Annotated in this window: 96 protein-coding genes, 1 other RNA gene, 4 pseudogenes and 2 CRISPR repeat arrays (1 of these 103 running past the window's edge); of the genes and pseudogenes, 44 read left to right on the forward strand and 57 right to left on the reverse strand. The window is 72.8% G+C overall.

Annotated elements, in window-relative coordinates; all coding sequences use genetic code 11:
• Positions 1-47: 47 nt before the first annotated feature.
• From A949_RS36740 to A949_RS0124115, 9 genes and pseudogenes are all read right to left on the reverse strand, one after another.
• A protein-coding gene (locus A949_RS36740) for an IS5 family transposase (protein ID WP_443332994.1) occupies positions 48-970 on the reverse strand; the annotation gives its coding sequence in 2 pieces (ribosomal slippage) (positions 48-619 and positions 619-970; 924 coding nt in all).
• A gap of 270 nt (positions 971-1,240) precedes the next feature.
• On the reverse strand, positions 1,241-1,600 hold the full coding sequence (gene cas2e / locus A949_RS0124080) for a type I-E CRISPR-associated endoribonuclease Cas2e (RefSeq protein ID WP_019358603.1): 360 nt from the start codon (positions 1,598-1,600) through the stop codon (positions 1,241-1,243).
• Positions 1,597-2,560: pseudogene (gene cas1e, locus A949_RS34350) on the reverse strand (type I-E CRISPR-associated endonuclease Cas1e). The gene cas2e and the pseudogene cas1e overlap by 4 nt, the downstream one beginning before the upstream one ends.
• A 4-nt stretch (positions 2,561-2,564) precedes the next feature.
• Positions 2,565-3,314 carry a type I-E CRISPR-associated protein Cas6/Cse3/CasE gene (cas6e, locus tag A949_RS0124090; RefSeq protein ID WP_019358604.1) on the reverse strand — a complete coding sequence of 250 codons (750 nt, stop codon included), beginning with the start codon at positions 3,312-3,314 and terminating at the stop codon, positions 2,565-2,567.
• A complete protein-coding gene (cas5e, locus tag A949_RS0124095; protein ID WP_026004981.1) occupies positions 3,314-4,030 on the reverse strand; it encodes a type I-E CRISPR-associated protein Cas5/CasD in 717 nt (238 codons plus the stop codon). The genes cas6e and cas5e overlap by 1 nt, the downstream gene beginning before the upstream one ends.
• Entirely contained in the window at positions 4,027-5,220 is a 1,194-nt protein-coding gene (gene cas7e, locus A949_RS0124100) for a type I-E CRISPR-associated protein Cas7/Cse4/CasC (protein WP_019358606.1), read from the reverse strand. Before cas7e ends, cas5e begins: the two co-directional genes overlap by 4 nt.
• Before the next feature lie 9 nt (positions 5,221-5,229).
• The gene (gene casB / locus A949_RS0124105; protein ID WP_019358607.1) at positions 5,230-5,913 is read right to left on the reverse strand and encodes a type I-E CRISPR-associated protein Cse2/CasB; all 684 of its coding nucleotides are present in this window, start codon (positions 5,911-5,913) and stop codon (positions 5,230-5,232) included.
• Positions 5,910-7,598 (reverse strand): type I-E CRISPR-associated protein Cse1/CasA, encoded by a 1,689-nt coding sequence (gene casA / locus A949_RS0124110; RefSeq protein ID WP_019358608.1) that lies wholly within the window; start codon positions 7,596-7,598, stop codon positions 5,910-5,912. The genes casB and casA overlap by 4 nt, the downstream gene beginning before the upstream one ends.
• Before the next feature lie 43 nt (positions 7,599-7,641).
• Positions 7,642-10,545 carry a CRISPR-associated helicase/endonuclease Cas3 gene (locus tag A949_RS0124115; protein ID WP_106428887.1) on the reverse strand — a complete coding sequence of 968 codons (2,904 nt, stop codon included), beginning with the start codon at positions 10,543-10,545 and terminating at the stop codon, positions 7,642-7,644.
• 285 nt (positions 10,546-10,830) lie between these two features.
• A CRISPR array of direct repeats spans positions 10,831-11,099; the repeat unit is 29 nt; unit sequence ACTGCTCCCCGCGCAGCGGGGATGGACCC.
• 77 nt (positions 11,100-11,176) lie between these two features.
• Here A949_RS0124115 and A949_RS0124120 point away from each other — a divergent pair.
• A complete protein-coding gene (locus A949_RS0124120) occupies positions 11,177-11,509 on the forward strand; it encodes a glyoxalase superfamily protein (RefSeq protein ID WP_026004982.1) in 333 nt (110 codons plus the stop codon).
• A gap of 36 nt (positions 11,510-11,545) precedes the next feature.
• Positions 11,546-12,679, forward strand: coding sequence for an IS630 family transposase (locus tag A949_RS0124125; protein ID WP_026004983.1), 1,134 nt, complete (start codon positions 11,546-11,548; stop codon positions 12,677-12,679).
• A gap of 16 nt (positions 12,680-12,695) precedes the next feature.
• Positions 12,696-12,963: a CRISPR direct-repeat array (repeat unit 28 nt; unit sequence CTGCTCCCCGCGCAGCGGGGATGGACCC).
• A 559-nt stretch (positions 12,964-13,522) separates the two neighbouring features.
• Here A949_RS0124125 and rnpB read toward each other — a convergent pair.
• The 3 genes from rnpB to A949_RS0124135 form a co-directional block, all read right to left on the reverse strand.
• Positions 13,523-13,933: RNase P RNA component class A (gene rnpB, locus A949_RS35700), an RNA gene on the reverse strand.
• 124 nt (positions 13,934-14,057) lie between these two features.
• Positions 14,058-15,242, reverse strand: coding sequence for a lactate 2-monooxygenase (locus A949_RS0124130; protein ID WP_019358611.1), 1,185 nt, complete (start codon positions 15,240-15,242; stop codon positions 14,058-14,060).
• Between the two features lie 183 nt (positions 15,243-15,425).
• Positions 15,426-16,283 carry an SDR family oxidoreductase gene (locus A949_RS0124135; protein ID WP_019358612.1) on the reverse strand — a complete coding sequence of 286 codons (858 nt, stop codon included), beginning with the start codon at positions 16,281-16,283 and terminating at the stop codon, positions 15,426-15,428.
• Between the two features lie 180 nt (positions 16,284-16,463).
• On the opposite strand from A949_RS0124135, the gene A949_RS0124140 reads away from it, so the two are divergent.
• The 3 genes from A949_RS0124140 to A949_RS0124150 all read left to right on the forward strand — a co-directional run bounded on the left by A949_RS0124140 (position 16,464) and on the right by A949_RS0124150 (position 20,168).
• Positions 16,464-17,939: a multidrug effflux MFS transporter gene (locus A949_RS0124140; protein ID WP_019358613.1), complete on the forward strand. Its 1,476-nt coding sequence runs from the start codon at positions 16,464-16,466 to the stop codon at positions 17,937-17,939.
• A complete protein-coding gene (locus tag A949_RS0124145) occupies positions 17,921-19,093 on the forward strand; it encodes a serine hydrolase domain-containing protein (protein WP_078565514.1) in 1,173 nt (390 codons plus the stop codon). Before A949_RS0124140 ends, A949_RS0124145 begins: the two co-directional genes overlap by 19 nt.
• 73 nt (positions 19,094-19,166) lie before the next feature.
• Positions 19,167-20,168 (forward strand): small ribosomal subunit Rsm22 family protein, encoded by a 1,002-nt coding sequence (locus A949_RS0124150; RefSeq protein ID WP_019358615.1) that lies wholly within the window; start codon positions 19,167-19,169, stop codon positions 20,166-20,168.
• 51 nt (positions 20,169-20,219) lie between these two features.
• Here A949_RS0124150 and ddaH read toward each other — a convergent pair whose 3' ends face one another.
• A complete protein-coding gene (gene ddaH, locus A949_RS0124155) occupies positions 20,220-21,026 on the reverse strand; it encodes a dimethylargininase (RefSeq protein ID WP_037707480.1) in 807 nt (268 codons plus the stop codon).
• 245 nt (positions 21,027-21,271) lie between these two features.
• On the opposite strand from ddaH, the gene A949_RS0124160 reads away from it, so the two are divergent.
• Entirely contained in the window at positions 21,272-21,886 is a 615-nt protein-coding gene (locus A949_RS0124160) for a TetR/AcrR family transcriptional regulator (RefSeq protein ID WP_019358617.1), read from the forward strand.
• A gap of 89 nt (positions 21,887-21,975) precedes the next feature.
• Here A949_RS0124160 and A949_RS0124165 read toward each other — a convergent pair whose 3' ends face one another.
• The gene (locus A949_RS0124165) at positions 21,976-22,857 is read right to left on the reverse strand and encodes a glycerophosphodiester phosphodiesterase (protein WP_237735891.1); all 882 of its coding nucleotides are present in this window, start codon (positions 22,855-22,857) and stop codon (positions 21,976-21,978) included.
• Between the two features lie 201 nt (positions 22,858-23,058).
• Here A949_RS0124165 and A949_RS0124170 point away from each other — a divergent pair, with 201 nt between their 5' ends.
• Positions 23,059-23,889 (forward strand): bifunctional DNA primase/polymerase, encoded by an 831-nt coding sequence (locus A949_RS0124170; protein WP_019358619.1) that lies wholly within the window; start codon positions 23,059-23,061, stop codon positions 23,887-23,889.
• Positions 23,890-24,012: 123 nt separating this feature from the next.
• Here A949_RS0124170 and A949_RS0124175 read toward each other — a convergent pair whose 3' ends face one another.
• On the reverse strand, positions 24,013-24,981 hold the full coding sequence (locus A949_RS0124175; RefSeq protein WP_237735892.1) for a hypothetical protein: 969 nt from the start codon (positions 24,979-24,981) through the stop codon (positions 24,013-24,015).
• A gap of 161 nt (positions 24,982-25,142) precedes the next feature.
• Between A949_RS0124175 and A949_RS0124180 the strand changes: the two genes are divergently transcribed.
• Positions 25,143-25,892, forward strand: a complete 750-nt coding sequence (locus tag A949_RS0124180) for a CDP-alcohol phosphatidyltransferase family protein (RefSeq protein ID WP_019358621.1) — start codon at positions 25,143-25,145, stop codon at positions 25,890-25,892.
• On the opposite strand, the gene A949_RS0124185 is transcribed toward A949_RS0124180, so the two are convergent.
• The gene (locus A949_RS0124185; RefSeq protein ID WP_019358622.1) at positions 25,852-26,334 is read right to left on the reverse strand and encodes an adenylyltransferase/cytidyltransferase family protein; all 483 of its coding nucleotides are present in this window, start codon (positions 26,332-26,334) and stop codon (positions 25,852-25,854) included. The two genes, A949_RS0124180 and A949_RS0124185, sit on opposite strands and share 41 nt — an antisense overlap.
• A gap of 171 nt (positions 26,335-26,505) precedes the next feature.
• Here A949_RS0124185 and A949_RS0124190 point away from each other — a divergent pair, with 171 nt between their 5' ends.
• The 3 genes and pseudogenes from A949_RS0124190 to A949_RS36745 all read left to right on the forward strand — a co-directional run.
• Complete coding sequence (locus A949_RS0124190; protein WP_019358623.1) at positions 26,506-27,894, forward strand: glycosyltransferase; 1,389 nt, start codon at positions 26,506-26,508, stop codon at positions 27,892-27,894.
• Positions 27,891-29,597, forward strand: a complete 1,707-nt coding sequence (locus A949_RS0124195) for a hypothetical protein (protein WP_019358624.1) — start codon at positions 27,891-27,893, stop codon at positions 29,595-29,597. Before A949_RS0124190 ends, A949_RS0124195 begins: the two co-directional genes overlap by 4 nt.
• A gap of 77 nt (positions 29,598-29,674) precedes the next feature.
• Positions 29,675-30,919 (forward strand): annotated as a pseudogene (locus A949_RS36745) (hypothetical protein); the annotation flags it as partial.
• Here the strand turns inward: A949_RS36745 and A949_RS0124205 are convergent.
• A complete protein-coding gene (locus A949_RS0124205) occupies positions 30,888-32,519 on the reverse strand; it encodes an O-antigen polymerase (protein ID WP_019358626.1) in 1,632 nt (543 codons plus the stop codon). The pseudogene A949_RS36745 and the gene A949_RS0124205 overlap by 32 nt on opposite strands.
• A gap of 180 nt (positions 32,520-32,699) precedes the next feature.
• Between A949_RS0124205 and A949_RS0124210 the strand changes: the two genes are divergently transcribed.
• A complete protein-coding gene (locus tag A949_RS0124210) occupies positions 32,700-33,896 on the forward strand; it encodes a glycosyltransferase (RefSeq protein ID WP_019358627.1) in 1,197 nt (398 codons plus the stop codon).
• A 52-nt stretch (positions 33,897-33,948) separates the two neighbouring features.
• Here the strand turns inward: A949_RS0124210 and A949_RS34360 are convergent.
• From A949_RS34360 to gmd, 4 genes and pseudogenes are all read right to left on the reverse strand, one after another.
• Positions 33,949-34,776, reverse strand: a pseudogene (locus tag A949_RS34360) (glycosyltransferase family 2 protein); the annotation flags it as partial.
• A 73-nt stretch (positions 34,777-34,849) separates the two neighbouring features.
• A complete protein-coding gene (locus A949_RS0124220; protein ID WP_019358629.1) occupies positions 34,850-35,380 on the reverse strand; it encodes a hypothetical protein in 531 nt (176 codons plus the stop codon).
• A complete protein-coding gene (locus A949_RS0124225; protein WP_019358630.1) occupies positions 35,377-37,464 on the reverse strand; it encodes a CBM96 family carbohydrate-binding protein in 2,088 nt (695 codons plus the stop codon). The genes A949_RS0124220 and A949_RS0124225 overlap by 4 nt, the downstream gene beginning before the upstream one ends.
• 173 nt (positions 37,465-37,637) lie before the next feature.
• Positions 37,638-38,654 (reverse strand): GDP-mannose 4,6-dehydratase, encoded by a 1,017-nt coding sequence (gene gmd / locus A949_RS0124230; protein WP_019358631.1) that lies wholly within the window; start codon positions 38,652-38,654, stop codon positions 37,638-37,640.
• A 171-nt stretch (positions 38,655-38,825) separates the two neighbouring features.
• Between gmd and A949_RS0124235 the strand changes: the two genes are divergently transcribed.
• Positions 38,826-39,815 carry a GDP-L-fucose synthase family protein gene (locus A949_RS0124235; protein ID WP_019358632.1) on the forward strand — a complete coding sequence of 330 codons (990 nt, stop codon included), beginning with the start codon at positions 38,826-38,828 and terminating at the stop codon, positions 39,813-39,815.
• 148 nt (positions 39,816-39,963) lie between these two features.
• On the opposite strand, the gene A949_RS0124240 is transcribed toward A949_RS0124235, so the two are convergent.
• The gene (locus A949_RS0124240; protein ID WP_078565515.1) at positions 39,964-41,511 is read right to left on the reverse strand and encodes a sugar transferase; all 1,548 of its coding nucleotides are present in this window, start codon (positions 41,509-41,511) and stop codon (positions 39,964-39,966) included.
• Between the two features lie 330 nt (positions 41,512-41,841).
• On the opposite strand from A949_RS0124240, the gene A949_RS0124245 reads away from it, so the two are divergent.
• Positions 41,842-42,624, forward strand: coding sequence for an SDR family NAD(P)-dependent oxidoreductase (locus A949_RS0124245; RefSeq protein WP_019358633.1), 783 nt, complete (start codon positions 41,842-41,844; stop codon positions 42,622-42,624).
• A 95-nt stretch (positions 42,625-42,719) separates the two neighbouring features.
• Positions 42,720-43,082 carry a MerR family transcriptional regulator gene (locus A949_RS0124250; RefSeq protein ID WP_019358634.1) on the forward strand — a complete coding sequence of 121 codons (363 nt, stop codon included), beginning with the start codon at positions 42,720-42,722 and terminating at the stop codon, positions 43,080-43,082.
• 57 nt (positions 43,083-43,139) lie between these two features.
• On the opposite strand, the gene A949_RS0124255 is transcribed toward A949_RS0124250, so the two are convergent.
• Positions 43,140-44,066, reverse strand: a complete 927-nt coding sequence (locus tag A949_RS0124255; RefSeq protein WP_026004988.1) for an MBL fold metallo-hydrolase — start codon at positions 44,064-44,066, stop codon at positions 43,140-43,142.
• A 127-nt stretch (positions 44,067-44,193) separates the two neighbouring features.
• Here A949_RS0124255 and A949_RS34365 point away from each other — a divergent pair, with 127 nt between their 5' ends.
• The 3 genes from A949_RS34365 to A949_RS0124270 are packed head-to-tail and all read left to right on the forward strand — an operon-like array spanning position 44,194 to position 46,400.
• Positions 44,194-44,427, forward strand: a complete 234-nt coding sequence (locus A949_RS34365) for a hypothetical protein (protein WP_019358636.1) — start codon at positions 44,194-44,196, stop codon at positions 44,425-44,427.
• Positions 44,414-45,823: an amidase gene (locus tag A949_RS0124265; RefSeq protein ID WP_019358637.1), complete on the forward strand. Its 1,410-nt coding sequence runs from the start codon at positions 44,414-44,416 to the stop codon at positions 45,821-45,823. The genes A949_RS34365 and A949_RS0124265 overlap by 14 nt, the downstream gene beginning before the upstream one ends.
• A 1-nt stretch (position 45,824) precedes the next feature.
• A complete protein-coding gene (locus A949_RS0124270) occupies positions 45,825-46,400 on the forward strand; it encodes a TetR/AcrR family transcriptional regulator C-terminal ligand-binding domain-containing protein (RefSeq protein ID WP_019358638.1) in 576 nt (191 codons plus the stop codon).
• A 52-nt stretch (positions 46,401-46,452) separates the two neighbouring features.
• On the opposite strand, the gene A949_RS0124275 is transcribed toward A949_RS0124270, so the two are convergent.
• Complete coding sequence (locus A949_RS0124275) at positions 46,453-47,646, reverse strand: RtcB family protein (protein ID WP_019358639.1); 1,194 nt, start codon at positions 47,644-47,646, stop codon at positions 46,453-46,455.
• A 196-nt stretch (positions 47,647-47,842) separates the two neighbouring features.
• Between A949_RS0124275 and A949_RS0124280 the strand changes: the two genes are divergently transcribed.
• The 3 genes from A949_RS0124280 to A949_RS35695 are packed head-to-tail and all read left to right on the forward strand — an operon-like array spanning position 47,843 to position 51,025.
• Positions 47,843-48,304 (forward strand): hypothetical protein, encoded by a 462-nt coding sequence (locus tag A949_RS0124280; protein ID WP_237735893.1) that lies wholly within the window; start codon positions 47,843-47,845, stop codon positions 48,302-48,304.
• 22 nt (positions 48,305-48,326) lie between these two features.
• The gene (locus tag A949_RS34370; protein ID WP_019358641.1) at positions 48,327-50,489 is read left to right on the forward strand and encodes a hypothetical protein; all 2,163 of its coding nucleotides are present in this window, start codon (positions 48,327-48,329) and stop codon (positions 50,487-50,489) included.
• Complete coding sequence (locus A949_RS35695; RefSeq protein WP_019358642.1) at positions 50,486-51,025, forward strand: hypothetical protein; 540 nt, start codon at positions 50,486-50,488, stop codon at positions 51,023-51,025. Before A949_RS34370 ends, A949_RS35695 begins: the two co-directional genes overlap by 4 nt.
• 74 nt (positions 51,026-51,099) lie before the next feature.
• Here A949_RS35695 and A949_RS0124295 read toward each other — a convergent pair whose 3' ends face one another.
• Together A949_RS0124295 and map are read right to left on the reverse strand one after the other, a co-directional pair.
• Positions 51,100-51,786, reverse strand: a complete 687-nt coding sequence (locus A949_RS0124295; RefSeq protein ID WP_019358643.1) for a biliverdin-producing heme oxygenase — start codon at positions 51,784-51,786, stop codon at positions 51,100-51,102.
• Positions 51,787-51,913: 127 nt separating this feature from the next.
• Positions 51,914-52,771, reverse strand: coding sequence for a type I methionyl aminopeptidase (map, locus tag A949_RS0124300; protein WP_019358644.1), 858 nt, complete (start codon positions 52,769-52,771; stop codon positions 51,914-51,916).
• Positions 52,772-52,873: 102 nt separating this feature from the next.
• On the opposite strand from map, the gene A949_RS0124305 reads away from it, so the two are divergent.
• Positions 52,874-53,107, forward strand: coding sequence for a hypothetical protein (locus A949_RS0124305; protein WP_019358645.1), 234 nt, complete (start codon positions 52,874-52,876; stop codon positions 53,105-53,107).
• A 72-nt stretch (positions 53,108-53,179) separates the two neighbouring features.
• Here A949_RS0124305 and A949_RS0124310 read toward each other — a convergent pair whose 3' ends face one another.
• From A949_RS0124310 to A949_RS0124320, 4 genes and pseudogenes are all read right to left on the reverse strand, one after another.
• Positions 53,180-54,544: an MFS transporter gene (locus tag A949_RS0124310; protein ID WP_019358646.1), complete on the reverse strand. Its 1,365-nt coding sequence runs from the start codon at positions 54,542-54,544 to the stop codon at positions 53,180-53,182.
• A gap of 97 nt (positions 54,545-54,641) precedes the next feature.
• A complete protein-coding gene (locus A949_RS0124315) occupies positions 54,642-55,652 on the reverse strand; it encodes a hydroxyacid dehydrogenase (protein ID WP_019358647.1) in 1,011 nt (336 codons plus the stop codon).
• Between the two features lie 25 nt (positions 55,653-55,677).
• Positions 55,678-55,803, reverse strand: a pseudogene (locus A949_RS39790) (DUF397 domain-containing protein); the annotation flags it as partial.
• Positions 55,766-56,671: a Scr1 family TA system antitoxin-like transcriptional regulator gene (locus tag A949_RS0124320; RefSeq protein WP_037707484.1), complete on the reverse strand. Its 906-nt coding sequence runs from the start codon at positions 56,669-56,671 to the stop codon at positions 55,766-55,768. The gene A949_RS0124320 and the pseudogene A949_RS39790, both read right to left, overlap by 38 nt.
• A 357-nt stretch (positions 56,672-57,028) precedes the next feature.
• On the opposite strand from A949_RS0124320, the gene A949_RS0124325 reads away from it, so the two are divergent.
• Positions 57,029-57,226, forward strand: a complete 198-nt coding sequence (locus A949_RS0124325) for a hypothetical protein (protein ID WP_019358649.1) — start codon at positions 57,029-57,031, stop codon at positions 57,224-57,226.
• A gap of 63 nt (positions 57,227-57,289) precedes the next feature.
• On the opposite strand, the gene A949_RS0124330 is transcribed toward A949_RS0124325, so the two are convergent.
• The 4 genes from A949_RS0124330 to A949_RS0124345 all read right to left on the reverse strand — a co-directional run bounded on the left by A949_RS0124330 (position 57,290) and on the right by A949_RS0124345 (position 63,795).
• Entirely contained in the window at positions 57,290-60,148 is a 2,859-nt protein-coding gene (locus tag A949_RS0124330) for an NHLP bacteriocin export ABC transporter permease/ATPase subunit (RefSeq protein ID WP_051019618.1), read from the reverse strand.
• 143 nt (positions 60,149-60,291) lie between these two features.
• Positions 60,292-62,598 carry an NHLP family bacteriocin export ABC transporter peptidase/permease/ATPase subunit gene (locus A949_RS0124335; RefSeq protein WP_019358651.1) on the reverse strand — a complete coding sequence of 769 codons (2,307 nt, stop codon included), beginning with the start codon at positions 62,596-62,598 and terminating at the stop codon, positions 60,292-60,294.
• A complete protein-coding gene (locus A949_RS0124340) occupies positions 62,595-63,401 on the reverse strand; it encodes a DUF2118 domain-containing protein (RefSeq protein WP_019358652.1) in 807 nt (268 codons plus the stop codon). Before A949_RS0124340 ends, A949_RS0124335 begins: the two co-directional genes overlap by 4 nt.
• Positions 63,402-63,600: 199 nt before the next feature.
• On the reverse strand, positions 63,601-63,795 hold the full coding sequence (locus A949_RS0124345) for a hypothetical protein (protein WP_019358653.1): 195 nt from the start codon (positions 63,793-63,795) through the stop codon (positions 63,601-63,603).
• A gap of 389 nt (positions 63,796-64,184) precedes the next feature.
• On the opposite strand from A949_RS0124345, the gene A949_RS0124350 reads away from it, so the two are divergent.
• From A949_RS0124350 to A949_RS0124365, 4 genes are all read left to right on the forward strand, one after another.
• Positions 64,185-64,997 carry a TrmH family RNA methyltransferase gene (locus A949_RS0124350; RefSeq protein ID WP_019358654.1) on the forward strand — a complete coding sequence of 271 codons (813 nt, stop codon included), beginning with the start codon at positions 64,185-64,187 and terminating at the stop codon, positions 64,995-64,997.
• A gap of 276 nt (positions 64,998-65,273) precedes the next feature.
• Entirely contained in the window at positions 65,274-65,822 is a 549-nt protein-coding gene (locus A949_RS0124355) for a hypothetical protein (RefSeq protein WP_158687630.1), read from the forward strand.
• A 106-nt stretch (positions 65,823-65,928) separates the two neighbouring features.
• Complete coding sequence (gene npdG, locus A949_RS0124360; protein ID WP_026004990.1) at positions 65,929-66,642, forward strand: NADPH-dependent F420 reductase; 714 nt, start codon at positions 65,929-65,931, stop codon at positions 66,640-66,642.
• 13 nt (positions 66,643-66,655) lie between these two features.
• Positions 66,656-67,354 carry a hypothetical protein gene (locus A949_RS0124365; protein ID WP_019358657.1) on the forward strand — a complete coding sequence of 233 codons (699 nt, stop codon included), beginning with the start codon at positions 66,656-66,658 and terminating at the stop codon, positions 67,352-67,354.
• A 64-nt stretch (positions 67,355-67,418) separates the two neighbouring features.
• Here the strand turns inward: A949_RS0124365 and A949_RS0124370 are convergent, their stop codons facing one another.
• Positions 67,419-68,099: a TetR/AcrR family transcriptional regulator gene (locus A949_RS0124370; RefSeq protein WP_019358658.1), complete on the reverse strand. Its 681-nt coding sequence runs from the start codon at positions 68,097-68,099 to the stop codon at positions 67,419-67,421.
• A 108-nt stretch (positions 68,100-68,207) separates the two neighbouring features.
• Between A949_RS0124370 and A949_RS0124375 the strand changes: the two genes are divergently transcribed.
• Positions 68,208-69,173 (forward strand): NAD(P)-dependent alcohol dehydrogenase, encoded by a 966-nt coding sequence (locus A949_RS0124375; protein WP_019358659.1) that lies wholly within the window; start codon positions 68,208-68,210, stop codon positions 69,171-69,173.
• 21 nt (positions 69,174-69,194) lie between these two features.
• On the opposite strand, the gene A949_RS38265 is transcribed toward A949_RS0124375, so the two are convergent.
• On the reverse strand, positions 69,195-69,536 hold the full coding sequence (locus A949_RS38265) for a hypothetical protein (protein WP_158687631.1): 342 nt from the start codon (positions 69,534-69,536) through the stop codon (positions 69,195-69,197).
• 224 nt (positions 69,537-69,760) lie between these two features.
• Between A949_RS38265 and A949_RS0124385 the strand changes: the two genes are divergently transcribed.
• Together A949_RS0124385 and A949_RS0124390 are read left to right on the forward strand one after the other, a co-directional pair.
• Positions 69,761-71,242 carry an MFS transporter gene (locus tag A949_RS0124385; RefSeq protein ID WP_019358661.1) on the forward strand — a complete coding sequence of 494 codons (1,482 nt, stop codon included), beginning with the start codon at positions 69,761-69,763 and terminating at the stop codon, positions 71,240-71,242.
• A gap of 70 nt (positions 71,243-71,312) precedes the next feature.
• Positions 71,313-71,519 (forward strand): hypothetical protein, encoded by a 207-nt coding sequence (locus A949_RS0124390; RefSeq protein WP_078534171.1) that lies wholly within the window; start codon positions 71,313-71,315, stop codon positions 71,517-71,519.
• Positions 71,520-71,529: 10 nt separating this feature from the next.
• Here A949_RS0124390 and A949_RS0124395 read toward each other — a convergent pair whose 3' ends face one another.
• Together A949_RS0124395 and A949_RS0124400 are read right to left on the reverse strand one after the other, a co-directional pair.
• A complete protein-coding gene (locus tag A949_RS0124395; protein ID WP_019358663.1) occupies positions 71,530-72,327 on the reverse strand; it encodes a site-2 protease family protein in 798 nt (265 codons plus the stop codon).
• Positions 72,328-72,436: 109 nt separating this feature from the next.
• On the reverse strand, positions 72,437-73,405 hold the full coding sequence (locus tag A949_RS0124400) for an EamA family transporter (protein ID WP_037707518.1): 969 nt from the start codon (positions 73,403-73,405) through the stop codon (positions 72,437-72,439).
• 145 nt (positions 73,406-73,550) lie between these two features.
• Between A949_RS0124400 and A949_RS0124405 the strand changes: the two genes are divergently transcribed.
• From A949_RS0124405 to A949_RS0124415, 3 genes are all read left to right on the forward strand, one after another.
• Positions 73,551-74,507, forward strand: a complete 957-nt coding sequence (locus A949_RS0124405; protein ID WP_019358665.1) for a LysR family transcriptional regulator — start codon at positions 73,551-73,553, stop codon at positions 74,505-74,507.
• Between the two features lie 123 nt (positions 74,508-74,630).
• Positions 74,631-74,999: a hypothetical protein gene (locus tag A949_RS0124410; RefSeq protein ID WP_051019614.1), complete on the forward strand. Its 369-nt coding sequence runs from the start codon at positions 74,631-74,633 to the stop codon at positions 74,997-74,999.
• 234 nt (positions 75,000-75,233) lie between these two features.
• Positions 75,234-78,596 (forward strand): AfsR/SARP family transcriptional regulator, encoded by a 3,363-nt coding sequence (locus A949_RS0124415; RefSeq protein WP_037707521.1) that lies wholly within the window; start codon positions 75,234-75,236, stop codon positions 78,594-78,596.
• 120 nt (positions 78,597-78,716) lie between these two features.
• Here A949_RS0124415 and A949_RS0124420 read toward each other — a convergent pair whose 3' ends face one another.
• The 3 genes from A949_RS0124420 to panB form a co-directional block, all read right to left on the reverse strand.
• Positions 78,717-79,604: an ABC transporter permease gene (locus A949_RS0124420; protein ID WP_019358668.1), complete on the reverse strand. Its 888-nt coding sequence runs from the start codon at positions 79,602-79,604 to the stop codon at positions 78,717-78,719.
• On the reverse strand, positions 79,601-80,602 hold the full coding sequence (locus A949_RS0124425) for an ATP-binding cassette domain-containing protein (protein WP_019358669.1): 1,002 nt from the start codon (positions 80,600-80,602) through the stop codon (positions 79,601-79,603). Before A949_RS0124425 ends, A949_RS0124420 begins: the two co-directional genes overlap by 4 nt.
• Before the next feature lie 154 nt (positions 80,603-80,756).
• Positions 80,757-81,584, reverse strand: a complete 828-nt coding sequence (gene panB, locus A949_RS0124430) for a 3-methyl-2-oxobutanoate hydroxymethyltransferase (protein WP_019358670.1) — start codon at positions 81,582-81,584, stop codon at positions 80,757-80,759.
• 481 nt (positions 81,585-82,065) lie between these two features.
• Between panB and A949_RS0124435 the strand changes: the two genes are divergently transcribed.
• Positions 82,066-83,115, forward strand: coding sequence for an endonuclease/exonuclease/phosphatase family protein (locus A949_RS0124435; RefSeq protein WP_019358671.1), 1,050 nt, complete (start codon positions 82,066-82,068; stop codon positions 83,113-83,115).
• Positions 83,116-83,384: 269 nt separating this feature from the next.
• A complete protein-coding gene (locus tag A949_RS0124440) occupies positions 83,385-84,584 on the forward strand; it encodes an MFS transporter (protein WP_019358672.1) in 1,200 nt (399 codons plus the stop codon).
• An 88-nt stretch (positions 84,585-84,672) separates the two neighbouring features.
• On the opposite strand, the gene A949_RS0124445 is transcribed toward A949_RS0124440, so the two are convergent.
• The 3 genes from A949_RS0124445 to A949_RS0124455 form a co-directional block, all read right to left on the reverse strand.
• A complete protein-coding gene (locus A949_RS0124445; RefSeq protein WP_019358673.1) occupies positions 84,673-86,424 on the reverse strand; it encodes an NAD+ synthase in 1,752 nt (583 codons plus the stop codon).
• 162 nt (positions 86,425-86,586) lie between these two features.
• Entirely contained in the window at positions 86,587-88,137 is a 1,551-nt protein-coding gene (locus A949_RS0124450; protein WP_019358674.1) for a multicopper oxidase family protein, read from the reverse strand.
• A 114-nt stretch (positions 88,138-88,251) separates the two neighbouring features.
• Entirely contained in the window at positions 88,252-88,806 is a 555-nt protein-coding gene (locus A949_RS0124455) for a hypothetical protein (protein WP_019358675.1), read from the reverse strand.
• A gap of 141 nt (positions 88,807-88,947) precedes the next feature.
• On the opposite strand from A949_RS0124455, the gene A949_RS34385 reads away from it, so the two are divergent.
• Positions 88,948-90,000 (forward strand): helix-turn-helix domain-containing protein, encoded by a 1,053-nt coding sequence (locus A949_RS34385; RefSeq protein ID WP_019358676.1) that lies wholly within the window; start codon positions 88,948-88,950, stop codon positions 89,998-90,000.
• Between the two features lie 128 nt (positions 90,001-90,128).
• On the forward strand, positions 90,129-91,343 hold the full coding sequence (locus A949_RS0124465) for a S8 family peptidase (RefSeq protein ID WP_019358677.1): 1,215 nt from the start codon (positions 90,129-90,131) through the stop codon (positions 91,341-91,343).
• 103 nt (positions 91,344-91,446) lie between these two features.
• Here the strand turns inward: A949_RS0124465 and A949_RS0124470 are convergent, their stop codons facing one another.
• The 4 genes from A949_RS0124470 to A949_RS0124485 all read right to left on the reverse strand — a co-directional run bounded on the left by A949_RS0124470 (position 91,447) and on the right by A949_RS0124485 (position 94,329).
• Positions 91,447-92,136, reverse strand: coding sequence for a response regulator (locus tag A949_RS0124470; RefSeq protein ID WP_019358678.1), 690 nt, complete (start codon positions 92,134-92,136; stop codon positions 91,447-91,449).
• Positions 92,133-93,590, reverse strand: a complete 1,458-nt coding sequence (locus tag A949_RS34390; protein ID WP_237735894.1) for a sensor histidine kinase — start codon at positions 93,588-93,590, stop codon at positions 92,133-92,135. The genes A949_RS0124470 and A949_RS34390 overlap by 4 nt, the downstream gene beginning before the upstream one ends.
• A 297-nt stretch (positions 93,591-93,887) precedes the next feature.
• Complete coding sequence (locus A949_RS0124480) at positions 93,888-94,109, reverse strand: hypothetical protein (protein ID WP_019358680.1); 222 nt, start codon at positions 94,107-94,109, stop codon at positions 93,888-93,890.
• Position 94,110: 1 nt separating this feature from the next.
• On the reverse strand, positions 94,111-94,329 hold the full coding sequence (locus tag A949_RS0124485; protein ID WP_051019615.1) for a hypothetical protein: 219 nt from the start codon (positions 94,327-94,329) through the stop codon (positions 94,111-94,113).
• 170 nt (positions 94,330-94,499) lie between these two features.
• Here A949_RS0124485 and A949_RS36760 point away from each other — a divergent pair, with 170 nt between their 5' ends.
• Positions 94,500-94,778 carry a DUF397 domain-containing protein gene (locus A949_RS36760; protein WP_078565519.1) on the forward strand — a complete coding sequence of 93 codons (279 nt, stop codon included), beginning with the start codon at positions 94,500-94,502 and terminating at the stop codon, positions 94,776-94,778.
• Positions 94,779-94,864: 86 nt separating this feature from the next.
• Here the strand turns inward: A949_RS36760 and A949_RS0124490 are convergent, their stop codons facing one another.
• From A949_RS0124490 to A949_RS0124515, 6 genes are all read right to left on the reverse strand, one after another.
• Complete coding sequence (locus A949_RS0124490) at positions 94,865-96,103, reverse strand: outer membrane protein assembly factor BamB family protein (protein ID WP_019358682.1); 1,239 nt, start codon at positions 96,101-96,103, stop codon at positions 94,865-94,867.
• A gap of 418 nt (positions 96,104-96,521) precedes the next feature.
• A complete protein-coding gene (gene tgmC / locus A949_RS0124495) occupies positions 96,522-97,658 on the reverse strand; it encodes an ATP-grasp peptide maturase system methyltransferase (RefSeq protein ID WP_019358683.1) in 1,137 nt (378 codons plus the stop codon).
• Entirely contained in the window at positions 97,655-98,620 is a 966-nt protein-coding gene (tgmB, locus tag A949_RS34395; RefSeq protein WP_019358684.1) for an ATP-grasp ribosomal peptide maturase, read from the reverse strand. Before tgmB ends, tgmC begins: the two co-directional genes overlap by 4 nt.
• Positions 98,617-98,862, reverse strand: a complete 246-nt coding sequence (gene tgmA, locus A949_RS0124505) for a putative ATP-grasp-modified RiPP (protein ID WP_019358685.1) — start codon at positions 98,860-98,862, stop codon at positions 98,617-98,619. Before tgmA ends, tgmB begins: the two co-directional genes overlap by 4 nt.
• A 274-nt stretch (positions 98,863-99,136) precedes the next feature.
• Complete coding sequence (locus A949_RS0124510) at positions 99,137-99,805, reverse strand: FMN reductase (RefSeq protein WP_019358686.1); 669 nt, start codon at positions 99,803-99,805, stop codon at positions 99,137-99,139.
• Positions 99,802-100,932, reverse strand: coding sequence for an LLM class flavin-dependent oxidoreductase (locus A949_RS0124515; RefSeq protein WP_026004994.1), 1,131 nt, complete (start codon positions 100,930-100,932; stop codon positions 99,802-99,804). Before A949_RS0124515 ends, A949_RS0124510 begins: the two co-directional genes overlap by 4 nt.
• 355 nt (positions 100,933-101,287) lie before the next feature.
• On the opposite strand from A949_RS0124515, the gene A949_RS0124520 reads away from it, so the two are divergent.
• Together A949_RS0124520 and A949_RS0124525 are read left to right on the forward strand one after the other, a co-directional pair.
• The gene (locus A949_RS0124520) at positions 101,288-102,649 is read left to right on the forward strand and encodes a glutamine synthetase family protein (RefSeq protein WP_019358688.1); all 1,362 of its coding nucleotides are present in this window, start codon (positions 101,288-101,290) and stop codon (positions 102,647-102,649) included.
• Between the two features lie 244 nt (positions 102,650-102,893).
• The gene (locus tag A949_RS0124525) at positions 102,894-105,917 is read left to right on the forward strand and encodes a bifunctional [glutamine synthetase] adenylyltransferase/[glutamine synthetase]-adenylyl-L-tyrosine phosphorylase (RefSeq protein ID WP_026004995.1); all 3,024 of its coding nucleotides are present in this window, start codon (positions 102,894-102,896) and stop codon (positions 105,915-105,917) included.
• A gap of 66 nt (positions 105,918-105,983) precedes the next feature.
• Here the strand turns inward: A949_RS0124525 and A949_RS0124530 are convergent, their stop codons facing one another.
• The 3 genes from A949_RS0124530 to A949_RS0124540 are packed head-to-tail and all read right to left on the reverse strand — an operon-like array spanning position 105,984 to position 109,677.
• Positions 105,984-106,886, reverse strand: coding sequence for a phosphatase PAP2 family protein (locus A949_RS0124530; protein ID WP_019358690.1), 903 nt, complete (start codon positions 106,884-106,886; stop codon positions 105,984-105,986).
• Positions 106,887-106,922: 36 nt separating this feature from the next.
• Complete coding sequence (locus tag A949_RS0124535) at positions 106,923-107,999, reverse strand: LacI family DNA-binding transcriptional regulator (RefSeq protein WP_019358691.1); 1,077 nt, start codon at positions 107,997-107,999, stop codon at positions 106,923-106,925.
• Between the two features lie 25 nt (positions 108,000-108,024).
• Complete coding sequence (locus A949_RS0124540) at positions 108,025-109,677, reverse strand: glycoside hydrolase family 13 protein (protein WP_019358692.1); 1,653 nt, start codon at positions 109,675-109,677, stop codon at positions 108,025-108,027.
• 247 nt (positions 109,678-109,924) lie between these two features.
• Between A949_RS0124540 and A949_RS0124545 the strand changes: the two genes are divergently transcribed.
• The 4 genes from A949_RS0124545 to A949_RS0124560 all read left to right on the forward strand — a co-directional run.
• Positions 109,925-111,202 carry an extracellular solute-binding protein gene (locus A949_RS0124545; RefSeq protein WP_019358693.1) on the forward strand — a complete coding sequence of 426 codons (1,278 nt, stop codon included), beginning with the start codon at positions 109,925-109,927 and terminating at the stop codon, positions 111,200-111,202.
• Positions 111,203-111,476: 274 nt separating this feature from the next.
• Positions 111,477-112,403 carry a carbohydrate ABC transporter permease gene (locus A949_RS0124550; protein ID WP_019358694.1) on the forward strand — a complete coding sequence of 309 codons (927 nt, stop codon included), beginning with the start codon at positions 111,477-111,479 and terminating at the stop codon, positions 112,401-112,403.
• A gap of 5 nt (positions 112,404-112,408) precedes the next feature.
• Positions 112,409-113,239: a sugar ABC transporter permease gene (locus A949_RS0124555; protein WP_019358695.1), complete on the forward strand. Its 831-nt coding sequence runs from the start codon at positions 112,409-112,411 to the stop codon at positions 113,237-113,239.
• A gap of 77 nt (positions 113,240-113,316) precedes the next feature.
• Positions 113,317-113,933, forward strand: the beginning of a protein-coding gene (locus tag A949_RS0124560) for a glycoside hydrolase family 13 protein (RefSeq protein WP_019358696.1). The gene runs 1,045 nt beyond the window's last position; the window shows 617 of its 1,662 coding nt (coding positions 1-617); it begins with the start codon at positions 113,317-113,319; its stop codon lies off the right edge, out of view.

The raw sequence follows: 113,933 nt of genomic DNA on the forward strand, positions 1-113,933 counted from the left end.
GCCTTACCATGGTGTGTGACGGCTGCGGGAAGGCGCGCGGACTGCGACTAGGCTGTGTCTGACAAAGGGTCTTGGGCGGGTTCGCGGAGCCAGAGGATGAGTGCGGCGAGGTGGACTCCGGCCTTGTAGCGGGCGGCGAGTTTGTCGAAGCGTGTGGCGATCGCGCGGAACTGCTTGAGACGGCCCAAGCAGCGTTCGACCACGTTGCGGGCCTTGTAGACCTCACGGTCGAAGGCCGGCGGTCTGCCGCCGGCCTTCGACCGCCGCAGGCGGTTGGCCTTTTGATCCGCCCGCTCCGGGATCACCGCCCGGACACCCCGCCTGCGCAGGGTCTGACGGATCGCCCGGGACGAGTACGCCTTGTCCGCGATGACCGCATCAGGTCTGCGGCGGGGCCGCCCGGCACCGGCCCGGGGCACTCTCACCCCGTCCATGACGGAGTCGAAGACGGTGGAGTCGTTGACGTTGCCGGACGTGACGACCACGGCCAGGGGCAGGCCCCGGCCGTCGCAGGCGAGATGGACCTTCGTCGTCAGCCCGCCGCGGGACCGCCCGAGCGCCTGGCCAGCCGACGCGCGTGCCGGATCTTCCAGTTCGTCCCCCGCCGCCGCCCCCTTTTGCGGGCGCCGGCGGCGTGCTGGTGAGCCCGGCTGATCGTGGAGTCGACCGACACAGCCCATTCCACGGCCCCGACGGAGTCGTCACGGACCCGGACCTCTTCGAGCAGGCGGGCCCAGGTACCGTCCGCTTCCCAGCGGGCGAACCGTTCATAGACCGTCTGCCACGGCCCGTACCGTTCGGGCAGGTCACGCCACGGGGCACCGGTCCGCAACCGCCACAGCACCCCGTTGATCACCTGCCGGTGATCCCGCCACGGCCGCCCACGACCATCCACACCAGGCAACAGCGGGGCTATCCGCTCCCACGCCGCATCCGTCAGCTCACCACGACCCACCACAAGATCAATCATCAGACACGGCCTAGTGGTCCGCGCGAAGCATGTCGACAAGTAGAGCGCCCGGGAGTTGTCCCTGTGGGACATCTCCCGGGCGGACCACCGAGCATGAGGTCCCCGCATACGCGGGGAGCACGGAGAGGCAATCCGCCCTCAACTCAATGCAGATGGGGGTCATCCCCACGTGAGTGGGGAGCAATGCTGGCGATGGTGCCTCTCCATCTGCCAGGAGGCATGTGTGGCCAGGTTAAGGGGTAACGCACCAATCGCATCAAGGGTGTCTGCTCAACGCCCGTAGCGGCGGCGTTTTGCGGTGGTGCTCCAGCCTTGCCGCGGTGGGCGGGTTGTGCTGGCGGTGGGGCTGGTGGGTTGTTCGGAGGGTCGACGGATGAGGGTGATGCCCTCATGGTCGAGGGGCTGCCAGTGGTGGTCGTGGGTCTCGAAGGTGTAGCCCTGTTCGGTGTCGGTGCTGTAGGTCAGGAGCGCTCGACCTTCGTGTGCGTACTCCCGTACTTCCGCCCACAGCGTCTCCCGGATGCGGGCTGAGGGGCGGCCGACGAAGACACCGGGGGAGACTTCGAGAAGCCAGCGGGTGAGGAAGCCTCTGAGGCCGGTGGGGCAGTTGGTCAGGATGATCACGGTCACCAGATCTGCCCTTCGCCGAGGTTGCGGCCGGATTCGAACTCTTCGCCGCGGTCGGACTGAAGCCTCATCCGGTCCGGCGTCGGGTCGTCGTCCTGTGCCGGAATGCTCTCGGCCAAGCCGGGGGCCAGGAGTGTCTTCACGTCGCGGACGCAGCGTTCCAGCAGCCGTGCGGCGTGCACGCGGTCGCGCAGCGCGCGGCGAACGCGGGCGCCGATGTCTTCTTCGCTCTCCGCTGCGACCTCGAAGGCGACCGGAATGCCGATCTCCGTTTTGTAGAGATCCGCGATGTCGAGTGCGAAGGACAGCTCATGCCCGGAGTGGACGAACCCCAGCCCTGGGAATGCATCCGAGGGCGGCCACCACGCTTTGCGCGACGCCGTACATGCACTGTCCGGCTGCGGTGACGGCTTGGTTGGGGGCGTCGCCAGAGGCGAAGTCGCCTTGGACGTAGTGGCGACCGCGCCATCGGATACCGGTTCGGGCTGCCTCGGTGCGGTAGCACGATTTGACTCGGTCACCTTCCATGCCGAGCAGCTTCCGGCGGCTGCATCCGGCCGGGTCCTCGTCGGGGAAGCGCAGGGAGTACATGGCGCGGGCGACGTTCAGCCGTGTCCGCGGGTTTGCCCACAGACGGGCTTGTGCTTCGGCGAGGGCGGAGGAGTGGGAGAGCGCCCGGCCGCCGGCGTAGTAGCGCACCCCGTGCTCGCCGACCCAGACGATGCCCACGCCGCTTTCTCCCAGCAGCCGGATCGCCTGCTGGGAAATTTTCATGCCGGGGCCGAGCAGCAGGGTGCCGATGGTCGCGGACGGGAGGTGACGTACGCCGTCGCCGTCGGCGGCTGTGATCGCGTTGTCCGCGGAGTGGATGACAGCGCGCTCGATGTAGACGAAGGAAAACCGGTCGCCGATTCGGGTGAGTTCGCGCGGGGAGGAGGCACCGCGCTTGCCGACGGTGGTCATTGGCCTACCTCACCGGGGCCAGGGTAAGCAGGCCGCAGCCGTATGCCTTGCCCCGGCCGATGCCCTGGGTGAGCGCGCTGCGCAGGGCATCGGGGTCGGTGACCTCCAGCTGGCCGCTGAAGACGGCGGTGACGAGCGTGACCGGGCTGCCTGGCCGCCGCCCACGGTTCTGCTGTTCGGTGTCCGGCGCCGGGTGGTCGGGGCGTTTGCGGAAGGAGAGGTCGCGTCGGCCGTGCACGATCACGGCGTACTGGTGCAGCGGGTCCTCCGCTTCGGGCGTCGCGCCCGGTGCCAGCTCGAAGCCGTGCCGCGTCTGCTGTTGCAGGAGCCAGCCGAGCTGGTGGCGGGGGGAGGCGTGTGCGGTGCGCTTGGTGGGTTCTCCGGCGTTGCGGCGGATGGTGTGCACCGGGTTGGCGGTGAGCCGGAACGCCCAGCGGTCGCCCTTGGCCAGGCGCTGCAGGAACGGCTGGTAGTGGCGGCTCTCCCAGCCGGGGTGGTCGGACTGCGCAAGCGTAGGCCAGCCGGCCTGTTCCACCAGGTGTGTGAGGTCGGGACGGTCGGGGCTGACGAGGTACAGCTGCAGGTCGGTGCGGTCGCTGTGGTCGAGCCGCCACAGGATGCGGGGCCGCGCAGCAGGGTCGGTCGGGAGGCCGGGGAAGCCGGCGAGTACCGCCGAGTGCAGGCGCTGGGGGGAAGAGAGCAGGAAACGCGCACCGGCGCGGGCGGTGTTGACGCGGAAACGGGTGAGATACATCAGCCGTCCTCCAGCGGCGGCATCGGGTCGTGCGCCGGGATCTTGGGAGTGGGCCGGGCTCCGGCCTCCGGTCGCGGGACGGTCTCGGTCCGCACCGACCGGTGTCCGTACCGGCGGTGGCGTGGGTCGAAGCTGAGTGGCTGGTCGGCCACGATCTCGCCGGGCGGATCGCCGGGTGCGGACTCCAGCAGTAGGGGGAGCTGCATGGGGGTGGTGAAGGCGGTCCGCCGCCGATACCAGCCGGAGGCGAGCCACGGGTGCTCCCGGAGCGCTGCCTCCAATCCGGTCTCGTGCCGTACTCCCACGTCCAGCCGTCGTGCGGGCGGGCAGGCGCGGCGGCCGAGGAACGGCAGGAAGTGCGGGGCCCGGACGGCGGAGTGCAGATCCTCGATCAGTGTCCGTTCGCCCTCGACAGCGGCCAGGAACACCGCGTCGGCGAGGTAGAAGCGTACGGTGATCGGCATCGCCTTCTCGCTCTCCTGATGGTGCGCGGCTTGGAAGTCCCGCACGCGCGTTCCGGGTTGATCGACGCGCACGCCGAAGCGGAGCGCCGCGAGGTCGGAGATCTGCATGGTGCGGGGGCGTCCCTGGGCGGCGGCGAGCAGCCCAATCACTCCGCTTTTGGTCGGCGCGGATTCTGTGGAGCGCCGGGTGTGGCGGGATGCCGAGCCCCAGGACTGGAGCGGCCCGGCGAGCTGAAGCAGCAGGACACTCACCGCCTGACGCTCCACCGTTCCGTGATCGCCGCGCCGACGCCCTCCACCAGCCCGTCCAGCGTGACCGGGGTGCCGACGTCGGCGAGCTTGGCGGTGTTGCGCCCGGCGCGTACCACCCAGGTCGCCACGGCCTGCTCGCCGAATGCCTCCTCCACATCGGCAATCTGCTCCGCCAGCCGTTCGCATGCTTGCCGGACGTGGCTTCCGGACTCGGCCATCGTCGGTTCCTCGAACGCTCCGGCGAAGCTGACCGGCCGGGTCTCGCGCAGCTTGACCACGATGGCGTCCGGCGGTGTGTGGTGGGCGAAGGTGTTGATCTTCCCAGTCGGCAGGGAGGTAACGAAGCTACGGACGAACGCCTCCACCGCACGGCGCACGGGAGTGGCCGCATCGGCGTTCTCGTCCATGCCCTGGCCGAGGTTGTCGGCGAGCCGGTCCACGTCCAGGGCGGCGTACCGGTACAGCGTCGCGGAGTTGAACTCGACGGTGCCGATCATCCCGGCGCCGGTCTCCTCCTCGGTGTTCTCGTCGTCCACCGCGGTGTAGTAGTCGGACTCGTTCTCCACCGCGTGCACGCTGAGGGCGTGCGCGACCTGGGCGGCGGCGTCCACATTGATGTCGGCGCCATCAGCGACCATGCGGCCGAAGAGGGCGATATCCACCGAGTGCCGGGTGTCGGCGATCTCCCGGGCGCGGTCCTTGTTCTCCTTGGTCTTGAGGAAGCCGGCGATGTCCGTCCGGCCCTCGACCGCCAGCTGGGCCAGTCCGCGCCGTTGCTGGGCGCTGAGGAACATCAGGTACTTCGACTCGGGCGGCAGCGGCTCCGCTTCTTCCGCGCTCTCTTTGTCCTTCTTCGGTTTGCGCTCCGAAACGACGAGCTTGGATCCCGTGCCGGCCTCGATCACCGCCTTGGCCAGCTCCCAGGAAGCTTCGGGCGTCACGCCCGGCTCCAACTCCCGGATCATGTCGCCGATGACCTGGGCGACCTTCTTGGTCCGCACTCCCAACTCGGCCGGGGCGAGCAGTTCCTTGAATCCGTTGCGGGTGGCGCGCTTCCATGCCTGGCTGGAGACCCGCGAGCGGCGTACCCCGCCGTAGACAGCGGTCTTCGGCGTGCCTGTGTCGTCCCGGTTGAGGTTGCTCGGGGGAACGCTGTGGAGAACGTGGATGTCGATGATTGTGCGGCTCACGGCGAATCCTTACTCTGTGCGCTGGTCGGTGGCGGGCGAGCCGCCTTCGTCGGAGGAGTGCGTAGCCACCTCGTCCCTGGGCGGACGCCAGGAGTGGAACTCCCGGCCCCATTCCTGGCGGACCTTCAGGCGCTTGCCCGGGTCGAGGGTCTGCTCGATCTGGTCGGCGAGCCGGGCGTAGTCCAGCGGTTCACTCTCGCCCCGCAGCAGCAGGACCAACGCCCGCAGCCGGTAGGCCAGTACTTTTGTAGACGTGGCTCCGGCTACCCGGACGAAATGCCTGCGCAGCGGCTCGTCGATCTCGCCCTGTGGCATCAGCGCCCGCACCGCGCCGCCGAGACGACGGCCGGGGACGTGCATCCGGACTCTGCGCTGGGACTGCTGGTGCAGTGCGTACAGCGTGACCGCCAGGTGGACGGCGGTGTCGGCACGCTCGCTGTTTGGGCCGGGGCCCTTCTCGGAATAGAGCCCCTCGGTGCCGGTCAGGCCGAACAGCTCCGGGACCTCTTCCGGAGCCTTGCCCGCGCCGCGTCGAAGCTGAGCGAGTCGGGCGACCGCCCACGCCTCGTCGTTCGGCAACAGGTAGCCACGCTGGATCGGCTCCAGGAACGTGTGCACCGTACGGCCCACGAGCCCTGGCTGGTATCCGTCCCGCCAGGGGGAGGTGGGCACCGGGCTGCTGGTGCTTGTCATGCCGCAGGCTCCTCGGGTCGATGCGATGACGGGGCGCCGCCGATGCCGTCGGGCGGCTCGTCTCCCTTCGGCGTCAGGATCCGGCGGCGCAGCTCGGTGCGGAAACCGCGCTCCACGCTCGCGGAATTCAGCCAGTACCTGCCGCCTTTCGCGGCGGTCAGCACGCGGCCCTCCCAGGCGGCCTCGCTGGAGGAAGCGACCAGCTCCAGACCGAGAGCGCGCACCAGATCGTGCGCGGTGCGGCGCCAGTTCTCCAGCCGCTCATCGGCGTCCACGCCGGGTTTCAGCCCGGCCAGCCACTGGCGGAACGCGACGTCCAGTTCGCCGAAACCCCGCTCGCGGGCCTCTTCACGCGGTGTCGCTTGGTCGGCGCCGGCAGCCTGGGCCAGCCCCGCAGCGAGGTTGCCCAGCAACCAGACTGCGGTCTCGGCAAGTTGCACGGCACGCAGCGCCGCGTCCCGCAACCCGGTGTCGTGCTGCGAGAGCAGCACCACGGACAGACTCAGACTGTCGTCCACGACGTCGGCGACCACAGACTGCTGGGTGCCGTATACGCATCCGAGTAGGCGGGCCCGGATGAGGCGGTCCTGGCCCAGTGCTTCGCTCTCTTCGGCCATGCGGCCCAGCCACTCCAGCACGCGTGGCGTGATGCCGGGGGCGGCGTCCTTGCCAGCCTTCCGCACTGACTCGGGCGGATAGCCGGTGATCAGCGAGGCCAGGCCCCGCCATGCGGTGCGGGCCGGATCGTGTGTGCGAGGGAGGTAGACCGGGCTTTTGCGCAGCCTCTTCTCCTGCAGCTCGCTGCGCCGCCAGCCGGTCATCGGCTCGCGACCGTGCATGTCCCGATAGGGGAGCGGATCGCCGTACGCCAGCACCACGCCGTACGCGTCATGACCGTCGTGATGCAGTCGCACCCGCCGCGCCTGCCAGGTGTAAAGAGCACGCGGACCGGGCAGTCCGGATTCCGCATCCGACAGCGGGCCTGCCCCGCAGGGCAGGGGACGCCGCCAGACAGGCAGGTCTGCCTCGTCGTGCCGGAGCAGGTCGTCGTCCTCCCGGGGAATGAGATTGAGCAGCAGCGTCTCGCGCAGACTGTCCCCTTCGGCGAGAACGCCACCGAGCATCCCAGCCGAACCGACGCCTTGCGGGTAGACCTTGCCTGCCTTGACCCGCGAGTCGCCCACGGCACCGGACTTGATGCCCGAGACGTCCCAGGCGTGGGCGTGCACCACCCAGCGGGCGGCCTCGGCAAAGGACAGCCGCTGCGCGCCGTGCGCCCGCATGGTGAGGAAGCGTTCGTTGTTGGGGACGTCGGTGACGATGCGGTCCAGGGGGAAGACCTCGTCCTTGGCCGTACGCAGGTCCGCCACCTGGAAGAAGGGACGCTCCGGGTGCAGCAGGTCGAACCGCTCCCGGTGCCGCGACAGGTACGCCGCGACTTGATCGGACGGGAAGCCTTCGGGTCCGGCCGCCCACAGCTCCTCCCAGTCCTCCCGGGTTGACGGACCGCCGTCGAGCGCGTCGTACAGCACCGCCAGCAGCAGCCGGACCAAGGCGAACTCCTGAGTGGGCAGGTCACCCGGCATCCGCCGGATCTCTTCCGCCCGCTCGAACACCTCGGCCAGTGACAACTCCTTCTCCGCACCATCGCGCAGCAGTACCGGCAGCCAGGGCTGCGAGGTCAAATCGAAGGAGGCCGTCTCACGTCTTGGGGCCGCTGCACGGGTGTCACGGGGCACGGGTCACCTCAAGACCGTCGTCGGGCGAGTAGCGCAATTCGAAGCCTGCCAGAGAGCACTGACATTCCTCATCGAGCGCGAGGATCAACTGTCCGGCGAGCCAGTGGCAGTCACGTCCCTGCCATGCCCCGACGTACAGCTCCTCCAGTTCGGCCACCGCACGGTCCGCGGTCGCGAAACAGAACTGGTAGGGCAGCCGCAGGGCGCTGGCCGCAACGGCTCTGGCGCGGTGCGGGTCCGGCGCGGCGTCGGTCGGCAGCTCCAAACCCCCTCGGGCCCTGCCGCGTTCGTCCGGTGGCAGGTGCGGCAGCGTGCGCAAGGCGCCGACGGCGGTGCGTTGGACGACCAGCACTTCCACGCTGTCCTCGGTGTCCCGGACCTGCTGTCGCCCGGCAGGGGTGTCGTCGGCGTCGCCGACCCCCGCATCGATCCAGCCCAGCAGCGATCTGCCGGCTGCTCTGGGCGCGGGCAGCCGGTACGTCCTGGCCTTCCTCTGCTGCTCGGCCCGGTGTGCCTCGTCGGTCTTCTCCGCCGCCGCCATCGCCTCTTGCCAACCCGCAGGCCCTTGCGGGACCGAGCTGTAGGCATCCTGGACCAACGGGGCGATGTCCGCCGGTAGCCGCACCGCGTCTCCGCAGTCGGCGAGATGCGGACGGAGTACCGCCGCGGCGCGCAGCAGCGGCCACGTCCCGTACACCGCCCGGGAACCCCGGATGGGCACCGGGGGCGGTCCGACAGTCCCGGTCCACTCTCCCCCTCCGTCGTCGGGTTCCACGCCGGTGACCAGGCAGCGGGCGGTGCGCAGCCGCGCAGGGCGCTCCCGCTCGTGGCGGTGGAGCCGGCCCATGCGTTGCAGGATGAGGTCCACCGGCGCGAGGTCGGTGACCAGGAGATCGAAGTCCACGTCCAGAGACTGTTCGGCGACCTGGCTGGCCACCACGATGTGCGCGCCCTCAGGCCGCTTCCCGGCGCAGATTTCCGGCGGGCCGAAACGCTCCCGAAGATCGGCGTCCTTGGCAGCGCGGTCCAGGTCCACGAAGCGCCCATGCGCGACCGTCACCGCATCCGCCCCGAAACGCTCACGCAGTACGGCCGCAGTATCCCGCACCCGGTCCACCGTGTTGCGGACAACCAGAGAACACCCTCCGTCGGCCAGTTCCGCAGCCAAACGGTCGGCGATCACCTCCGGGGCGTCCGCCAGCGTCTCGACGTGCACCTGCGTGCCGCGGCCCGAGGCTGCCGGAGCGCGCTCTACCGCCGTCCCGCCCGGTGCGACCGCAGTGAGCAGAGGGTAGGAATGCCCGGCCCCGTCCGGTCGCAGCGTGTCCGGGTACGCCTGCGAGCCCGCGTAGGCACGCGCCAGCTCCCTCCGCCGCGCTGCCGGAAGCGTTGCCGAGAGCACCACGACCGGCACCCGGTAGGCACCCAGCCAGGCCAAAGCTCCGTCCAGATAGGTATCCATGTACGCGTCGTAAGCGTGGGCCTCGTCGATCACGACTGCCTTGCCCGCCAATGCCAGATGGCGCAGAACGAGATGGCGGGTCTTCAGCGCCCCGAAGAGAAGCTGATCGATCGTGCCCACGACGAAGGACGAGAGCATCCCCTTCTTCCGCCCCCGCAGCCAGTGGTGCGCCACCAGCTCCGCTGTGTGTCTGATGTGCCCGCCCTCGCGGTGCGAGCCCCGTTCCCACATGTCGTCGGTCTCCACGGCCAGTGGGCGGGACGGGGCGCCCATCAACGCCGTGTAGTGCGGATTGAGTGCGGACTTGGCGTGAGCGAGGAACACGGAGTGGGCACCCCGCTTCCCGTCTGCGTCCGGCAACCGGCCCAGCCAGTCCGTGAGCCGGGGGAACATCGCGTCGCCGGTCGCCCGGGTCGGCAGCGCGAAGAAACAACCACCCGCACCGGACCGCGCGGCGAACACCTCCGCCACGGCGAGCGCCGCCTCCGTCTTTCCCTCGCCCATCGGCGCCTCGATGATCAGCAGGCCAGGCGCCGGTAGCTCGCGGGCCAACCGGACCGCAGCGGCCTGCACCGGGCGCACCTGGGCACCCGGCGGAAGGGCGAACCGGCTGCTGTAGTGGGCGTCGGCTTCCTCCGGCGGATTCACCGCCTCCCAGGGGCGGGGGAGTTCGAGTCCACCCCATGCCGTCTCGACCCGCTCTGCGGAGGTCTGCCCCTGCGCATCGGGGTAGTACGGGAAGAGATCGGGGTTGCTCGCGATCCAGTCCGCCACGATCACCGTCGCAGACAGCAACACCTGAACAGGCTGCGGAAGCCGTACGTCTCTCCAGGACGGCAACCGCTCTGCTACTTCGCAAGCCGCCGCCGCGGCGTCCAGCAACTCCGTCTGCACGCTGCGCCAGAGGGCCTCGCTCGTTCCGCGAGTACGGATCAACTCAGTCCTGCCACGCAGATGCCTGACCTGCCCCGCGTCCGGTGGTAGGCCGTGGTGTCCCCCGACGATCACGGTGAACTGCCCGCGTGCCGACTTGGGCAGCTCTCCCCGCTGCTCCAGCCATTCCTCCAGGAGGATCTGTCCGGCCAGGCCATGAGGGGACGCGCTGCGCTCGGTGAGTAGACGCCGCGTCGGCATCGTCAGCCCCTGGTCCTGCATCGCGCCTGCGAGGTCCTCCACCTGACAGGCGAAGGCCGGCGTCGCCTTCCCGATGTCGTGCACTGTCGCCAGCCAGACCGTCAGTAGCCGCGCCTCTGCCTCACCACCCGGCATCGCGGCGGCGATTGAGCGCCGTACCTGCACGGGCAGCCAGTGATCCCAAAGCCGCCCGGCGACCTCGCCGCTGTCGGCCATGTGTCGCCACAGCGGCAGCCAGGCCCCGCTCCTGCCGGCCTCGCGCTGGTCGGATTTTGCCCACACCTTCCGAGCGGGCATGGACAGCCCCTGTCCCAGTCGCGCCACCTGGGGCCGCCTGTTATTCATAGAGAGGATTAGAGCCTTGAGAGCAGGGCGATATTGTGTTCTTGGATGAATCTGGCTGATAAGAGTCGTTACCGATCAGTGTCCATCAAGTGCTGCTCTTCTCGATGCTGACTCGCGCCTGCCTGCTTCCAGAGGGAGGCGTCGGGGTGTTCCCTTCTACCTGGTGGGAGAAATGTCTGATTCTCAACTTGTTGCTCAGAAGAGTCTCTTCTCCGGTTAGAACCCCAGGTCAGCAAGACTGCTCCCCGCGCAGCGGGGATGGACCCGGCGCGAACTCCGCTACCGGCTTCTGGGCCAACTGCTCCCCGCGCAGCGGGGATGGACCCTGCACTCAGTGCAGCACCAGCGCCGTCTCCGACTGCTCCCCGCGCAGCGGGGATGGACCCTCGTCTCGATAAGGTGAACGCGTAGAAGATCACTGCTCCCCGCGCAGCGGGGATGGACCCCGGGCGGGCCGACGACCAGCGTGGAGGTTCCGCTGCTCCCCGCGCAGCGGGGATGGACCCCCAGCCTCGGTCACCTCACCCAGCTAGTGCCGCATCAGGCAACGTTCGCCCTGGGGGCGGTCTGCGACGATGTCTTCATGGACGAAGAAGTCATTCCCATTCTTCGCGTCGAGGACGCTGCGGCGGCGGTCGCTTGGTACGAACGGCTGGGCTTCGCCAAGCAGTGGGAACACCGCTTCGAACCGGGACTTCCCGCGTTCGTCGAGGTCGCCTGGGGCGGGGTGCGGTTGTTCTTGTCGGAGCACAAGGGCGATGCCCGCCCTGACACGTTGGTCTACCTCCGCGTTCGTAATGTCGAGGCCATCGCCTCCGAGTTCGGTGTGCAAGCGAAGGATGCTCCGTGGGCGCGTGAGATTGAGCTGCGCGACCCTGATGGCAACCGGCTGCGGATCGGCACGCCGACGGAATGACGCTCGTCGGCAGCGTGCGGCAGGGAAGCTGTGCTGGTGGCTGAGCGAGTACGCGTCCGCGAGATCGATGACGACGAGGGGCACCGCCTGCTGCGGATCATCCGCCGGGGCAGCGGGTCGGTGGTGACCTGGCGGCGGGCGCAGATGGTGCTGCTGTCCGCACAGCGCATGTCCGTGGCGAAGATCGCCGAGGTGACGTTCACCAGCGCGGACCGGGTCCGGGATGTGATCCACAACTTCAACGCCGACGGCTTCGACTCCCTCTGCCCGAAGTACAAGGGCGGTCGACCCAGGACGTTCACCCTCCCCGAGCGGCGCGAGATCAAAAAGATCGCCAAGTCCAGGCCGGCCGAGCACGGTCTGCCGTTCTTGACCTGGAGCCTGGCCAAGTTGGCCGACTTCCTGGTCGCCGAGGGGGTGGTCGACGACATCAGCCACGAGGGCCTGCGGGTCCTGCTCCGCGAGGAGGGCGTGTCCTTTCAACGCATAAAGACTTGGAAGACCTTCCGCGACCCCGACTACGCCGCCAAGAAGGCCCGTGTCGAACACCTCTACGCGATCGCCGACGGCGAGGTCATACCCGAGGACGGCGAGCCCGACGTCGTCGCATGCCTGGACGAGTTCGGCCCGCTCAACCTCCAGCCCCACCCCGGCCGGCAGTGGGCCGAGCGCGGCGGACGGCATAAGGACCCCGACCGGGAGCCCCGGCCCCGACGGCGGGCGACCTACACCCGCACGCACGGGGTCAGGCATCTGTTCGCCGCCTACGACCTTGCCCGGGACAAGCTCTACGGCCACATCAAGCCGAGGAAGAACCGGACGAGGTTCCTGGAGTTCTGCCGCTACCTGCGCAGCCTCTACCCGCCCAAGATCCGCATTGCGATCGTGCTCGACAACTTCTCCCCGCACCTGACCACGAAGAAGGACAGCCGGGTCGGCGACTGGGCCGCGGCCAATAACGTCGAGCTCGCCTACACGCCCACGAACAGCTCGTGGCTGAACCGCATCGAGGCCCAGTTCACCGCCCTGCGCTACTTCGCTCTGGACGGTACCGACCACGCCAGCCACAGGGAGCAGGGCAGCATGATCCGCCGCTACGTCATCTGGCGAAACCGTCACGCCGCCGATCAACGCCTACGAGCCGTGGTCGACAGGGCGAACGTTGCCTGATGCGGCACTAGGGCTTCTGCTCCCCGCGCAGCGGGGATGGACCCTTCGTACCTTGAAGTCAGTCGGGTACGAAAATCTGCTCCCCGCGCAGCGGGGATGGACCCATCGCAGCGAACGCGCCGGGCCCGAACCGGCGCTGCTCCCCGCGCAGCGGGGATGGACCCAAGGAGTTCCGGAAGGTGGCCGAGGCGATGGGCTGCTCCCCGCGCAGCGGGGATGGACCCCACGTCGGCCAGTGGGGCGGAATCAACGGCGTCTGCTCCCCGCGCAGCGGGGATGGACCCTACGACGTCGACCGAGTCCTGTTGCTTCGCAGCCTGGTCGGTCGCTACACCAAGGCTGATCGTTCTATTGGAAGGCAACAACACGGAGTACGGGTCGTGTCAGGTTCACCGGTTCGGGGTGTCGTTAGACGGCGGTTGGACGAACGCCTTCGGACGATGCAACACGAGACTGAAACAGACGGACGTGCACACGTACCCTGATCAGGAATGATGTCACTCTCCGATACGAGCGGGTACGAGCCAAACGAACGCCCGCGTGCTCGTAATGCGTAGGTCGTAGGTTCTGTGTGCAGCAGAGATGCGGCACGCGCTGGGGCCAGCGAGTCACGTGCCCAGGCCCCCTCCGGGCAGGCTGAGGAAGGCGGATGAGCGTGGCGCCGGACCTTTCCCCACCAGGGCTGGAGGCGGAGTCCGCCAGGGACTTTTCAGGGACTTTCAGCTCTGTCCGAGGGACTTGTGAGGGACTTCGAGCCGCGTAAAGCAGTAAGGGTGTGAAAGCCTGGAAAGGGCCTCCGTCGCTGGTCAGAGGCCCTTTCCAGGGTGAAGCCCCAGGTGGGGGCGGACGAGTCGGCCTGTACGCCGGGTTCTGTGGCCTCGGCCGCCTCGCGGCGGCCGGGGTGGCGGCCATCCATCTGGGACCGGTGTCGCCACCGGCCTCGTGCGGTCCACCCGCGGACTCGGACGGGTCGCCCTCGAACATCCGCGCAGGGCCGCGTCGCGGCCCCTCTTGACCTTGCTCCGGATGGGGTTTACCGAGCCGCCCAGGTCACCCTGGGCGCTGGTGGTCTCTTACACCACCGTTTCACCCTTACCGGACTGCCGTCCGAAGACGGGTCCGGCGGTCTGCTTTCTGTGGCACTGTCCCGCGGGTCACCCCGGGTGGGCGTTACCCACCATCCTGCCCTGTGGAGCCCGGACGTTCCTCGGCGAGGGTGCTCGGCACCCCCGACGCGGCCGCCCGGCCGGCTCGTCCGCCGTGTGCCCCATCGTACCCGCCGCCCGGCCCGGAGGCGGTGCACGCGCGGGGGCCCCGGGACCGCCGGGGACACCCCGGGCGGTCCCTGCGCGGCGCCGCGGGCTCGGCGCCTCGGGGGTCAGCGGTGCCAGAGGTCGTCCGGGCTCAGCTCGTCCGGTGTGCGGTGGCCGGACAGGCCCAGGGTGAGGTGCAGGTCGGCGAGGAAGGAGCGCAGCACGTGCCGGACGCCGTCCTCGCCGCCGTGCGCCAGCCCGTAGGCGAACGGGCGGCCGAGCAGGACCGCGCGGGCGCCGAGCGCGAGCGCCTTGAGGGCGTCGGAGCCGGTGCGGACGCCGGAGTCGAACAGGACCTCCGGCCCGGTGCCCTCCACCGCCCGGACCACGCCGGGGAGCGCGTCGAGGGAGGCCATGGCGCCGTCCACCTGGCGTCCGCCGTGGTTGGAGACGATCACGCCGTCCATGCCCGCGTCGGCGGCCCGGCGGGCGTCGTCGGGGTGCTGGATGCCTTTGAGGGCGATCGGACCGTCCCAGTGCTGCCGCAGGAACGGCAGCCGGTCCCACGACTTGTCGGTCCCCGTGAACATCGGGACCCACCGCAGCACCGCGGCGCCCAGGTCCTCCTCCGGGGACTTGTCCAGGCCCGCCCGGAAGACCGGGTCCGAGAACGGGATCGCGGTGCCGACCCCGCGGATGAAGGGCAGATACGCCTGGTCCAGGTCCTGCGGGCGCCAGGCCAGCGTCCAGGTGTCGAGGGTGACGACCAGCGTGCTGTAGCCGGCCTCCCGCGCCCGCCGCAGGATGCTGACGCACACCTCGTCGTCGTTCGGCCAGTAGAGCTGGAACCAGCGCGGAGCGCTCCCGCCCGCCTCCGCCACCTCCTCGAGCGAGTAGGACGAGGCGGTGGACAGGGCCGCTGTCAGGCCGAGCGAGGCGGCGGCGCGGGCTGTCGCCGTCTCGCCGTCCGGGTGCAGGATCGACTGGACGCCGACGGGGGCGAGGACGACCGGTGCGGGCATGGCGGTGCCCAGCACCCGCGTCCGCAGGTCGCGGTCGGTGGCGTCGGTGAGCATGCGCGGGACCAGGCGGTAGTGGTCGAACGCCTCGCGGTTGGCGCGGTGCGTGGCACCGGAGCCCGCGGCTCCGGCGACGTAACCGAAGGCACCCGCGTCCAGCCGGGCGCGGGCCGAGGCGCCGAGCCTGGTGGCGTCCGTGGTGAAGGGCGGTACCCGGTCCTCGAGGCCGTGCAGGTATATCTCGTTCTGGTAGCCGGCGAAGTTCTCCGGCGGGGGCGCGGGGTCGGTCACGTGCGGGCTCCTTCGCGGGTCGCTGCGCGCCGAGTCTCTCCGCCCCGGCCGCCGATGGCCACACCCCGGACGGCACCGGCGGCAGCCGCGCACGTCCGCGGGGCGCGGCCGGGCGCGGCACGGTTCCGCCGGTGTCTCCGCCGGCGGGCCGCCCGCGGTGCCGCGGCCGGTCCCGGAAGCCGCTCAGCCCCGGCCGATGTACGGCATCTTCGTGGCCAGCACGGTGGCGAACTGGACGTTGGCCTCCAGCGGCAGGGAGGCCATGTGCAGGACGGTGCGTGCCACGTCGTCGGCGTCCATGGTCGGCTCCGGGGCACGGTTCCCGTCGGCCTGGGGCACGCCCTGGGACATGGCGGCCGTCATCTCGGTGGCGGCGTTGCCGATGTCGATCTGACCGCAGGCGACGTCGTGGGCGCGGCCGTCCAGGGACAGCGACTTGGTGAGGCCCGTCATCGCGTGCTTGGTGGCGGTGTAGGCGATCGAGTCGGGCCGCGGGGTGTGGGCGGAGATCGAGCCGTTGTTGATGATCCGGCCGCCGCGCGGCCGCTGGTCCTTCATCAGCCGGAAGGCGGCCTGGGCGCAGAGGAAGGCGCCGTGCAGGTTGACGTCCACGACGGCGCGCCAGTCCTCGAAGGAGAGGTCCGCCAGCGGTACGGCGGGACCGAACGTGCCCGCGTTGTTGAACAGCAGGTCGAGCCGGCCCTCGTGCTCCCGTACGGAGTCGAACAGCGCGGTGACGGCGGCCGGGTCGGTGACGTCCGCCGGGACGCACCGGGTGGCGGCGCCCCCGGCGAGCTGCGCGGTCTGCTCCAGCGAGCCCCGGCGGCGGCCCGCGAGCACGACCGTCCAGCCCGCGTCGGCGAGGGTGAGGGCGACGGCCCGGCCGATCCCGGAGCCGGCTCCGGTCACCACGGCCGTGCCGGCGGTCCGGGGCACCCTCTCGGCGGTCGGCGCGGCCCGCTCGGCGGTACGGGAGCCCGGTGCGTCGCCCGCCTGTGCCGCCTCGTGTGCCCCGTGGGTCGGGTGGTTCTCGCGCGTCATGGGCGCAGCGTACGCGGGCCGGCCCGGCGGGCGGCGCCGGCTGCGCGGCGATCCGGTCCCGCGCCCGGGAGCGGAACGGGAGGAGGGGAGCGGGGGTGGGGAGCGGCGAACAAACGTGTGGGCCCGTACCGGAATTCCTGGGAGAATGTTCGGGTCCGTGACAAACTCCTGGAGAGGTGCATGACCAAGACCGGCCCCCAGCAACCGGCCGCCGTACCCGCCGACACCCCGCAGCACCGGCACCACCCGCAGCATCCGCAACACCCGCACCCCGCGGCACCGTCCGCGATCGGCGCCCGCACCGTCCGGGAAGCAGCGTCCGCCACCGCCCCGGCCGCGGCACCCGAAGGCACTGCCCTCGAGGGCACGGCACCCGAGGGCGCGCAGTCCGATCCCCCGGGGTCCGCCTCCACCGGGTCGGGCACCGCCGCGGCCGCCGCTCCCGAACTGACCCGGCGCCGGCGTGCCGGGCTGCTGCTCACCCTCATCCTCGGCGGGCTGACCGCGCTCCCGCCCCTCTCCATCGACATGTACCTCCCGGCCCTCCCGGAGGTCAGCGGGGCGCTCCACATCCCCGCCGCCGGCGCGCAGCTCACCCTCACCGCCTGCCTGGTCGGGCTGGCCGTGGGCCAGCTCGTCGCGGGGCCGATGAGCGACCGCTTCGGCAGGCGCCGCCCGCTGCTGGTCGGCATGGGCTGCTACATCCTGGCGAGCCTCGCCTGTGCGCTGGCCCCCACCGCCGCCACTCTCACCGGCTTCCGGCTCGCCCAGGGACTCGCGGGCGCCGCCGGGGTGGTGATAGCCCGCGCCGTGGTCCGCGACCTGTACGACGGGCTGGCCATGGCGCGGTTCTTCTCCACCCTCATGCTGATCTCCGGCACCGCACCGGTCCTCGCCCCCGTCCTGGGCGCCCAGGTGCTGCGCTTCACCGACTGGCGCGGTGTCTTCTGCATCCTTGCCGGGATCGGTCTGCTGCTCGTCCTCGTCGTGCTGCGCAAGCTGCCCGAGACGCTGCCGGCCGCCCGCCGGCACAAGGGCGGGCTGCCGGACGCGCTGCGCACCATGCGCGGACTGCTCGCCGACCGGGTCTTCAGCGGGTACCTGCTCGCCTCCAGCCTCGCGTTCGCGGCGCTGTTCTCCTACGTCGCGGCCTCGCCGTTCGTCGTCCAGGAGATCTACGGCGCCTCGCCGCAGACCTTCAGCCTGCTGTTCATGGTCAACTCCCTCGGGCTGGTCGCCTTCGGGCAGCTCAACGGGAAGGTCCTGGTCGGCCGGGTGTCCCTGGACCGGGTGCTCGCCTTCGGACTGTGCATGGTCGGCGCCGCGACCGTGGCGCTGCTGGTGATGACCACCGGCGTGTTCGGGCACGTGGGGCTGGCGCCGCTGGCCACCGCGCTGTGCGTGCTGATGTCCGGGATGGGGCTGATCATGCCGAACGCCAACTCCCAGGCCCTGATGCGCACCCCGCACGCGGCGGGCTCGGCCTCGGCGCTGCTGGGCACCTCGCAGTTCCTCGTCGGCGCCGTCGCCTCCCCGCTGGTCGGCGTGGCGGGCGAGCAGACCGCCGTGCCGATGGCGCTGGTCCAGTTCGGCGCCGTCGCCCTCGCCGCTCTCGCCTTCGTGGCACTCTGCCGCCCATGGCGCGTACGAGACTGAGGAGCGTGGCCTCCCTGGACGGTGCCGAGGCGCGGCGCCGCTTCCGGGAGAAGGCCGGGCTCGACCACGGACGGCTGGCCGCGCTGGCCGACAGCACCGACGCACTGCCCGCCGCGGGCTGGTGCGCCGGTGCCGTCGTGCTGGCCGGCCGCGGGCCCTGCGTCGCGCTGGAGCACGCCACCGGCTGGGCGCTGCGGTACGCCGCCTGGGATCCCGCCGCCGGGCTCCCGGTCGAGCTGCCGCGCCAGGAGTGGCTGCCCATGCGGGTGGACACGGTCTTCGACCTCGCCTCGCTCACCAAGCTGTTCACCGCCATCGCCGCCCTCCAGCAGATCGAGCGGGGCACGCTCGCACTGGACGCGCTCGTCGCCGACCACCTCCAGGCGGGCGCCGCGCCGGTCACCGACCACGGCATCACCGTCCGCCAGCTGCTGACCCACACCTCCGGGCTCCGTGCCGAGCTGCCCTTCTACGAGCACAACACCGCCGAGCACGCGGAGCTGCTGTGGGCCGAGAAGCCGCTGACCGAGCCGGGCTCGACCCACCTGTACTCCGATCTCAACCTGCTGCTGCTGGAGAGCGTGCTGTACCAGGTGACGGGCCGGACGCTGGACGTGCTGGTGCGGGAGGGCATCACCACACCGCTCGGGATGCGGCACACCCGCTTCAACCCGCCCCGCACCTGGCGCACCCGGATCGCCGCGACCGAGGACATGCGAAGACCCTGGGCCAAGCTCAACCGGGGCCTGGTCCACGGCCGGGTCCACGACGAGAACGCCTACGCCATGGGCGGGGTGGCCGGGCACGCCGGGCTCTTCTCCACCGCCCGCGACCTCGCGGTCCTGTGCCGCACCCTGCTGTCGGGCGGCTCCTACGGGCCCGCCCGCATCCTGGCGCCCGCCTCGGTCGCCCAGCTCCTGGAGCCGCCGGGCCTCGGCTTCCGCACCGGCGCCCCCTGGTTCATGGGCGAGCTCGCCGGGCCCGGCTCCCGGGCCGCCGGGCACACCGGCTTCACCGGGACCAGCCTGGTGCTCGACCCGGTGACGGACACGTTCCTGGTGCTCCTCGCCAACACCGTCCACCCGGTGCGCCGGCCGCCCGACAGCGCTCCGCGCGCCGCCGCGGCCAGCCTGCTGGCCCGCGCCGTGCGGTGAGCGCCCCCGCCGGGCCCCGGCGGCGCCCGGCGCCGCCGGAGCCCGCCGCCGGCGGACTTCCTAGACTGGAGGGGTGATCGAGCAAGAACTGCGCGGCGCGCTCGCCGCAGCGCTGGACGGGCTGCCCGCGCGGCGGGCGTCGGGCGCCGTCGAGCGGCTGATCGCCCACTACCGCGGGGAGACCCCCACCGGCGCGCCCGTGCTGCGGGACGCCGCCGACGCGGCCGCCTACGCCGCCTACCGGATGCCCGCCACCTTCGCCGCCGCCTCCGCCGCGCTGGCCGAGCTGGCCGACCGCGCCGGGGACTGGACGCCCGGCAGCCACCTGGACGTGGGCGGTGGCACGGGCGCCGCGGTGTGGGCGGCCGAGCGCGTGTGGCCGACTGAGCGGGCGGCCCGTGCGACGGTCGTCGTCGACTGGGCGGAGCCGGCCCTCGCGCTGGGCCGCGGGCTGGCGTCCGGGGTGGCGGCGCTGCGCGGGGCCGAGTGGCGCCGCGGCTCGCTGCGCGGTGGCGGCGGTACGGCCGGTGGCGGCTTGCCGGAACCGGCGGCCGCCGATCTGGTGACCGTCTCCTACGTGCTGGGGGAGCTCGCCGAGGCGGACCGGCACGCCGTGGTGGACGCGGCGGCGCGTGCGGCGCGGGGCGCCGTGGTGCTGGTGGAGCCCGGCACCCCGGAGGGCTATCTGCGGATCCGTGCGGCCCGGGACGCGCTGCTGGGGGCGGGGCTGCGGGTGCTGGCGCCGTGTCCGCACGACGGGGCCTGCCCGCTGGTGCCCGGCCAGGACTGGTGCCACTTCGCGGTGCGGGTCGCCCGCTCCTCGCTGCACCGCCGGGTGAAGGGCGGGGAGCTGCCGTACGAGGACGAGAAGTTCAGCTACGTGGCGGCGGTGCGGGAGACGGTGCCGGGTGCCCCCGCGGGCGCCCGGATCGTCCGCAGGCCGCAGCTCCGCAAGGGGCAGGTGCTGCTGGACCTGTGTGAGGACGGCGGCGCCGTGCACCGCCGTCCCGTCACCAAGCGGGCGGGCGCCGACTACCGCGCGGCCCGCAAGGCCGCCTGGGGCGACCCGTGGTGACCGCGCGGCACGGTTCCGCGGCCCGGGGCCGCTCAGCAGGCCCGGAGCCGGTCAGGACCGCAGTTCGGCGGTGACGCACTTGACGCTGCCGCCGCCCTTCAGCAGTTCGGTCAGGTCCACCGGCACGGGCTCGTAGCCGCGGTCCCGCAGGGGCGCGAAGAGGCCGGTGGCGGCCTCGGGCAGGAAGACGTGCCGCCCGTCGCTGACGGCGTTGAGGCCGAGGGCGAGCGCGTCGGGCTCCTCGGCGAGCAGCGCGTCGGGGAACAGCCGCGCGAGCACGGCCCGGCTGCCGGGGGAGAAGGCCGCGGGGTGGTACATCACGTCCTCCGCCTCGGGGTCCAGTACGCACAGCGCGGTGTCGAGGTGGTAGTAGCGCGGGTCCACCAGGTCGAGGCCGATGACCGGGCGCCCGAAGAACTCCTGGGCCTCGCCGTGGGAGAGCGGACTGCTGCGGAAGCCGCGCCCGGCCAGCAGCCAGGAGGCGGTGACGGCGAAGTCGCCCTCGCCCTCGTTGATGTGCGTGGGTTCGGTCACGTCGCCGAAGCCGTGCGCGCGGTACCAGTCGCGGTGTGCGGCCGCCTCCCCGGCGCGTTCGGGGTGCGCGAACCGGGCGCCGAGCACGCGGCCGTCGACGACGGTCGCACCGTTGGCGGCGTACACCATGTCGGGCAGCTCCGGTACCGGGTCGAGGAGTTCGACGGTGTGCCCGAGGGCGCGGTAGCGGTCGCGCAGCGCCTCCCACTGGGCGAGCGCGAGGGGCAGGTCCACGGGCTTGCCGGGGTCCATCCAGGGGTTGATGGAGTAGGTGACGCGGAAGTGGGACGGAGGACACATCAGATAGCGACGGGTTGCGTACATCTCAGGCTCCTCGGGGAACGTGCGTGATGCGGTGCGCCCATGGTGCTCCCTGAGGAGCCTGTTCGTGTGGATTGCCGGTCAAGTACGTGTGAGTGCCCGGCGGCGGGCGGGTCACCTGCGGGACTCCCGGAGCCTGCACGGCAGTTCGCGCTGCTGCGCCGACGGGTCGTCCCCGCCCGCGGGAGCCCCTGCGCCGCCGCCTCCTGTCAAGACGGTTCGTCTCGAATCGCTGCTAGATTCGGTGCATGCCCTCCCCGACCCCGAGGAATCCCGGCGTCTCCCGCCGCAGCGCGCACTCCCGCACCGCGATCCTGCGGGCCAGTGTCGAACTGGTCGGCGAGGTCGGGTATCCCAGGCTGACCATCGAGGCGATCGCGGCGCGGGCCGGAGTCGGCAAGCAGACCATCTACCGCTGGTGGCCCTCCAAGGCGGCCGTGCTGCTGGAGGCGTTCACCGACCTGGTCCACACCGAGGAACACGGCGGCCTCCCCGACACCGGAGACCTCGAGGCCGACCTCAAGTCGGTGCTGCGGGCCACCGCGGACGAGTTCTCCGACGCCGGGTTCGAGGCGCCCTACCGCGCACTGGCCGTCGCCTCGGCCGCCGATCCGGAGCTGGCCGAGCAGTTCGCCGCCCGGCTCCAGGACCCCGGCCGGGAGCTGTACGCGGAGCGGTTGCGCGCCGCGCAGCGTGCCGGGCAGATCGACCCCGACGTGGATCCCGGCCTCGCCGTCGAGCTGCTGCTCGGCCCCTTCCAGCAGCGCTGGCTCAACCGCACCGGCCCGCTGACCCACGAGTTCACCGACGGGCTGGTCGAACTGGTCCTGCGGGCGCTCACCCCGCGGCCCGCGGCGGACTGAACCCCGCGCCGCGCCGGGGACCGCACGGCGCACGGAACTCCCGCCGCCGGTCTCCCGCCGCCGGTCTCCCGGCTCGGCACCCGCCGCCGCTACGGCTCCACCCCGGTGGGCGCCAGGCTGCCCGGCCGGTCGGTGACGATGCCTTCGCAGCCCAGCCGCAGCATCCGGTCCCGGGCCGCGCGGGTGTTGACCGTGTGCGACCACACGTAGCCGATCCCCGAGCGCACGGCCCTGCGCACGTCCCCGGCCGCGGCCCGGTGGTCGATGCTGAGCATCGTCACATAGTCCTTCCAGCGCTCGGGGCGGTCGCCGGCCGCCTGGCGTGCCGAGCGCCACACCGCCGTCAGCAGCCCCTCCTCGTGCGCGGCGGCGGCCACCCGCGGATCGTTGGACTCCACCAGCACCGAGCGGGTCAGATGCCGCTCGCGGATCAGCCGGGCGAGCCGCGGCAGCCCCTCGGGGTCCTTCAGCTCCAGCATCAGCAGGATGTCCCCGCCGAACCGGTCGAGGATCTCGCGCGCGGCCGGCGGACGCTCCGGCCGCCACTGCCCCGGCAGGCTGCTCTTCGGGGTCAGGCGCACCTTCTGCCACGCCTTCCAGTCGAGTGCGCCGACCCTGCCGTGCTGGTCCGTGGTGCGGTCCAGGGTGTCGTCGTGCATCGCCACCAGCGTGCCGTCGCGCAGTCGGCGGATGTCGGCGTCCAGGACGTGTGCGTAGCCGCGCCGCCGGGTCGCGGTCATCCCCTGCATGCTGTTCTCCGGGACCTCCAGGGCGCCGCCGCGGTGTGCCGTGACGGTGGTGCCGGACAGCCGGGAGAGCCGCGGTGCCACCGTGCGGCCGACCCCCTGCTCGGGGGCCGAGGGACCGCTGCGGCCGGCGGGCGCGGCCGAGGCGGCCGGTGCGGCCGGTACCGCGACGAGAGCCAGGGTGAACAACGAGACCATCGGTGCAAGAGCCGCCTTTGTCGCCATGATCCCAAACTAGGGGCGAAGCGGGCGGACCGCCGGGCAGCGCGTCCGGCCGGGTGGCGTCCCGACCCCGGCTGCCGCGGCCGCCGCCGGGAGGAGCAGGATGGCGGGGGGACGTCGGCGATCCGTGGAATCCGCCGCAGCGCGCCGCGGGGCTGCGTACCCTCGGAGTTCATGGTTCCCGGTCGCGGAGTGAGGCGGTAGATGGAACGCGAGAGCAGGATCGCCCGATGGCTGCGCCGCCGGGCCGGGCACGGCACGACCGAGCCGTCCGGCACCGGCTCCCCGGCGCAGGGCCGCGGCGCGGGGGGACGGCGCTGGGGCGGCCGCGGAAACCGGCCGGCCGCCGCGGCGGAAGCGGCCCGGGACCGCGAAACGCTCCTGCTCGCGGCCGCCGGGGCCGGGTTCCCGCTGGCCCCCGCCGCTCACCCGTCCGGGTACGGCTGCTCCTGTGTGCGGATCGGCTGTCCGACGCCCGGCAGGCACCCCGTCTCCTTCGCCTGGCAGACCCAGGCCACCACCGACCGCGCCCAGGTCGAACGCTGGCTGCGGGCCGAACCGGAGGCCAACTTCATCACCGCCACCGGCCGCGCCCACGATGTGCTGGACGTCCCGGCCGAGGCGGGGTACGCGGCGCTGGCCGTGCTGGAGGAACGGGAGCGGGCGGCGGGCCCCGGCGCCGAACCGGAGCTGGGACCGGTGGCGCTGCACGGCGGCGACCGGATGCTCTTCTTCACCAAGACCCGGGGCACCCCCGAGGACGAGGACGAGTGGTGGCCCTGCGAGCTGGACAGCCACCCCGAGACGATGGAGGAACACCCCGGACTGCGCTGGCACTGCCGGGGCAGCTATGTGCTGCTGCCGCCCTCGCGGCTGCCCGACACGGCCGAAGGCGTCCACTGGCTGCGCCCCCCGCAGGAGGGGGACGCGCTCCCCGAGCCCCTCGCCCTGCTGGAGACCCTCACCGACGCCTGCGCGGAGTACGCCGTGACGGTGGAGGGTCTGGAGCAGCACACCCCCTGGCCGGTGCGCTGAGGTCCGGCGCCGACCGCCACCGGGCGGCACCCCGTTCCGGCCGGTGGCCCCGCGGCTCCGCGGCCCGGTGTGGTGCGCATGCCGCACCCGGGCCGGGGGCGGCCCCGGTCCGGCGGTGCGGGCTCACTCGCCGCGCGCGGCGGTCAGCCCTTCGATGCGGCTCAGGAAGTCGACCTTGCCGCCGGAGCCGTCGCCGGACTTCCCCCGCGCCTGCTCGGCCGGAACGGTGACGGCCTGCTCCGAGACCCGCACGAAGGTCACCGACTGCTTCGGCGTGCCCGACATCATCGCCTTCACCAGCGGGTCCTTGATCTGCGGTTTGTATCCCCGCGGCAGCGTCTGCTTGTGGTGGTGCAGGGTGGTGAAGAAAACCAGTGCCCCGCCGTCCTTCGTGCGCAGCCCGAACGGCGCGTACTGCGGCGGCTGCGCGGCCCGGTCGGCGAACTCGTTGCGCACGTTCTCCTGCTTGAGTGCCTTCTTCCGCTTCTCGCGCAGCGCGGTCGTGTGCCGCCCGGCGGCGAAGTCGTCGCCCGCGCCCTCCTGCAGATAGCGGGTGTAGCGCTTGCTCAGTTCGTCCGGCGGGACGGTCAGCCCGGAGCCGCCGCCGACCGGCACTGCCTTCACCCGGCCGTGTTCGTCCCGCGCGAAGCGGGGGATCCGATCGGGTGCCACGACCGAGAGGTAGGACGCTTTCCACGGCCCGTCGGCCCGCTGGCGCTGGAAGACGAAGAGCCAGCGGCCCTGCCCCTTGCGGTTGCTGCGCGAGTCGGTGACGAAGAACTTCGGCCAGCCCGCCTGTTCGGGGATCAGATAGCGGGTGTCGGTCAGCTTCAGCGGCTGGTAGTCCGGGTTCCCCTTCGGGCGGACCTCCTTGCGGGACTTGAGGCCCGCCTGGTCGATGGCGCCGAGGGCGCCCGTCTCGATCCGGGCGTTCAACCCGGCGTCGTAGGCGGTGTTGGCGCGGTTGTTCTTCGCCACGAAGGTCTTGAGCACCTTCGCCGCCTCGGCTTGGCTCAGCGCGGGGACCACGGCGCTCTCGCCGTGCACGGTCACACAGCCCGTGAGCGAGGCGAGCAGTGCTCCGGTCGTCACGGCCGCTGCCAGCGGTATGCGCGGGGGCTTGCCAGCCCTCAACCCCTTCACCTGTTCCCACCCTCCCGGTGCTGTCGGCGAAGGCACCCTACCCTGCGGGGTCTGGCATGCCGCGCGGTGCCTGGCCCAGTATGCGCGGCAGGACGACCGAGGGGGCGTACATGGTCCAGGCCACGGAGGCCGACGCATTCGGTACGGCGCTGCGCCGGTTACAGGGCGCGCAGAAGACGGCCAAGGGGGTCTCGCTCTATTCGCGGTACCTCAACCGGCCGCTCGGCGGGGTCTTCGCGGCCGCCGCGTACCGCGCCGGACTCGGCCCGAACCAGGTGACCCTGCTGAGCGCGGGGTGCAGCTTCGCCGGGGTGGCGGGCGTGGCGCTGGTGCGGCCGTCCTGGGCGCTGGGCGCGGCCGTGTGGGCCGCGCTCTTCGTCGGCTTCGCGCTGGACTCCGCCGACGGGCAGCTCGCCCGGCTGCGGGGCGGCGGCAGCCCGGCGGGGGAGTGGCTGGACCACGTGGTGGACTGCGCCAAGATCACCGGGCTGCACTCGGCCGTGCTGATCTCCTTCTACCGCTTCGCGGAACTGCCGCACCCGAGCTGGCTGCTGCTGCCGCTGGGCTTCCAGCTGGTGGCGGTGCTGATCTTCTTCGGCGGGCTGCTCACCGACAAGCTCCGGCCCCGGCCGGACCGTCGTGCTGCCGCGCCGCCGCCGGACGCCGCGCCGCCCTCGACGCTGCGGGCCGTGGCGCTGCTCCCGGTGGACCACGGGGTGTTCTGCGCCGTCTTCCTGCTGCTCGGCGCCCCGGGGCTGTTCCGCGCCGGGTACGCCGCCCTGTTCGCCTGCTATGCGCTCTTCCTCGCCGCGTTCGCGGTCAAATGGTTCCGGGAGCTGTCCGCCCCGCCTCCGGGGTGACCGGCGCGGCCGGGCCGGACGGGGCGGCCAGCGCGTCGAGTGCGCGCCGCAGCTGAGTGCTGGAGGTATGCATGGTGTACGGGAAGTAGACGACCTCTACGCCGACCGTACGGAAGTCGGCCTCCAGCTTCTCGCCCTTCGGCGTACCCCGCCAGTCGTCCCCCTTGAACAGCACATCGAATCTGACCTGCTGCCAGGTCTCCAGCTTGTCCGGGACCGTCTCCACGAACGCCGCGTCCACGAACCGGATGCTGCGGACGATCTGCAGCCGCTCGACGAGCGGGATCACCGGCGGGCGCCCCTTGGCGCGCTCGGCCATCCCGTCCGAGACCACGCCCGCGACCAGGTAGTCGCACCGCGAGCGGGCGTGCCGCAGCAGATTCAGATGGCCGACGTGGAACAGGTCGTAGGCGCCGGGTGCGTAGCCGACCGTGTGGGTCATGTGAAGTCCCCCCAGGACGCATGCCGTTGGCCGCGCCGCGGCCCTCCCCGGCCGCCGCGCATCGCAGCATGCAACCACAACCGGCGGGAATCAGGCACAGGTCGGCGAATGCACGCACGGCAGGCGTTACGCTGCCCCGGGGGAACGAGCGGCGGACCTGTGGGGGGATCCATGGTGAACGGCGACGCGGTGCCCGGGGACGGGACCGCGCCCGGTGGGCTGCGCGAGGAGGCAACCGGGCGCCGGGTGCTGCTGGTCTCCACCAACTACGCACCCGAGCAGGCCGGCATCGGGCCCTACGCGGCCCAGCTCGCCGAGCACTGGGCCGCGCGCCCGGACTGGGACGTGCACGTCCTGGCCGGTATGCCGCACTACCCCGCCTGGCGTACGGACCCCGCCTACCGGGGCGTCTGGCGGGCCACCGAGGAGCGGGGCGGAGTCCGGGTGCACCGCCGCAGGCACACCGTCCCGCCCCGGCAGACCGCCGCGCGCCGGGCGCTGTACGAGGCATCCGTGCTCGCCCACGGGCTGCTCGCCCCGCCCCGGCTCGGCGGCCCCCCGGACGCCGTCGTCGCCCAACTCCCCAGCCTCGCGGGCGGACTGCTGGGCGCCCGGCTCGCCCGCCGGGCCGGAGTGCCGTTCGTGCCGGTCGTCCAGGACCTGATGGGTGCCGGGGCGGCGCAGAGCGGCATCCGCGGCGGCGACCGGGCAGCCGCCCTCGCCGGTTCCGTGGAGCGCCGGGTGCTGGCGGCGGCCACCCTGGTCGGCGTCATCCACGAGAGCTTCACCGAACGGGTCACCGCGCTGGGCGTCCCGGCCTCCCGCATCCGTACCGTGCCCAACTGGACACACATCTCCGCCCCGTCCCGTCCCCGCGAGGAGACCCGCTCCCGGCTCGGCTGGCGGCCGGACGAGACGGTGCTGCTGCACTCCGGCAACATGGGCCTCAAACAGGGCCTGGACGTGCTGATCGGGACCGCCCGGCTGCTCCGCGGCGAGCGGTTACGCATCGTCCTGATGGGCGACGGCAACCAGCGCCGCCACCTCGACCGGCTGGCGGCCCCGCTGCCCGGCGTCGAACTGCTGCCGCCCGCCGACGAGGCGGACTTCCCCGAGGTGCTGGCCGCCGCCGACGTGCTGGCCGTCACCCAGCGGGCCTCCGTGCTCGACATGAGCGTCCCCTCCAAGCTCACCTCCTACTTCGCCGCCGGGCGCCCGGTCCTCGCCTCCGTCGCCGGGAGCGGCGGCACCGCGGGCGAGATCCGCCGCTCCGGCGCCGGGGTCCTGGTACCGCCCGAGGACCCCGCGGCGCTCGCCGACGGCCTCCGCGGCCTGGCCGCCGACCCCGCCCGCGCCGCCGCGCTCGGCGCCGCGGGCCGCGCGTACGCCACCGGCCACCTGGGGCGCACCGCTGCGCTGGTCCGGCTGACCGCGCTGCTCGAAGAGGCCCGCGCCCTGGCCCCCGCATCCGGCGGCCACCGCACCGGCCCCCGCGCCCGGCCCGGTCCGCGGCGGGGCGCCGCGGCGGGCGCCGTCCGGCAGCAGGGCGGGCCGGCGTGAGCGGCCACGCCGCGCCCGGCGGCGACGAGCGGGATCCGGCCCCGGCCGTCCACCCCGACGACGAACCCGACCTGCTCCGCGACCAGTTCCGCCAGCTCCTGCGCTACCGCTGGCTGATCGCGCTCGGCATCGCCCTCGGCGTCCTGGGCGGCGGCTGGCTCGGCGTCAGCGGCGCCGACTCCTACACCGCCACCACCGAGATCACCGTGCGCCCGCTGCCCCTCGACAGCAGCGGCGCCGCCTCGGCCGCCGGCGGCACCAGCATGGGCTCCGAGCGGCGCACCGCGCTCAGCAGCGTCGTCGCCGAACGCGCCGCGGACGCCCTGGACTCCGGGCGCCGTCCCCAGCAGCTGGCCGCCGATCTCCAGGTCACCAACCCGCCCGACACCCGGATGCTGCGCTTCTCCTACACCGCGCACAGCCCGCGGGCCGCGGCGCGCGGCGCCAATGCCTTCGCCGCCGCCTACCTCGGCAACCGCGAGCAGGACGCCGAGGCGCGCGCGGCGAGCATGGTCGACTCCTACGAGAAGCAGCGCGAGCCGCTGCTGAAGGAGCGCGACCGGCTCGCCGAGGAGATCGCCTCCTCCGGCCGGGAGGGCGCGCTCGACGGCACGCTCTCCGCGCACTCCTCCGTCGTCAGCCGCATCGCCGAACTCAACGGCAGCATCAGCGACCTGCGCGCCGAGGACACCACCCCGGGCCGCGTCGTCACCGAGGCCGTTCCGCCCGACGCGCCCGCCGGTCCCGGACTGCCGCTGCTGCTCGGCCTCGGTGCCGCCGTCGGTGTCGGCCTCGGCCTGCTCGCCGCCTGGGTACGGCTCGTCTTCGACCCCGCCGTCCGCACCCCCGGCGACGTGGTGCGCGCCCTGCACGCGCCGGTACTGGGCACCCTGCCGCGCCGGCGCGGGCGCCGCCGCGAGAAGCGGGCCGAGCGCCGTGCGCGCTCCCGTCCGCTGCTGGCCGGCGGCCGGCTCGCCGAGGAGTACCGCTCGGTCGCCTTCCGGCTCGCCTACGACGAGACCTTCGCGCGGCGCCGCCGCGTCCTGGTCGTCCCGCCGCGCGGCGGCATCGGCACCGCGCTGGCCGCCTCCGTGAACCTGGCCGCCTCCTTCGCCGAGATGGGCAAGGAGGTGCTGCTCCTGGAGGCCGATCTGCGCACCCCCTCGCTCACCGAGCGGCTGCGGCACGCGGACGGCCTCCGGCCCGGCTGGGCCCGGGCGCCCGGCCACGGCACCATCGGCTGGCCCGCCGGGTACCGCGTCCCGATCGACGCGGGCGAGTCGGGCGTCTTCGACCTGGTGCCCGGACACCGCGTCAGCAAGGTGCCGCGTGCGCTCACCTCCTCGGCCGTCAGCCGGCTCATCGGGCACGCCGACGACAGCGACTCCGTGCTGCTGGTGCTCGCGCCCGCCGTGCTGTCGTACGCCGACGCCATCGCGCTCATCGACCGGGTCGACTGCGTTCTGCTCGTCTGCGACCCGCGCGAGGTGCGGCGCGACGACCTGGCCCGGGTGCGGGAGCTGGTCGCCGGCGCGGGCGGCTGCGTGCTCGGTGCCCTCCTGCACTCCGAGGGCACCGGCGGCGACTCCGGGCGCGGCGGTGCGTCCGGCCCCGCCTCGCCGCCGGACCGGGGCCTGCCACCGCGCCCCCACCCCGCGGAGTTCGTCCGCGAGGGCGTCGGTCTGCGGGTGCTGGACCGTTGAGCGCTTCCGGCGGCTGACGAGAGGGGATCCGGGTGCAGCACCCCGGCGGCGGTCCGGCGCGGGAGCCGCAGCGGCGGATGCCGCGGGCCCGCACCGCGCTGGTCTGCTCCGTCGCCGACCAGGGCGTGGCGGCGGCGACGAACATCGCCGTGCTGGTGGTGGCGGCGCGCCGGTCGGACGTGCACGCCTTCGCCACGTTCTCCCTCGTCTACACCGTCTTCACCGTGCTCCTCGGCCTCACCGTCGCCTATGTGGGGCAGGCCCTCGTCCTGGAGCGGGGCGCGCCGGAACGCGTGGCGCGGGCCTGCCGTTCGGGGGTGGCCTTCACCGCGCTGGCCGCGGCGGCCCCGGCCGTGGTCGCCGCGCCCGTGCTGTGGGCGGTCGGCGGCCGCACCGGCACCGCGCTGGCCGCGCTGGCGCTGGTGCTGCCGCTCGCGCTGACGCAGGAGACCACCCGCTACGCCTTCGCCACCCTGCACCGGCCCCAGTACGCGCTGCTCGCCGACGTGCTGCGGCTGGCGGCCGTCCTGCCCGCGCTCGCCGCCCAGCCGTCCGGGGCCGGTGCGGCGCGGCTGCTGCTGGCCTGGGGGGCCTCGGCGCTGCCCGCGCTCGCGGTGGCGCTGTGGCTGCTGGGGCGGCACACCCGGGGCGCGGGCCAGGACCCGGCCCGCTGCCTGCGCCGGGACCACCTGGGCCGCCGGTTCGCCGTCGAGTTCGGGGTGGGCAACGCCGGCAGCCAGCTGGCCGTCATCGGCCTGGGGCTGCTCGCCGACCCGCTGGCGGTGGGCGCGCTGCGCGGCGCCGGCACGCTCTACGGGCCGATGAACGTGCTGTTCAACGCCGCCACCGGGTTCGGCCCGCCGCTGCTGAACCGGACCGGCAGCGGACGACGAGCGGCCCGCGCCGCGGCCGCCGCGGGAGGCGTGCTCGCCGCGGTCGCCGCCGCCTGGACGGCCGTTCTGCTGCTGCTGCCGGACGGCTACGGGCGCGCGCTGCTGGGCGACACCTGGGCCTCCGCGGCCCGGCTGCTGCCCGCGACCGGCAGCCAGTACGCGGCGATGGCCCTGGGCACCTGCGGGCTGCTGACGCTGCGGGTGCTGCGGCCGCGCACGACGCTGCCCCTCCAGCTCGTCTTCTCCCTCGCCTCCGTCTGCTGCCTGCTGGGCGGCTACGCGCTGGGCGGGGTGCCGGGCGCGGCCTGGGGACTGTGCCTGGGCTCCGCGGCGAAGGGGACGGCCAGTTGGCTGCGCGCGGCCCGGCTGCTGCGCACGGCGGCGGCCCCGGACGGTATCAGCGCGCCCGGTCCGGCTCCGTCCGCTCCCGGCCCCGACCGGGCCCCTGGGGCGGCCCGGGCCGACGAGGGGCCGGAAACCGGTCCCGCCGGGGCGGGGGAACCTGCCGGTCCCGTGGACCCTGCCGGTTCTGCCGGTCCTGCCGGAACGAGCTGACGAACAGCAGGCACAGCACCGCGATGGCCACCCGGCCCATGGCCTGGAGCAGCGAGCCGCGCAGCAGGATGAAGCTGTAGCCGGCGACCAGCGGCACCGCCACCGCCGCCACGCTTCCCGGCCCGGCCCCCTCCCGCCGCCTTCGCGGACCGGGGCCCGCCGCGGCCTCCTCGGCGGTGCGCCGTGCGTAGCGCCGGTCGGCGCGGGCGGCGCCGTAGCCGACGGCGGCGAAGCCCAGCGCCATGCCCAGCGGACCGAAGTCCAGCCACAGTTCGGCCCACAGCGGCGAGGAGAGGTTCGGGTAGGGCATCCCCATCCAGGTGCCCACCCGGGTGCCCGGGTCGTGCGGCTTGCCGTCCCACACCGAGCGCGGCACGAAGAACAGTGCGGTGCCCGCCAGTTGGCGCCCGTAGCTGTGGCCCTCGCCCGACTCGGCGAAGGTGACGGTGTTGGCGAACATGCCCGCCTGGTCGTAGTCCTTCATCGTCAGCGGTTCCAGCAGCGAGTCCGTCGCCTGCCGCGGCCGGTCGGCGCCCTCCTCGTAGCGGAACCGGTCGGCGAACGGGAACACCACCAGAGCCACCGCCACCCCGGTCGCCAGCGCGGCCCGGTACATCACCGGGCTGCGCGGGAAGGCGGTGAACAGCAGCGAGAACAGCACTGTCAGGAACCAGTACCGCGGGTTGGAGACCGGGTTGTTGACGACGGCGTTGAGCGCCAGCATCACCAGCCACAGCACCGGGACCAGCGGTCTGCGGCGCGCCGCGCGGGAGACCACCAGCCGCCGGGTGAGGAAGAGCAGTGCCAGCAGCGCCGGTACGGTGCCGAACCCGCGCAGGAACGCCGAGCCCGCCTGCGAGGCGGCCTCCGCACCGCCGAGCGTCTCGCTGATCTCCTGCCGGTTGCTGAAGAAGACGCCCGGCCCGTCCAGCCGGGCGATCAGCAGTCCGCTGCCCGCCAGCGCCAGCGCGCACAGCGCGTACAGCCTGCGCGGCCGTACGACCGCCGCGGGCCGGCGGCGCTCGTGCATCCGGCTGCGCAGCGGCGGCCGGTGGCGGGCCAGCAGGGCGCCCACGTCGAAGGCGACGAGGCCCGCCAGCACCAGCGCCGAGGCCAGCACGGTGTCCGCACGCGGTCCGACCACCGGGGTCGGCGTGCTGTCCAGCACCGTCTGGGCCAGCGGCGCGATCCCCATGGCGATGTAGCAGAACAGCCAGAACGCGCCCTGGATGAGCCGGCGGTGCGCGGTCAGCACCATGGCCGCCAGCCGGGTGCCGGAGTAGGCGCAGGTGGCCGACTGGAGCCAGAAGGCGGCGTCGTGCGGTCCGGGCCCGGGCTGGGTGGCGACCGCCGCGGGCAGGACCGCGACGAGTGCCGCCACCAGTGGGACGGCCAGCGCCCGGGACAGCACCGCGCGGGGCGCCGTCGCGGCGAACCGCTGCCGCGGCGCGGGGGCCGAGGTGCCCGCGCTCATCGCCGCTCCCGGCTCCGGCGCCGCCCCGCGACGGCGGGAGGCGGAACCCGTGGGGGCCGCAGAACCCGTGGGGGCCGCGGAACCCGTGGGGGCCGCGCAGGCCGGGAAAACCATGAAAGACCGGGGCGAAAGCAGCTGTACCGGCTAATATCATCGGCACGGCCAGGGGAGGGGACACCGTTGAAGGTGCTGCACATCGTCACGCTGCACACGCCCACCCACGACTTCGGCGGCCCCACCCGGGTCGCCCTGAACCTGTGCCGCGGGCTGCGGGCGCGCGGCGACCGGGCGGCCCTGGTGGCGCTGGGCGACGGATTCCCCACGGACCGACCGCTGCCGCGCACCGTGGACGGGGTTCCGGCCCGCCTCTTCCAGGCCCGCCATCTGCTGCCGCGGTTCGAGGTCAGCGGTATCACCTCGGCGGCGCTGCTGGCGGCGGCGCCGCGCATGCTGCGCTCGGCGGACGTGGTCCACGTCCACCTGATGCGCGACCTGGTCACGCTCCCGGTCGCGCTGCTGGCCTCCGCGCTGGGCCGCCCGCTGGTGCTGCAGACGCACGGGATGATCGACCCCACCGAGAAGCGGGTGGCCCGGGCCGTGGACGTGCTGGGGCTGCGCCGGGTCCTGCGCAAGGCCGACGCCGTGCTCCACCTCACCGGGCAGGAGCGGGAGCTGACCGAGGCGGTGGTGGCGCCGGAGCCGATGGGGCCGGCGTACCGGCTGGTCAACGGTGTCACCCCGCAGCCCGCCCGCGACTCCGGGCGGGCGCCGGGCCGGCCGCCCACGGTGCTGTACTGCGCCCGGGTGCAGGAGGGCAAGCGCCCGCAGGACTTCGTCGGGGCGATGCCGACGGTGCTGGCGAAGTACCCCGGGGCGCGGTTCGTGCTGGCCGGGCCGGACACCGGCGCGCTGGCCGGGGAGATGCTGGCGCGCGCCCGCTCGCTGGGGGTCGGGCACGCGCTGGAGTACGTGGGCGCGCTCGACCACGCGGGTGTGCTCGCGCGGCTGCGCGAGAGCGAGGTGTATGTCCTGCCGTCCATCAAGGACGCCTTCTCCGTCTCGGTGCTGGAGGCGCTGTCGGTGGGGCTTCCGGTCGTCGTCACCCGCACCAGCGGGCTGGCGCCCGACGTGGCCGCGGCGGGCGCCGGGCGGGTGGTGGACAGCGCGCCGGACGACCCGGGGAACGGGGCCCGGATCGGCCGCGCCGTGCTGGAACTGCTGGACGAGGAGGCCGGTGCCGCCGCGTCCCGGGCCGCCTGGCAGTTGGCGCGCGAGAGCTTCACCCTCGACGCGGTGGTCGGGACCCTGCGGGAGGTGTACGGGCAGGTGCGGGACCGGGCCGGGGCCGCCGCCCGCCCGGTGCCGACGACGCGCTGACCGCGCCCGGCTCCCCGGGACCGCCCGGCCCTGCGGCATCGCCCCGCCCTGCGGCGGCCGCCTCGCGGGCCTTGAGGCCGATCTGCCAGCGGTAGAAGCTCATCGCCAACGCGTAGTCCAGCCCGGCCCGGCCGTCGAGGAACCCCCGCTTCCAGCCGTAGGCGTAGGCGAAGGACACCAGCGGCTTGAGCGGGGCCCGGTGGAAGAGCCGGCCCTGCCGCGTCTTGGCCTGCCGGATCTGTTCGCGCACCACCGGGTGCGCCTCCAGCCACGCCTCCCAGTCCGAGTACCGGTTGTGCCGCTCGAACCAGGTACGCACCGGATCCAGGTCCCGGTGCTCGATGGGGGAGCGCAGCCGCACCACCGGGTCGGCCAGCGGCTGGTAGTGGCCCTCCTGTTCGCCCATGCCCGGTGCGGCCAGGTCGTCGGGCTCGGGGAAGCGGCAGCGGGTGCGGTCCAGCAGCACCCGTTTGACGATGGTGTGGCCGTGTCGGAGCCGGCGTCCGGCGAACCAGTAGCCGAGCGGGATGTCGAACGCGGCCGGACGCAGCGTGCGCCCGGGCGGCGGGCTGAAGAGCTGCCGCAGCTCGGCCAGCAGTTCCGCGCTCGGCGTCTCGTCGCCGTCGAGGAAGAGGATCCAGTCGGTCCGCGGGTGGACGTGCTCCAGGCACCACTGCTTCTTCTTCGGGTATCCGCCGTCCCAGGTGTAGGGCAGCACCTCGGCGCCCTCCGCCGCGGCGAGCGCGCGGGTGTCGTCCGTGCTGTCCGAGTCGACCACGACGACGTGCGCGAAGTGGTCGATCACCGACCGGACGGTGCTGGCGATGTTCTCGGCCTCGTTCCGGGTCGGTATCGCGACCACGACGGGCAGTTTCTGCACGGGGGCTCTCTCCGTAGCTTCCTGGGACGGCACTTCTCGGGTTCTCGGGTGGCATCCGGGGGCCGGCGGCGGGTCACTTCCGGCCCGCCGCCTCGAGCAGCGGCTCGAACCGCGGGCACAGGTGGTGCACGGCGGGCCCGGCGTTGTCGATCTCGCCCGCCTTCAGCGCGCTGATCGCGTCCTTCCTGCTCGCCTCGGCAGTGCTGCGCAGCCGGGCGCAGGCGGTGCGCCCGGCCTCCAGCACCGCGGCCGGCTCCAGCCCCTGCGGCACCCTGCCGACCAGATACTCCTTCTCCTTCTCGGTGAACGAGCCGGTGGCCGGGGAGAGCGAGGCGCGCGGGACCTTCGGCACGTCCTCGTCCCCGGGCTCTTCCGGGTCCTGGGTGTCCTTCGGGTCCTCCGGCCGCCCCTCCCGCCCGTCCCCGGGCGCCGGCTCGTCCTCCGGCGCGGCGGAGGTGTCCTCGCCGGCTCCTGCGCTCTTCTCGGCCCGGGGGCGTTTCGCGGCCTCCCCGCCGTCGTCGCCGCCCGCGCCGCAGCCGGCCGTCAGCACCAGGACGGCCGCCACGAGGGCTGCCGCCGCCGGTGCCGCCCTGCGGGCGCTCACGGCTTCCTGAAGGTCAGCGTGAGCTTGGGGCCGGTGCCCCCGGACTCGCGGGCCGCCAGCCACAGGCTGTCGCTGCCCGTACCGGTGAGCGCCAGGTCGAGGTTCTCGCCCTCCGCGTCGCTGACGGCGTCGGTGCCGAGCGGAATGTCGTAGGCCGTGCTCCGCTCCGGCGCGCCGTCCAGCGAGCCCAGTGCCGTCGAGCCGACCGAGGGCCGCTCGGCCCAGGTCACCCCGGTCTCGCTCCAACTGCCGGTGACGGGGCGGACCGTGACCGTGTCCGTGCTGGCAGCGTAGCTGTCGCCGCTGGTGGTGACGGTGAGCCGGGCCTTGGCCAGCTCCATTCCGTCGGGCGCGGACGGCACCGCGAAGCGCGCGTAGCTCTCGTAGGGGGCGGAGCCGCGGACGGCGAGCTGCATATGGGTGCCGTAGGCGGAGTTGACCGAGGAGCCGTTCACATAGGCGTCGGCACTCGCCTCCCGCTCCACGGTCGTCTCCGAGGGCGTGCCCGGGGTCCGCACCTCCGCGCCCGCGGAGCGGGAGCTGGTGTTGGCGTCCCCGTCGTCGCTCGCGGTGACCCGGTAGGTGTAGTCCGTGCCGGAGTCGGTGGTGGTGTCGGTGAAGCTGACCGTGGGCCGGTCCCAGAACGCGGAGTTCGCCCGCACGGTGCCCACCGGTTCGGAGCCGCCGTTGCGGTAGACGCGGTAGGTGAGGGTGCGGTCGTCCAGGTCGGTACTGGCCGGCCAGGACACCCGCACGCCGCCGAGGACGTTGGCCGCGTTCACGTCCTCCGGGACGGTCGGGGCGCCGGTGTCGGGCCCGTTGGCGAACCGCACCAGGCCCTGCTGCGGTGTGTTGCCGTTGCTGGCGATGCGCGAGAACGCGCCGCCCACCCACATGTAGTCCTTGCCGCCCCGGGAGGAGACCACCATGGCGCGCGGCCCCACCTGCTCCACGTTCAGCGGGCCGTCGTCGGTGTCCGGGAACCAGGACAGCAGCGGGGTGGGGTCGTCCACCGACTCGGCGAGCAGGTGCTGGCGCTCGTGGAGTTCGCCGAACTCGCCCATGCTGGAGCAGTCGTGCGCGTGCGAACTGCTGTAGAGCACCTTCTTGTAGACGGTCACGTCCTGGGTGGCGCCCAGACAGGTGTCCCGCCAGCGCTGCGAGAAGTCGTCCAGGTTCAGCGCGATCCGGCCGTCGAACACACCCCCGCCGGTGCCCTCGTTGGCGGTGTAGATCCCGGTCTCGTCCGCGTACAGCCCCTTGACCACCGAGTTGCGCGGCACGAAGGAGCGCCCGTAGCCGTGCTTGAGCGCGCCGGAGTCCGCGTCCACGACGGCCAGCGCGTGCGAGTCGGTGTTCCGCACGCGGGCGAAGTCGCCGCCGAGCACGACGCTGCGCCCGTCCGGGGTGACCTCGACGGCCCGTCCCGTCGCGTCCGCGTCCGCCTTCCAGGACCGCAGCTCGCCGTCCGTGCTCAGCGCCGCGAACTTGCCGCGGCTCTGCCCGTCCACCGAGGTGAAGGCGCCGCCCAGGTAGACGGTGTCGTCGGTGGCGGCCAGCGCGTGCACGGTCGCGGAGACCGACACGTTGAACTCGGGCTTCACCGTGCAGCTGGGGATGTCGATCGCGGCGACCCGGCTGACGTAGGTGCCGTTGACGGCGGCGAAGTTGCCGCCCGCGTAGAGGGTCTCGCCGTCCGGCGAGACGGCCAGCGCCCGGACCGTCGCGGTGCCGCTGCCCACGGTGAAGTCGAGCCGGCAGTCGGTGGGGGCGCCGGTCGCGGCGTCGAACGCCGCGAAGTTGACGGCCTGCCGCTCGTCGGTGCCCGCTTCCGCGCCCGGCGGCCGGACGGCGGAGAAGGTGCCGCCCGCGAAGACGACGCCGTCGGACTGGGCCATCGCCCACACGACGCCGTTCGTCTGCCAGGTCGGTAAGTCGTCGGCCGTCATCGCCACCGGCGGGGTGAGCGCGTGCGCCTGCGGGGTGCCGCGCTCGGTGAGGGCCGGGCCGATCAGCGCGGCGGCCGCCAGGGCCAGGACCGCTGCCGCCGCCGTGACCGTGCGCGGGGCCGTACGTCGTTTCATCTGCTGTTCCCCACTGTTCGCTGGTGCCTGGTGCCTGGTGCCTGGTGCCTGGTGCCTGGTGTCCGGTGCGTCGCCGTCGCCTCTTCCGCGGGCTTCGGCAGTGCCGCGCGGTGCGCTCTGCCGGCCGGCCGCCGCGGTGCGCGGCGGGCGCGGGGTGTCCCGCGGCGCGGGCGTCAGCCGCGGTCGACGCGCACCGCCTCGCCCGAGAGTTCCGCCGCGAGCGCGGAGATGTCGGCCTCGACCATGATCCGCGCCAGCTCCCCCCACGTCACCCGCGGTTTCCAGCCCAGTTCGGCCTCCGCTTTGGCCGCGTCGCCGACCAGCGCGTCGACCTCGGACGGCCGCTGGTACTTCGGATCGAACCGCACATGCTCCCGCCAGTCCAGACCGCCCGCCCGGAACGCCTCGTGCAGGAACTCCCGTACGGTGGCGGCGACTCCGGTGGCGACGACGTAGTCGCGGGGCTCGTCGGCCTGCAGCATCCGCCACATCGCCTCGACGTACTCCGGCGCGTACCCCCAGTCCCGTACCGCGTCCAGGTTCCCCAGGTACAGGTGCCGCTGGAGCCCGGCCCGGATCCGGGCGACGGCCCGGGTGATCTTGCGGGTCACGAAGGTCTCGCCGCGGCGCGGCGACTCGTGGTTGAACAGGATCCCGTTCACCGCGAACAGGTCGTACGCCTCGCGGTAGTTGACCGTCGACCAGTAGCTGAAGACCTTCGCGCAGCCGTAGGGGCTGCGCGGGTGGAACGGGGTGGCCTCGTGCTGCGGAGGCGGCGCCGTGCCGAACATCTCCGAGGACGACGCCTGGTAGATCCGGGTGTCGATCCCGCTGGCCCGGATCGCCTCCAGCAGCCGGACGGTTCCCATGCCGGTGACGTCGCCGGTGTAGAGCGGGGAGTCGAAGGAGACCCGCACATGGGACTGTGCGCCCAGGTTGTAGACCTCGTCGGGCCGCAGGTCGCGCAGCAGGTTGACCAGGGCGACGCCGTCGGCGAGGTCCGCGTGGTGCAGCACCAGCGAGCGGCCCTCGTCGTGCGGGTCCTCGTACAGGTGGTCGATGCGGCCGGTGTTGAAGGACGAGGAGCGGCGCAGCAGGCCGTGCACCGTGTAGCCCTTTCCGATCAGGAGCTCGGTCAGGTACGACCCGTCCTGCCCGGTGATGCCGGTGATCAGTGCGCTCTTGGCCATCTGCCGTCCTGGTGGGATCGGTGGTGCTGACTGGTGAGGGGCGGTGAGTGGTGGTGACGGGGCGAGGAGAGGGAGGGGGAGCGGTCGCTTCCGCCGGAATCGGCCGATGATTTCCAGGCTTTTGTCTGTCACCTCCCGCAATGGGAGTGCCGACTGGCAGAATCCGGCAGCATGGAGCCGACGCCGCACCCCGCCACGCCCGCCCGCACCCCGGCCCCGGCAGGCGCTCTGCTGCCGCCCGGTGCCCGGGTGTTCGTCGCCGGACACCGCGGTCTGGTGGGCTCCGCCGTGGTCCGCCGGCTGGCCGTCGAGGGATACGAGGCGCTCACCCTCGACCGCGCGGCGCTCGACCTGCGGGACGCGGAGCACACCCGGCGCCGGCTGCGGGCACTGCGCCCGGATGCGGTGGTGCTGGCGGCGGCCAAGGTCGGCGGCATCATGGCGAACGCCACCCGGCCCGTGCCCTTCCTGGAGGACAATCTCCGCATCCAGCTCAGCGTCATAGCCGGGGCGCACGCCGCGGGCGTGCCGCGGCTGCTCTTCCTGGGCTCGTCCTGCATCTACCCCAAGCACGCGGCGCAGCCGATCACCGAAGAGGCCCTGCTCACCGGCGCCCTGGAGCCGACGAACGAGCCGTACGCGCTGGCGAAGATCGCCGGTATCAGCCAGATCCGCGCCTACCGGAGCCAGTACGGGGCCGGCTACATCTCGGCGATGCCCACCAACCTCTACGGGCCCGGCGACAATTTCGACCCGGAGACCTCGCACGTGCTGCCCGCCCTCGTCCGCCGCTTCCACGAGGCCGCGCGGGACGGCGCGGAGCGGGTGGTGCTGTGGGGGAGCGGCACGCCGCGCCGGGAGTTCCTGCACGTCGACGACCTGGCGCGGGCCTGTGTGCTGCTGCTGCGGGAGTACGACGACGCGATGCCGGTCAACGTCGGCTGCGGCGCGGATCTGACCATCGCCGCGCTCGCCGAGAGGGTCCGCGACGTGGTCGGCTACCGCGGTGCCGTCGAGTGGGACACCGCCCGCCCGGACGGTACGCCGCGCAAACTGCTGGACGTCTCCCGGCTGTCCGCACTCGGCTTCCGTCCCTCGATCCCGCTGCGGGAGGGCATCCGCTCCACCTACGAGTGGTGGTTGCGCACCGCCGCTTCCTGACGCCTCCCGTCCGCACCCGACCGGGCGCGCGGACGGCGGCCGGTCCGCACCGGCGCGCGGCGCGGCCGCCGTCCGTCGGCGGCGTGCCGGCGCACCCGCGGACGGCCGTGCCGCCGCTCCTCCCCGCTGTGCTTCCGGTGGCCGCATCTCAGTACGCACCCCGCCCGTCGACCACGGCGCGCACCGTGCGGGCCAGCAGGTCCAGGTCCGTGGTCAGCGACCAGTTGTCCGTGTAGCGCAGATCCAGCGCGAGGCTCTCGTCCCAGGACAGATCCGAGCGTCCGCTCACCTGCCACGGCCCCGTCAGGCCGGGCTTGACCAGCAGCCGCCGCAGCGCCGTCGCACCGTAGGCCGCCACCTCGTCCGGCAGCGGGGGCCGCGGGCCCACCAGCGACATCTCGCCGCGCGCCACGTTCACTAACTGCGGCAGCTCGTCCAGGGAAGTGCGGCGCAGTACGCGTCCCAGCCGGGTGATCCGGGGGTCGGCGCGCACCTTGAACAGCGGCCCGTCCCCCTCGTTGGCGGCGGCGAGCTGCGGGCGCAGCCGATCGGCGTCCACGACCATGGAGCGGAACTTCCACATGGTGAAGGGCGCGCCGCGGTGGCCCGCGCGGGTCTGCCGGTAGAGCGCGGGGCCCGGTGAGTCGAGCCGTATCGCCAGGATGAGCAGCGCCAGCAGCGGTGCGAGGAGCACCAGCCCGAGCACGGCTCCCGTCCGGTCGAGCGCCGACTTGAGGGCGAGTTGCGGGCCGCGCCGCGGCGGCGGGTCGACGTGCAGCAGGTGCAGTCCCGCCGCGGTGGACGGGCGCACCCTGCGCAGGGCGACGTCGGCCAGCCCCGAGGAGATCATCAGCGGCAGTCCCGCGTCCTGCACCGCCCAGGTCAGGGTGCGCAGCCGCTGGCCGGACAGCAGCGATCCGGGGGCGACCAGCACGGTGTCGGCGGCGTGCTGCCGGGCGGCGGAGACCACGGCGGCGCCGTCCTGGCCGCCGTCGTCCGGGCCGCGCGGGACGCTCTCCAACCGCCCGGTCTCCGGTACCCCGCTCCGGTTGCCGCCCGGGCCCACCGGAACGGCCCCGATGACGACGTACGGATGGTCGGTGCGGCTGGCGAGCTGTTCGACCACGCGGTCCACGGCGCTGCCCTCGCCGACGACCAGCGCCCGCTGCACCACGTGGGCCTCCCGGCGCCGGCCGAGGAGATGGCGGTGGGTCAGCGCGCGGCAGACCGTGGTGAGCAGCGGCGCGGGGGCGAGCGCCAGCAGGGCGACGGCGGGCGGCGAGTCCTCTCCCGTCAGCACCCGGACGACGGCGAGGAGCCCCAGCAGGGTCAGCCAGTCGTGCAGGGCGGTCAGCGCTCCGCGGCTCTCGCCGAGCCAGCGGCGCCCGTACCGCCGGTGGGCGGCCCGTACCGCCAGCCACATCAGGGTGGCCGTCGCGGTGGCCGGCCCGGTGTGGGGGAGCCCGGCCCGGTGGAAGCAGAGCGCCACCGGGAGAGCGATTCCCGCGGTGTCGACCGTCAGCGCCACCGGCCCGTACCAGCCGGATTTGTCCCGCTCGCCGTTCCGGTTGCCGTCCCGGCCGTCCCGGCCGCCGCGGAGGGCGTGCCGACCCGGGACCGTGTCGCTGCCGCCTCTTCCGGCTCCCGGCCCGGCCGGTCTCCCCACCTCGGACACGAACGCCGCGTCGCGCCGCATGAACCCCCCCAGGTACGCGGAACCCCCACAGCGCACCGAAACCTCCCCGGGCGTACGGGGATGCGCCGACCACCCAGACCTTAAGTCATATGAGCACTCTGTGTGCCCGAGTGTTCACTTCACCATGAGAAGTGCGGAGAGTGTGGAGGGGGTTGTCAGACGGTGCGCGTATTTTGCGGGTGATTCGCCGAGGAATATCCCCTCCGGGCGACACCGTCCGCCGCGCCCGCCGCACGGAGACCGGCGCCGCACCGGAGGGATCCGCCCGGACGCCCCGGCCGCGGCCCCGGCTTGACCTTGACGCAGGCGGCAGGGTCCGAGGATGCGGGCATGGACGAGAGCACCGACCCGAGCACCCCGCAGCAGCCCCGCACCGTCGTCGTCACCGGCGCCGGCACCGGTATCGGCCGGGCCACCGCACGGGCCTTCGCCGCGCGCGGCGCACATGTACTGACCGTCGGGCGCCGCCCGGAGCCGCTCCGCGAGACCGCCGCGGAGCCCGGCGCCGGTGCCATCACCCCGTACCCGGCCGACCTCACCGAGGAGGACGCGCCCGACCGGATCGTGGTTGCCGCGCTGGAGCTGACCGGGCGGCTCGACGTCCTCGTCAACAACGCGGGCATCGTCGGCGGCGAGAGCCTGGGCAGCCACACCCGTGCGGGCGTCGAGGCCCAGTTCGCCACCAACCTCACCGCGCCCGTCCTGCTGACCCAGGCCGCGCTCCCCGCGCTGGAGGCCGCTGCCGGGCAGGGCGTTGTCGTCAACGTCAGCACCTCCGTCGGCCAGCGCGCCTGGCCGGGCAACCCGCTCTACGCCGCCTCCAAGACCGCCCTCGAACTGCTCACCCGGAGCTGGGCCGTGGAACTGGCGCCGCGCGGTGTCCGGGTGGTCGCCGTCGCGCCGGGGGCGGTCGACACCCCCATCGGCGAACACCGGGGGCTCGACCCCGAGCAGCGCCGCCGGATACGCGCGTGGCAGATCGCCCGCACCCCGCTCGGCCGCGTCGGCAGGCCCGAGGAGGTGGCCTGGGCCGTGGTCGGACTGGCCGCACCCGAGGCGTCGTTCGTCACCGGCGCCGTGCTGCCGGTGGACGGCGGCGCGGTGCTGGCGTGAGGGGGCTGCGTGAGGCGGCCGGGGAGCGCGCGCCGGCTGCCCGCGCCGTGCCGCCACCCGCTGTGGTACTACTCCCTCCGGGAGGTGGCGGTGCCATGCGGATCGGCGAACTGGCCCGGCGGACCGGGACGACGGCGCGGGCGCTGCGCCACTACGAGCAGGCCGGGCTGCTCACCTCCCGCCGCGCCCCCAACGGCTACCGCTGCTACGACACGTCCGCCGAGGTCCGCGTCCGCAACATCCGCCACCTGCTCCAGGCCGGGCTGACGCTGGAGGACGTCGGCTGCTTCGCCGCCTGCCTGGACGGCGACATGGCCACGGCCCCGCCCTCGCCGGAGGGGCTGCGGATCGCCGAGCAGCGGCTCGCCGTCCTGGAGGCCCGGATCGCCGCGCAGGCCGAGGTGCGCGACCGGCTGCGGGCCGCGCTGCGCGGCACGGCGGCAGGGGCGGCGGGCTGACGCAGGCGCCGCGCCGTTCCCCGGCCCGCGGGGGCCGGAGCCCGGCCCCGCTCCCGGTCAGTCGGCGCCCGGACCGTTGTCCGGGGGGACGGGGATCAGCCGGTGGTGGCCGGCTCCGCCGGTGACTCGTCCGGCGGTGGGCGGCGGGAAGTGGGTGCCCAGGACCAGCGTGCCGGTGTCGGCGAGGGCGGCCAGCAGGGTGCGCCGGGTGGCCTCGGACTGCCGGGGGTCGATGTCCACGCAGCTCCCGATCCCGGGCTCCGGCAGCTGCACGGGGTGGTGGACGCAGTCGCCGGTGAGCAGCGCGGCTTCTCCGGCGCTGTCGAGCCGGACCGCGAAGTGGCCGGGGGTGTGCCCGGGGGTGGGGAGCAGCCGCAGGCCGGGGGCGAGGTCGAGGCCCGCTTCCGGGAGGTCCACCAGGTCGAGCTGCCCCGCCTCCTCGACGGGGTGCACCGAGTCGCGGAACATCCGGGTCCGTGCCTCGTCCATGGGGTGTCCGGCCCAGAACTCCCGTTCGGTGCGGGAGGTGACATAGCGGGCGTTGGGGAAGGTGGGTACCCAGTCGCCGTCCTGTGCGCGGGTGTTCCAGCCGACGTGGTCGGTGTGCAGGTGGGTCAGGAGTACCAGATCGACGGAGTCGGGCGGGAATCCGGCGGCTTCGAGGCGTTCCGGGTAGTCGGTGCGCAGGTCGTGCCAGGCCGGGTTGGCGCGGGGCTTCCCGTTGCCGATGCCGGTGTCGACGAGGACCCGCAGCCCGCCGACCGAGAAGGCGAAGCTGTGGCTGGCCAGGCGCAGCGTGCCGTCGCGGTCGGCGAAGTCGGGTCGCAGCCAGTCGTGCCGGGCGACGACCTCGGCGGTGGCGCCGGGCAGCAGCCAGCGGCCGGTCGGGGCGGGCAGCGGGGCCTCGTCCACGCGGTGGACCGCGAGCTCGCCCACGGTCCAGGAGGGGACAACCTCGGCAGAGTTAAAGCTAACCGTTTGCATTAATGCACCGTAGCTTCTACGGTGCAGCTAACGCAAAGGATTCGCTTTTGCTGTCGGTGCCGCACCCCGGCCGCCGGCCGCACCCCGGGCCCGACCGCCGCCCCGCCCCGACCTGAGGAGAGCGCTGATGCCGACCGACGGACTCACCCCGCCCGAAGCGGCCCGCTGGGCCGCCCGCACCGGACTGCCGCTGCCCGGCGACCGCCACGCCCAGGTGGCGGCCACCGCCGAGCACATCCACGCCGTCGTCTCCGTCCTGCGCGAACTGGACTTCGCCGACACGCCGCCCGCGGCCGACTACCGCCCCGAAGCCGGCCATCCGGACACGCACGCCGCGGGGGAGCACCGTGCAGCCGTATGAACTCACCCTCACCGACGCCGCCGAGCAGCTCCGCACCCGTGCGCTGTCCCCCCTGGAACTGGTGGACTCGGTGCTGGACCGGATCGCGGCGACCGAACCCCGGCTGGGCGCCTATGTGACCGTCACCGCCGAACGGGCGCGCCGGGCCGCGCGCGAGGCCGGGCACCGGCTCGCCGCCGACCCCGCAGCGGTCCCCCTGCCGGGCATCCCCGTCGGGCTGAAGGACCTGATCGACGTGGCCGGTGAACCGACGACGGCGAGCTCCCGGGTGCGCTCCGGGCACCGGGCCGGAACCGACAGCACGGTCACCGCGCGGGTGACCGCCGCAGGAGCGGCCCTGGTCGGCAAGACCCACACCCACGAGTTCGCCTACGGCCTCACCACCCCGCAGACGCGGAACGCCTGGGACCAGCGGCGCGTCGCCGGGGGATCGAGCGGCGGTTCCGCCGTGGCGGTGGCCGCCGGCGCTGCGACCTTCGCACTGGGCACCGACACCGGCGGATCCATCCGGGTGCCCGCCGCGCTGAACGGCGTGGTCGGCCTCAAACCGACCTTCGGCCTCGTCCCCCGGCACGGTGTCACCCCGCTGTCCTGGTCGCTGGACCACGTCGGCCCGCTCACCCGCACCGTCGAGGACTCCTCCCTGGTCCTGGCCGTGCTCACCGGAAACGCCCCGCGCGACCCCGGCCTGTCGCCCCGGCCCGCCCACGACCTCACCGGGATCCGCGTCGGGGTGCCGGGCAACTACTTCTTCGACCGCGTCGACCCCGAGGTCGAGACGGCCGTCCGGCAGGCGATCGGCCGGCTGGCGGAGCTGGGCGCGCGACTCGTCGACGTCGAGATCCCGATGGCCCGCTACGTCCAGGCCGTCCAGTGGGGACTGATGGTCCCCGAAGCCACCGCGTACCACGAGCGGACGCTGCGCACCGTCCCCGAGCTGTACGCCCCGGACGTGCGGATCCTCCTGGAAGCCGGCGCGCTGCTGCCCGCGGCCGACTACCTGCGCGCCCAACGGGCCCGCACCCTCATGCGGCAGAGCTGGCTGCGCATGCTGGAGACGGTCGACCTCGTCGCGGCGCCGACCGTCCCCACCACCGCGGCCGAAGCCGGCCGGGCGGACCGCAGCCGGCCCGACGGCACCGTCGAGAGCGTCTCGGACAGTTACGTACGCCTCTCCGCTCCCGCCGACATCACCGGGGTACCCGCGCTGACCGTGCCGGTCGGCCACGACCGGGCCGGACTGCCGATCGGGATGCAGCTGATGGGCCGCCCGCTGGAGGAGGCGGTGCTCCTGCGCGCCGGGCACGCCTACGAGCGGACCCGGCAGCCCGGCACCCTCGCCCCGGTCGGCCGCGCCCCGGGCGGAGCCGGCACTCACGCAACGACTGTGCTTTAGCATGGCGCCCATGGCCAGAGCGATGGCGCGCCCGGGCGGGCGCAGTGCCCGGGTCCAGCAGGCGGTGCACGACGCCGTGCACGCACTGGAGGCGGAGGTGGGCCGCGGCGCGCTGACCGTGCCGCTGATCGCCGCCCGCGCCGGGGTCACCCCCTCCACCGTCTACCGCCGCTGGGGCGACCTGCGGGAACTGCTCTCCGATGTCGCCGTGGAGCATCTGCGGCCCGAGACGGACCCGGCGGACCATGGCACCCTGGCCGCCGATCTGGCCGCCTGGGCCGAGCAGTTCCTGGACGAGATGGACTCGCCCCCCGGCCGGGCCTACCTCCGCGACGCGCTGCTCGGCGACCCGGACGGGGACAACGCGGGCCGCTGCTCGGCCTACGCGGCCGAGCAGATCGACGTCGTCCTCCGGCGGGCCGACGCGCGCGGGGAGCACCGGCCGCCCGACGTGGAGACGGTGCTCGACCAGATCGTGGCACCGATGATGTATCGCATCCTCTTCCGGCCCGGCGGCCTCGACGCGGCCTACGCGCGCCGCCTGGCGGCCGCGTGCGTGGCGGAGGACCGGCCGTAGTCCCCTCGCCGGTTCCGCAGCCGGTCCGCCGGGCGGCGGCCCGCCCGGCGGGTCAGCCCTTCACGCACACGACCTGCCGCAGCTTGGCGACGACCTCGACGAGGTCGCGCTGCTGGTCGATGACCTGCTCGATCGGCTTGTAGGCGCCCGGGATCTCGTCCACGACCCCGCCGTCCTTGCGGCACTCCACCCCGCGGGTCTGCTCCGCGAGGTCCCGCTCGGTGAAGCGCCGCTTGGCCGCGTTCCGGCTCATGCGCCGCCCGGCACCGTGCGAGGCGGAGTTGAACGAGGCCGCGTTGCCGAGCCCCTTGACGATGTACGAGCCGGTGCCCATCGAGCCGGGGATGATCCCGAACTCGCCGCTGCCCGCGCGGATCGCACCCTTCCGGGTGACCAGCAGGTCCAGCCCGTCGTACCGCTCCTCGGACACGTAGTTGTGGTGGCAGGAGATGGTCTCCTCGAAGGTGGGCCCGGCCTTCTTGAACTCCTTGCGCAGCACGCCCTGCAGCAGCCCCATCATCAGCGCCCGGTTGTGCCTGGCGTACTCCTGGGCCCAGAACAGGTCGTGCCGGTAGGCCGCCATCTGCGGGGTGTCCTTGACGAACACGGCGAGATCGCGGTCGACCAGGCCCTGGTTGTGCGGGAGCTGCTGCGCCCGGCCGATGTGGAAGTCCGCGAGCTCCTTGCCGATGTTGCGGGAACCGGAGTGCAGCATCAGCCACACCCGGTCCTCGGTGTCCAGGCACACCTCCACGAAGTGGTTGCCCCCGCCGAGCGTGCCCATCTGCTTGGTGGCCCGCTCCTGCCGGAACCGCACGGCCTCGGCGACGCCGTCGAAGCGCGCCCAGAAGTCGTCCCAGCCGGAGGTCGGCAGCCCGTGCACCTGCCCGGGCTCCACCGGCTCGTCGTGCATACCGCGCCCCACCGGGATGGCCTGCTCGATCTTCGAGCGCAGCCGTGCGAGGTCACCGGGCAGGTCGTTCGCCGTCAGCGACGTGCGCACCGCCGACATCCCGCACCCGATGTCCACGCCCACGGCCGCCGGGCAGACGGCGCCGTGCATCGCGATGACGGAACCGACGGTGGCGCCCTTCCCGTAGTGCACGTCGGGCATCACCGCCAGGCCCTTGATCCAGGGCAGCGTGGCGACGTTCTGGAGCTGCCGCAGTGCGACGTCCTCCACGGCGCCCGGATCCGCCCACATCCGGATCGGTACCCGGGCACCGGGCATCTCCACGTGTGTCATGGCTGTTCAACTCCCCCGTAACAGAACATCGATGAGATCTCATCGAGAAGAGGGGGAAGCCCGCTCCCCCGTACCGGGCTTCCCGGCCCTCATTGTGGGCCGGGAGGCCCCCGCGGCGGCAAAGGTTTTTCGCGTCGCCGGGCGCACGGACCGGGTTGCTGCGCACAGGGCGCCCCCCTACGTTGAATCCTTCACCATGCACAGATCGAACGGGGGTGCGGACGTGACGTTCACCGAATGGGAAGAGGCGAAGGCACACGCGGCGGGCGACACCAGGATGCGGCTGAACGGCTACCCGGCGGCGGACCATCCGGGGTGCGGTACGGGCAGTGCCCTGGATCTCGTCGTCGAGGACGACGAGTTGGGCAAGCTCGGCAATCTGGCCTACGGCCTGCGCCAACAGCTGGGCAGCGACGGCGGGCACGCGGCGGCCGCCTCGGGCGAGGCGGCGACCTCGCTGACCGGCGAGGGCCTGGACATGGGCGCGGCCCTCGGCGACCTCAACGAGGCGTGGGAGACCAAGCTCAAGACGCTCAAGGACGCCTGCGGGCAGCTCTCCGACCACCTCGACTACACCAGGGCCGCGCACCACAAGGACGAGGACAAGATCACCGGAGCCATGTCCTCCATCGCGACGCTGGACGACCGGATCAAGTAGGCACCCGACGGGGGACGGCACTGTGGCCGAGACGGAGAAGATGGGCTTCGCGCAACTGCGCGATCTGAAGCTGGGGAAGCTGCACACCGCGGTCACCGACTGGAAGGCCATGGTCGAGAAGCTGCGCGACCTGTACGACGGCAGCGGGAAGGGGCCGGCGGCCAAGGGCACACCCGGCACCACGGCACAGGACTTCCTGGCGGCCGTGCTCGGCGCGGACTGGGCAGGGAACAACGCCACGGCGACCGGTGAGTTCGCCCAGAAGACGGCCAGGCAGTTCCGTGAGCTGCGCAGGGAGGCGGAGGACGTGCACGGGCTGCTGAAGACGGCACACAGCGCCTTCACCGACCATCAGAGCGATCTGGAGAAGATCGTCGACGAGGTCGCCAAGGACAACATCTACATCAACGACAAGGGCCTCGGCGTCGCCTCGGTGCCCCCGCCCGCGGTCGCCGGCGACGCGGAGATCGAACCGCCCACCGACGCGCAGATCCGTGCGGCCGAGAAGCGGATCCAGCGGGTGCTGTGGGACGCGGGCGAGACCGATCGCATCGTCTCGCAGGAGCTGCGGTACATAGCCAACCGTAAGTACGACTTCTCCGGCACGGGCGCGGACAGCGTCAAGGACGCCGACGCGCGCCAGGGCAAGGCCGCGGCCGACTACTGGGCGAAGAAACTCAAGGGCGGCGACGTCAAGGTCTGGGAACTGCCCGACGACCAGCTGGAGCGCTTCAACACCGCACTGGAGAACCAGCGCGACAACCCGGCCTTCACCACCCGCTTCGCGACCGAGATGGGCGGCGAGGGCACTCTGCAGTTCTGGCGGGACCTGGTCGACCCCGGCCACGGCGACACCCCCGAGGGGGAGCGGGCCACACTGCTCGACCACATCCAGGGCAACCTGAGCATGACCCTGGGCAACGCGACCCGTCAGGACACCCCCGGGATGCGCGCCTGGGAGACGGAGGTGATCAACGCGGGTACCAAGCAGTTCGGCCACGAGGGCATCATGGCCAAGCCCTACGGTTTCCAGATCATGAGCAGCCTGATGGGCAAGGGCAAGTTCGACCAGGGCTTCCTCGACCGGTACGGCGACGAGATGTACAAGTTCGAGAAGAGCAAGCCGGACGCGCCCTCGGCCTGGGGGCTCGTCGGCATGGGCACCGACCTGGACCCGGGCGACAAGTCCACCGGCGCCGACCCGATGACGGGCTACCTGAAGGCACTGAGCCACAACCCCGACGCCTCGACCGAGTTCTTCAACGACCCGGAGAAGGCCGACTACTTCCTCAAGGACATGGACCACGGTGGACGGACGTGGTTCGACGAGGACCAGCCCGACAGCACGGGACCCGACGACGGGGTGAAACTGCCCTCCCGGGAGGCCCTGGGCGACGCCCTGTTCGCGGCGGGCAGCGGCATGAACCCGGACGACCCGACGGCCACCTACGTCGAGCACACCGCGGAGCACGACAACGTGCTCGACAACGCGCTGGAGCGGCTGGCCGGCCAGAAGGACGAGATGCCCGCGGAACTCCGCGACGACATGGCCAAGCTGCTGGGCAACCACGGCCCTGACGCGCATATGACGATGGGCGGGTCGCCGCAGGAACAGGTGCTGGACCGGGCCGACCTGCTGGAGGTCAGCAAGCAGATCTCCCGTGACCCGGACAGCTACCAAGTGCTCAACGAGTCCATGAACGCCGCGATGGTCGACGACATCCACACCGAGAAGAAGGACCCCGAGGACAGCCTCAACCGCGCGGGCCGTACGGTGGGGTTCCTCGAAGAGGCCCGCTACCAGGCGATCGGCGACAAGAAGGCCGACGACCTCAGGGCGGCGGGCTGGGGCCACGCGGGTACGGGCACCTACCTGGTGGTTGCCGAAGGAGTGTCGTTCCTGCCGGGAGGCGGCCATATGGCCAACGCGGCGTTCGGTCTCAGCAAGTACTTCACCGAGGACGAGAACGCCCGTATCGAGGCGGGGGCGACCGACGACAACAAGGACGTCTCCGCCTACCAGAAGAACCGCCTCGTGGGGCTCCAGCAGGAGTGGAGCAGGACCAACTCCGAGTACGCCGAGAACACCCCCGGCTTCTCCGCGGACCACGGTGCCTGGAACAAGATCGACGGTGCGGCGAACGACGGCAAGGGCAATGCCCGCGAGGAGTGGGGAGACCAGTGAACGTGCGCATCGTCCGGCGGGCGGGAGCGGCCGCGGCCGCCGTCTCGCTGCTGGCCGTCGCCGGATGCTCCGGCGGCCGGGAGTACGCGGTGCCGGAGAAGTTCTGCGGGGTCCGGATGCCTTCCGAGGCGGTGGAGCCGCTGCTGCCGGACGGTGCGGAGCTGCACCGGTCCCGGCAGCCGCTCGACGGGACCGCGACCTCCTGCGGGATGAACGTCGTCGACGGTCCCGCCGTCGTGGACGTCACGGTCACCGAGCTGGACAAGCCGCTCACCGCCGACGACAAGCGGGTCTCCCTGAAGTCCCTGGAGCACGCGAAGAGCGTGCGCGTCGCCGGCACGCACTGGGCCGTGCAGGGGGACCGCCGCATCCAGTTGTCCGCGCCGTGCGGTGCCGACTGGGCCGACTCGCTGTCCTTCCGCTTCTCCTTCACCGAGGGCGGCGAAGGCGCGGAGCCCACCCGGCGCAACACCCTCCGCTTCGCGAAGGCGTTCGTCCGCGGTGAGAAGAAGGAGGAGGTCTGCACCGCGAAGTGAACGCGGCGCGGTGCGGACCCCGGGGGCGGTCGGCCCGGTGCCCGGCGGCGGCCGGGCCCCGGGTCCGGGGCGGGCTACGCGGCGTTCGGGAAGCGTTCTTCCAGCTCCTCGAAGACGGCGGCGTTGAGCGCGTAGGCGTGCCGGCACTCGTCCACGACGCGGTGCTTCTCCGCGTCGTCGCAGGGCAGGGCGTCCAGCAGGGCGCGGTATTCGCGTTTGAAGGCGGCGGGGTTGCCGATGGCGTCGAAGACGTAGAACCGGACGCCGTCGCCCTTGCGGGCGAAGCCCCAGGTCTTCTCCGCGGTGTCGCGGACGATCTGGCCGCCGGAGAGGTCGCCGAGGTAGCGGGTGTAGTGGTGGGCGACGTACCCGGCGGGCCAGGTGCGGGCGACCTCGGTGACGCGGGCCGCGTAGGCGGCGGTGGCGGGCAGCGGGGCGGTCTCCCGGCGCCAGCGGTCCGAGCCGCCGTGCAGATGGGTCAGGTCCCGCTCCAGTGCGGGCAGCCGCAGCAGCTCGCCGCGCACGAAGGGCCCGGCGACCGGATCCTCGGCCAGGGTCCGGGCGGGTTCCTCGAGTGCGGCGTAGAGGAACCAGAGCTGCTCGGTGTAGCGCGTCCAGGCCCCGACGCCGAGCCTGCCGCCGAGCAGCTCGCTCATGAAGGAGGAGGTCCGGACCTCGGAGTGCTGGTCGTGGGAGGCGGCGCGGAGGAGTGCGGAGAAGTCCGTCGGGGTGTCCTGGGAGGGGGATGCGGTGGACGGCAAGGCTGACTCCAAGGGTGGACGGCAGCGGGCGTGCGGGGCTCCGACACGGTGCGATCCTGCTACTTAGGTTTACCTAAGTCAAGCAGTTGCCGACACCCTGTCGGAAAACCCCTGCCCCGTTCGTCCGCTACGGAAGCGTCAGGATCTCCACGCCCGTCTCCGTCACCACCAGCGTGTGCTCGAACTGCGCGGTGCGCTTGCGGTCCTTGGTCACGACCGTCCAGCCGTCCTCCCACATGTCCCACTCGTGGGTGCCCAGCGTCAGCATCGGCTCGATGGTGAAGGTCATCCCGGGCCGCAGCACCGTGGTGGCCCGCGGGTCGTCGTAGTGCGGCACGATCAGCCCGGAGTGGAAGGAGGTGTTGATCCCGTGCCCGGTGAAGTCGCGGACCACGCCGTATCCGAAGCGCTTCGCGTACGACTCGATGACGCGGCCCACGATGTTGAGCCGGCGCCCCGGCTTGACCGCCTTGATCGCCCGGTGCAGCGCCTCGCGGGTGCGCTCCACCAGCAGCCGGGACTCCTCGTCCACGTCGCCGCACAGATAGGTGGCGTTGTTGTCGCCGTGCACCCCGCCGACGAACGCCGTCACGTCCAGGTTCACGATGTCGCCGTCGCGCAGCACCGTGGAGTCGGGGATGCCGTGGCAGATCACCTCGTTCAGCGAGGTGCACAGCGACTTCGGGAACTTCCGGTAGCCCAGCGTGGAGGGGTAGGCCCCGTGGTCGATCATGTACTGGTGCGCCACCTCGTCCAGTTTGTCCGTGGTGACGCCGGGGGCGATGTGCTCGGCCGCCTCTTCCATGGCGCGGGCGGCGATGCGCCCCGCGTGGCGCATCTTCTCCACCGTCGCGGCGTCCTGCACCTCGGGCCCGTCGTAGGGCGTGGGTGCGGGCTTGCCGACGTACTCGGGGCGCGGGATCGAGGCGGGAACGGCCCGGGGCGGAGAGACCGTGCCGGGAACGAGGAGTGACTGGCCAGACATGTCCGCGAGTCTAATCCGGGCCGTCCATCCTGTTCCGGGCCGCCGGGTGCTCCCGACCCCCGCGGTGCTGCGTCCGGCGCGCGGGTGCGGGACGATGAGGCCATGGCTCTGTTCAAGCGCAAGACGGTCGGCAAGCCCGGAGAGTGGTTCTTCAACATCGAGACCGGCACCGTCGAGGAGGGGCCGCAGTCGCCCGGCAAGAGCCGGATGGGCCCGTACGCCAGCCGTGAGGAGGCGGCCCACGCCCTGGAGACGGCCCGGGAGCGCACCTCCGAGTGGGAGAACGACCCGCGCTGGCAGGACGGCGGCCGCGGCCGGGACGAGCCCGAGAGCTGACCCGCGGACGAGCCCGAGGGCCGGCCCGCGGGCGAGTCGGAGGCTGACCCGCGGGGGGTGCGCCTCACCGGATCAGGCCCGCGCGCCGGGCGCTCCGTCCACCGGGCGCTCCCCGGCCGGTCCGCCCCCGGCAGCGGTGTCCTCCGGGGGCTCCGGGCCGTCGTCGGCCTCCCGGGAACTCCCGGCCGTACGGGAGCCCCGGGCCTCCCGTACGGCCCGCGCGTACCCGCTGGTGCGTGCGTCGTAGGCCAGCAGCTGCGGCAGGGCGGCGGCCAGCAGCGCCACGCCCGCGACGCAGGCCAGCCCGCCCGACCACACGGAGGTGCGGACGGAGGTGAGCGACGCCACCCCGCCCGAGCGGACCTGTCCCAGTTGCGGGCCCGCGGAGAAGGACAGCAGTTCGATGCCGGCGAGCCGGCCGCGCAGCGCGTCCGGGACGGTCTGGTTCCACATCGTCGAGCGGAAGATCCCGCTGACCATGTCGAAGGCACCGGACAGCACGAGGAAGAACAGCACCAGCCACACGTTGCGCACCAGCCCGGCGGCCGTCATGGCCGCGCCCCAGCCCGCGGCGGCCAGCAGCACCGCGCGCCCGTGCCGGTGCACCCGCGAGGACCAGCCGCTGGTCGCGCTCACCAGCATCGAGCCGAACGGCAGCGCCGCGTACATCAGGCCCAGCGCCCACTCCGCGTCCAACTGGTCGGCCAGGAAGGGGAAGAGCGCGAGCGGGAACGCGAACAGCATCGCCACCACGTCCACCGCGTAGGTGCCCAGCAGATCCTTGCGGCGCCACGCGTACCGCGCGCCCTCCGCGATCCCGCGCAGCGACGGCTTCTCCGCGTCGTGCCCCGGCGGCGAGGCGGCCAGCCGCAGCGCCATCAGCACGGACAGCAGATAGGTCGCCAGGTCGATCGCGTACGCCGCCTCCAGCCCCGCGTACGCGAGCAGCACCCCGGCCAGCGCCGGGCCCGCCACCCCGCCCACCTGCCAGCGCAGCGCGTTGAGCGCCGCCGCCGCGCTCAGCTGTTCGTGCGCGACGATCCGCGGCAGGAGCGCGTCCAGCGCGGGCCGCTGGATGCCGTTCAGTGCGCTGCTGAGCGCCGCCGCGACATACAGCGGCCACACCATCGGGTGCGGGAGCAGGGTGTTGACCAGCAGCCCCAGGGCCACCGCGCCCATCGCGATCTCGCTGCCCAGCACCAGGGTGCGCCGGTCGAACGCGTCGGCGAGCGCTCCGCCGTACAGCCCGAAGACGATCAGCGGTACCAGCTCCACGGCGCCCAGCGCGCCCACCGCGGTCGCCGAGCCGGTCAGCTCCTTGACCTGGAGGGGCAGCGCGACGAACGTCAGGAAACTGCCGAAGGTGGTGACCAGACCCGCGGTCCACAGGATGCGGAAGTCGCGGGACTCCCGCCAGGGGGAGAGATCGGGCAGCACGAGGGGGCATCCTTCCGCCGCCCGAACGGCGTCGGCAACCGGATTTCCCCCGCGGGGCGTCGTCGGCGGACCGCCCCGGGTACGGTCCCCGGCCCGGTCAGGCCAGGAGCTCCTTGCCGTCGGGCGGCACGGCGTGCGCGAAGCCCTCACCCGCCGCCCAGCGCCGTACCTCCTGGAGCGCCGTCTCCGCCAGCCGGTCCAGCTCGTTGCCCTGCGAACCGGCCAGATGCGGGGTGATCAGCGCGTTCTCGCACTCCCACAGCGGGTGGCCGGGCGGCAGCACCTCGGGCTCGGTGACGTCCAGCACCGCCCGCAGCCGGCCGCCGCACACCTCCTGGGTGAGCGCCTCCTGGTCGACGACCGCACCGCGCGCGGTGTTGATCAGGGTGCCGCCGTCCCGCAGCAGCGCGAGCAGCTCGGCGCTCACCAGGCCGCGGGTGGCGGGCAGCAGCGGAGTGTGCACGCTGACGACGTCCGACGCGGCGAACAGCTCCGCCAGGTCCGTGCGAACCGCGCCGAGCGCCGCCGCCTCGGCCTCGTCCACGTACGGGTCGTACAGGAGCACCCGCAGCTCGTGGGCGCGCAGCAGGGCCATGACGCGCCGGCCGATCAGGGAGGCGCTCAGGATGCCCACGGTACGGCGGTGGTTGCCCAGCAGCGGGTCGGTCAGCAACAGCTCCCCGCGGGCCCGCCGCTGCCGGTAGGCCCGGGCCGCGGGCAGCACCTGCTTGTTCGCCAGCAGGATCATCGCGAGCGTGTACTCGGCGACGGGGACGGCGTTCGCGGCCGCCGCGGTCGAGACCTCGATGCCGCGGGCCCAGCACGCCGGGGTGAGGTGCCCCCGCACGCTGCCCGCGGTGTGCACCACCGCGCGCAGTTCCGGGGCGCGCGCGAGGACGGCGGCGTCCAGCGGCGGGCAGCCCCAGCCGGTGATGAGGAGCTCCACCTCGGGGAGGACTCTGCGGGCCGCCTGAGTGGTGAAGTCGCTCAGCACCGGTTCGGCGAGGTTTACCACCTCGCCGAACCGGAGCCGTGTGGCGGGCTTCAGCACGGCCTCCGCCGCCCTCTCGTCCATCGCGAGCGCGGCGACTGGCTTGGTGCGGGGCATTCTGCTCCCGAGGTGTCGGTGGTGGTCAGCGCCCGGAGGTCTGCACACCTTCGACAAACGCCCGCCAAGCGTCGGGCGAGAACGCGAGGGGGGCGCGGGCGGTGTCCTTGCTGTCACGCACTGGGACGATCCCGTCGCCGGACGCGAGCGCCGGGGCCCACTCGACGCAGTTGCCGCCCCCTCCGTCGCTGTAGCTGGACTTGATCCATACGGGCTTCTCGCTCATATGCTTCCCTCACGGTCTCGATGAAGTCCAATGAAGCATGCGGGCTGAGAGAACATGCCCGCAAGTGATCATAGACACCGCGCGACATGGTCACCGCTCCCCTGTCGTCATAGGGGCGCCCACCTTGCGGCCCTTCCACATGAACCGAGAGCTGCCCGCTCTCGAAGCCCAGCAGCGTGAAGGGAGTTGCTCTTGCCGCGGCCGCCACGGAGAACGGCAGGACTTGCAGTGTCAGCGTCGGGTAACGCGTGACTGCGTCCCGGAGGAAGCGAAGTTGGGCAGCCATTACGTCCGGCCCTCCGACGTTTGCGCGCAAGCAGGCTTCATGCAGCACAACCCAGATCCGGGGCGATGCCTCTCGGTTCATCGCGTCGCGGCGCCGTATGCGGCCCGCCACCTTGGCATCCAGATCCCGAGGATCTGCCCCAGGCGTGACTGCCTCCAACGCTGCCCGCGCGTACTCCGGAGTCTGGAGCAGGCCGTAGATGAAGAGGGTTGAGTAGTCCTCGATCACCTCGGCTTCGTGCTCTGCGTCGATGAAGGGCGCGAACCACGACGGATGCTCGCCTTCGATGATGCGGCGAAGCTGTCGTGCGAAGAGTCCTCCTGTGCCGAACACCTTGTCGCACCCCTCCGCGAAGCGCTGCGAGGGGATGAGCGACCCGGATTCGACCTTGCTCACATAGCTCTTGCTGTAGCCCGTCGCGTGCCCTAACGCTTCCTGCGACATGCGCCGGGCTTCCCGGAACCGCAGCACGTCTTCACCGAACGCGCCGCTTGGCTCGTGGTTCAACCTTGGTTTCCCAGGCTGACTCTTCCTCGTGCGTGACATGCAAGTTGCCCTTTCAGACAGGGGCAATCGAAGGCTTCCAACGTTGAATACTTCCGCTCAACCCGCGCCATCTTAGATCCTTCCGTGTTCTTCTCACCACAGAAAGTAGCCAGCAACTACCGCAGCAGGTGGGAAGCATGGAGCAAGAGGGTTCTCAGCAGGAGCAGTCGGTGCCCTGTCAGGACTGTGAATGGTTCCGAATGATGATCAGCAGGGCTGCCTGGGACCCGAAGTCGCGGGCTGACCTCGAAGCGCTCTTTGGCGCACATTTGCACCGGAAGCACGCGCCGACCGAATCACGGCTCCGGAGTGTGTGAGATGTGGGCCGTGGGTGACGCGGCGCAGGACAGGAAGACCGGGAGGACGGGGGAGATCATCCAGGTGACGGGACCCGCGCCGTTCATCTACCGGCTCAAGGTCCAGGAGGACGGCCAACCACCCCTCGTCGTCTACCGGTACGGCGACCAGTTGCAGGCCGTTCACCGGCCCGAGCCCGTCGCCGTGCGTCGTACGTGAAGGGACACCGCAGGTCCGGCGGGAAACCGAGGCCGCACCTGACCACAACGCTCACCGCAACCCCTACCGCTGCCTGCGCACCAGTTCGTGGAACAGTCCGTCCGGGTCGGCCAGCAGCTGCGCCGGTGCGCCCTGCTGGACGACCCGCCCCCGCGACATGACGATCACCCGGTCGGCGTCCAGCACCGTGGACAGCCGGTGGGCGATGACGATCCGGGTGGCCCGCAGCTCCCGGGTGGACTCGGTGACCACGCGCTGGGTGGCGTTGTCCAGCGCGCTGGTGGCCTCGTCGAAGAAGAGCAGACGCGGGCGCCGCACCAGCGCCTGCGCGATCATCAGGCGCTGCCGCTGGCCGCCGGAGACGGTGCCGCCGCCGTCGGACAGCATGGTGTGCAGCCCCATCGGCATGGCCTTGATGTCCTCGGCGACGCCCGCCCTGCGCGCCGCCTCCCACACCTCCTCCAGCGGGAAGGTCTCGGCACCGCAGATGCACTCCAGGATGGAGCCCGCGTGCGGCTGCGCGTTCTGCAGGACGACCCCGCACTGGCGGCGCACCGCCGCCTGGTCCAGCGAGGAGAGGTCCTGCCCGTCGTAGCGCACCTCGCCGGAGACCGGCCGCTCGAAGCCGATCAGCAGCCGCAGCAGTGTCGACTTGCCGCAGCCGCTCGCCCCCACGATCGCCACGAACTCCCCGGGCTCCACCCGGAAGGAGACGCCGTCCAGGACCGGCGGCCCGTCCTCGGAGTAGCGGAACGCCACGTCCCGCACCTCCAGCGCGCCCGACAGCGTGCCCGGCTGCACGCTGCCGCCGCGCACCTCGGGCAGCTCCCGCAGCACCGGCTTGAGCTGCTCGTACATCGGCAGTACGGCCGCACACGAGATGAGCGCGTTGGTCAACTGCGTGACGGAGGTCAGCAGCAGCGTCATGGCGGTGGTGAAGGTGAGGAACCCGCTGGGGGACAGGGTGCCCCGGGCCGGACCCGCCAGCAGCACGAACAGCAGCAGCATCGCCAGCGGCAGATAGACCGCGTTGACGACCGTGCTCAGATTGCGGATGCGCCCGGCCCGCCGCTGCAGCTCCCGGCTGCGGGCGAACTCCGTGGCCCAGGCCGCGTACGCGAACGACTCGGCCGCCGCCACCCGCAGCTTCGGCAGCCCCCGCAGCGTCTGGAACGCCTGATTGTTCAGCTTGTTGTTGAGCTTCACCAGCCGGCGCTGCCAGCGCAGCTGCCACAGCCCGGTCGCGGCGAACACCGCCGCGACGACCGTCAGCACCCCCAGCGCCGCGAGGGCGAGCGGCACGCTGTAGGCCAGCAGCAGCACCAGGTTGACCGCGGCCAGGGTGCCGGACTGCACGACGGTCGAGCTGATGCCCGACAGCACCCGTCTGATGGCGCTCACCCCCATGGCGGCGCTGGCCAGCTCCCCGGTGGAGCGCTCGGCGAAGAACCGCGTGGGCAGCCGCAGCAGCCGGTCCCACACCGCGGGTTGCAGACTCGCCTCGATCCGGCCCTCCAGCCGCAGCAGTGCCGTGTTCTGCAGCAGCATGAACGCCGCCGCCACCACCGCCGTGCCCACCAGCCCGAGGGCGGCCTGCACGATGAGACCCTTCTCCGCGGCCGGTACGTACGCGCCGAGCACCTGCCCGGTGGCCACCGGCACCAGCGCACCGAGGCCGACCGCGACGAGCCCGCTCAGCACCAGCGTGAGCAGGTCGCCGCGGGCGCCGTGCAGCGCGAACCGCAGCAGCCGCCGGGCGGGCAGCGGCTGTTCGGGCAGCGGCCGGTAGAACATCACCGCGCGCGGCGCGAAGGCGCCCGCGTTCGACGGGCCGATCCGCCAGCGGCTGCCGCTGCCGGGCTGCACGGCCTCGTACCGGCCGCGCCGCCACAGCAGCGCCACCGGCGCGCCGCTCGCGGCACGGTGGCCCACCAGCGGTCCGGCGTTCTCCTTCCACCAGTCCCCGGACAGCCTCACCGGGCGGGTACGCAGCCCCGAGGTGAGCGCCAGCCGCTCCACGGGGTCCATGCGGTCGTCCCGGGAGAGCCCTTCGGGGGGTGGCCGCAGGGTGACTCCGGCCGCCTCGGCGACCGCCCGGCACACCGCGAGCGTGCTGTCCTCGGTGCGCTCTCCCGCGCCGCCGGGACCGCTCCGTGCCGAGGTGTCGATCGAGGCGAGCAGCGCCTCGTCGGCCTCGGCGCGTACCGTCTCGCCCGCCTCCATCCCGGCGGCCGTGCGGTCCTCGTGGGCGCGCTCCAGCTGGTCGATCCAGCGGTCCAGGGTGGACAGCAGCCGGGCGAGCTGGTCGACCATGAGCTGCCAGGTCGCCCCGTCGACCAGCAGCTCGCCCGCGGTCCCGTACCGCACGCTGCCCGGTGCCACCGGCATCCACAGGATGTCGTCGTCGGTCGCCGGGTCCTGCCCGGCTCCGGACCGCTCGTGCCCGGGGCGGCCGTCCAGCGGGGCCTCGAACAGCGCCCGCAGCCCGCGCCCCACGCCCCGCACGAAGGCGTCCTCCAGCGGGCCGAGCCCGGCCTGGTCGCCGTACGCCGCCGCACCGGCGGTGCCGTAGGCCGGGTACGCGCCGGTGTCGTGGCCGGCGTATCCGCCGGGGCCGTACCCCTCCTGATACTGCGGGAACAGCTCCAGCAGCGGGATCCGGCGCAGCACGGCGCCGCGCACCGGGCGTCCCACCAGCGTGTGCCGGGGTCCCTGGACGGGGCCGAGCAGCAGGGTGCCCGCCGCCAGCCGTCCCAGGAAGTGCCAGTGGCCCTGCCCGGCGGCGTCCACCGCGAACACGTCCATGGCGCCGCCGGCCACCAGCCACAGCACGTGCGGCCCCTCCAGCTCCGGTCCGCCGCCGGGCGTGTGCGCCACCGCCTCGCCGAGCTGCCCGAAGTGCGCGATCACCACGTCGGTCACCGTGCCGGTGCCGGTACCGGTGCCGGTACCGGTGCCGGGCGCCGTGTGGTGCGGCGCGCCGTGCACCGCGGGGTCCGCGGCCGGGTCCACCGCGGGGTGCCGCGGCGGGCCCCCGGCCGGATGGGCGTACGTCACCGGATGCCTCAGTGCTCCTCGACCAGTCGCGCGTACGGGCCCCGCGCGGCCAGCAGTTGTTCGTGCCGTCCCCGCTCCACCGCCGTGCCGCGGTCCAGCACCACGATCTCGTCGCTGTCCCGCACGGTGCTCAGCCGGTGCGCGATCAGCACGCAGGCGCAGCCGCGCCGCCGCAGGTTGTCGATGATGACGGCCTCGGTCTCCGCGTCCAGCGCGCTGGTCACCTCGTCCAGCACCAGGATGCTGGGCCGCCGCACCAGTGCGCGGGCGATCTCCAGCCGCTGCCGCTGGCCCCCGGAGAAGTTGCGGCCGTCCTGCTCGACCCGGCTGTGCAGGCCGCCGGGGCGGCGCGCCACGTCCTCGTGCAGCGCGGCGTCCCGCAGCGCCTCCGCCACCGCGTCGTCGCTGATCGAGGGGTCCCACAGCGCCACGTTGTCCCGCACGGTGCCCTCGAAGAGGAACACGTCCTGGTCGACGAAGGAGACGGAGGCGGCCAGCGCCCCGCGCGGCAGGTCCTCCAGCCGCTGCCCGTCGATGCGGATGGCGCCCTCCCACGGCGTGTACAGACCGGCGATCAGGCGGGAGACGGTGGATTTGCCGCTGCCCGAACCGCCGACCAGCGCGAGCTGCCGACCGGGGCCCACGGCCAGCGACAGCCCGCTCAGCAGGGGCTTGTCCAGCGGGTTGTAGCCGAAGGTGACGTTCTCCAGCGTCACGTGCCCGGCCAGCCGCCGGGTGCTGGCGGGCGGCTCGCGCCGGGTGTAGAGCGGATCGGCGGGAAAGGTCTCCACGTCCTTGAGCCGGGCGACGTCAGCGGCGAAGTCCTGGATGCGGCCCGCCACCGAGTTCAGCCGCGTCAGCGGCGCGGTGAAGCTGGTGACCAGCGCCTGGAACGCGACCAGCAGCCCCGCCGTGATGGCTCCCTCCACCGCCCGCGTCCCGCCGATCAGCAGGATCAGGGCGCTGTTGAGGGTGGCCAGGGTGGGCGCGGTCACGGCCAGCGCGGCGCTCGGCACGCCCAGCCGCTGCTGCACGTCGAGGGTGCCGGCGTGCCGCCCCGCCCAGCGGCGGAAGTAGCCGCTTTCCCCGCCGGTCGCCTTCATCGTCTCGATGAGCTGCAGACCGCTGTAGGAGATGTTGGTCAGCTTGGCCCGTTCGGCACGCAGCTTCTGCGTGCCGGTGGCCCGCATCCGCACCACCACCCGCATCGCCACCACGTTCAGCAGTGCCACACCCACGCCGACGAGGGTCAGCTGCGGGTCGTAGGTCCACAGCAGCGCCGCGTAGCCCACCACGACCACCGCGTCCACCCCCGCCGCCGCCAGGTCCCGGGCCAGCGTCTCGGCGACGGTGTCGTTGGACTGCAGGCGCTGGACGAGATCGGCCGGGTTGCGCTGCGCGAAGAAGGTCACCGGCAGCCGCAGCAGATGCCGCAGGAACCGGGCGCTGCTGAGTGTGGAGGAGATCAGCCGGGCACGCAGCAGGTTGCCCTGCTGGATCGCGGTCAGCACGCCGGTCAGCAGGACGGCGGCGCCCATGGCGGTGAACAGCACCTTCAGCAGCGAGTCCTGCCCGCCGAAGACGAAGCTGTCGATGTAGGTGCGGCTGAGCGCGGGCACCGAGGCGCCGACGACGACCAGCAGGAAGCTGGCCACCAGCGCCGCGAGCATCGCGCCCGAGGTGCCGCGCAGCCGCGCGGGCAGCGCGGCCGTCACCCCGGGCCTGCGGCCGCCCCGGCGGAAGTCCTCGGCGGGCGTGAAGGTCAGCACCACGCCGGTGAAGGAGGAGTCGAACTCCTCCATGGGCACGAATCTGCGCCCGCGGGCCGGGTCGTTGATGTGCACGCCGCGGCGGCCGAAGCGGCGGCCGAGCCCGTCGAGGACGACGTAGTGGTTGAACTCCCAGAACAGGATGGCCGGCGCCCGCACCTCGGCCAGCGCCGCGGGCTCCATCTGCATCCCCTTGGCCGTCAGCCCGTAGCCGCGTGCCGCCTTCAGCAGGCTGCTGGCCCGGGAGCCGTCCCGGGAGACGCCGCAGGCGATGCGCAGCTCCTCCAGCGGTACGTGCCGCCCGTGGTGTCCCAGCACCATGGCCAGCGCCGCGGCGCCGCACTCGACGGCCTCCATCTGGAGCACGGTGGGCGTCCGTACGCTGCGCTGCCCGCCCTTGGGCGCCGTCCGCGACCGTCCGGTGCGGGGCGCGGGCGCCGTGCCGCCGCCGCGGTGCCTGCGCCGGTGCTGCTGCGCGCGCTGCCGCGGGCCCGGCTCCGGGCCCGGTTCGGGGGCCTGTTCGGCGGCCTGCTGACGAGCGGTCACGGCAGCAGCCAGTCGACGGGCCGCTGTGCCGCGAGATGCACGGCGCCGCGCACCGGCGTCGCGGACTCGGGCGCCGACTCGGGGCCCCCGCCCCGGGACCAGACGTACCCCGAAGCCGACGAAGCGGAGCGGTCCAGCCGTACCTGGACGGCCAGCGGACGGCCCCCGCGGGTGAAGGTGCGCGCCAGCTCCTCGTCCCCCAGGAAGCCGCTGATCTGCTCCCGGCTCTGCGGAGTCCGGCCCACGGCCCGCACCGTGCCGCGCAGCAGGCCGTACCGTTCCGCGGACACGGAGCCCACGGTCAGGTCGACCGCGGCGCCCACCCGCACGGTCGTGCCCTTGTCGGCCGGTACGTAGACCATCGCCACCAGCGGATCGTCCGGCCCCTCGACGCGCTCGACGGTCGCCACGTCCGCGCCCGTGGTCACCACCGCACCGGTCTCGGCGGCCAGGGACGTCACCCGTCCGCGCGCCACCGCGCGGACGGCGCGTACACCGCGGGCCGTGTGCACGCTCACCACCGGCGCCCCCTTGTCCACCCGCTGCCCGGCCTCCGCGTGCACGGCGGTCACCTGGCCGGAGACGGGGCTCTGCAGCAGATAGCTGCCCTCGGCACGGGTCAGGACGCCGGGTGCGGTGAGCTTGGACGAGACGGTTCCGGTGACGGCCCACACACAGCCCGCCGCCATCACCACGAGGGTGACGACGAGGACGAGCAGGCCCTGCGGCCGTGCGAAACGCACCGGAACGTCGAGTTCTTCGGGCGACTGCAACTTGGCAAGCGCCTTCTTGCGGAACTCCACGGCACCTTCCCTTACCTTTCCTTCACGCGATTTCCGCGATCGTTCACCGGGATGTCGAAAGCGGCACGTGACCGTGCGCATAAGCCCCGGAACGAGGTTCCGGGGCTTATGCATGGCCCCACGTCAGAAGAATTGGGAACACTTCCGGGATGACGCGGGAAAGGTGTCGGTCAAGGACACCTGTCTCCTGGCCGAGAGGTCAGGACTGAGCGCCGAGGGAGACGCCGACGCTCGGCAGGCCGTCGGTGCTCACACCGTTGACGGTGTTGCCGACCAGGCCCTCGACGCCGTCGACGGTGCCGGCGGCCGAACCGAGGGTCTCGTTCAGCAGGCCGCCGGAGACGGCGTCCAGCTCGGCGTCGGCAAGCTCGGCGGTCTCGATCTGGTGACGCATGAATGCGCTTCCCTTCATTGCTTTCGGGTTATGAGGGGGACTCGCCCCGGGCGGCACAAAATGCCGATCGGGGCGCTCATCAACCGGGCGTTGGGCACGTCCGGAAAACCGGACGAACACGAACCGGTAGCACCGGTTCCGCCCGACTGCCCAGAAAGACAAACACGCCGCCGCAGTTGCTCGCCACTTGAGGCGCCACTCGTCTCAAGATCTCCACATGGTGCACCGCCTGTCGATGAAAAGGCACAGCCCTGCCCCCTTGTGAGGCGTTTCCGGAGAGTGGCCCGGGGGACCGCGTGCGGCCCGCGCGGCGCCGACGGGAGCCGACGGGAGCCGACGGGAGCCGACGAGAACCGGAGGGTGCCCCGGCGCCCGATATTCTCTGCCGGATGCGCACCGTCCACCGGCGTACCCGGGTCACCACTCGCAACGCACGCTTCCAGCAGTGGCAGGCCCTGCTGACGAACCGCACCAAGCGGCAGCGCGCGGGGGAGTTCCTGGTCCAGGGTGTCCGCCCGATCTCCCTGGCGGTGGAAGCCGGCTGGCCGATCGGCGCCCTGCTGTACGCCGAGGGCCGCAGGCTGTCGAAGTGGGCGCACGAACTCCTCGACTCGCCCGTCCCCGGCGAGCGCGTCGCCATGGCCCCCGAGCTGCTGGCCGAACTCAGCGAGCGCGAGGAGGGCGACGCCGAACTCGTCGCCGTCGCCGGGATGCCGCAGGACGACCTGGACCGCATCCCCGTCGGCCCGGCCTTCCTCGGCGTCCTCTTCGACCGTCCCACCAGCCCCGGCAACATCGGAACCCTCATCCGCGCCGCGGACGCCTTCGGCGCGGACGGGCTCGTCGTCAGCGGCCACGCCGCCGACGTCTACGACCCCAAGTGCGTCCGCGCCAGCACCGGCTCCCTCTTCTCGCTGCCCGCCGTCCGCGTCGGCTCCCCGCGCCAGGTGGACGACTGGCTCTCCGGCCGCGGCGTCACCGTCGTCGGCACCGACGAACACGGCGAGACCCCGCTCTTCGACGCCGACCTGACCGGCCCGCTCCTCCTCCTGGTCGGCAACGAGGCCACCGGCCTCAGCGCCACCTGGCGACAGCGCTGCGACCGCACCGTCCACATCCCCATGCACGGTGCCGCCTCGTCCCTCAACGCCGCCGGCGCGGCGACGGCAGCCCTCTACGAGGCGGCCCGCCAGCGCCGATGAGCCCTCCCGGGACCGGTGCCCCGCGGAACCGGCCCGTCCGCCGATGCGGTTGACCCGGCGGACGGGCCGGCCGGTAAAGTGCTCGCTTCGTCACGGCACGCACACGTGCGGAAGGGCTGCGGGACGCCGGGAAAGGATGACGGGTGGAGGGAGCGCTGGATGCTTTTCAGGCGGGCTCCCACTCTGCCGGGCAGCACGGCGGCGCGCCCCCGAGCCAGTAGGAGCGTTACCGGTGTCGGGCGCCGTCGGGGCGCTCTGCTGATCGCCGTCGCCTCGGTGCTGGTACTGGCTTCGTGCGCCGGCGGAGCCGAGCGGAAGTATGCGGTCCCTGAGCGCCTGTGCGGCCTGGACCTGGGGCAGGAGAACTATGCGGCTCTCTTCGGTCCAGGGAAGAAGCTGGAGAAGGATTCCCTCGCCGAATGGGGGGAGATGCATGTGACGACGCAGGGCTGTCGCTACCTGGTGGACGGCCTTCCCAGGGTCGACGTGAACGGTTACTGGGCCAAACAGAACGACGAGGTGGCCCCCTCGACTCCGCATGAGCAGATCAAGGCGCACAACACTCCGGAGAGGCCGCGGAGATACAAGGGGCCGTACGAGGTGGCCACCTGGTCCGGCGGGGCTGTTGCCGCTGTGGACTGCCGGCGGCCGAACGGGGATCCGGACAAGGACTTCACCCGGTTTCTGATCGACGTCAGTACGGACGCTCCTCTCGACGAGGATCCGGAGCGTGCTCACGAAGTGTTCGGCAAGCTGGCGGAGCTCGTCATGGCAAAGGTCGTGGGGAAGCTGTCCTGCCAGGAGGGGAGCGGGTCGGCGGGGTGAGGTCCGGCTCGTGAGGCCGGTGGACCGGCGCGCGGGTGGGCGACGTGATCACCCTCACGAGGTGGTCGCCGCGTAACCCTCGGCGAGCGATGGCAGGATGCGCCGTATGACTTCTGCTGCCTCGTCCGATGCCAAAGCCGCCGCGCCCAGGAAGGACCCCTGGGAGCTGCCCGATGTGTCCGGGATGACGGTGGGGGTGCTCGGGGGCACCGGGGACCAGGGGCGCGGGCTGGCGTACCGGCTGGCGCGGAGCGGGCTGGCCGTCATCATCGGGTCGCGGGCCGCCGAGCGGGCGCAGCAGGCCGCCGACGAGATCGGGCACGGGGTGCGCGGCGCGGACAACGCCGCCTGCGCCCGGGAGTCCGACATCGTCATCGTCGCCGTCCCGTGGGAGGGGCACGCCAAGACGATCGAGTCGCTGCGCGAGGAGCTGACCGGCAAGCTCGTGGTGGACTGTGTCAACCCGCTCGGGTTCGACAAGAAGGGCGCCTACGCGCTGGTGCCGGAGGAGGGCAGCGCCGCCCAGCAGGCCGCCGCGCTGCTGCCGGAGTCGCGGGTGACGGCCGCGTTCCACCATCTGTCCGCCGTGCTGCTCTCCGACCCGGAGGTCGAGGAGATCGAGACCGATGTGATGGTGCTGGGCGAGGTGCGGGCGGACTGCGAGATCGTGCAGGCCCTGGCCGCCCGGATCCCCGGGATGCGCGGGGTGTTCGCCGGGCGGCTGCGCAACGCGCACCAGGTGGAGTCCCTGGTGGCCAACCTCATTTCCGTCAACCGGCGCTACAAGGCGCACGCGGGCGTGCGGCTCACCGACATCTGAGGAGCGGAGCGGGGTGGGCAAGTGGCGGATCCCCGGCGGCGGCCTGACGGTCGCCGTCGTGATCGCCGCCGTGCTCGCGAGCTGTTCCGGCCTGGGCGAGGACGGCGACAGAGGCGACGACGGGAACGGCGACAGCGGTGACGGCGGCCGGGGTGGGGGCCGGGCTGAGAAGTCCGCGTCCGCGCCGCTGAGCGTCGCCGCCGTCGGGCGGATGGCCGCCGGGCCGGGATCCCGCTGCCCTGTCCGCTACGACATGGCGGGTGCGGCGCGTGCGGCGGGTGTGCACGGCCCTGTCGAGAACGGCCCGGTCGAGGGCGAGCTGCCCGACGCCGCTGACTCGCCGCTGGCGCAGTCGGACGGCGCACTGGTGGACTGCGGCTACCGCCTCGGCGAGGAGCAGGTGCGCCTCTTCACCGTCGGTGTCGCCAAGGGGTACGCCGTCAGCGTGCTGCTTCCGCAGATCCAGCACGACGCGGGCATCCTCATGGACGACCTGCTCGACTACGCGGGCCGGGCGCAGCGCGCGAAGCGGGGCGAGGCTTTGCTCACCTCCAGCGGGAACGTCGCCGCGGTGCGGCTGCCGGTCACCGGGGAGGGCGATGTCGCCCTCGTCCTCAGCATCGGCGAGCACCGCACCCGGCTCTCCGAGGAGCAGGTGACGGAGCTGGCCACCCGGCTCGCGAAGCAGGCCCGGGGCCGGGCCCCCGATTAGGGCCTGTTGCGACAGTGGCACGGTCGCCTGAAGAAGTGGGTCACGCGGCAGGCGCCGCTTCGTATCAGGCTCTGGAGGGGTGCTGTCCCTGGGAGCCGTCGGCCGCGAGCGGAAGACTGCGCAGCGACAGTGCGCTCGGTGCCGGCAGCGCTTCGTGGGCTGCCTCGGCGCGGAACGACTGGAGCAGATACGCCACCAGGCGCCGGGACGCCGCACGGTCACCCGGCAGTGCGGTGACCAGACCGCAGTGGGACAACAGGGCTACGGCAAAGTCCGAGGGGTGGAAGTCGGCTCGCAGCGCGCCCGCCGCCTGAGCCCTGCGGACCAGGGTCACGAAGTCCCGCTCGGCCTGTTCCCGTACTCGCGCGTGTTCTCGTGGGCTGTCCGGAAATGCCGCGACGAACGCGGCCGGGAAGCCGCGTTCCTCCCGTTGCAGTTCACAGACCGTCTCGACCAGCCGCTGGAAGCCCTGCCACGGTTCCGGGTCGGCCAGCGCCTCGGTGAGCGCCCGAGCACAGGTGTCCATCTGGTGCGCGAACGTGGCCCGCACGAGGGCGTCCCGCGTCGGGAAACGCCGGTACAGCGTCGCCACGCCGACCCCCGCCCGTCGGGCCACGGTCGCCATGGGCGCGTCGATGCCGTGCTCGGCGAAGACCACGCGGGCAGCCGAGAGGATGCGCTGCCGGTTGCGCCGGGCGTCCGTCCGCAGACTGTCCTGCCCCGCGATCCGAGAGGATTCCCCCACCGCTGTCTCTCACCTCCGGTCATATGGACGACCTCGTCCGATTGCCAGCCTACGCTCGGCCCCACGATCCCCCGCATGGCCACTGGTGGCGAAGGTGAGAACGCAGCGATGGGCGACCGCATGATGAAAGCCGTACTGTTCGACCGCTTCGGCGGCCCCGAGGTGCTGTATGTGGGCCGGGTGCCACGTCCCGGACCGGCACCCGGCGAGGTCCTCGTGCGCGTGTGCGCGTTCAGCGTGAACGGCGGCGAACTGGCGGCCCGTTCCGGTCGGGCCCGCCTCGTCACCGGCCGGAAGTTCCCGCAGCGCATCGGGCTGGACTTCACTGGCGAGATCGCCGCACTCGGCACGGGCGCGACTGGCGTTGCGGTCGGCGACCAGGTGTGGGGCGTCCTGGGCCGCAGCTCCGGATTCGGCAGCGCCGCCGAGTACGTGACGGTACGGCCCGAGCGGCTCGGCCGGGTCCCGGACGGGCTGGGCCTCGTGGCCGCCGCCGCATTGCCGGTGGCCACCACGGCGGTCACGGCTCTCCGCGACAAGGCCGCACTGAGCCCCGGCGAACGGCTGCTCGTACGGGGCGCGGCGGGCGGCGTCGGCAACGCCGCCGTCCAGCTCGGACAGGCGTACGGCGCCGAGGTCACGGCCCTGGCCCGCGCTGCCAACCTCGACTTCGTCCGTACGCTCGGTGCCCACCATGCTGTCGACCACCGGACCGTGTCCCCTGCGGAACTGGGACTGTTCGACGTGGTCCTCGACACGGCGGGCACCGACCTGCGTACCGTACGGCGGATGCTGAAGCCCGGCGGACGCATGGTCGCCATCTCCTTCGACCTGACGCGGCCCGCCGCCTCGCTGGGCTACATCGCGGCCAGCGCCGTCCACGGACGCGGACGGGTGCGCTTCTTCAGCGGCAACCCCGAACGTGCGCTCTTCGACGACCTCGCCCGCCAGGTGGCGGAGGGGAAGCTGCGGCCGGCGGTGGACACGGTCTTCCCGCTGGAAGAGACGGCGGCGGCGCACCGGGCGCTGGAGGCGGGCGGGGTGCGGGGCAAGTACGTGGTCAGGGTCGACTAGGGTTTGTCGGGAATGCGCTGGTCACAGCCACTCGTTGAGGACTGCGGCCGCCTCGGCCTCGGCCTGTGCCCGGCGCGAGGTTTCCGTGTCCCCGCTGCGCTGCGCGAGGTCCGCGCGCAGTACCAGCAGTCGCAGCAGTTCCCCGGGCGCGGGGCGCTCGTCCGGGATTCCGAGTGCGCGGTCGATGATCCGCGCGGCGCCGGGCAGATCCTTCTTGGCGTCGGCCAGGAGGGTGGCCCGAAGAAGTGCAGCTGGATGCCGCCGCGCTGGACGACCGCGTACGGGTTGGGGCGCCGCTGCCGGAAGGTCACCTCGAAGCCGAGGGGCGTGGAGAAGTCCAGAACCGGTTCGAGGGTCCGGCACGGCAGGATCGGAACGGTGGATTCTTCCATGCACCCACTCTAGTCAAATTTGAATACCTTGAGGTGTGCTCCGTGTGCTGCGCGCGCCCGCGCACCGGAAGACCACGCACACCGCGTCCGCCCGGAGGCCCGGCCCCGGGCGCGTCGCGGACATGCGGGCCGTGCCCCGACCATGATGGGGTCGGTGAAGGCGGGTCGCGGGGCGCGCCCGCCGGGGAGGCACTGATGGCACAGCAGCCCGAACCCGCCTCCGGGCGGGCCGGGACGACGGCGGACGAGCAGCCGTACACACCGGATCCGCGGCGCTGGAAGGCCCTGTCGGTATGTCTGATCGTCGGCTTCATGTCCCTGCTGGACGTCTCCATCGTCAACGTCGCGCTGCCCGCGATCGAGAAGGGGCTGGCCGCCTCGCAGTCCGCCCTCTCCTGGGTCGTCTCCGGATACGCCCTCACCTTCGGCCTCGTCCTCGTCCCCGCCGGCCGGGTCGGGGACGCACTCGGCAGGCGCACCGCCTTCCTCGGCGGGCTGGTCCTGTTCACCGCCGCTTCCATGGCCTGCGGTTTCGCCCAGGGAGCCGGCTGGCTGGTGGGGTCACGCGGAGTGCAGGGCGTGGGCGGCGGGCTGCTGATGCCGCAGATCTCCGGAATGATCCAGCAGCTCTTCCGGGGGGCCGAGCGCGGCAAGGCGTTCGGACTGCTCGGCTCCACCATCGGCCTGTCCACCGCCGTCGGACCGCTGCTGGGCGGGCTGCTCATCCAGATCTTCGGCGCGGCGGAGGGCTGGCGCTGGGTGTTCTTCGTGAACCTGCCCATCGGCATCGTCGCGTTCCTGCTGGCGCTGCGGCTGGTGCCGCACGCCTGCGCCGAGCGCGACACCGGGCACCGGCACAGCCTCGACCCGGTCGGTGTGGCGCTGCTGGGCTCGGGGGTGCTGGCGCTGCTGCTGCCGCTGGTGGAGGAGCGGCAGTGGCACGGGCAGGGCAAGTGGCTGCTGGTTCCCGTCGGCGCGCTGCTGATCTGCGCGTTCGTGGGGTGGGAGCGGGTCTACCAGCGGCGGGGCAGGGAGCCCCTGGTGGATCTGCGGCTCTTCCGGGACCGCTCGTACTCGCTGGGCGCCCTGCTGGGGCTGGTCTACTTCGCCGGGTTCACCACGATCTTCTTCATCTTCACCCTCTTCCTGCAGAACGGCATGGGCTACACCGCGCTGCAGGCCGGACTGACCCTGACGCCCTTCGCCGTCGGCTCGGCGATCTCGTCGGCCATCGGCGGCCGGTTCATCACCCGCGTGGGCCGTCCGCTGATCGCCGTCGGGCTGGGGCTGGTGCTGACCGGTCTCGCGGGCGCGGCGCTCGCGGTGCACGAGGTGCAGAACAGCGGGGTCGGCTGGGCGCTGACCGGGCCGATGCTCTGGGCGGGGCTCGGCTCCGGGCTGGTCATCTCCCCGAACCAGACGCTGGCCCTGCGGTCGGTGCCCGTCGCGCAGGGCGGGGCGGCGGGCGGGGTGATCCAGACCGGCCAGCGGATCGGTTCGGCCGCCGGGATCGCCGCGGTGGGCGCGGTCTTCTTCGCCCGGCTGGCCGGCAGCCGCAACTGGGCGACCGCACTGGACTACGGTCTGCTCACCGCCGTGTGTTTCGTCGCGGCCGCGCTGGTGGTGGCCGTCGCAGACGTCCTGTACGGGCGGCGCGCCGCGCGCCGGGAGGAGTGAGGGAGAATGTCCGGTGCGCACGTCCGTGCGTACGCAGCGCACCACCGCACCCCTCGTTGGAGACCGAGCCATGCCAGCCCCCGCCCGCCGCATGCCCCAGGGCCTCGCCCGCTACGCGACCCTCATCTGTGTCCTGGCCGCCGTCGCGGCTGTGGTCTCCTTCGCCAACGGGAGCTGGCTCGGTGTCGTGTGGGTACTGCTGGCGGGCCTGACCTCGAACATGGCCTGGTACTACCACCGCAGGACGGCGCGGCCCGCGGAGCGCCAGGACGTCTGAGGCGGCTCGCTCAGGGGACGAACACGTTCTGGGGTTCGCCCTCCCAGAAGCGGAAGTACTCCAGCCCCAGATAGGTCTCCGGTTCGGAGACGTCCATACCCCGCAGCAGGGTGTCGACGAAGTCCCAGAAGACCTCGTTGACCTGCGGAATCCACAAGCACCCGAAGACGATCAGCAGCCCGAACGGAGCGAGTGGCTCCGCCTGCTGCCGGGCGCGGGGCGACAGCCAGGGTTCCAGGACGCCGAAGCCGTCGAGCCCCGGCACGGGCAGCAGGTTCAGCAGCGCGGCGGTCACCTGGAGCAGCGCGAGAAAGGCCAGCGCGCAGCGGAAGGCGACGGGGACGTCGTGCATCGCGCCGAGCCAGAACGGTGCCGTGAGCACGGCCGCGAACAGCGCGTTCGTCAGCGGTCCGGCCGCCGAGATCAGGCTGTGCCGCCAGCGGCCCCTGATCCGGCCGCGTTCGATGTAGACCGCACCGCCGGGCAGGCCGATGCCGCCGAGGACGACGAAGAGCACCGGCAGCACGATGCTGAGCATGGCGTGCGTGTAGTGCAGCGGGTTCAGCGTCAGATATCCCTTCGCCCCCACGGACACGTCTCCGGCCCGCAGCGCCGACCGGGCGTGCGCGTACTCGTGCAGGCACAGCGAGATGATCCATCCGGAGACGACGAAGAAGAACACGGCGACGCCCGTCACCTCGGCCCAGCCGGCCCAGACAGCCCAGCCGGAGACCGCCATGATCGCGACGAGACCGAGGAAGACCGGGCTGATCCGGTGATGGTCCGGGTGGGTGGCGGTGCTGGTCATGGATCCAGACCGTACCCGCAGCGGCCGGAGCCCGCGAACCCCGCGTCCGATACCGGCCGTTGGGGCCGACTGGCCCGCCGGAGCAGTCTTCGGCGGGCCAGGAACAGGGTCACCGCGCCGCGGCCGAGGACTTCGGCGCCGCTCCGGAGGCTGCCGGGGACACGTCCGGGGGCGCCTCCGCGGCGGCTGCCGCGGGAGCCCGGGCCGCCACCCCCCGTCCGCCGCGCCGTCCCGCCAGCGACACCAGCGTGACGCCGCCGATCAGCAGCGCGGCGGCCAGGGCGTCCGGCGCGGTGATGCGTTCGCCCAGCAGCACCGCTGCCGAGGTCATGCCGAAGACCGGCACCAGCAGTGAGAAGGGTGCCACGGCCGAGGCGTCGTAGTGCCGCAGCAGGAATCCCCAGGCGGCGAAGCCGAAGAGGGTCGCGACCCAGGCGACGAAGCAGACGGCGCCGAGCCCGCCGAGGTCGAGGGAGCGCAGCGCGGCGAGGTCGGCGGCGGGGCCTTCGAAGAGGAGGGAGAGCACCGCCAGCGGCAGCGGCGGGACGAGACTCACCCACACCATCCACGAGAGCGCGTCCGGGGGTGCCGCCTTCCGGGTCAGCACGTTGGACACGCCCCAGGCCGCGGCCGCCGCGACGACCAGGAGGAAGCCGCCCAGCGGGCCCGCCGAGCCCTGCCCCGCGCCGGCCACCGCGATCCCGGCCAGCGCCACCGCCATACCGGTCAGCCGCACCCTGCCGAGTCGTTCGTGCAGGAAAGCGGCGGCGAAGACGGCGGTGAAGACCGCCTGCACCTGGAGGACGAGTGAGGAGAGTCCCGCGGGCATCCCGGCGCGCATCCCGATGAACAGCAGCCCGAATTTCGCCACTCCCAGGGCCAGCCCGACGGCGACGATCCAGCGCAGCGCGACGCCGGGGCGGCGGACGAGGAAGACGGCGGGGAGCGCGGCGACCAGGAAGCGCAGCGCGGAGAAGAGCAGCGGCGGGAAGTGCCGCAGCCCGATGTCGATGACGACGAAATTGACACCCCAGACGGCGGTGACGAGGACGGCGAGGGCGCAGTGGAGGGGACGCAGGCGCATGCTCCGATCGTCGCGGGCCGGACCGTTCAGTACCAGCACAGACTTCTTCATGGTTGGATTCAGCGATACTGAATCGTCCGTGCCGCTGGACCGCCGTGCCCGCCGTGCGGGCGCGGAAACCGGAGAGGGGCGCAGAGACGTGCTCGACCTGTCCAGACTGCGTGCGCTGCACGCGGTCCACCTGCACGGTTCGGTGGGGAAGGCCGCGCAGGCGCTCGGCTACACCCCGTCCGCCGTCTCCCAGCAGGTCGCCAAGCTGGAACGGGAGACCGGCACCGCGCTGCTGGAGCGGGCGGGGCGCGGGATCGCCCTCACCGACGACGCGCTGATGCTGGTGCGGACCGCGGAGGAGGTGCTCGGCCTCGTCGAACAGGCCGAGGTCGCGCTGGAGCAGCGCAAGGGGCACCCCGCCGGTCAGCTGCGGCTCGCGGCCTTCCCCAGCGGCGCCCGCGGGCTGATGCCCCGCGTCCTGGCGCAACTCGCCGCCGACCACCCGCAACTGGACCTGCGGATGTCGGAGGTCGATCCGCATCTCTCGGTGGGGCTGGTGGCCAGGGGCGAGATCGATCTGGCCCTGGCCCACGACTGGGACATCACCCCGATGCCCGCACCCGAGGGGGTGCGCAGCGTTCCGCTGGGCGTGGACACCTGCGAGGTGCTGGTGCCGGCCGGGCATCCGCTGGCCACGCTGGACACCCTGCGGACGGCGGACCTGGCCGGCCGGCGCTGGGTGTGCCAGCCGCCGGGCACCGTCTGCCACGACTGGCTGCACACGACGCTGCGCGCCGCGGGCCAGGAGCCGGATGTCGCCTACTACGTGGCCGAGTTCCAGACCCAGGTCGCCCTGGTCGCCGCGGGGCTGGGCATCGCCCTGCTGCCCCGGCTGGGGCGGGGGCCGCTGCCCGACGGGGTGGTGCTGCGCCCCCTGGAGCCCACGCCCACCCGCCGGTTGTTCGCGGTCACCCGCGACGGGCTGCTGCGTCGCCCGGCGGTCAGGGTGGCGCTGCGCGTCCTGCGCGAGGCGGCGAGCGCCGTTCCCTCCTCCGCGTGCTGCCAATGCCACCGACAGGGTGGTGTGGACTCGCTCAAAGAGTGACGTTACGGCGGATTCCGGAGCAGAAGCCGCGATGCCTGCTGTTCTGAACCGGTGCGAGTGCACATCTCCCGACGTCCCGCCGACAGGGGCGGAGCAGACGCGGGAAGAGGAAAGGACAGCCAGATGAGGAAGTCGGCAACAACCCGCCGCGCACGGGCCCTGACCGTGGTGGCGGCGATGGCGACGGCGCTGGTGGGCATGGCCCCGGTGGCGGCGGTCGCCGGTGACGGGCCCGACGGCGGTCACCACCACAAGCGCGGCTACGTCTGCGACCGGCTGGAGCGGGACCACCGCGACCACCACCATCATGCCGCGGTCGGCAGCGGCCGGTGCCACGCGATCAACGCCCCGCGCCGCGGCGACATCCGCGGGCCGTTCACCATCCAGACCCGGCACGGCCACCACAAGGTGCTCTGCGTGAGCAGGCACGGCGGCTCCGGCTACGCCAACACCCCCAAGTGGGTGCGCGGTAAGGACTGCCGCCGCGCCTGACCGGCGGGGCACGCCACGGGCCGGGAGCACGGACTCCTCCGTGCTCCCGGCCCGTTCGGCGTCCGGCCTCCCGCGCACGCCCCCTGCGGCCCGCTGTCCGCATCGCGTCCGCGCTCCGGCCCCCGGATCTCCCACCGCCCCCGGAAATCGCTCCCGGTTCCCCGGAAGGCCGGGAGCGGTCCGCGTCGGCCGTCTGCCCACCGGGTGCCGCACGGCCGATGGCAGTATGTGAGGGTGCGCTACCTCTATCGCGTTCTGGGAACCACCCAGGCCCTCCGCCAGGACGGCACCGCCGTGCCGATCGGGGGAGCGCGGCTGCGCGCTCTGCTGACCGCGCTCGCTCTCGCGGGGGGCCGCACGGTGCGCTCCGGTGAACTCGCCGCATCCGTGTGGGGGGAGGACGAGGACCCGCCGGCCGACGAGACGGCGGCGCTCCAGGCACTCGTCGGACGGCTGCGCAGGTCCCTGGGCCGGGAGGCGGTGGGCTCCGGGGAGGGCGGCTACCGGCTGGTGGCCGACCGCGACGACATCGACCTGTACCGCTTCGAGCGGCTGGCCTCGGAGGGGGCCGCCGCGCTCGCGGACGACGACCCGGCCAAGGCCGTCGACCTTCTGGACGACGCCCTCGCCCTGTGGCGCGGCCCCGCGCTGACCGACCTGCCCGACGGGGGAGGGGCCGCCGGTGTCCGCGCCGCCGACCGCGCGCTGGGCGCCCGTCGGCACCGGGCCGAGGCGGCGCTCGCCCTCGGCCGGGCCGAGGAAGTGCTGCCCTCGGTGCGGCAGTTGGCCGCCGAGCACCCGATCGACGAACCGCTGCAGGCGGTCCTGCTGCGCGCGCTGCGCGACGCGGGCCGCACCGCCGAGGCGCTGGCCGCCTACGAGGTGGTCCGCGCCCGGCTCGCCGACCGGCTGGGAACCGATCCGGGCGCCGAACTCCGGGAACTGCACGCCCGCTTGCTGGCCGACGAGCCTCCGGCGGCCGTCCCGGAGCGCTCCGCCGGGCCCGCAGCGGGACGGCCGTCCCGGCGGGCGCCGGGGAATCTGCGGGCCGGTCTCACCTCGTTCGTCGGCCGGGACGCTGAGATCGAGGCGCTGTCCCGGGAGCTGGGTGCGGCGCGGTTGGTGACGCTGACCGGGCCCGGTGGGGCGGGCAAGACCCGGCTGTCCTTGGAGGCGGCGGCGCGGGCCCGCGCGGAGCGCGGCGAGGAGTGGGCGGACGGTGTGTGGGTGGCCGAACTCGCCGCCGTACGCGACCCGGAGGACCAGGGGGCGACGGCGGAGGCCGTGCTCACCGCGCTCGGCGGGCGCGAGACCCTGCTGACCGGTACCACCGCAGAGGGGCTGCGGGCGGCCTCCGACCCGACGGTGGGAGATCCGCTGGCCCAGCTGTCCGAACGCTGCGCGGCCCGCCGGATGCTGCTGGTGCTGGACAACTGCGAGCATCTCGTCGGGGCGGCGGCGCGGGTGGTGGAGCGGCTGCTGGTGGAGTGCCCGGGGGTCAGCGTGCTGGCCACCAGCCGCGAACCGCTCGGTGTGCCCGGTGAGTTCGTCCGCCCGGTCGAGCCGTTGCCGGACCCGGTGGCGCTGCGGCTGCTGGCCGAACGGGGCGCCTCCGCGCGTCCCGGGTTCCGGGTCGAGGACGATCCGGAGGCGTGTGCCGAGATCTGCCGCCGGCTGGACGGGCTGCCGCTGGCGATCGAGCTGGCGGCGGCCCGGCTGCGCTCGCTCGCCCCCGGGCAGCTCGCCCGCCGTCTCGACCAGCGGTTCCGGCTGCTCAACAGCGGCAGTCGGACGGTGCTGCCGCGTCAGCAGACGCTGCGCGCGGTGGTCGACTGGTCGTGGGAGCTGCTGGACGCGGCGGAGCGGGCTGTGCTGCGGCGGCTGTCGGTCTTCGTGGGCGGCTGCCGGCTGGAGCAGGTCGAGGAGGTGTGCGCGGATCTGGCCGAGCGGACGGACGAGGACATCGCCGCGCTGCTCAGTTCCCTTGTCGACAAGTCGCTGGTGGTGGCCGCCCCCGACGACGCGGCCGGGATGCGCTACCGGCTGCTGGAGACCGTCGCCGAGTACGCCGCCGAGAAGCTGGACGCGGTGCCGGGCGAACGGGAGCACGCCGAGCGCCGCCATCTGGTCGTCTACCGCGAGCTGGCCCGCAACGCCGATCCGCTGCTGCGCGGGCCCCAGCAGGTCACCTGGCTGGACCGGCTGGAGCGCGAGCACGACAACATCCGCGCCGCACTGCGCCGGGCCGTCGCCGCCCGGGACGAGCACGAGGCGCTGTGCATGATCCTGTCGATGAGCTGGTTCTGGCAGCTGCGCGGCCACCGCGGCGACGCCCGCCACTGGGGGGACGCCGCGCTGGCCCTCGGCCCCGACCCCTTCGCCGCCCCGGCCCGCCCCGCACCGCCGCTGTACGAGCCGTGCACCGCCAAGCCGCCGCCCATGAGCGAGGAGCAGCTCTGGGAGGCCCGGCGCGGGGCGCGGCTGATGGTGCTGGCGGACGCGGAGGAGGGCGTGCGGGAGCTGGCGAGCCCGCAGCGGCAGGCGGAGCTGCGCACCATCACCCGGGTCTACTCGCCGGGGATGCCGCAGGTGTGCCGTATCCCGGGCTGCATGTGGTTCTTCGCCTGGATGATGATCGGTGAGGTGGGCAAGCTCGCGGAGCTGTCCGACGCCTTCGTGGCGGGCTGCCGCGAACTGGGCTACGAGTGGGAGCTGGCCTTCGCCCTCCAGCTCCGCGCCAAACTCACCAGCGACCACCCCGAGAGCTGGGACCGGTCGACCGCGGACGCGGCGGAGAGCCTGGAGATCTTCCGCCGGGTCGGGGACGCCTGGGGGGAGGCCGAGGCGCTCTCGGGCCGCGCCGAAGCGCTCACCGCCCGGGGGGAGTTCGCGCGCGCCGCCGAGGACTGCCGGCACGCCATCGCCCGGGCCGACCAGCTGGGCGCCCACAGCCAGGTGCCGCAGCTCAAGTCCCGGCTGGGATCGGTGCTGGTGGAGCTGGACGACCCGGCGCAGGTGGCCGAGGGCGAGCGGCTGATGGAGGAGGCCACCGAGGAGTCGGAGCACATGGGCGGCGAAGGCCCCAACTTCGCAGCTGTGCAGTGGGCCATCCATCTCACCCGGCTGGGCCGGACCACATCGGCGCGGGCGCTGCTGATCCCGCTGGTCGACCAGTTCGCCGAGCGGATCCCGCAGCTCTTCGCGGGGATGATCGAGGGCGTGCTGGCCTGGACGTATGTCGAGGACGGCCACGGCGAAGAGGCGCTGGCCATCGTCCAGGAGTCGATCCTCAAGACCCGCGAGGTGGTGGCGGAGGCCATCGCCCCGCACCTGACGCTGAGCCAGTTCCTGACCGCCGCACGGGCCCTGGCGCTGCTCGGCCGGGGCACCGAGGGCGGGCGCCTGGTCGGTGCCTACGACGGCCTCTCGAAGCTGCCGGAGGGGCACTTCCCGCACCCCGTCGAGCGCGCGTCGCGGAAGGCCGCCGAAGCGGCCGTGCGGGAAGCGCTGCCCGGGGGAGGAGCGTACGCACGGGCGTACGCCTCCGGCGCCGGCCTCACCCTGGCGGAAGCTGTCGACCTGGTGCGCGACGCCTGAACCGGAGCGCCGCGGTCCCGGGCGCGCCGCGCCCGGGACCGGTCGGCGCCCGGTTCTGTCCGGCTGCGGAGTCGCCGGCCTGAACCGCTCCGGCAGGGCCGGCTGCGGTACCCGGCACCGTCAGGTCTTCTTGCGGAACTTCGTGATGGCGATCGGTGCCGTGACGGCCGTCAGCCCCACCGACCAGATCACCGTCCACATCACCGGGTTGGCGACCTCGCCCTGGCCGAGCATCAGCCCGCGCGCCGCGTCGGCGAGGTGGGTGAGCGGATTGACGTCGGTGAACGCCTTGAGCCAGCCGGGCATGGTGCCGGGCGGCACGAAGACCGAGGAACCGAACTGCAGCGGCATCAGCACCAGGAACGAGACGCCCTGCACGGCCTGCGCCGTGTTCATCGTCAGACCCAGCAGGATGAAGATCCACAGCAGCGAGGCGCCGAACAGCGCGGTCAGCCCGATGGCGGCCAGCATCCCCAGCCAGTGGCCGTTGATCTCGAAGCCGTTCAGGAAGCCCACGGTCAGCAGGACGGTCACGGCGACCAGCATGCGGCCGATCTCGACGACCGACTTGGCTATGAGCACCGAGGAGCGGGCGATCGGCATGGACCGGAAGCGGTCCATCACGCCTTTCCGGAAGTCCTCGTTGATGCCCGTGCCGACCGCCATGGCGATGGACATGCCCATCATGCCCATCATGCCGGGGATCAGATACTGGACGTACTGGTCCCGGTCGCCGCTGGCGCCGTCCCCGCCGATGGCGCCGCCGAAGACGTAGACGAACAGCAGCGTGAAGATGATGGGCATCAGCAGCGCGTCCATCATCGACTCGGGGTCCTGCTTGATCTGCAGGGCGTTGCGCCGCACGAGCGCGCCGATGTGCCGCAGATTGGCCTGCAGCCCGATCCGGCCCTCCACCGTGCCGGGCTTCTCGGGCGCGGAGCCGCTGCCCGTCCCGGACCCGGTCGGGGACTCCCCGGATTGGGGCGCTTTGACGGTGGCGGTACTCACGCCGCGACCTCCTCGAGCTCGTTGTCGTCGTCCTGATGGGTGGCCTTCTGGCCGGTGAGGGCGAGGAACACCTCGTCCAGGCTGGGCAGATGGGTGGCGATGTCGGCGATCGCGAAGCCGCGCTCGCCCAGCAGCGCGACCACGGCGGTGAGCTGCTCGTCGCTGACGATCGGGACGCTGACCACGCCCGACGCCTCGTCGGCGGTGGCGCCCGCCAGCCCGTCCAGCCCGGCCTGGGCCAGCGCGCCGACCATCCGCTGCAGCTCGCCGGGGTCCGCCGGGCGGACCTCCAGGGTGCGGCCCCCGACCTTCGCCTTCAGCTCGGGCACCCGGCCCTCGGCGATTATCCGGCCGCGGTCGATGACGGTCAGCTCCTCGGCGAGCTGCTCCGCCTCCTCCATGTACTGGGTGGTGAGCAGGACGGTGTTGCCGTCGGCCACGATGTTCTTGACCTCGTCCCAGACCTCGTTGCGGGTGCGGGGGTCGAGACCGGTGGTGGGCTCGTCCAGGTAGAGGACCTTGGGGCGGCCGATCATGGAGGCCGCCAGGTCGAGGCGGCGGCGCATGCCGCCGCTGTACTTCATCACGGGGCGCCGGGCCGCCTCGGTCAGGGAGAACCGCTCCAGCAGTTCGTCCGCGCGCTCGCGGGACTGGGAGCGGGACAGGTCGAGCAGCCGCCCGATCATGTACAGGTTCTCCCAGCCCGACAGCTTCTCGTCCACCGAGGCGTACTGGCCGGTCAGACCTATCGTGCGGCGCAGCTCGCGGGGCTGGCGCACCACGTCGTACCCGGCCACCTTCGCCGTGCCCCCGTCGGGCTGCAGCAGGGTGGAGAGCATCCGGACGAGCGTCGTCTTGCCCGCGCCGTTGGGGCCCAGCACACCCATCACGGTGCCTTCGCGCACGTCGAGGTCGATGCCGTCGACCGCCTTCGTCTCCCCGAAGTGTTTGACCAGCCCGCGGACCTCGACCGCGTTCGTCGTCTTCTCTCGCGTCATGCGGCCAATATGACAGCCGCCACTGACAAACGACCGACAGCCCACCGACAGCACCGGGGCAGCGCTGTCGGCGGGCTGTCGCCGTCACCGGCGGGCCGCTGCGCGGCGGGGCACCGTCACCGGGCGTCCGCGTGCGCGGCGGCGCCGGTCCGGCTCACTCGTAGGAGTGCTCAGCGGCCGGGAAGGCACCGGTGGTGACGTCTTCGGCGAACGCGCGGGCCGCGTCGCCCAGCACCGAGCGCAGCGCGGCGTACTGCTTCACGAAGCGCGGCAGCTTGCCGGGGGTGAGGCCCGCCATGTCGGTCCACACCAGCACCTGCGCGTCGCACTCGCTCCCGGCGCCGATGCCGATCGTGGGGATCTGCAGGGCCCGGGTCACCTCGGCGGCGACCGGTGCGGGCACCATCTCCAGGACGAGTGCGAAGGCCCCGGCGTCCTGCACCGCCTTGGCGTCCCGCATGAGCTGCGCAGCCGCCTCCTCGCCGCGCCCCTGCACCCGGTAGCCCATGGCGTGCACGGACTGCGGGGTGAGCCCTATGTGTGCCATCACGGGGATGCCGGAGCGCGCCAGCAGGCCGATCCGGTCGGCCGAGCGCTCCCCGCCCTCGATCTTGACGGCCTGCGCGCCGGCTTCCTTGACGAGCCGGGTGGCGCTGCGCAGCGCCTGCACCTCTCCCTCCTGGTACGAGCCGAACGGCAGGTCCGCGACGATCAGGCCGCGGCTGGTGCCCCGCACCACGGCGGCCGTCAGCATCGTCATCTCGTCCATGGTGACCGGCACGGTCGTCTCGTAGCCGAGGTGGCAATTGCCCATCGAATCGCCGACCAGGACGACGGGGATACCGGCCTCGTCGAAGACGGAGGCGGTCATCGCGTCGTAGGCGGTGAGCATGGGCCACTTCTCGCCCCGCTCTTTGGCGAGTGCGAGGTCGCGCACGGTCACACGGCGATTACGGGTGCCCCCGTAGAGCGTCTGCGGCATGGCATTGACTCCTGTTGTCGTCTCGAAGCGCCCCAACGGCGTCTCCGGATCCAGGTCCATGCTGGCACGCCCCTCCGCGGTCCGGTAGGGGACCCGTCCGGCAGCGGATCACGACCGGGTGCGCCCGCGGTCCCGGCGCCGGGTGCCGGACGGCGCGGCGGGCGGGAGGCCGGCCCGGGGCGTACCGGCGGCACCGCCGGACGGCGTGGTCAACGGCCCGGACGCCGCTGCGACCGGGCCGTGACCGGCTTGCGGGCGCGCCGGAGCGGACCGGCTGCCGCCGCCGGGTGTCCGGGTTGTGTCACAGTCGCGGTCCGGCCCCGGCCTGCCGGAACTCCCGGCGCTCCGCGCCTCGTCCTCCCCTCGACTCCGGAAACCGGAATCGGGCGGAAGCGGCGGTGGGACCGCGGGGTTCGACTGGATGAAAACCGTTATCGCCTATCGTTCATCGAGCACCAGCACAGGCAAGTGAGGACGGCGGATGGCGCGCGCGTACACGTCGGAGGCCACGTACCACGAGGACGGCGGCGAGCGGCGGGGACGGTGGTCCCGCTGGTCCGGCCGGCTGCCGCGAGGCAGCGCCCCGGGGCGGTGGGGGGCGGGCGCCTGGCGGCGCGGCCTGGTCCTCGCGGCGGTCGCGCTGCTCCTGGGGCTGGCGTTCTTCCTGCACGCCGAGGTGCCCAACGCGGTCGGCAACCTGGGTTCGCTGTGGGAGACGTTCCTGCCGTGGGGCGGCCTGCTGATCGTGGTGCTGCTGGTCGCGGCGGTGCTGCGCCGCTCGGCCACCGCGCTGGTCGCGCTGCTGGTGCCCGCACTGATGTGGGTGAACCTGTTCGGCGGTCTCTTCAGCGACAAGACCGGTGGCGCCGCCGGCGATCTGACCGTCGTCACCCACAACGTCAACGCCGGCAACCCCGACCCGCGGGGCACCGCCGAGGCGCTGGTCGATTCCGGGGCCGACGTCATCGCGCTGCAGGAGGTCTCCTCGTCGCAGGCCGGCGCCTACCGGTCGGCCCTCGACCGCACCCACCCGTACCACGAGCTCGCGGGCACGGTCGGGATCTGGAGCAAGTACCCGCTCTCCGGGGCCAGGACCGTCGACATCAAGATGGGCTGGCCGCGCGCGATGCGAGCCACGGTGCGCACCCCGAAGGGCGAGGTCGCCGTCTACGCCGCACATCTGCCCTCGGTGCGGGTGCAGTTCCGCTCCGGCTTCACCGCCGGGCAGCGGGACGGCAGTGCCGAGGCGCTGGGCGAGGCGATCGCACACGATCCGGCGGACAAGGTCCTCCTGCTCGGCGATCTCAACGGCACCATGAACGACCGCGCGCTCGCGCCCATCACCTCCCAGATGCGGTCCGCGCAGGGCGCCGCGGGGGACGGCTTCGGGTTCAGCTGGCCCGCCTCCTTCCCGATGGCCCGGATCGACCAGATCATGCTCAAGGGCGCCGACCCCGTCTCGGCCTGGACGCTCCCGGCGACGGACAGCGACCACCTGCCGATCGCGGCGAGGATCGACCTGGCGGACTGAACCGGCCGGGCCCGCTCCGGCGGCCCCGGCGGCGCAGGCCGTTTTGCACCGGGGAACATCCGACTGCGAGACTTTGTTGCGGAGCAATACATAGGGGGCAGTGCCGCCTCCGGCCGCTGCCCGCTCCTCCCCTCCACACCTCCGCACACCCTTCATCCCGCATCCCCGCGCCGGGCCGCCCTGCCGCCCGGCGCGCGGTACTCCCCGCTGTCCGGCGCGCGAACGCCGCACCCGGCCGGGGCCCGTACGCTTCGAAAGGTTCTCTCCGCATGCCTGTGGCTCTGCTCGCACTCGCCGTGGGCGCCTTCGGTATCGGCACCACAGAGTTCGTGATGATGGGCCTGCTGCCGAACGTCGCCGACGATCTCGGCACCTCGGTACCGACCGCCGGATATCTGGTGTCGGCCTACGCCCTCGGCGTCGTCCTCGGCGCCCCGCTGCTGACCGCCGTCGGGGCCCGCGTGCCGCGCAAGCTGATGCTGCTGCTGCTCATGGGCCTGTTCACCCTCGGCAACCTCGCCTCGGCGCTCGCCCCCGGCTTCGGCACCCTGCTGGCCGGGCGGCTGCTGGCGGGGCTGCCGCACGGCGCCTTCTTCGGTGTCGGCGCGGTGGTCGCGGCCCGGCTCGTCCGCGAGGGCCGGGCCGCCCGCGCCGTGGCCACCATGTTCCTGGGCCTGACCGTCGCCAACATCGTCGGCGTCCCCGGTGGCACCGCGCTCGGTCAGCAACTCGGCTGGCGCGCCACCTTCGTGGTCGTCACCCTCATCGGGCTGCTCGCCATGACGGCCCTGGCGCTGCTCGTGCCCCGGATGCCGCTGGAGCACCAGGGCGGTGTACGCCACGAGCTGCGCGCCCTGGGCAACCGCCAGGTCGTCCTGGGACTGCTGACCGCCGTCTTCGGCTTCGGCGGCGTCTTCGCCGTCTACAGCTATCTCGCCTCGATGATGACGGAGGTCACCGGACTCGCCGAGACGTCGGTCACCTGGGTGCTGGCGCTGTTCGGCATCGGTATGACGCTGGGCACCCTGATCGCCGGGCCGCTGACCGACCGTGCGCCGCGCCGCACGCTGTACGCGGCCCTCGGGCTGATGGCCGTGCTGATGGTGGCCTTCCACTTCGCGGCGCCGGTGAAGTGGGCGGCGCTGCTGCTGGTCGGGCTGCTGGGCGCGGTCGGCTTCCTGATCACCACGCCGGTCCAGATGCTGGTGATGCGGGCGGCCTCGCACGCGCCCACGATCGCCTCCGCCTCGAACCACTCGGCGTTCAACCTGGCCAACGCGGGCGGCGCCTGGCTCGGCGGTGTGGTCATCGCCGCGGGCTGGGGCTGGACGTCACCCACGCTGGTCGGCGCCGTGCTCGCGCTGACCGGACTCGCCATCGCCGTCACGGCGGGCGTACTGGACCGCGGCGACTCGCGGGTGGTCGCCCGGGCGCAGGAAGCCCCGGTGGAGGTCCCCTCCGGCGGCTAGGGCCACCCGTCCCGCATCCCGCACCCCCGGCGCGGGGTGCGGGATGCCGCCGGACTCCTGCGCGGCCGGCGGCTGCTCCGGGGCGCCGTCAGCCCTCCCGCCACCGGTTGGTGATCGGCAGCCGGCGGTCCTTGCCGAAGCCCTTGGGGGAGATCTTCGTGCCCGGCGGGTACTGCCGGCGCTTGTACTCGGCCCGGTCCGTCATCCGCAGCACCCGGGTCACCGTCTCCGCGTCGAAGCCCGCCGCGATGATGGCCTCGGCACCCTGGTCGCCGTCGACGTAGCGCTTCAGGACGCGGTCGAGCACGTCGTAGTCGGGCAGCGAGTCGCTGTCCACCTGTCCGGGTGCCAGCTCGGCACTGGGGGGTTTGGTGATCGAGCGCTCCGGGATGGGCGGGGTGTCGCCGCGTTCCTCGGCCGCCCGGTTGCGCCACGTCGCGAGGCGGAACACGTTCGTCTTGTAGACGTCCTTGATCGGACCATAGGCGCCCACCGCGTCGCCGTACAGCGTCGAATAGCCCACCGCCAGCTCGGACTTGTTCCCCGGGGCCAGCACGATGGGGCCCTCCTGGTTGGAGAGGGCCATCAGCGTCGTGCCGCGCAGCCGCGCCTGGAGGTTCTCCTCCGCGAGCCCGGTGAGGCCCAGCGAGTCCATGTAGGCCGCGAACATCGGCTCGATCTCGACCGTGCGGAAGTGCAGCCCGGTGCGCTCCGCGAGCTCCGCCGCGTCCTCCCGGGAGTGCCCGGAGGAGTAGCGCGAGGGCATCGAGACGCCGTACACATGCTCGGCTCCGACCGCGTCGCAGGCGATCGCGGCCGTCAGTGCCGAGTCGATGCCGCCGGAGAGCCCGATCAGCACCGAGCTGAAACCGTTCTTGACCACGTACGCGCGCAGTCCGACCACCAGTGCGGTGTAGATCTCCTCGTCGTCGGCCAGCCGCGGTGCCTCGCTGCCGACGGCCTCCGGCGGGTAGGCGGGCAGCGGTTCGGCGGAGACGACGCGGTGGTCGATGCGCAGGCCGTCGTCCACCTCGCCCGACGGCGGGGTCGCGGCGGCCGCCGGCAGCTCCAGGTCCAGGACGACGCACCGCTCCTCGAACTGGGGCGCCCGCGCCAGCACCTGGCCGTCCGCGGCCACCACGATCGAGTCGCCGTCGAAGACCAGTTCGTCCTGGCCGCCGACCTCCGCGAGGTAGGCGGTGGTGCAGCCCGCCTCCTGCGCCCGCTTGCGCACCAGTTCCAGCCGGGTGTCGTCCTTGTCCCGCTCGTAGGGCGAGGCGTTGATCGACAGCAGCAGCCCGGCCCCCGCGCTGCGCGCCGCCGGGACCCGGCCGCCCTCCTGCCACAGGTCCTCGCAGATGGCGAGCGCGACATCGACGCCGTGCACCCGGACGACCGGCATGGTGTCGCCCGGCACGAAGTACCGGAACTCGTCGAAGACCCCGTAGTTCGGCAGGTGGTGCTTGGCGAAGGTCAGCACGACCTCGCCCCGGTGCAGCACGGCGGCCGCGTTCTGCGGAGCACCCGCGGGCTGGCCGTAGTGCGGCCGGGCCTGCGCGCAGCGGTCCAGATAGCCGACGACGACCGGCACCTCGCCGAGCCCCTCGTCGGCCAGTCGCCGGGCGAGCTCCCGCACGGCGGTGCGGCTCGCCTCCACGAAGGAACCGCGCAGCGCCAGGTCCTCGACCGGGTAGCCGGTCAGCATCATCTCCGGGAACGCGACCAGGTGGGCGCCCCGTTCGACGGAGTGCCGGGTCCAGCGGAGGACCGCGGCGGCGTTCCCCTCCAGGTCGCCGACGGTGGAGTCGATCTGATTCAGGGCGAGACGTAGTTGAGCCACGCACCCGAGTGTAATCGTCGGGCTGACGCTATGGCTCGGGGTATCCACCCGGTGCGGGTCCCCGGCCGGCCCCGGGGCGGGCCCCGGGACGCATCCGGGACCCGCCTCCGCGGCGCCCGGGCCTCCGGAGCGCCGTGCGGGCACGAAGACCGCACCGAGTGGCTACCCGCGGTAGCCGAGCACCGTCATCATCCCCGACCCGCTGTGGTAGACGTTGTGGCAGTGCACCAGCCACAGCCCTGGGTTGTCGGCGTCGAAGTCCACCTCCAGCGTCCTGCCCGGCAGCACGATCGCGGTGTCCTTGCGGGGGCCGCCGTCCGGCAGCGCGAAGGTGTGGCCGTGCAGATGCATCGGGTGCCACATGCCGGTGGTGTTCACGAAACGCAGCCGCACCCGCTCGCCCGCCGTCACGGGGTGCCGCCGCCGCGGGTCGTACTGTCGGCCGCCGATGCCCCAGTCGTACCGCGCCATGGAGCCCGTCAGCCGCAGGGTGACGGTCCGGTCCGGCTTGCGGGGAGCGAGCCGGACCGCGTCCGCGGCCGTCAGCCTCCCCGCGGTCAGCGGAGTGCCGGACAGCTCCTCCGGACGGGCGGCGGCCGGGGGCGCGGCACCCGGCGCGGTGCGCAGCAGCGCGCGGGCCGTCCCCTGCTTGCCCTCGGCCAGTGCGGTGAGGGGGAAGACGCCGTCTCCCGCGGTGACCAGGACGTCGTAGCGCTCACCCATGCCGAGCAGCAGCGCGTCGGTGGCGGTGTGCCCGACGGGGTAGCCGTCGGTGTGGGTCACGGTCATCCGGTGCCCGCCCAGCGCGACCCGGTAGGCGGTGTCGCCGCCCGCGTTGATCAGGCGGATGCGGATGCGGTCGCCCGGCTTCGCGCGGAAGGTCTCCGGATCCGTCCGGGTGCGGCCGTTGACCAGGTGGTGCGGGTAGTCCACGTCGCCCGCGTCGCCGCCCAGCACCGGGCTGCCGGTGCCGGGCATGCCGGGCATGCCGGGTGCGTCCCCGCTGCCGTGTCCGCCGGTTCCGTCCCCGTCGCCGCCGTCCGCTCCGCCGCCGTGGTCCATGCCGCGGTGCAGTGCGGCCAGGACGGTCTCGGGGGTGGCGCCGTCCACGCCGTCCAGCCAGTCGTCCAGGACGACCACCCACTCCTTGTCGTAGCGCAGCGGCTCCCTCGGGTCCTCGACGATCAGCGGCGCGTACAGCCCGCGGTCCCGCTGGAGGCCGGAGTGCGGGTGGAACCAGTAGGTGCCGGGGTCGGGGACGGCGAACCGGTAGGTGAAGTCCGCGCCCGGCCGGATCTCCCGCTGGGTGAGCCCCGGGACGCCGTCCATGTCGTTGCGCAGGGCCAGCCCGTGCCAGTGCACCGAGGTGGCCGCCGGGAGGTGGTTGGCGAGGGTGACTTCCAGGGTGCCGCCCGCGGTGGCGCGGACCTCCTGGCCGGGGATCCGGTTTCCGTAGGCCCAGGTGGGGACGGTGACGCCGGAGCCCAGCGCGAGCCGGGTGCGGGTCGCGGTGAGCCGCACCCGGCGGGTGCGGCCGTGCGGGCGCCGGGCCTCGGCAGCCCGGACCTCGGGGCCGTCCGGCCGGACGTGGCCGCCGGTGCCCTCGGCGTCGGCGGTGTCCGGGCGGCCGCGCTCGGCGCAGCCGGCGGTCAGTCCGGTGGCGGCCAGGGCGGCGGCGCCCAGAACGGTCCGGCGGGCGGGAAGGGAACGCATGTGCATACCTCGCGTGGTGTGGTGTCGAGCCTGGGTGCGGGCGCACGCACACCGCACCCCGGGACGGCCGGTGTCGGCCGCCCGCCGGGCGGTGCGGTGTGTGTGCGGGCCCGCTCAGATCCGCAGGACCGACAGGCGCGCGAGTCTCGACGAGGTGCCCGGCGGCGGCAGTGGACGCAGTGCGCGCCGTATCCCGGCGTGGCAGGGCTCCCGTCCGTCCGTGCCGCGTGGTGTCAGGACGGTGACGGCGGCTCCCGGCAGCGCGGCGGCCGTCCACGCGCCCAGTACGGCCAGGCAGACGGAGAGCGGGTCGGTGCCGGTCCCGTGCCCGCCGCCGTGGTCCGGCTCCCGGGGCGCGGAATCCCCGTGCGGGGCCGCGGTGTTCGCGGCGCCGCCCTGGAGGCGGGGCGGCTGCGCCGAATGCGCCGGGGAGACCGTTCCCTCACCGGCCCCGGCCTCTTCCGCACTCCCGCCGTGGACCGCGGGGGCGGTCAGGTGCGCGGCGACCTGCGGGGCCTCCGGTGTCCCGGCGGCGGAGTGTCCGAGGGTGTGCATGCCGACGAGCCCCGACAGCAGGGCGGCGAGCAGCAACAGGCGCCCGCACCACATGCCGCGGGCGCGCATGCCGCGGGCGCGGCTCGGGCGCTCGCCGGTCGGCACGGGTCGCATGCGACCACCTTAGCCGGATGCCCGCAGGGGGTATGCGCCGGTGCCCCGCGCCGGAATTCGCAGGGTTCCTGCTTATATGACGTAGCGGTGGCGGCGTTCGGTCATTGACGTGAACTCGCCACCACGCACAGGATGCCCAGCATGTTGGAGGCTCTTGATCTCGACCCTGTCCAGCAGCAGGTCTACGAGGCACTGGTGGACGGCGCCGTGACCGTCAGCGAGTTGCGGGCGGCGGCGGGAGTGGGAGCCGCGCGGGTGCGGGCCGCGCTCGCCGCGCTGGAGAGACTCAACCTGGTGGGGCGCTTCCCCGCGGACCGGGGCAGCAGAGGTGCCGAGCGCTATCTGCCGGTGGCACCGGAGATCGCCTTCGAGTCGCTGCTGCTCGCCCGCGAGGAGGAGATCCACCGTACGCGGCGGCACATCCAGCACCTCGCCGCGCGGTTCCGCGCCCAGGCGGCGGGTCGCGACCCCCTGGAGCTGGTGGAGATCGTCACGGGACGCGCCGCCGTCATCCGCCAGGTCGACCAGCTCCAGCGCAGCGCCCGCGCCGAGATCCGGGGCATCGACCGGCCGCCCTACGCCAACAGCGACCCCGACCGGCTCGACCCGAAGACCGGCATGATGCCGGTGCAGGCCCAGATGCTGCGGCGCGGCGTCAACTACCGGGTCATCTACGACACCGACGGGCTCGCCACCTCCCACCGGTTCGACACGGACATCGGTGCCGCGGCCGAACTGGGCGAGGACGCCCGGGTGATGGCCGACACCCCGACGAAGATGCTGATCGCCGACGACTGCATGGCGCTGATCCCGCTGCGCGCCGCGCCGAACGAGCTGGCCAGCAGCGTCGTCGTGCACCCCTCCGGACTGCTGGAGGTGCTGTGCGACTTCTTCGAGGTGCTGTGGGGGCGGGCGCTGCCGATCTCGGAGTACCTCGCGGGCCGCAGCCCCGGTGCCCCGGACGGCCCGACCGCGCAGGAGGCCAAGCTGCTGGCCCTGCTGGCCACCGGTATGACCGACCAGGTGATGGCCCGGCAACTCGGCATCAGCTACCGCACCTTCCAGCGCCGGCTGCACGGGCTGATGGAGCGGCTGGGGGCGACCACCCGGTTCCAGCTCGGGATGCGCGCCGCGAGCCTCGGCTGGCTTCCGCAGTCGGGGGCATCCGAGCCGCGCCCGAATCGCGGAGTATGACCGTCCGTTGGGCAATTGCTCTTCGGCCGGGCGGCTCGTCGAACCCTTGTCCTGTTCGTGACCACGCCCCTAGCGTGCCGATCGCGCACCCCACATGCGCACCCCCCACACGAGGAGGAACCCTCCCCATGGCAGTGACGCGCAGGAAAGTCGCCCTCGGCATCTCGGCCGCGGTGGCCGCGGCAGCCGTCGGCACCGTCACAGCGCTCCCCGCGAACGCGTCCCCCGAGGCCCCGGCGCACGGCACCGTCCTCGGCGCGCACTCGGCGCAGGCCGTCGAGGGCAGCTACATCGTCACCATGAAGAAGTCGGCCGTGAGCACCAAAGCGGCTGCGGCCAAGGGCCGTTCGGTCATCTCCGAGCACGGCGGCAAGGTCCGCAGGACCTTCACCAGGGCCCTCAACGGCTACTCGGCGAAGATGTCGGCGAGCGAGGCCGCGGAGCTGGCAGCCGACCCGGCGGTGGACAAGGTGTACGCCAACCAGAAGCACACCGTCACCGGCGAGCAGGCCAACCCGCCCTCCTGGGGCCTGGACCGCATCGACACCCCCGAACCGAACCTGGACGACAAGTACGTCTACCCGGACAGCGCGGGCGAAGGCGTGACCGCCTACATCATCGACACCGGCGTCCGCACCACGCACGAGGACTTCGGCGGCCGCGCCACCAGCGGCTTCGACGCGGTCGACGGCGACGACGACGCCTCGGACGGCAACGGCCACGGCACCCACGTCGCCAGCACCGTGGCGGGCAAGGCGCACGGCGTGGCGAAGAAGGCCGACGTGGTGGCCGTCCGGGTACTGGACGACCAGGGCTCCGGCACCACCGAGCAGGTCGTCGCCGGTATCGACTGGGTCACCAAGAACGCCGAGTCGCCCTCGGTGGCCAACATGTCGCTGGGCGGCGGCGCGGACGAGGCGCTCGACACGGCCGTGCGGAACTCCGTCAAGGCGGGCGTCACCTTCGCCGTGGCGGCCGGCAACGAGTCCTCGGACGCCGGGAACAGCTCTCCCGCCCGGGTGGAGGAAGCCCTCACCGTCGGTGCGACCGACGACAAGGACGCACAGGCGAGCTTCTCCAACTACGGCGACGCGCTCGACCTGTACGCCCCCGGCGTCGACATCACCGGAGCCTGGAACACCGGCGACGACGCCACCGACACCATCTCCGGCACCTCGATGGCCTCCCCGCACGTCGCGGGCGCCGCGGCGGTCTACCTCTCGGGCCACAAGGACGCCACCCCCGAGGCCGTCTCCGAGGCGCTGACCGACGGCGCCTCCGCGGATGTCGTCGGCAACCCGGGGCAGGGCTCGCCCAACCTGCTGCTGAACATCGTCGAGTGACACCCCGCAACACGGCCGGGTGACGACGAGACCCGGCACACCCCCCACCTTCCGCGGCCCGGTGCCCCACACACCGGGCCGCGGTCGCGCGCCGCGGGGCGCCTCAACGGCGGCCCGGCCGCACCAGCCCCGTCTCGTAGGCGAAGACCGCGGCCTGCGTGCGGTCCCGCAGCCCCAGTTTCACCAGGACGCGGCTCACATGGGTCTTGACCGTCTGCTCGGCGACCACCAGCTCTCCGGCGATCTCCAGGTTCGACAGCCCGCGCGCGACGAGTGCGAGCACCTCCGTCTCGCGCTCGGTGAGATCGGCGACCCGCTCCTTGAGCCGGGCCCCGCCCGGCCCGTCCGGCATCCCGGCGAACTTCTCGATCAGCAGTTTGGTCAGGTTCGGCGCGAGCAGCGCCTCCCCGCGGGCCACCACCCGGACCGCGTCGGCGAGTTCGGCCGCCGAGGCGTCCTTGAGCAGGAACCCGGAGGCCCCGGCGCGCAGTGCCTCGAAGACGTACTCGTCCAGGTCGAACGTGGTCAGCACCAGGACCTTCGGATCCGCGGCGCCGCCGGTGCGCGCCTCGGTGATGCGGCGCGTCGCCTCGATGCCGCCCAGCCGCGGCATCCGCACGTCCATCAGCACGACGTCGGGCGCCAGTTGCGCGGTGCGCTCCACCGCCTCCAGCCCGTCGACCGCCTGACCGGCCACGGTGATGTCCGGCTCCGCGTCCAGCAGCACGGTGAAGCCCTGGCGGACCATCTTCTGGTCGTCGGCCAGCAGTACGCGGATCGTGGTCGTGGTCACGATGGATCCTCGGCGGTCTCGGCGGTTCGGATGGTTCCGGCGTTTCCGGTGGTTCCGGCGGTCCTGGTGATTTCGGTGGGCCGGGCGCTCCCGGTGCTCGGTGCGGCACCGGCGGGGGAGGGCAGGGGCAGCGCCGCCACCACCCGCCAGCCGCCGTCCGGCGTCGCCCCGGCCCGCAACGTGCCGTCCAGCATCGCGGCCCGTTCGCGCATTCCCGGCAACCCGTGACCCGCGCCGGGCGCTGCCGGAGCGGCTGCGGCCGGTGCGGTCCTGCCCGGCGCCGGCCCGCCGTCGGCCACCCGCACGGTCACCTCCGTGGGGCGGTAGCCGATCTCCACCTCCGCCTCGGCCCCCGGCGCGTGCCGCAGCACATTGCTGAGCGCCTCCTGCACGATGCGGTAGACCGACACCTCCACGCCGGGAGGCAGCGGACGGGGCTCGCCGCTGATCCGGGTGGTCACGGTGAGTCCTGCGGTCCGGACGTTGGCGACCAGCTCCGGCAGCCGCTCCAGGGTGGGCTGCGGCGTGTGCCGGTCCGTGAGCGCGTCCTCGGAACGCAGGACGCCCAGCACCCGGCGCAGTTCGGCCAGCGCCTCCACGGCGTTCTGCCGGATCCCGGCCAGCGACTCCCGCAGCTCCTCGGAGGGGTTCTCCGTCAGATGCGGCGCGGCCTGCGCCTGGATGGAGATGACGGACATGTGGTGGGCGACCACGTCGTGCAGCTCACGCGCGATGCGGTTGCGCTCCTCCAGCAGGGTGCGCCGGGTGCGCTCCTCGGCCGTCCGCTCCTCCTGGACGACGAGTTCGGTGCGGGCCGCCTGGCGGCCGTGCAGGGCGCTGCCGACCACCACGGCCAGCGTCAGCACGAGGACGTCCACGGGGAAGTCACGGGCCGTGGGTGGCCGCAACTGCCCGGTGGCCAGGGCACACAGCACACCGCTCAGCACCGTCAGCAGCAGTGCCCCCAGGGCCGCCCGGGGGCGCCTGCGCAGCGCGAGCAGCAGCAGTACCCCTGCCTGGCAGACCACTTCCGGCACCGTCCACGGGGACTGCCGCAGATACGGGGGCGGTGCGTGACCGGTGGCCAGTGCGATGACCGCCATGGTGACGGTCACCACCCACCAGGCCAGCACCGGCCTGAAGACGGCCAGCACCAGCGCGGCCGCCTGCGCACCCCCGAACAGCACCGCGTCCGCAGCGCCGAAGACCCGGAAGGGGCCGCCGGTGAGCATGTTGATGTGGAAGATGGCGATGACCAAGGCGGCCATCGACGTGACGAGGACGACGATCGGCCGCCAGATCAGCCAGCCGCTCACGCGCCCGGTGCCGTTCACGCTTCCGGCGCCCGCCCCCGTCCGCCCTCGCGGACTGCCGCCCCAGCCGAACAGGTCCTCGCGCAGCGCGCGAGGCAGGTTCCGCACGCCCTTCCCCAGGCCCCGCACCCTGTCCCTCATCGCCTCACCCCCGTCACCCCCGTCATCATCGTCACCCTAGACACGCCCCGTCGTCGCCGAACCGGCCGGTGAGCCCGCGGCCACCACCGTGCTGGCGCTCCGGGGCCGCCGCCCCCGCTCGTACCGGTGAAAGACGGCCCAGCAGGCCGACGGAGCCTTCCGTGCGGGGACCGGATGCCCGGCCGACGCTAGGAATCCCGCCCCCGCACGCACGTCCCTCCGCGGAGCGCACCCGCGGTGTCCCTCTCGGGTATGACGCGCGGTGCGCACGGGCCGCCGAGGTCCGGACGGCCTCGCTCAGGACGACGACGGTGCGGGAGGAGGAAACGTTCGTTCCTCCGGCTGACGCGCGGAAGCCGGCACGCGCCGCAACTGGTCGCCGTACCGGTAGACGACGATGGGCGGGGTGCCCTCGTGCAGCATCAGCCGGTAGATGACCGGTGCGGGCCCCGTCACCTGGATGATCTCGCCGGTCTTCCCGCTCTTCCGGTCCTGCGCCACCTCGCCGACCGCCCACATGTCACACGCTCCGCAGGTGTCGGCCGGCGCCGGACGTCGCCGGCAGGTGCGTGCGGCGCAGAGGTGCGCCGAAGAGCGCCTCCAGGTCCGCCCGCGGCTCCGGGTCCCCCGCGGCCCGGTTGATCACCGTGCGGAACCAGGCGCGGTCCTCGCAGGGCCGCGCCTCCTCCTGCGGGGAGTTCACTGCCCGGTGGCCGCCGGGGGGTTCGCTTCGCTCCATGGTGCCTGCCCTGCCGTCCGCTGGTCACGTACTGTGCTGAGAACAACACGGAAACGGCTCGGATGGTGCGTTATGAGCACCCCTTCTCGTGAGGTCGCTCCGCAACGGACTTGTACCGGGGAACGTAAGGGCAGGTCGGTATGGGTGGGACGCGCAAGTCGCCGGCCGGGATGAGTATTCCGCCGAGCCTCGGTGAGGACGTCCGCCGCGTCAGGCGAGCCCGTGGTATCTCCCACAGGAGTTGCCACAGCGACCCGCAAGGCGGCAACTGCGTCGAGTGGGCGCCGGGTCTCGTGTCCGGCGGCGGCGTGGTTCCGGTGCGGGACAGCAAGGCCGTCGAGCGCGGGGCGCTGTTGTTTCCCGGCCGCCTGGCGGGCGTTCGTGGACGATGTGGCGGCCGGCGTCCCGCGGGGTGGGCCGAGGCCGTGATCCTGCCGCCCCGCGGCTGAGCGCGGGACGGCTCCGGCGGCGCTGTTCTCCGCCCCGGTCCCTTCCGGACTGCCGGCCACGACCGGCAGCCGGGGGAACCGTCCCGTCAGTGTGTCGGCTTGGCGGGCAGGGCGTGCAGCTTCTCGCCGTGCAGGGCGAAGACGCGCTCACCGTCGGTCGCGACCAGCCACGCGTGATGGTCGCCGGTGTGGTCGTTGAACGTCCAGCGCAGCTCTCCGTTCTTCGGGTCGAAGGCGTGCACGCCGCCCTTCTCGTCGAGGTCGGTGGCCCCGAAGAGAGTGCCGCCTGCTGTGACGTACTGCCGGGGCACCTTGGCTCCCGCGTCTGCCAGAGCCTTGGACTGCCAGATCTTCTTGCCCGTCCGCGGGTCGACGGCCCACAGCGTGCCCCCGCTGTCGGCGACGTGGAGCACGTCATCGAGGACGGCGGGCTCCTTGAACGTGCTGGAGTCCTCGGCCCGCAGCGACCACTTCTCGGCGCCGTCGGAGATGCGGAAGGCCTGAAGTTGCTGCTTCTGCGGGATGATCACCAGGTCTTCGTGGACGGCGAAGAAGCCGTAGTTCGTGCCCGTCGTCTTCTGGGTCCAGACCTGCTTGCCGGTGGCGGTGTCGCGAACCGTCAGGTTCTTCTTGAAGTCCGTGTAGACGAGGTGGCGGCCCTGCACGGCAGCGTGCACGCCGTTCTGCTTGGTGCCCTCGTCCCGCTGCTCCTTCCACGCGACCTTGCCCGTAGCGCTGTTCAGCGCGGCGATCACGTTGGTGTGGGACGAACCGTCGTCCTCCAGGATCTCGGCGATGACGTACACCTGCTCGTCGTCCACCGCGATCGGTCTCGGCTGCCGGTACTCCTTGCCCAGGCGGCTGCGCCAGGTCCGCTTCCCCGAAGCCGGGTCGTACCCGCCGACGGTGCCGTCGTACTCGCTGCTGGCCAGGTACAGGGTGTCGTTGCCGAGCAGGAGCGGCGCACCGGGCACCGCGCCTCCGTCCAGCGTCCAGCGCTTCTTGCCGCTCGCCGCGTCGAGGGCCGCGAGCGGAGCACCACTCGGAATCACCCTGCCGCGGGTGGCGACGAGTTCGTCATTGTCCCCGAATGTCTGTGCCGAGGTCGTCTTCGTCCACAGCGGCTCGGGGGCCTTCCCGTCCTCGGATTTCGCGGGCGGGGTGCTGTTCCCGGGACTCGCGGAGCCCCCGTCGTCGGCCGTGTCGTCCTCCCGGCAGCCGGTCGCCCCGGCCGTCAGCACGGCCAGTGTGAGACCACCCCCGGCCATCCGCAGCATCCCTCGCCGGTCCGGCTCGCGGGCCGGCCCACTGTGGTCCTTCGGCATGTCGTCTCCCCCGTGGAGTCGTGTCAGCAACGGCATGAGCGGGCCGCACCCCTGCACCGGTGTGCGGCCCGCGGTCGTACGTTAGCCACTGCCGGGCGATCGGGGTGACGTCGGAACCCGTTGGGAACGACTCTGTGAACCGATCGGTACGTCGGCCCCCTGCGGCGGGCCGCGCTCACAGAACTTCGGACGTCGGCCCGGCCTCCGCCCTCGGGCAGGACGACCGTTGTCGGCCCTTGAACGTGCACGGTTCCTCGCCCCGTCCCGCACCGGGGACCCGCAGGTGTGGCGTCCCCGGCGGTTGTGCGGGGAGCGATGAGGCCCTGGCTCGGCGGCCGGCGTTCCACAGGGTGGGCCGCGCGAGAGCCGGGCCCCGGCTGCCTGACGGCGGGCTCCGGTGGGCCCGGGACGGTGCTGGTCAGAAGGGCAGCGGCCAGGACGGGCCGTCCGGGGTGCCCAGCCAGACCACCTGGTCCTCGACGGTGGCCGTCATGCCGAAGTCCACCAGGCCGGGAGAGCCGTGCCGATTCCAGACCTCCAGGGCTTCCTCGACCTGATCCCACAGCGAGAGCGGCCCGTGCTGGTGGACCGTCCAGCCGCTGCCGGAGGGCTCCGTCCACGCCTGGGAGCCCGTTGCGACGTCTCGCAGGACCAGCCCGTTCCCGGTGGTCAGCAGTTCGGCCGAGGGCGCGGCGAGCTGGGCGACGAAGCGGGCTGCCCACCGCTCGGTGAGGGCGGGGTCCACACGGGTGGCACGCGTGCGGCCGGTCTGCCGGTAGAAGGTGGCGTGCGGGGGGCGTTCGTGCGGCCGGGCGAGCATGTAGGAGACCTCGTCCGCGGTGAACCTGCCGGACAGCGCGCCGTGGTCGTCGAGGGTGAGCCGGATCAGCCCGGCGGCGAGCATCCATCCGCTGACCGTGATGGTGACGCTGCCGCCTTCGGCGAGCTGGGAGAGCCAGGCAGGGGGAACCGAGCGGACGGAGCAGGTGGCGACGATCGCGTCGTAGTCGGCCCCTTCCCGGTGGCCCTGCAGTCCGTCCCCGACCACGAGCGTGGGGGTCCAGCCGGCCGCCCGGAGAGCTCGGGCCGCCGCAGCGGCGGAGCCGGGGTCGTACTCGACGCTGACCACGTGGTCGGCACCGAGCCGGTGGCAGAGAACGGCGGTGGAGTATCCGGTGCCGGTGCCGATCTCGAGCACCCGGTCACCGTCGTGCACATCGGCGATGTGCAGGGTGCGGGCGACGAGGGAGGGAAGAGTGGCGGAGGAGGTGGGGCTGCCGGAGACGGGCCCTGCTGCGCTGCTCGCGTCCACGCCCTCGACCTGTGTCACCCAGGTGCGGTCGGAGTGGATCATCCGCAGCCATTCCTCCTCGCCCACGTCCGAGCGCGCGACGGGCTCCCACGTGGTCCCTGAGGGGAGGTAGACGGCCGGGGGCACGAAGAGGGCACGGTCGACGGCGGCGACTGCCTCGCGCCACCGCGGCGCGAGATCCGGACATGTGGCGGCGACGCGAGCGGCCGCACTCCGGCGCAGCTCGGCGGAGTTGACGGTCACGACGGGGCTCCTGCGTGTTCGAGCTGGTCGGCGACGGCGGAGACGATCCTCTCGGTGATGGGGTGCGGGAACCAGGCGTACTGCCCGTTGGGGTTGCACTCGTACCACCAGGGCCGCCCCTCGGAGTCGAGGCCGAAGTCGAATGCGCCGAAGACCAGGCCGAAGGATTCCAGGTAGGAGCGGATGGCGCGCGCCAAGGGGGGCGGAGTGTCGATCAGGGTGTAGGTCAGGTCGTCGTAGTGCCGCCGCCAGTCCACCCCGGGGCAGCCGTCGATGCGGACGGTGAAGACCTGTTCGCCCACGGCGGTCACCCGGAGATCGGCGACGGACGGAACCCGCTGCTGGAACAGGTGCATCGTGGCGGACACGCCGTCGGTCAGGTCGCCGGGCGCCACTTCGTCGACCCACACGGTCAGGGCCCGGCCGTCACTGCCGCGGTAGTCGGTGGCCCGCAGCGGCTTGTAGACGACGGGACCGTGCTCACGCGCGAAGCCCCGCGCTGCCCGGGGATTGTTGGTCAGCAGTGTGCGCGGAACATCGAAGCCGCAGCGGTGCGCGGTGGCCAGCTGCGCGGGCTTGTACTCGGCGTCCCGGTTGCGCCACGGATGGTTGACGAAGTGGGCTCCCGGCAGCGCGGCCAGGATGCCGCCCAGTCCGCAGCGGGCTTCTTCCGCACACCAGCGCGCATCCTGCTCCGTCAGCCCCTGCGGCGCGGCGTAGGCACGGGGGCGCCGCCAGTAGACCGATCGCACCGCCTCGATGCCCGCCCAGCGGGTCGCTGTCGAGACGCTGCCGCTCAGCCCGCACCCGTCCACATACGCACCGACGGTGACCGTCTCCGGGAAGTCCCCGGGATCCAGCCGCATCACCGGTACGCGGCGCCGGTTCAGCTCTTCGGTCACGGCGTCAGCCGTCGCGTCCTCCAGGCGGGAGACGACCAGTACCGGACGCCGACGGGTCAATCCGTGTCCCCTTCTTGGTCCGAGCCTTCATCCGTGTTGCCGTCCAGGCTGGTCTTCGTACTGGTCTCGTTCGCCGTCTCGGACCGTTTGTGCCGGGACGCCGGCACTCCCGCCCGGTCAGGTCCGACCCAGCGGGCCGTCTGTGTCACCGAGTCCAGCACGGCATCGGCGGTCGGCATCGTCACCGTGCGCGGGTAGGGCCGCATACGGGTAAGGCCCCAGGGTGTGGCGGGCTCGTGCATCAGACCTCCTCGGTCACCCGATCCTCCACACACAGTGTGTGCGCGGACCCTCCCGGGAGAAGGGCGCATCTCGGAGCGCACCGGTGCACAGTGGTGCAATACCGGGCGCAGTGTGGCCACGAGTCTGCAACGTGCATGGATCGCTGAGCCGCGCGCACAGGCGGCCATCGCCCCGGCCCGTGGCGGGAGCGACGGAATCACCGCGGGTCGCTCCGAGGGGCAGGATCTCCCGGCTCAACATCTCCCCGGCCCGCACGGGCCGGGGAGGCCGCCCTCAGTCCTCGACCCGCAGTGCCGCCAACTGCTGTTCGAACGGCACCACGTCCGGCTCCTCCGGACGTGTGTCCCGGGAGGCGGCGCGGGGGGCGATCAGGCCCGCCAGTTCGCCGCCCGCGCGGGCGATGCGGCGGGGGAGCGAGGGGGTGACGCCGTCGTCGGGGGCGGCCCAGTCGTCGGTCGCCGCGTACACGGCCGTCGGTACGGCCACCGCCCGAAGGTAGCTGAACAGCGGCCGCATGGCGTGCTCCAGGACGAGTGAGTGGCGCGGGGTGCCGCCGGTGGCGCCCAGCAGTACCGGCTTGCCGGCGAGCGCGTCCTTCTCCAGGACGTCGAAGAACGACTTGAAGAGCCCGCTGTAGGACGCGGAGAAGACCGGGGTGACGGCGATCAGCCCGTCCGCCTCCGTCACCTTCCCGATCGCCTCGCGCAGCGACCCGCCGGCGAAGCCGGTGGTGAAGTTGTGCGCGATCTCCGTCGCCACGTCCCGCAGTTCGACCGTCGTGACCTCGACGTCCACGTCGGTGTCCACGTCGGCGTCGGTGCGCAGCGCGACCCGGGTCGCCTCGGCCAGCCGGTCGGCCAGCAGCCGGGTGGAGGAGGGCTCGCTCAGCCCGGCGGAGACGACGGCCAGCCGGACCGCCCGGGTGCTGTCGGTGGACGTCATACGGCGGCTCCCTTCCCGTTCTGCTCTTCCGCTGTCTGCTCGGCGGCCCGCGCGGAGCGCTCCGCGGCGACCCGTGCCGCGTGGGTCGGTGCGTCGGCGGTGCCCGCCGGGCGCCGGGCGGCCATCTCCTTCCGCAGCACCGGCACGACCTCCTCGCCGAGCATGTCCAACTGCTCCAGCACGGTCTTCAGGGGCAGGCCCGCGTGGTCCATCAGGAAGAGCTGGCGCTGGTAGTCGCCGAAGGACTCGCGGAAGGTCAGCGTCTTCTCGACGACCTCCTGCGGGCTGCCGACGGTCAGCGGCGTCTGGTCGGTGAACTCCTCCAGGCTGGGGCCGTGTCCGTAGACGGGCGCGTTGTCGAAGTAGGGGCGGAACTCGCGCACCGCGTCCTGGGACCTGGGCCGCATGAACACCTGGCCGCCCAGGCCGACCAGGGCCTGCTCGCGGGTGCCGTGGCCGTAGTGCTCGAAGCGGTCGCGGTAGAGGCCGATGAGGCGCTTGAAGTGCTCGTTGGGCCAGAAGATGTTGTTGGCGAAGAAGCCGTCGCCGTAGTAGGCGGCCTGCTCGGCGATCTCCGGGCTGCGGATGGAGCCGTGCCACACGAACGGCGGCACGCCGTCCAGCGGGCGCGGGGTGGAGGTGAAGCCCTGCAGCGGGGTGCGGAAGCGGCCCTGCCAGTCGACCACGTCCTCGGTCCACAGTCTGCGCAGCAGCGCGTAGTTCTCGATCGCCAGCGGGATGCCCTGCCGGATGTCCTGGCCGAACCAGGGGTAGACGGGGCCGGTGTTGCCGCGGCCCATCATCACGTCCGCGCGGCCCTCGGCGAGGTGCTGGAGCATCGCGAAGTCCTCGGCGATCTTCACCGGGTCGTTGGTGGTGATCAGCGTGGTGGAGGTGGAGAGGATCAGCCGCTCGGTGCGGGCCGCCAGGTAGCCGAGCATGGTCGTCGGCGAGGAGGGCACGAAGGGCGGGTTGTGGTGCTCGCCCGTGGCGAAGACGTCGAGCCCCACCTCCTCGGCCTTGAGGGCGATGGCCAGCATCGCCTTGATCCGCTCGTGCTCGGTCGGCGTCCGCCCGGTGGTGGGGTCGGGCGTCACGTCGCCGACGGTGAAGATCCCGAACTGGATGGGGGTGGCCGTCATGGTGCTCGCCGTCCTCCGTGTGACTGTGGGCTGCTGCTGTGCCCGGGGTGCGGGCTGAATTGGTTGACCATTGAACTATCTCTGCCCGCTTCAATGCATCCGGGTGCCCGGAAATTCCCGCTGTCCGATCCCGCCGTCCGGTCCCGCAGGCCGGTCCCCCGGGTACCCCGGTGGCCGGTCGCGCTGCGTGCCCGGGCGGGTGCGCGGTGCTCGTCGGCACCCGCTGTGAAACGATCGGATCGGGGCGTGCAACCCCGTGGAAACCCCGTGGTGGAATGCTGAGACGGCCCCGTGCGCCGGGGGATCTGAGCGAACCTCTCCGACCTGCAAGGATAGGCTCATGGACAAGCAGCAGGAATTCGTCCTCCGCACTCTGGAGGAGCGCGACATCCGGTTCGTCCGACTCTGGTTCACCGACGTCCTCGGCTTCCTGAAATCGGTCGCGGTGGCCCCCGCTGAACTCGAACAGGCATTCGATGAGGGGATCGGCTTCGACGGCTCGGCCATCGAGGGGTTCGCCCGCGTCTACGAGTCCGACATGATCGCCAAGCCCGACCCCGGCACCTTCCAGATACTGCCGTGGCGGGCCGAGGCTCCCGGTACCGCGCGGATGTTCTGCGACATCCTCATGCCGGACGGCTCCCCCTCCTACGCCGACCCGCGCTATGTGCTCAAGCGCGCGCTGGCCAAGGCGTCGGACCTCGGGTTCACCTTCTACACCCACCCGGAGATCGAGTTCTACCTGCTCAAGAACAAGCCGGTGGACGGCACCCGCCCCGTCCCCGCGGACTCCTCCGGGTACTTCGACCACACCCCGCAGAACGTCGGCATGGACTTCCGCCGCCAGGCCATCACCATGCTGGAGTCGATGGGCATCTCCGTCGAGTTCTCCCACCACGAGGGCGCCCCCGGCCAGCAGGAGATCGACCTGCGCTACGCCGACGCGCTCTCCACCGCCGACAACATCATGACGTTCCGCCTCGTCATGAAGCAGGTCGCCCTCGAACAGGGCGTCCAGGCCACGTTCATGCCCAAGCCGTTCTCGGAGTACCCCGGCTCCGGCATGCACACCCATCTGTCGCTGTTCGAAGGCGACCGGAACGCGTTCTACGAGTCCGGCGCCGAGTACCAGCTCTCCAAGGTGGGCCGCTCGTTCATCGCCGGGCTGCTCACCCACGCGGGCGAGATCTCCGTCGTCACCAACCAGTGGGTCAACTCCTACAAGCGCATCTGGGGCGGAGCCAACCGCACCGCGGGCGAGGGCGGCGAGTCCCCCTCCTACATCTGCTGGGGCCACAACAACCGCTCCGCACTGGTCCGCGTCCCGATGTACAAGCCCGGCAAGACCGGCTCGACCCGGATCGAGATGCGCTCCCTCGACTCGGGCGCCAACCCCTACCTCGCCTACGCCGTGCTGCTCGCCGCCGGTCTCAAGGGCATCGAGGAGGGGTACGAACTCCCCGCGGGCGCCGACGACGACGTGTGGGCGCTCTCGGACGCGGAGCGGCGCGCCATGGGCATCGAACCGCTGCCGCAGAACCTCGGCGAGGCGATCAGCCTGATGGAGCGCAGCGAACTGGTCGCGCAGACGCTCGGTGAGCATGTTTTCGACTTCTTCCTGCGGAACAAGAAGCAGGAGTGGGAGGAGTACCGTAGCGAGGTCACCGCCTTCGAGCTGCGCAAATCCCTTCCCGTGCTGTGAGGCGACCGGCCGGCGGGACCGGTCGCGGCGCCGGGCCCGGAGCACCCCGGACGCCGCGGACAGCGCTCGGCGCGGCCGCGGGGACGGCGGCCCGCGCCGCGACCGGAGGGGCGGCCCGCGCCGCAGCCGGGAGGCCGTCCCGCGCGGGAGCGTGCGCTGCGGCCTCCGCGGGAGCGCGCAGCGGGGGCGGGTACCCCCGGCCGAGGGCCGGGGAGGGGCTGGGAAAGGACGGCAGGGAGTGAGCGTGACACCAGAGGGGCGCCGGGGAAGCCGGTACGGGCGGTTGCTGCGGCACGGCTTCACCGACCCGGAGTCGGCGACCCGGCTGCTCGAAGCGCCCACCCTGGCCACCGTCCGTGACGACGCGCTCTTCCTGGACGCGCTCGGCGCCACCGCCGATCCGGACCTCGCGCTCGTCGGCCTCGTCCGCCTCATCGAGGCGCTGGAGGCCGTCGACAAGGACGCGCAGCCGCTGCTGGACACCCTGCTGCGGGCCAAGCCGCTGCGCGACCGGCTGCTCGGCGTCCTCGGCTCCTCCGACGCGCTGGGCGACCACCTGGCCGCCCACCCGCACGACTGGGAGGCGCTGGTCACCTACGAGTCGGCGGACCTCAACCCGGGCATCGCGGAGTTCGAGACGGCACTGCGGGACGTCGACGAACCGGACGCACTGCGGGTCGCTTACCGCCGGGCCCTGCTGTCGATCGCCGCGCGCGACGTGTGCGGCACCAGCGACGTCGCACAGACCGCGGCCGAGCTCGCCGACCTGGCCACCGCCACGCTGCGCCGGGCGCTCGCGCTCGCCGAGGCGGCCGCGCCCGAGGACGCGGCCGCCTGCCGGCTGGCGGTCGTGGCCATGGGCAAGGCGGGCGGGCACGAGCTCAACTACGTCTCCGACGTCGACGTCATCTTCGTCGCCGAGCCGCCCGGCGGCGCCGCCGGCGGGCGGGGCGCGGACGCCGCCGAGGACGGCGAGCAGGCGCTCAAGGCCGCCACCCGGCTGGCCGCCCACATGATGCGGATCTGCTCGGACACCACCGGCGAGGGCACCATCTGGCCGGTCGACGCCAACCTGCGCCCCGAAGGCCGCAACGGCCCCCTCGTCCGCACCCTCAGCAGCCATCTGGCCTACTACCAGCGCTGGGCCAAGACCTGGGAGTTCCAGGCCCTGCTCAAGGCCCGGCCGATGGCGGGCGACGCGCAGCTCGGCTACGAGTACGTGGACGCCGTCACCCCGATGGTCTGGCAGGCGGCCGAACGGGACAACTTCGTCACCGACGTCCAGCAGATGCGCCGCCGGGTGGTCGCCAGCATCCCCGCCGCCCAGCTCGACCGGGAGCTGAAGCTGGGCCCCGGCGGACTGCGGGACGTGGAGTTCGCCGTCCAGCTCCTGCAACTGGTGCACGGCCGCAGCGACACCTCGCTGCGCAGCCCCACCACGCTGGAGGCGCTCGACGCGCTGGCCGCGGGCGGCTACGTGGGCCGCCAAGACGCCGCCGCACTCGACGCGGCCTACCGGTTCCTGCGCACCATGGAGCACCGCATCCAGCTCCACCAGCTGCGCCGCACCCACCTGATGCCCGAGTCGGAGACCGACCAGCGGCGCCTCGGCCGCTCGCTGGGCTACCGCAGCGAACCGGTCACCGAACTGCACAAGGCCTGGCGGCGGCACGCCGCCGCGGTCCGCCGGCTCCACGAGAAGCTGTTCTACCGGCCGCTGCTGGACGCCGTGGCGCAGCTGGAGGCCGGACACGAACGCCTCTCGCCGCAGGCGGCCCGGCAGCGGCTGGAGGCCCTCGGCTACGCCGACCCGGCCGCCGCGCTGCGCCATCTGGAGGCGCTGGCCTCCGGCGTCACCCGCAAGGCCGCCATCCAGCGCACCCTGCTCCCGGTGCTGCTGGGCTGGTTCGCCGACTCCTCCGACCCGGACGCCGGGCTCCTCGGCTTCCGCAAGGTCTCCGACGCGCTGGGCAAGTCGCCCTGGTATCTGCGGCTGCTGCGCGACGAGGGCGCCGCCGCCGAGAACCTCGCCCGCGTCCTGTCCGCCGGCCGGTTCGCGCCCGACCTGCTGCTGCGCGCACCCGAGGCCGTCGCCCTGCTCGGCGACGAGCACGGGCTGCGCCCCCGCTCGCGGGTCGCGCTCACCCAGGAGACGCTGGCCGCCGTCGGCCGTGCGGAGGGCGCCGAGGCGGCCGTCGCCGCGGCGCGCGGCGTGCGGCGCCGGGAGCTGTTCCGCACCGCCGCCGGCGACCTGATCGGCGCGTACGGCACCGAGGACGTCGCCCAGCAGGAACCCGCCGAGGCGCTGGACCGGGTGGGCGACGCGCTCACCGACCTCAACGCCGCCACCCTCGCCGGAGCGCTGCGGGCGGCCGTCCGCCAGCAGTGGGGCGACGAGCTGCCCACCCGGTTCGCCGTCATCGGCGTCGGCCGCTTCGGCGGCCACGAGATGGGCTACGGCTCCGACGCCGACGTGCTGTTCGTGCACGAGCCCCGGGACGGGGTCAGCGAGCACGAGGCGGGCAAGGCGGCCTTCGCCGTCGCCACCGAGATGCGGCGGCTGCTGCAGCTCCCCACGTCCGATCCGCCGCTGCTGATAGACGCCGATCTGCGCCCCGAGGGCAAGTCCGGGGCGCTGGCGCGGTCGCTGAGCTCCTACGCGGCCTACTACGACCGCTGGTCCGTGATGTGGGAGAGCCAGGCGCTGCTGCGGGCCGAGTTCGTCGCGGGCGACGCGGGGCTGGGGGAGCGGTTCATCGAGCTGATCGACCCGCTGCGCTATCCGCGGGGCGGTCCGGGCGAGGACGCCGAGCGGGAGATCCGCCGCCTCAAGGCCCGGATGGAGGGCGAGCGGCTGCCGCGCGGTGCGGACCCGACGACCCATGCCAAGCTGGGCCGCGGCGGGCTGACCGACGTCGAGTGGACCGTGCAGCTCACCCAGTTGCGGCACGCCGCCGAGCTGCCCGCGCTGCGGACCACCCGCACCCGGGTCGCGCTCGCCGCCGCCCGGGAGGCCGGACTGATCGCCGCCGACGACGCCGAGGTGCTGGACGAGGCGTGGGTGCTCGCTTCGCGGGTGCGCAACGCGGTGATGCTGGTGCGGGGCCGGCCGGGCGACACCTTCCCCTCCGAGTCCCGGGAACTGGGGGCCGTCGGCCGCTACCTCGGCTACGAGCCGGGGCACGTCGGCGAGATGCTCGACGACTACCGCCGGGTCACCAGGCGGGCCCGTGCCGTCGTGGACCGCCTCTTCTACGACGCGGAGTGACACCCCGCCGCGCACCGGCGGCCGGGCTCTTCCACGGGACGCCCCCGCCGCGCGGCGGGGGCCGGGTCACACCGGCGCTGCGGCCAGCCGCGGCAGCCGGTAGGGCAGCCGCCCGTACCAGGCGGCGGCGAGGCCGTAGCCGAGGGCGAGGCACAGCAGCCCCCCGACGGCGTCGAGCCAGAAGTGGTTGGCGGTGCTCACGATGACGGTGAGTGTCGCCACCGGGTACAGCACCCCCAGGATCTTCCCCCACACCGGGCGCGCCAGCATCGCGATGGTGATGCCGCACCAGACGGACCACCCTATGTGCATCGACGGCATGGCCGCGTACTGGTTGGACATCTGCGCCAGATTCCCCGACGCCATCGACCCCCACGTCTGGTGCACCTGCACGGTGTCGATGAAGTGCCCGCCGGCCATCAGCCGCGGTGGCGCCAGGGGGAAGAGGTAGTAGCCCAGCAGCGCGCTGCCGGTCGTCGCGAAGAGCACCAGCCGGGTGGCCGCGTACCGCCCCGGATGCGCGCGGTACAGCCACACCAGCACGCCGATCGTCACGATGAAGTGCAGCGTGGCGTAGTAGTAGTTCATCGAGACGATCAGCCAGGTCACCCCGCCGATCGCGTGGTTGATCGACTGCTCGACGGCGATACCCAGCGTGTGCTCGGTCCGCCAGATCCAGTCGGCGTTGTGCAGCGCCTCGGCGCGCTGCTCGGGGACCGCGTTGCGGATCAGCGAATACGTCCAGTAACTGACCGCGATCAGGACGATCTCGAACCAGAGCCGGGGATGCCGGGGCGAACGCCACCGCGCCAGCAGTCCGCCCGCTGCGGAGCGGACATCGGCGGAGGTGTCCTGTCCCGCCGGGGCCTGCGCCGCATCCGCTTCGGTGCGCGCAGCACTCTGCTCCGCCGGGGCTTCGGTGGAGTCCTGCCGGCTGCTGTCTTCGGTCCTCGTGGTCGGTGCCCCCATAGACCGACAGTCTGCCAGACGGGGGGCAGGGGCCGATCATCCTGCGGTCGGGTCTTGGACTCCCGCCGTCGTCCGCTCGGCGGAGGCCGCCGGGCCGCTTCTCCTACGGGATGCGGTGGAGCCGCGCACCACCAGCTCGGGCAGGAAGACGAACTCGCTGTGCGGCGCCGGGGTGCCGCCGATCTCCTCCAGCAGAGTCCGTACGGCGGCTTGCCCCATCGCGGTGACCGGCTGCCGGATCGTGGTCAGCGGCGGATCGGTGAAGGCGATGAGCGGGGAGTCGTCGAAACCGATGACCGAGACGTCGCCGGGCACCGCCAGCCCCCGCTGCCGGGCCGCGCGGATCGCGCCCAGCGCCATCATGTCGCTGGCGCACACCACGGCGGTGCAGCCGCGCTCCAGCAGCGCGGCGGCGGCGGCCTGCCCGCCCTCCAGGGTGTACAGGGAGTGCTGGACGAACTCGGCGGGATCGCCGCCGTCGGTCCCGAAGTGCTCCCGCACGGTCCGGGTGAAACCCTCGATCTTACGCTGGACGGGCACGAAGCGCTCGGGGCCCAGGGCGAGGCCGATCCGCTCGTGGCCGAGTGAGACCAGATGGGTGACGGCCAGCCGCATGGCCGCCCGGTCGTCGGGGGAGACGAACGGCGCCCGCACTCCCGCGGAGAAGCCGTTGACGAGGACGAAAGGGACGCCCTGGCCGTGCAGCCGCTCGTACCGGCCGGTGTCGGCCGTGGTGTCGGCGTGCAGCCCGGAGACGAAGATGATCCCGGCGACGCCCCGGTCCACCAGCATCTCCGTCAGCTCGTCCTCCGTGGACCCCCCGGGGGTCTGGGTGGCGAGCACCGGGGTATAGCCCTGCCGGGTGAGGCCCTGCGCGATGACCTGCGCGAAGGCCGGGAATATCGGGTTCTCCAACTCGGGCGTGATCAGCCCCACCAGGCCCTCGCTGCGGCGGCGCAGCTTGACCGGGCGCTCGTACCCCAGCACGTCGAGCGCGGCCAGCACGGATTCGCGGGTGGTCGCGGCCACTCCCGGCTTGCCGTTCAGCACCCGGCTGACCGTGGCTTCGCTGACCCCCGCTTGTACTGCGATGTCAGCCAGCCGCGCGGTCACAGGACTGGACCTTACCGGCCGCGCATCACGCTGCCCACCAGCTGCAGGAATTGGCCGGAATGCGCAACTGGTCCGCGGGCCCTCCGGCCTCCATCGCATCCCGGGACTCCTCCGGCACCGAGCACAGCAGCAGCTCGCCCGGGGCCGCCGTGCGCACCGCCTCGTCCCGGGTGTTGAGCAGGCAGACCAGACCGGGCCGCGCGAAGGCCAGCACCCCCTCCGGGGCCGGCAGCCACTCCATGGCGCTGTCGCCGAGGCCCGGCAGCAGCCGCCGCAGCTGGAGCGCCGTGCGGTACAGCTCCAGGGTGGAGTGCGGATCGCCGGTCTGCGCCCGCACCGACAGCGCGCCCCACCCGGCGGGCTGCGGCAGCCAGCTTCCGCCGGACCCGAAGCCGAACGAGGGCCCGTCGCTCTGCCAGGGGACGGGCACCCGGCAGCCGTCGCGCATCCCCTGCTCGCCTTCGGCCGCGGTGCCCGGCGCACGGTGGAAGGCCGGGTCCCGGCGGGCGGCGTGCGGCAGTTCGGCCACCTCCGGGAGCCCCAGCTCCTCGCCCTGGTAGAGGTAGGCCGAGCCGGGCAGCGCCAGCATCAGCAGCGCGGCGGCGCGAGCCCGGGCCAGCGAGCCGAGCCGGGTGCGGGCGCGGACCACGTCGTGATTGGAGAGCACCCAGGTGGTCGGGGCGCCGACCGCGGCGGTCGCCGCCATCGACTCCTCGATCACCCGGCGCAGCTCCCCGGCCTCCCAGCCGGCCCGCAGGAAGTGGAAGTTGAACGCCTGGTGCAGCTCGTCCGCGCGGACGTAGCGCGCCACCCGCTCCGCGGTCGGTGCCCACGCCTCGGCGACGCCGATCCGGTCGGGTCCGTAGGACTCCAGCAGTCGCCGCCAGCCGCGGTGGATCTCGTGCACCCCGTCCTGGTCGAAGAACGGCAGCTCCTGCGCGCCGATCAGCCGGGCCTGCCGGGCCGCGCCGATGTCGGGCAGCCCGTCGGCCTTGACCATCCCGTGCGCCACGTCGAAGCGAAAACCGTCCACCCCCAGGTCCAGCCAGAACCGCAGGATCGACGCGAACTCCTCGCGCACGCGCGGATGGCGCCAGTCCAGATCCGGCTGCTGTGGCGCGAACAGGTGCAGATACCACTGCCCCGGAGCGCCGGGCACCCGGCTCCAGGCGGGGCCGCCGAACACCGACTCCCAGTCGTTGGGCGGCGACTCGCCCCGCTCCCCTCGACCGGCGCGGAAGTGGTAGCGCTCGCGGGCCGCGGGATCGCCCGCCAGTGCCCGCCGGAACCAGGGATGCCGGTCGGAGGTGTGGTTGGGGACGATGTCGAGCAGCACGCGCAGCCCCAGCGCATGCGCCTCGGCCACCAGTGCCCGTACGTCGGCCAGTTCCCCCAGCCGCGGGTCTACCGCGCGGTGGTCGGACACGTCGTAGCCGCCGTCGGCCTGCGGAGACGGGTAGAACGGCGTCAGCCACACGGCGTCCACCCCGAGCCCGGCCAGATGCGGCAGCCGCTGCCGGAGGCCGGGCAGATCACCCGTGCCGTCCCCGTCGCCGTCGGCGAAGGAGCGGACGTAGACCTGGTAGATCACCGCGTTTCGCCACCAGCCCGCGGCGGCACGCGGCGGACGGCCCGCGGGTGCGGGGACGGTGGTGCGGGTGGTGGCGTGCTGGGTCACAAGTCTTCCCCATCGGGCTCGGAACCGGTACGGGTCGCGAAGTGCGGCAAGCCAGTGTCAAGGGTGACAACGCGGGCACAGCCCCTGAGTTACGTCCGGCGAAGCTGCCGCCCGATGTCTTGCAGAAATTTGCGGCAAGGTCTTTCTTCCAGGTGTCAGCGCTGTTACGTTCCTCCGCAGCCGGGCGCCGCCACATACCGGCAGAAGCCCGGGCGCGCGCCTCTTTCACCTTGCGGAGGGATCGGACATGCGGCGTGGCATAGGCGCCACCGCGCTGATAGCGGGGCTGGCACTTGCGGCAACGGCTTGCGGCAGCGACTCGGACGACGCCCGAAGCGGCGCCGACGGGAAGATCGAGGGCACCGTCACCTACTGGGACACCTCGAACGACGGGGAGAAGGCCACCTTCAAGAAGATCGCCGAGGACTTCGAGAAGAAGCACCCGAAAGTCGACGTCAAATACGTGCACGTCAACTTCGGCGACGCCAACCAGAAGTTCAAGAACGCCGCCGGCGGCAACTCCGGCGCACCCGACGTGATGCGCACCGAAGTCGCCTGGGTCGCCGACTTCGCCAACCTCGGCTACCTCGCACCGCTGGACGGCACCCCCGCACTCGACAACGCCTCCGACTACCTGGAGACGGCCGCCGGCTCCACCCGCTTCGAAGGCAAGACCTACGCCGTGCCGCAGGTCACCGACACGCTCGGACTCTTCTACAACAAGCGGCTGCTGAAGAAGGCCGGTGTCGGGGTGCCCACCTCCTTCGCCGAACTGAAGAAGAACGCCGCGAAGATCAAGGACAGGACCGGCGCCACCGCGCTGTACCTGCGCGGCGACGACCCCTACTGGTTCCTCCCCTATCTCTACGGCGAGGGCGGCGACCTGATCGACACCGAGCACAAGAAGGTCACCGTCGACGACAGGCCCGGCGTGCGGGCCCTCGCCACCATGAAGGACCTCGTCGACTCCAAAGCGGCCGTCACCGACTCCAGCGACGGCCAGGAGAACGGCATCAAGGCGTTCCAGGACGGCGACGTCGCCATGATCATCGACGGTCCCTGGGACATCGCGCTCGCCCGCGAGGGCAAGGAGTTCAAGGACGGGGACAAGGACGACAACCTCGGCGTGGCCCCCGTCCCCGCCGGCAGCAAGGCCCAGGGCTCCCCGCAGGGCGGCTGGAACCTGTCCGTGTACGCCGGAACGAAGAACATGCGCGCCGCGCAGGAGTTCGCCAAGTACATGAGCAGTGCGGAAGTGCAGGCCCGCACCACGGAGGAGCTGTCGCTCCTGCCGACCCGCAAGTCCGTGTACGAGAAGGACGCCGTCAAGAAGAACGAGATGGTCGAGTTCTTCCGCCCCGCCGTCGCCAAAGCCGTCCAGCGGCCCTGGATCGCCGAGGGGAACTCGCTCTTCGAGCCGATTCGGGTCGGTGTCGATGGGGTGCTCGCCGGGGGGAAGTCGCCTGCGGCGGCCGCCGAGGGGACGGGCGACAAGTTCCGCAAACTCCTGAAGGGCTACCACTAGCCCTCGCCGGGCGCCCCCTTGCGGGGGCGCCGTCTCCCCCTTCGCGGGGTGCGTTCCCCTTCGCGGGGGGCCCGTCGGTTGTTCGCCGGGTGCGGGAGGAGTCCAGATGCCGTCCGTCACCGCCCAAGAGCGCTCCCGCAGTCACACGACCGCTCGGCGGCAGCCGAAGAACGACGGGGCGTGCCCCCACGACGCGAACGCACCCCGCGGAGGGGTAACTGATCCCGCGAAGACGCTCCCCGCGAAGGGGTGGCCGAGGAAATGGGAAGGTCGGATGAGGAAGGTCAGAAGCTGGGCGGCGCGGCACTGGTACGCCTGGACGATGGTGGCCCCGGTGGTGCTGGTGATCGGGCTGATCGTCGGGTACCCCCTCGGCCGCGGCGTCTACCTGTCGCTCACCGACGCCGACGAGGCGAACGTCGAGCGCACGATCGGCGTCAACCACATCCCGGCCACCTATGAGTTCACCGGTCTGGACAACTACCGGGCGATCCTCTCGGACGGCGTCTTCTGGGACCGTCTGGGCTGGACGGCGCTGTGGACGACCGCGTGCGTGGGTGTGACGTTCACGCTGGGGCTGACGCTGGCGGTCATGCTCAACCGCAAGGTGCGCGGGCGCTCCTTCTACCGGGTCGCGATGATCGTGCCGTGGGGCATTCCGGCGTTCGTCTCGGTCTTCGCCTGGAAGATGCTGTTCAACGAGAAGCACGGGCTGCTCAACAAGGTCCTCTCCGGCGGCGGCATCGACGGCGTCCCGTGGCTGGGTGATCCGGTGTGGGCCAAGGTGTCGGTCATCGCGGTGAACGTGTGGCTGGGCGTACCGTTCATGATCGTCGCGATGCTGGGCGCGCTGCAGGCGATACCCGGCGAGCTGTACGAGGCGGCCGAGATGGACGGCGCCGGTCCCTGGCAGCGGTTCCGCAGCATCACGCTGCCGGGGGTGCGGTCGGTCAGCAGCACGGTTGTCCTGCTCAGCACCATCTGGACGTTCAACATGTTCCCGGTGATCTTCCTGCTCACCCGGGGCGGGCCCGAGGACTCGACGGAGATCCTGGTGACCTACGCCTTCCGGCTCTCGTTCGTCAACAGCCCGCGGGACTTCGCCACGTCGGCGGCCTGGGGCGTGCTCATTCTGCTGCTGCTGTCCCTGTTCACGGTCGTCTACCGGCGGGCGCTGCGCCGCCAGGGAGAGGCGTGGTGACAACCATGAGAACCACGAAGAGGACCCCGCTCGCCTCCGCCGGACTGCACGCGGGCCTGCTGCTGGGCACGGTGTGCGCCCTGTTCCCGCCGCTGTGGCTGCTGGTGACCTCGTTCAAGCCGGAGAGCGAGTCGTTCACCGCCGCCCTGGTGCGGGACTTCACCTTCACCAACTACCGGCATGTCATCGCCGACACGCACTTCCTCACCTGGTTCGGGAACTCGCTGATCGTGGTGGTCGGCACCACGGTGATCGGGGTGCTCATCGCGGCCACCACCGGCTATGCGCTCAGCCGGTTCCGCTTCCCCGGCATGCGGCCGCTGATGTGGGTACTGCTGATCACCCAGATGTTCCCGATGGCCGTGCTGATCGTCCCGCTCTACAACACGATGGCGAAGCTGGGCCTGCTCAACCAGCCGCTGGGGCTGATCATCACCTATCTGACGATCGCCGTGCCGTTCTGCGCGTGGATGATGAAGGGGTTCTTCGACACCATCCCCGTCGACATCGACGAGTCGGGCCGGGTCGACGGGCTCAACCCCTTCGGTACGTTCTGGCGGCTGATCCTGCCGCTGGCCAAGCCCGGGATCGCCGTCACCGGCTTCTACACCTTCGTGACCGCGTGGGCGGAGGTCGCCTACGCGACGGCCTTCATGACCGGCGAGGAGAACCTGACCCTGGCGGGCGGCCTGCAGACCTTCGTCAACCGGTACGGCGCCGACTGGGGCGCCATGACGGCGGCGGCCGTGGTCATCGCCGTCCCGGCCGCCGTGGTCTTCGGCTTCGCGCAGCGCCATCTGGTCGGCGGCCTGACGGCCGGCGCGACGAAGACATAGGCCCACGCCCCCGTGGCGAGCCCCGATCCGCATCCCGTCGACCACCGCGGCGGGACCACCAACCCCTCAGGGACGACATGACTCAGCACAGCAGCGCACCGCAGGCCGACGGCGCCGTGGACCCGCACGTCCGGGCCGCGACTCCGGACGCCGCCTCCTCGGCGCGGTCCGGCGCGTCCGGCTGGTGGCGGGACGCGGTGATCTACCAGGTGTATCCGCGCTCGTTCGCCGACGGCGACGGGGACGGCATGGGCGACCTGCCCGGTGTCCGGGAGCGGCTGCCGCACCTGGCCGCGCTCGGGGCGGACGCCGTCTGGCTCAGCCCCTTCTACGCCTCACCGCAGGCCGACGCCGGATACGACGTCGCCGACTACCGGGCCATCGACCCGATGTTCGGCACGCTGCACGACGCCGACGCGCTCATCCGGGACGCGCACGCGCTCGGGCTGCGCGTCATCATCGACATCGTCCCCAACCACTCCTCCGACCGGCACGAGTGGTTCGTCCGCGCGCTGGCGGGCGACCCCGCGGCCCGCGAGCGCTACCACTTCCGTGCGGGGCGCGGGGAGCGGGGCGAGCTGCCGCCCAACGACTGGGAGTCGGTGTTCGGCGGCCCCGCCTGGAGCCGGGTGCCGGACGAGCCCGGGCTGTGGTACCTGCACCTGTTCGCGCCGGAGCAGCCCGACTTCAACTG

The organism is Streptomyces sp. AA1529, from assembly GCF_000280905.1.
Taxonomy (GTDB): Bacteria; Actinomycetota; Actinomycetes; order Streptomycetales; family Streptomycetaceae; genus Streptomyces.

Coding starts and splice junctions, on each gene's coding strand:
- cas6e (WP_019358604.1), bottom strand. CDS start 3,314: ATGTATCTCACCCGTTTCCGCGTCAACACCGCCCGCGCCGGTGCGCGT.
- casB (WP_019358607.1), bottom strand. CDS start 5,913: ATGACAAGCACCAGCAGCCCGGTGCCCACCTCCCCCTGGCGGGACGGA.
- A949_RS0124115 (WP_106428887.1), bottom strand. CDS start 10,545: ATGCCCGCTCGGAAGGTGTGGGCAAAATCCGACCAGCGCGAGGCCGGC.
- A949_RS0124120 (WP_026004982.1), top strand. CDS start 11,177: ATGGACGAAGAAGTCATTCCCATTCTTCGCGTCGAGGACGCTGCGGCG.
- A949_RS0124135 (WP_019358612.1), bottom strand. CDS start 16,283: ATGACGCGCGAGAACCACCCGACCCACGGGGCACACGAGGCGGCACAG.
- A949_RS0124140 (WP_019358613.1), top strand. CDS start 16,464: ATGACCAAGACCGGCCCCCAGCAACCGGCCGCCGTACCCGCCGACACC.
- A949_RS0124145 (WP_078565514.1), top strand. CDS start 17,921: ATGGCGCGTACGAGACTGAGGAGCGTGGCCTCCCTGGACGGTGCCGAG.
- ddaH (WP_037707480.1), bottom strand. CDS start 21,026: ATGTACGCAACCCGTCGCTATCTGATGTGTCCTCCGTCCCACTTCCGC.
- A949_RS0124160 (WP_019358617.1), top strand. CDS start 21,272: ATGCCCTCCCCGACCCCGAGGAATCCCGGCGTCTCCCGCCGCAGCGCG.
- A949_RS0124165 (WP_237735891.1), bottom strand. CDS start 22,857: ATGGCGACAAAGGCGGCTCTTGCACCGATGGTCTCGTTGTTCACCCTG.
- A949_RS0124170 (WP_019358619.1), top strand. CDS start 23,059: ATGGAACGCGAGAGCAGGATCGCCCGATGGCTGCGCCGCCGGGCCGGG.
- A949_RS0124180 (WP_019358621.1), top strand. CDS start 25,143: ATGGTCCAGGCCACGGAGGCCGACGCATTCGGTACGGCGCTGCGCCGG.
- A949_RS0124185 (WP_019358622.1), bottom strand. CDS start 26,334: ATGACCCACACGGTCGGCTACGCACCCGGCGCCTACGACCTGTTCCAC.
- A949_RS0124190 (WP_019358623.1), top strand. CDS start 26,506: ATGGTGAACGGCGACGCGGTGCCCGGGGACGGGACCGCGCCCGGTGGG.
- A949_RS0124205 (WP_019358626.1), bottom strand. CDS start 32,519: ATGAGCGCGGGCACCTCGGCCCCCGCGCCGCGGCAGCGGTTCGCCGCG.
- A949_RS0124225 (WP_019358630.1), bottom strand. CDS start 37,464: ATGAAACGACGTACGGCCCCGCGCACGGTCACGGCGGCGGCAGCGGTC.
- gmd (WP_019358631.1), bottom strand. CDS start 38,654: ATGGCCAAGAGCGCACTGATCACCGGCATCACCGGGCAGGACGGGTCG.
- A949_RS0124235 (WP_019358632.1), top strand. CDS start 38,826: ATGGAGCCGACGCCGCACCCCGCCACGCCCGCCCGCACCCCGGCCCCG.
- A949_RS0124240 (WP_078565515.1), bottom strand. CDS start 41,511: ATGCGGCGCGACGCGGCGTTCGTGTCCGAGGTGGGGAGACCGGCCGGG.
- A949_RS0124245 (WP_019358633.1), top strand. CDS start 41,842: ATGGACGAGAGCACCGACCCGAGCACCCCGCAGCAGCCCCGCACCGTC.
- A949_RS0124250 (WP_019358634.1), top strand. CDS start 42,720: ATGCGGATCGGCGAACTGGCCCGGCGGACCGGGACGACGGCGCGGGCG.
- A949_RS0124255 (WP_026004988.1), bottom strand. CDS start 44,066: ATGCAAACGGTTAGCTTTAACTCTGCCGAGGTTGTCCCCTCCTGGACC.
- A949_RS34365 (WP_019358636.1), top strand. CDS start 44,194: ATGCCGACCGACGGACTCACCCCGCCCGAAGCGGCCCGCTGGGCCGCC.
- A949_RS0124270 (WP_019358638.1), top strand. CDS start 45,825: ATGGCGCCCATGGCCAGAGCGATGGCGCGCCCGGGCGGGCGCAGTGCC.
- A949_RS0124275 (WP_019358639.1), bottom strand. CDS start 47,646: ATGACACACGTGGAGATGCCCGGTGCCCGGGTACCGATCCGGATGTGG.
- A949_RS0124280 (WP_237735893.1), top strand. CDS start 47,843: ATGCACAGATCGAACGGGGGTGCGGACGTGACGTTCACCGAATGGGAA.
- map (WP_019358644.1), bottom strand. CDS start 52,771: ATGTCTGGCCAGTCACTCCTCGTTCCCGGCACGGTCTCTCCGCCCCGG.
- A949_RS0124305 (WP_019358645.1), top strand. CDS start 52,874: ATGGCTCTGTTCAAGCGCAAGACGGTCGGCAAGCCCGGAGAGTGGTTC.
- A949_RS0124315 (WP_019358647.1), bottom strand. CDS start 55,652: ATGCCCCGCACCAAGCCAGTCGCCGCGCTCGCGATGGACGAGAGGGCG.
- A949_RS0124325 (WP_019358649.1), top strand. CDS start 57,029: ATGTGGGCCGTGGGTGACGCGGCGCAGGACAGGAAGACCGGGAGGACG.
- A949_RS0124345 (WP_019358653.1), bottom strand. CDS start 63,795: ATGCGTCACCAGATCGAGACCGCCGAGCTTGCCGACGCCGAGCTGGAC.
- A949_RS0124350 (WP_019358654.1), top strand. CDS start 64,185: ATGCGCACCGTCCACCGGCGTACCCGGGTCACCACTCGCAACGCACGC.
- npdG (WP_026004990.1), top strand. CDS start 65,929: ATGACTTCTGCTGCCTCGTCCGATGCCAAAGCCGCCGCGCCCAGGAAG.
- A949_RS0124375 (WP_019358659.1), top strand. CDS start 68,208: ATGGGCGACCGCATGATGAAAGCCGTACTGTTCGACCGCTTCGGCGGC.
- A949_RS0124385 (WP_019358661.1), top strand. CDS start 69,761: ATGGCACAGCAGCCCGAACCCGCCTCCGGGCGGGCCGGGACGACGGCG.
- A949_RS0124390 (WP_078534171.1), top strand. CDS start 71,313: ATGCCAGCCCCCGCCCGCCGCATGCCCCAGGGCCTCGCCCGCTACGCG.
- A949_RS0124395 (WP_019358663.1), bottom strand. CDS start 72,327: ATGACCAGCACCGCCACCCACCCGGACCATCACCGGATCAGCCCGGTC.
- A949_RS0124410 (WP_051019614.1), top strand. CDS start 74,631: ATGAGGAAGTCGGCAACAACCCGCCGCGCACGGGCCCTGACCGTGGTG.
- A949_RS0124425 (WP_019358669.1), bottom strand. CDS start 80,602: ATGACGCGAGAGAAGACGACGAACGCGGTCGAGGTCCGCGGGCTGGTC.
- panB (WP_019358670.1), bottom strand. CDS start 81,584: ATGCCGCAGACGCTCTACGGGGGCACCCGTAATCGCCGTGTGACCGTG.
- A949_RS0124435 (WP_019358671.1), top strand. CDS start 82,066: ATGGCGCGCGCGTACACGTCGGAGGCCACGTACCACGAGGACGGCGGC.
- A949_RS0124440 (WP_019358672.1), top strand. CDS start 83,385: ATGCCTGTGGCTCTGCTCGCACTCGCCGTGGGCGCCTTCGGTATCGGC.
- A949_RS0124450 (WP_019358674.1), bottom strand. CDS start 88,137: ATGCGTTCCCTTCCCGCCCGCCGGACCGTTCTGGGCGCCGCCGCCCTG.
- A949_RS0124455 (WP_019358675.1), bottom strand. CDS start 88,806: ATGCGACCCGTGCCGACCGGCGAGCGCCCGAGCCGCGCCCGCGGCATG.
- A949_RS34385 (WP_019358676.1), top strand. CDS start 88,948: ATGTTGGAGGCTCTTGATCTCGACCCTGTCCAGCAGCAGGTCTACGAG.
- A949_RS0124465 (WP_019358677.1), top strand. CDS start 90,129: ATGGCAGTGACGCGCAGGAAAGTCGCCCTCGGCATCTCGGCCGCGGTG.
- A949_RS34390 (WP_237735894.1), bottom strand. CDS start 93,590: ATGAGGGACAGGGTGCGGGGCCTGGGGAAGGGCGTGCGGAACCTGCCT.
- A949_RS0124480 (WP_019358680.1), bottom strand. CDS start 94,109: ATGTGGGCGGTCGGCGAGGTGGCGCAGGACCGGAAGAGCGGGAAGACC.
- A949_RS0124485 (WP_051019615.1), bottom strand. CDS start 94,329: ATGGAGCGAAGCGAACCCCCCGGCGGCCACCGGGCAGTGAACTCCCCG.
- A949_RS36760 (WP_078565519.1), top strand. CDS start 94,500: ATGAGTATTCCGCCGAGCCTCGGTGAGGACGTCCGCCGCGTCAGGCGA.
- A949_RS0124490 (WP_019358682.1), bottom strand. CDS start 96,103: ATGCCGAAGGACCACAGTGGGCCGGCCCGCGAGCCGGACCGGCGAGGG.
- tgmA (WP_019358685.1), bottom strand. CDS start 98,862: ATGCACGAGCCCGCCACACCCTGGGGCCTTACCCGTATGCGGCCCTAC.
- A949_RS0124510 (WP_019358686.1), bottom strand. CDS start 99,805: ATGACGTCCACCGACAGCACCCGGGCGGTCCGGCTGGCCGTCGTCTCC.
- A949_RS0124520 (WP_019358688.1), top strand. CDS start 101,288: ATGGACAAGCAGCAGGAATTCGTCCTCCGCACTCTGGAGGAGCGCGAC.
- A949_RS0124530 (WP_019358690.1), bottom strand. CDS start 106,886: ATGGGGGCACCGACCACGAGGACCGAAGACAGCAGCCGGCAGGACTCC.
- A949_RS0124545 (WP_019358693.1), top strand. CDS start 109,925: ATGCGGCGTGGCATAGGCGCCACCGCGCTGATAGCGGGGCTGGCACTT.
- A949_RS0124550 (WP_019358694.1), top strand. CDS start 111,477: ATGAGGAAGGTCAGAAGCTGGGCGGCGCGGCACTGGTACGCCTGGACG.
- A949_RS0124555 (WP_019358695.1), top strand. CDS start 112,409: ATGAGAACCACGAAGAGGACCCCGCTCGCCTCCGCCGGACTGCACGCG.